The sequence below is a fragment of the Pseudomonas sp. MWU13-2862 genome, assembly GCF_023242495.1.
Lineage (GTDB): Bacteria > Pseudomonadota > Gammaproteobacteria > Pseudomonadales > Pseudomonadaceae > Aquipseudomonas > Aquipseudomonas gingeri_D.
Genome location: NZ_JALMEZ010000022.1, coordinates 1 through 103,144 on the forward strand (window position 1 = coordinate 1; position 103,144 = coordinate 103,144).

Annotated in this window: 100 protein-coding genes, 4 tRNA genes and 2 pseudogenes; 81 read left to right on the forward strand and 25 right to left on the reverse strand. The window is 58.9% G+C overall.

Going from position 1 to position 103,144, the window contains the following annotated elements; genetic code table 11:
• Positions 1 to 166 precede the first annotated feature (166 nt).
• From birA to bfr, 49 genes are all read left to right on the forward strand, one after another.
• Positions 167 to 1,141, forward strand: coding sequence for a bifunctional biotin--[acetyl-CoA-carboxylase] ligase/biotin operon repressor BirA (birA, locus tag M5C56_RS29495; RefSeq protein WP_103495378.1), 975 nt, complete (start codon positions 167 to 169; stop codon positions 1,139 to 1,141).
• Positions 1,142 to 1,227: 86 nt separating this feature from the next.
• The gene (locus M5C56_RS29500; RefSeq protein WP_103495379.1) at positions 1,228 to 1,674 is read left to right on the forward strand and encodes a hypothetical protein; all 447 of its coding nucleotides are present in this window, start codon (positions 1,228 to 1,230) and stop codon (positions 1,672 to 1,674) included.
• A 142-nt stretch (positions 1,675 to 1,816) separates the two neighbouring features.
• Positions 1,817 to 1,901, forward strand: a tRNA-Tyr gene (locus M5C56_RS29505).
• 25 nt (positions 1,902 to 1,926) lie between these two features.
• Positions 1,927 to 2,000 (forward strand) — tRNA-Gly (locus tag M5C56_RS29510).
• Positions 2,001 to 2,026: 26 nt separating this feature from the next.
• Positions 2,027 to 2,102 (forward strand) — tRNA-Thr (locus tag M5C56_RS29515).
• 85 nt (positions 2,103 to 2,187) lie between these two features.
• Positions 2,188 to 3,381, forward strand: coding sequence for an elongation factor Tu (tuf, locus tag M5C56_RS29520; protein WP_100944345.1), 1,194 nt, complete (start codon positions 2,188 to 2,190; stop codon positions 3,379 to 3,381).
• Positions 3,382 to 3,435: 54 nt separating this feature from the next.
• Positions 3,436 to 3,511: transfer RNA gene (locus tag M5C56_RS29525), tRNA-Trp, on the forward strand.
• Between the two features lie 45 nt (positions 3,512 to 3,556).
• Positions 3,557 to 3,925, forward strand: a complete 369-nt coding sequence (gene secE, locus M5C56_RS29530; RefSeq protein ID WP_100944346.1) for a preprotein translocase subunit SecE — start codon at positions 3,557 to 3,559, stop codon at positions 3,923 to 3,925.
• 9 nt (positions 3,926 to 3,934) lie between these two features.
• On the forward strand, positions 3,935 to 4,468 hold the full coding sequence (gene nusG / locus M5C56_RS29535; protein WP_003186097.1) for a transcription termination/antitermination protein NusG: 534 nt from the start codon (positions 3,935 to 3,937) through the stop codon (positions 4,466 to 4,468).
• A 117-nt stretch (positions 4,469 to 4,585) separates the two neighbouring features.
• Positions 4,586 to 5,017, forward strand: a complete 432-nt coding sequence (rplK, locus tag M5C56_RS29540) for a 50S ribosomal protein L11 (protein ID WP_003176435.1) — start codon at positions 4,586 to 4,588, stop codon at positions 5,015 to 5,017.
• A complete protein-coding gene (gene rplA / locus M5C56_RS29545; protein WP_103495380.1) occupies positions 5,017 to 5,712 on the forward strand; it encodes a 50S ribosomal protein L1 in 696 nt (231 codons plus the stop codon). The genes rplK and rplA overlap by 1 nt, the downstream gene beginning before the upstream one ends.
• A gap of 199 nt (positions 5,713 to 5,911) precedes the next feature.
• The gene (rplJ, locus tag M5C56_RS29550) at positions 5,912 to 6,412 is read left to right on the forward strand and encodes a 50S ribosomal protein L10 (RefSeq protein ID WP_100944348.1); all 501 of its coding nucleotides are present in this window, start codon (positions 5,912 to 5,914) and stop codon (positions 6,410 to 6,412) included.
• Positions 6,413 to 6,490: 78 nt separating this feature from the next.
• Positions 6,491 to 6,856, forward strand: coding sequence for a 50S ribosomal protein L7/L12 (rplL, locus tag M5C56_RS29555; protein WP_100944349.1), 366 nt, complete (start codon positions 6,491 to 6,493; stop codon positions 6,854 to 6,856).
• 221 nt (positions 6,857 to 7,077) lie between these two features.
• The gene (gene rpoB, locus M5C56_RS29560; protein ID WP_100944350.1) at positions 7,078 to 11,151 is read left to right on the forward strand and encodes a DNA-directed RNA polymerase subunit beta; all 4,074 of its coding nucleotides are present in this window, start codon (positions 7,078 to 7,080) and stop codon (positions 11,149 to 11,151) included.
• A 64-nt stretch (positions 11,152 to 11,215) separates the two neighbouring features.
• Positions 11,216 to 15,415, forward strand: coding sequence for a DNA-directed RNA polymerase subunit beta' (gene rpoC / locus M5C56_RS29565; protein ID WP_100944351.1), 4,200 nt, complete (start codon positions 11,216 to 11,218; stop codon positions 15,413 to 15,415).
• A gap of 218 nt (positions 15,416 to 15,633) precedes the next feature.
• Entirely contained in the window at positions 15,634 to 16,005 is a 372-nt protein-coding gene (gene rpsL / locus M5C56_RS29570; RefSeq protein WP_003186084.1) for a 30S ribosomal protein S12, read from the forward strand.
• Between the two features lie 120 nt (positions 16,006 to 16,125).
• A complete protein-coding gene (gene rpsG / locus M5C56_RS29575) occupies positions 16,126 to 16,596 on the forward strand; it encodes a 30S ribosomal protein S7 (protein ID WP_103495381.1) in 471 nt (156 codons plus the stop codon).
• Positions 16,597 to 16,626: 30 nt separating this feature from the next.
• Complete coding sequence (gene fusA, locus M5C56_RS29580) at positions 16,627 to 18,729, forward strand: elongation factor G (protein ID WP_103495382.1); 2,103 nt, start codon at positions 16,627 to 16,629, stop codon at positions 18,727 to 18,729.
• 30 nt (positions 18,730 to 18,759) lie between these two features.
• Positions 18,760 to 19,953 (forward strand): elongation factor Tu, encoded by a 1,194-nt coding sequence (gene tuf / locus M5C56_RS29585; protein ID WP_027924378.1) that lies wholly within the window; start codon positions 18,760 to 18,762, stop codon positions 19,951 to 19,953.
• Positions 19,954 to 20,111: 158 nt separating this feature from the next.
• Positions 20,112 to 20,423, forward strand: a complete 312-nt coding sequence (gene rpsJ / locus M5C56_RS29590; RefSeq protein WP_003186070.1) for a 30S ribosomal protein S10 — start codon at positions 20,112 to 20,114, stop codon at positions 20,421 to 20,423.
• An 80-nt stretch (positions 20,424 to 20,503) separates the two neighbouring features.
• Positions 20,504 to 21,139, forward strand: coding sequence for a 50S ribosomal protein L3 (gene rplC, locus M5C56_RS29595; RefSeq protein ID WP_003194649.1), 636 nt, complete (start codon positions 20,504 to 20,506; stop codon positions 21,137 to 21,139).
• Positions 21,140 to 21,151: 12 nt separating this feature from the next.
• Positions 21,152 to 21,754: a 50S ribosomal protein L4 gene (gene rplD, locus M5C56_RS29600; protein WP_100944354.1), complete on the forward strand. Its 603-nt coding sequence runs from the start codon at positions 21,152 to 21,154 to the stop codon at positions 21,752 to 21,754.
• Positions 21,751 to 22,050: a 50S ribosomal protein L23 gene (gene rplW / locus M5C56_RS29605; RefSeq protein ID WP_002555488.1), complete on the forward strand. Its 300-nt coding sequence runs from the start codon at positions 21,751 to 21,753 to the stop codon at positions 22,048 to 22,050. The genes rplD and rplW overlap by 4 nt, the downstream gene beginning before the upstream one ends.
• A 14-nt stretch (positions 22,051 to 22,064) precedes the next feature.
• Complete coding sequence (rplB, locus tag M5C56_RS29610; RefSeq protein WP_103495383.1) at positions 22,065 to 22,889, forward strand: 50S ribosomal protein L2; 825 nt, start codon at positions 22,065 to 22,067, stop codon at positions 22,887 to 22,889.
• Between the two features lie 16 nt (positions 22,890 to 22,905).
• Complete coding sequence (gene rpsS / locus M5C56_RS29615) at positions 22,906 to 23,181, forward strand: 30S ribosomal protein S19 (protein ID WP_002555486.1); 276 nt, start codon at positions 22,906 to 22,908, stop codon at positions 23,179 to 23,181.
• An 11-nt stretch (positions 23,182 to 23,192) separates the two neighbouring features.
• On the forward strand, positions 23,193 to 23,525 hold the full coding sequence (rplV, locus tag M5C56_RS29620) for a 50S ribosomal protein L22 (protein ID WP_003103908.1): 333 nt from the start codon (positions 23,193 to 23,195) through the stop codon (positions 23,523 to 23,525).
• A gap of 13 nt (positions 23,526 to 23,538) precedes the next feature.
• Positions 23,539 to 24,225 carry a 30S ribosomal protein S3 gene (gene rpsC / locus M5C56_RS29625; RefSeq protein WP_008065719.1) on the forward strand — a complete coding sequence of 229 codons (687 nt, stop codon included), beginning with the start codon at positions 23,539 to 23,541 and terminating at the stop codon, positions 24,223 to 24,225.
• A 12-nt stretch (positions 24,226 to 24,237) separates the two neighbouring features.
• On the forward strand, positions 24,238 to 24,651 hold the full coding sequence (rplP, locus tag M5C56_RS29630) for a 50S ribosomal protein L16 (RefSeq protein WP_003232424.1): 414 nt from the start codon (positions 24,238 to 24,240) through the stop codon (positions 24,649 to 24,651).
• Positions 24,651 to 24,842, forward strand: coding sequence for a 50S ribosomal protein L29 (rpmC, locus tag M5C56_RS29635; RefSeq protein WP_002555481.1), 192 nt, complete (start codon positions 24,651 to 24,653; stop codon positions 24,840 to 24,842). The genes rplP and rpmC overlap by 1 nt, the downstream gene beginning before the upstream one ends.
• 2 nt (positions 24,843 to 24,844) lie before the next feature.
• Positions 24,845 to 25,111 (forward strand): 30S ribosomal protein S17, encoded by a 267-nt coding sequence (gene rpsQ / locus M5C56_RS29640; RefSeq protein ID WP_003194644.1) that lies wholly within the window; start codon positions 24,845 to 24,847, stop codon positions 25,109 to 25,111.
• A gap of 23 nt (positions 25,112 to 25,134) precedes the next feature.
• Entirely contained in the window at positions 25,135 to 25,503 is a 369-nt protein-coding gene (gene rplN, locus M5C56_RS29645; protein WP_011063774.1) for a 50S ribosomal protein L14, read from the forward strand.
• Positions 25,504 to 25,514: 11 nt separating this feature from the next.
• Complete coding sequence (gene rplX, locus M5C56_RS29650) at positions 25,515 to 25,829, forward strand: 50S ribosomal protein L24 (protein ID WP_007896770.1); 315 nt, start codon at positions 25,515 to 25,517, stop codon at positions 25,827 to 25,829.
• A gap of 20 nt (positions 25,830 to 25,849) precedes the next feature.
• A complete protein-coding gene (gene rplE, locus M5C56_RS29655) occupies positions 25,850 to 26,389 on the forward strand; it encodes a 50S ribosomal protein L5 (RefSeq protein WP_040071276.1) in 540 nt (179 codons plus the stop codon).
• A gap of 13 nt (positions 26,390 to 26,402) precedes the next feature.
• Positions 26,403 to 26,708: a 30S ribosomal protein S14 gene (gene rpsN / locus M5C56_RS29660; protein ID WP_100944356.1), complete on the forward strand. Its 306-nt coding sequence runs from the start codon at positions 26,403 to 26,405 to the stop codon at positions 26,706 to 26,708.
• 211 nt (positions 26,709 to 26,919) lie between these two features.
• Positions 26,920 to 27,312 (forward strand): 30S ribosomal protein S8, encoded by a 393-nt coding sequence (rpsH, locus tag M5C56_RS29665; protein ID WP_003228724.1) that lies wholly within the window; start codon positions 26,920 to 26,922, stop codon positions 27,310 to 27,312.
• Between the two features lie 12 nt (positions 27,313 to 27,324).
• A complete protein-coding gene (gene rplF / locus M5C56_RS29670; RefSeq protein ID WP_003176412.1) occupies positions 27,325 to 27,858 on the forward strand; it encodes a 50S ribosomal protein L6 in 534 nt (177 codons plus the stop codon).
• Positions 27,859 to 27,868: 10 nt separating this feature from the next.
• Positions 27,869 to 28,219, forward strand: coding sequence for a 50S ribosomal protein L18 (gene rplR, locus M5C56_RS29675; RefSeq protein WP_003186037.1), 351 nt, complete (start codon positions 27,869 to 27,871; stop codon positions 28,217 to 28,219).
• A gap of 3 nt (positions 28,220 to 28,222) precedes the next feature.
• A complete protein-coding gene (gene rpsE, locus M5C56_RS29680) occupies positions 28,223 to 28,723 on the forward strand; it encodes a 30S ribosomal protein S5 (protein ID WP_100944357.1) in 501 nt (166 codons plus the stop codon).
• 2 nt (positions 28,724 to 28,725) lie between these two features.
• A complete protein-coding gene (gene rpmD, locus M5C56_RS29685; RefSeq protein ID WP_010438202.1) occupies positions 28,726 to 28,902 on the forward strand; it encodes a 50S ribosomal protein L30 in 177 nt (58 codons plus the stop codon).
• A 3-nt stretch (positions 28,903 to 28,905) separates the two neighbouring features.
• Positions 28,906 to 29,340, forward strand: coding sequence for a 50S ribosomal protein L15 (gene rplO, locus M5C56_RS29690; protein WP_103495384.1), 435 nt, complete (start codon positions 28,906 to 28,908; stop codon positions 29,338 to 29,340).
• Positions 29,341 to 30,669, forward strand: coding sequence for a preprotein translocase subunit SecY (gene secY / locus M5C56_RS29695; RefSeq protein ID WP_100944359.1), 1,329 nt, complete (start codon positions 29,341 to 29,343; stop codon positions 30,667 to 30,669).
• A gap of 24 nt (positions 30,670 to 30,693) precedes the next feature.
• Complete coding sequence (rpmJ, locus tag M5C56_RS29700; RefSeq protein ID WP_002555468.1) at positions 30,694 to 30,810, forward strand: 50S ribosomal protein L36; 117 nt, start codon at positions 30,694 to 30,696, stop codon at positions 30,808 to 30,810.
• A gap of 129 nt (positions 30,811 to 30,939) precedes the next feature.
• Complete coding sequence (gene rpsM / locus M5C56_RS29705) at positions 30,940 to 31,296, forward strand: 30S ribosomal protein S13 (RefSeq protein WP_003186020.1); 357 nt, start codon at positions 30,940 to 30,942, stop codon at positions 31,294 to 31,296.
• A 30-nt stretch (positions 31,297 to 31,326) separates the two neighbouring features.
• Positions 31,327 to 31,716: a 30S ribosomal protein S11 gene (gene rpsK, locus M5C56_RS29710; protein WP_007924177.1), complete on the forward strand. Its 390-nt coding sequence runs from the start codon at positions 31,327 to 31,329 to the stop codon at positions 31,714 to 31,716.
• A gap of 18 nt (positions 31,717 to 31,734) precedes the next feature.
• A complete protein-coding gene (gene rpsD, locus M5C56_RS29715; RefSeq protein WP_017123253.1) occupies positions 31,735 to 32,355 on the forward strand; it encodes a 30S ribosomal protein S4 in 621 nt (206 codons plus the stop codon).
• A 22-nt stretch (positions 32,356 to 32,377) separates the two neighbouring features.
• Positions 32,378 to 33,379, forward strand: coding sequence for a DNA-directed RNA polymerase subunit alpha (gene rpoA, locus M5C56_RS29720; RefSeq protein WP_003176403.1), 1,002 nt, complete (start codon positions 32,378 to 32,380; stop codon positions 33,377 to 33,379).
• Between the two features lie 42 nt (positions 33,380 to 33,421).
• A complete protein-coding gene (gene rplQ, locus M5C56_RS29725; protein ID WP_100944360.1) occupies positions 33,422 to 33,808 on the forward strand; it encodes a 50S ribosomal protein L17 in 387 nt (128 codons plus the stop codon).
• Positions 33,809 to 34,000: 192 nt separating this feature from the next.
• Positions 34,001 to 35,449, forward strand: coding sequence for a catalase (locus M5C56_RS29730; RefSeq protein ID WP_103495385.1), 1,449 nt, complete (start codon positions 34,001 to 34,003; stop codon positions 35,447 to 35,449).
• Positions 35,450 to 35,606: 157 nt separating this feature from the next.
• The gene (gene bfr / locus M5C56_RS29735; RefSeq protein ID WP_103495386.1) at positions 35,607 to 36,071 is read left to right on the forward strand and encodes a bacterioferritin; all 465 of its coding nucleotides are present in this window, start codon (positions 35,607 to 35,609) and stop codon (positions 36,069 to 36,071) included.
• Positions 36,072 to 36,143: 72 nt separating this feature from the next.
• On the opposite strand, the gene uvrA is transcribed toward bfr, so the two are convergent.
• Positions 36,144 to 38,978, reverse strand: a complete 2,835-nt coding sequence (gene uvrA / locus M5C56_RS29740) for an excinuclease ABC subunit UvrA (protein WP_103495387.1) — start codon at positions 38,976 to 38,978, stop codon at positions 36,144 to 36,146.
• Positions 38,979 to 39,155: 177 nt separating this feature from the next.
• Between uvrA and M5C56_RS29745 the strand changes: the two genes are divergently transcribed.
• A complete protein-coding gene (locus M5C56_RS29745; RefSeq protein ID WP_103495388.1) occupies positions 39,156 to 40,553 on the forward strand; it encodes an MFS transporter in 1,398 nt (465 codons plus the stop codon).
• Between the two features lie 9 nt (positions 40,554 to 40,562).
• The gene (locus M5C56_RS29750) at positions 40,563 to 41,090 is read left to right on the forward strand and encodes a single-stranded DNA-binding protein (protein ID WP_100944365.1); all 528 of its coding nucleotides are present in this window, start codon (positions 40,563 to 40,565) and stop codon (positions 41,088 to 41,090) included.
• Positions 41,091 to 41,168: 78 nt separating this feature from the next.
• On the opposite strand, the gene M5C56_RS29755 is transcribed toward M5C56_RS29750, so the two are convergent.
• Together M5C56_RS29755 and M5C56_RS29760 are read right to left on the reverse strand one after the other, a co-directional pair.
• Complete coding sequence (locus tag M5C56_RS29755; RefSeq protein ID WP_247263427.1) at positions 41,169 to 41,447, reverse strand: DUF3077 domain-containing protein; 279 nt, start codon at positions 41,445 to 41,447, stop codon at positions 41,169 to 41,171.
• Positions 41,448 to 41,861: 414 nt separating this feature from the next.
• Positions 41,862 to 42,779 (reverse strand): LysR substrate-binding domain-containing protein, encoded by a 918-nt coding sequence (locus tag M5C56_RS29760; RefSeq protein WP_103495540.1) that lies wholly within the window; start codon positions 42,777 to 42,779, stop codon positions 41,862 to 41,864.
• A gap of 355 nt (positions 42,780 to 43,134) precedes the next feature.
• Here M5C56_RS29760 and M5C56_RS29765 point away from each other — a divergent pair, with 355 nt between their 5' ends.
• Together M5C56_RS29765 and M5C56_RS29770 are read left to right on the forward strand one after the other, a co-directional pair.
• A complete protein-coding gene (locus M5C56_RS29765; protein WP_103495559.1) occupies positions 43,135 to 44,439 on the forward strand; it encodes a dicarboxylate/amino acid:cation symporter in 1,305 nt (434 codons plus the stop codon).
• 11 nt (positions 44,440 to 44,450) lie between these two features.
• Positions 44,451 to 45,947 carry an amino acid racemase gene (locus tag M5C56_RS29770; RefSeq protein ID WP_103495541.1) on the forward strand — a complete coding sequence of 499 codons (1,497 nt, stop codon included), beginning with the start codon at positions 44,451 to 44,453 and terminating at the stop codon, positions 45,945 to 45,947.
• Positions 45,948 to 46,007: 60 nt separating this feature from the next.
• Here M5C56_RS29770 and M5C56_RS29775 read toward each other — a convergent pair whose 3' ends face one another.
• Positions 46,008 to 46,931 carry a LysR family transcriptional regulator gene (locus tag M5C56_RS29775; protein WP_103495542.1) on the reverse strand — a complete coding sequence of 308 codons (924 nt, stop codon included), beginning with the start codon at positions 46,929 to 46,931 and terminating at the stop codon, positions 46,008 to 46,010.
• 122 nt (positions 46,932 to 47,053) lie between these two features.
• Between M5C56_RS29775 and M5C56_RS29780 the strand changes: the two genes are divergently transcribed.
• Complete coding sequence (locus tag M5C56_RS29780) at positions 47,054 to 47,257, forward strand: 4-oxalocrotonate tautomerase family protein (RefSeq protein WP_100944373.1); 204 nt, start codon at positions 47,054 to 47,056, stop codon at positions 47,255 to 47,257.
• 181 nt (positions 47,258 to 47,438) lie between these two features.
• Here M5C56_RS29780 and M5C56_RS29785 read toward each other — a convergent pair whose 3' ends face one another.
• Positions 47,439 to 48,650: an MFS transporter gene (locus tag M5C56_RS29785; protein WP_103495543.1), complete on the reverse strand. Its 1,212-nt coding sequence runs from the start codon at positions 48,648 to 48,650 to the stop codon at positions 47,439 to 47,441.
• Between the two features lie 209 nt (positions 48,651 to 48,859).
• On the opposite strand from M5C56_RS29785, the gene M5C56_RS29790 reads away from it, so the two are divergent.
• The gene (locus tag M5C56_RS29790; protein ID WP_247263426.1) at positions 48,860 to 50,950 is read left to right on the forward strand and encodes a mechanosensitive ion channel domain-containing protein; all 2,091 of its coding nucleotides are present in this window, start codon (positions 48,860 to 48,862) and stop codon (positions 50,948 to 50,950) included.
• 6 nt (positions 50,951 to 50,956) lie between these two features.
• On the opposite strand, the gene M5C56_RS29795 is transcribed toward M5C56_RS29790, so the two are convergent.
• Positions 50,957 to 55,267, reverse strand: coding sequence for a DEAD/DEAH box helicase (locus M5C56_RS29795; protein ID WP_103495545.1), 4,311 nt, complete (start codon positions 55,265 to 55,267; stop codon positions 50,957 to 50,959).
• 180 nt (positions 55,268 to 55,447) lie between these two features.
• Here M5C56_RS29795 and M5C56_RS29800 point away from each other — a divergent pair, with 180 nt between their 5' ends.
• Positions 55,448 to 56,332 (forward strand): sugar nucleotide-binding protein, encoded by an 885-nt coding sequence (locus M5C56_RS29800; RefSeq protein WP_103495546.1) that lies wholly within the window; start codon positions 55,448 to 55,450, stop codon positions 56,330 to 56,332.
• Positions 56,325 to 57,254 (forward strand): NAD-dependent epimerase/dehydratase family protein, encoded by a 930-nt coding sequence (locus M5C56_RS29805; protein ID WP_103495547.1) that lies wholly within the window; start codon positions 56,325 to 56,327, stop codon positions 57,252 to 57,254. Before M5C56_RS29800 ends, M5C56_RS29805 begins: the two co-directional genes overlap by 8 nt.
• Positions 57,255 to 57,329: 75 nt before the next feature.
• On the opposite strand, the gene M5C56_RS29810 is transcribed toward M5C56_RS29805, so the two are convergent.
• The 5 genes from M5C56_RS29810 to M5C56_RS29830 form a co-directional block, all read right to left on the reverse strand.
• Positions 57,330 to 58,013 carry an OmpW family outer membrane protein gene (locus M5C56_RS29810; protein WP_103495548.1) on the reverse strand — a complete coding sequence of 228 codons (684 nt, stop codon included), beginning with the start codon at positions 58,011 to 58,013 and terminating at the stop codon, positions 57,330 to 57,332.
• 258 nt (positions 58,014 to 58,271) lie between these two features.
• Entirely contained in the window at positions 58,272 to 58,805 is a 534-nt protein-coding gene (locus M5C56_RS29815) for a DUF3299 domain-containing protein (RefSeq protein ID WP_103495549.1), read from the reverse strand.
• Positions 58,806 to 58,813: 8 nt separating this feature from the next.
• On the reverse strand, positions 58,814 to 60,079 hold the full coding sequence (locus M5C56_RS29820; RefSeq protein ID WP_100944381.1) for an ABC transporter permease: 1,266 nt from the start codon (positions 60,077 to 60,079) through the stop codon (positions 58,814 to 58,816).
• Position 60,080: 1 nt separating this feature from the next.
• A complete protein-coding gene (locus tag M5C56_RS29825) occupies positions 60,081 to 60,791 on the reverse strand; it encodes an ABC transporter ATP-binding protein (protein ID WP_100944382.1) in 711 nt (236 codons plus the stop codon).
• A 130-nt stretch (positions 60,792 to 60,921) separates the two neighbouring features.
• Entirely contained in the window at positions 60,922 to 61,533 is a 612-nt protein-coding gene (locus M5C56_RS29830; protein WP_103495550.1) for a DUF2796 domain-containing protein, read from the reverse strand.
• Between the two features lie 135 nt (positions 61,534 to 61,668).
• Here M5C56_RS29830 and M5C56_RS29835 point away from each other — a divergent pair, with 135 nt between their 5' ends.
• A complete protein-coding gene (locus M5C56_RS29835; RefSeq protein WP_103495560.1) occupies positions 61,669 to 62,019 on the forward strand; it encodes a hypothetical protein in 351 nt (116 codons plus the stop codon).
• A gap of 97 nt (positions 62,020 to 62,116) precedes the next feature.
• Here M5C56_RS29835 and trxA read toward each other — a convergent pair whose 3' ends face one another.
• The 3 genes from trxA to M5C56_RS29850 are packed head-to-tail and all read right to left on the reverse strand — an operon-like array spanning position 62,117 to position 64,161.
• Positions 62,117 to 62,989, reverse strand: a complete 873-nt coding sequence (gene trxA, locus M5C56_RS29840; protein WP_103495551.1) for a thioredoxin — start codon at positions 62,987 to 62,989, stop codon at positions 62,117 to 62,119.
• A 30-nt stretch (positions 62,990 to 63,019) separates the two neighbouring features.
• On the reverse strand, positions 63,020 to 63,706 hold the full coding sequence (locus M5C56_RS29845) for a 50S ribosomal protein L11 methyltransferase (RefSeq protein ID WP_103495552.1): 687 nt from the start codon (positions 63,704 to 63,706) through the stop codon (positions 63,020 to 63,022).
• Positions 63,703 to 64,161 (reverse strand): hypothetical protein, encoded by a 459-nt coding sequence (locus M5C56_RS29850; protein ID WP_103495553.1) that lies wholly within the window; start codon positions 64,159 to 64,161, stop codon positions 63,703 to 63,705. The genes M5C56_RS29845 and M5C56_RS29850 overlap by 4 nt, the downstream gene beginning before the upstream one ends.
• Before the next feature lie 141 nt (positions 64,162 to 64,302).
• On the opposite strand from M5C56_RS29850, the gene nrdR reads away from it, so the two are divergent.
• The 12 genes from nrdR (at position 64,303) to M5C56_RS29910 (ending at position 72,758) form a co-directional block, all read left to right on the forward strand.
• Positions 64,303 to 64,767, forward strand: coding sequence for a transcriptional regulator NrdR (nrdR, locus tag M5C56_RS29855; protein ID WP_177101692.1), 465 nt, complete (start codon positions 64,303 to 64,305; stop codon positions 64,765 to 64,767).
• Positions 64,764 to 65,903, forward strand: coding sequence for a bifunctional diaminohydroxyphosphoribosylaminopyrimidine deaminase/5-amino-6-(5-phosphoribosylamino)uracil reductase RibD (gene ribD / locus M5C56_RS29860; RefSeq protein WP_103495555.1), 1,140 nt, complete (start codon positions 64,764 to 64,766; stop codon positions 65,901 to 65,903). The genes nrdR and ribD overlap by 4 nt, the downstream gene beginning before the upstream one ends.
• 45 nt (positions 65,904 to 65,948) lie before the next feature.
• Positions 65,949 to 66,611: a riboflavin synthase gene (locus tag M5C56_RS29865; protein ID WP_103495556.1), complete on the forward strand. Its 663-nt coding sequence runs from the start codon at positions 65,949 to 65,951 to the stop codon at positions 66,609 to 66,611.
• Positions 66,612 to 66,642: 31 nt separating this feature from the next.
• Complete coding sequence (gene ribBA / locus M5C56_RS29870) at positions 66,643 to 67,734, forward strand: bifunctional 3,4-dihydroxy-2-butanone-4-phosphate synthase/GTP cyclohydrolase II (RefSeq protein ID WP_103495557.1); 1,092 nt, start codon at positions 66,643 to 66,645, stop codon at positions 67,732 to 67,734.
• A 91-nt stretch (positions 67,735 to 67,825) separates the two neighbouring features.
• The gene (gene ribE / locus M5C56_RS29875) at positions 67,826 to 68,302 is read left to right on the forward strand and encodes a 6,7-dimethyl-8-ribityllumazine synthase (RefSeq protein WP_040071241.1); all 477 of its coding nucleotides are present in this window, start codon (positions 67,826 to 67,828) and stop codon (positions 68,300 to 68,302) included.
• A complete protein-coding gene (gene nusB / locus M5C56_RS29880) occupies positions 68,299 to 68,799 on the forward strand; it encodes a transcription antitermination factor NusB (RefSeq protein ID WP_177101688.1) in 501 nt (166 codons plus the stop codon). Before ribE ends, nusB begins: the two co-directional genes overlap by 4 nt.
• A gap of 18 nt (positions 68,800 to 68,817) precedes the next feature.
• A complete protein-coding gene (thiL, locus tag M5C56_RS29885) occupies positions 68,818 to 69,783 on the forward strand; it encodes a thiamine-phosphate kinase (protein ID WP_103497106.1) in 966 nt (321 codons plus the stop codon).
• Positions 69,780 to 70,283: a phosphatidylglycerophosphatase A gene (locus M5C56_RS29890; protein WP_103497107.1), complete on the forward strand. Its 504-nt coding sequence runs from the start codon at positions 69,780 to 69,782 to the stop codon at positions 70,281 to 70,283. The genes thiL and M5C56_RS29890 overlap by 4 nt, the downstream gene beginning before the upstream one ends.
• A gap of 10 nt (positions 70,284 to 70,293) precedes the next feature.
• Positions 70,294 to 71,076, forward strand: coding sequence for a transporter substrate-binding domain-containing protein (locus tag M5C56_RS29895; protein WP_103497108.1), 783 nt, complete (start codon positions 70,294 to 70,296; stop codon positions 71,074 to 71,076).
• Positions 71,077 to 71,175: 99 nt separating this feature from the next.
• Complete coding sequence (ribA, locus tag M5C56_RS29900) at positions 71,176 to 71,793, forward strand: GTP cyclohydrolase II (protein WP_177101683.1); 618 nt, start codon at positions 71,176 to 71,178, stop codon at positions 71,791 to 71,793.
• Entirely contained in the window at positions 71,790 to 72,209 is a 420-nt protein-coding gene (locus tag M5C56_RS29905; RefSeq protein ID WP_103497110.1) for an MFS transporter, read from the forward strand. The genes ribA and M5C56_RS29905 overlap by 4 nt, the downstream gene beginning before the upstream one ends.
• A 192-nt stretch (positions 72,210 to 72,401) precedes the next feature.
• Positions 72,402 to 72,758 carry a transcriptional regulator gene (locus tag M5C56_RS29910; protein WP_103497111.1) on the forward strand — a complete coding sequence of 119 codons (357 nt, stop codon included), beginning with the start codon at positions 72,402 to 72,404 and terminating at the stop codon, positions 72,756 to 72,758.
• A 50-nt stretch (positions 72,759 to 72,808) separates the two neighbouring features.
• Here M5C56_RS29910 and dxs read toward each other — a convergent pair whose 3' ends face one another.
• The 3 genes from dxs to M5C56_RS29925 all read right to left on the reverse strand — a co-directional run bounded on the left by dxs (position 72,809) and on the right by M5C56_RS29925 (position 75,946).
• Positions 72,809 to 74,707, reverse strand: a complete 1,899-nt coding sequence (dxs, locus tag M5C56_RS29915) for a 1-deoxy-D-xylulose-5-phosphate synthase (protein ID WP_103497112.1) — start codon at positions 74,705 to 74,707, stop codon at positions 72,809 to 72,811.
• Between the two features lie 112 nt (positions 74,708 to 74,819).
• Positions 74,820 to 75,707 (reverse strand): (2E,6E)-farnesyl diphosphate synthase, encoded by an 888-nt coding sequence (ispA, locus tag M5C56_RS29920; RefSeq protein ID WP_103497113.1) that lies wholly within the window; start codon positions 75,705 to 75,707, stop codon positions 74,820 to 74,822.
• On the reverse strand, positions 75,704 to 75,946 hold the full coding sequence (locus tag M5C56_RS29925) for an exodeoxyribonuclease VII small subunit (RefSeq protein WP_100944400.1): 243 nt from the start codon (positions 75,944 to 75,946) through the stop codon (positions 75,704 to 75,706). The genes ispA and M5C56_RS29925 overlap by 4 nt, the downstream gene beginning before the upstream one ends.
• Positions 75,947 to 76,219: 273 nt before the next feature.
• On the opposite strand from M5C56_RS29925, the gene M5C56_RS29930 reads away from it, so the two are divergent.
• The 10 genes and pseudogenes from M5C56_RS29930 to M5C56_RS29975 all read left to right on the forward strand — a co-directional run bounded on the left by M5C56_RS29930 (position 76,220) and on the right by M5C56_RS29975 (position 90,725).
• On the forward strand, positions 76,220 to 77,674 hold the full coding sequence (locus M5C56_RS29930) for an MFS transporter (RefSeq protein WP_103497114.1): 1,455 nt from the start codon (positions 76,220 to 76,222) through the stop codon (positions 77,672 to 77,674).
• Between the two features lie 196 nt (positions 77,675 to 77,870).
• Positions 77,871 to 77,975, forward strand: a pseudogene (locus M5C56_RS29935) (transcriptional regulator); the annotation flags it as partial.
• A gap of 338 nt (positions 77,976 to 78,313) precedes the next feature.
• Positions 78,314 to 79,105 (forward strand): DUF2135 domain-containing protein, encoded by a 792-nt coding sequence (locus M5C56_RS29940; protein WP_100944404.1) that lies wholly within the window; start codon positions 78,314 to 78,316, stop codon positions 79,103 to 79,105.
• A gap of 35 nt (positions 79,106 to 79,140) precedes the next feature.
• Positions 79,141 to 80,865, forward strand: a complete 1,725-nt coding sequence (locus tag M5C56_RS29945; protein WP_103497121.1) for a DUF2138 domain-containing protein — start codon at positions 79,141 to 79,143, stop codon at positions 80,863 to 80,865.
• On the forward strand, positions 80,862 to 81,512 hold the full coding sequence (locus M5C56_RS29950) for a DUF1175 family protein (protein WP_177145654.1): 651 nt from the start codon (positions 80,862 to 80,864) through the stop codon (positions 81,510 to 81,512). The genes M5C56_RS29945 and M5C56_RS29950 overlap by 4 nt, the downstream gene beginning before the upstream one ends.
• Positions 81,509 to 86,080, forward strand: coding sequence for an alpha-2-macroglobulin (locus tag M5C56_RS29955; protein WP_103497115.1), 4,572 nt, complete (start codon positions 81,509 to 81,511; stop codon positions 86,078 to 86,080). Before M5C56_RS29950 ends, M5C56_RS29955 begins: the two co-directional genes overlap by 4 nt.
• 1 nt (position 86,081) lies before the next feature.
• Positions 86,082 to 87,728 carry a DUF2300 domain-containing protein gene (locus M5C56_RS29960; protein WP_103497116.1) on the forward strand — a complete coding sequence of 549 codons (1,647 nt, stop codon included), beginning with the start codon at positions 86,082 to 86,084 and terminating at the stop codon, positions 87,726 to 87,728.
• Positions 87,729 to 87,731: 3 nt separating this feature from the next.
• Positions 87,732 to 88,550 carry a DUF2135 domain-containing protein gene (locus tag M5C56_RS29965; protein WP_103497117.1) on the forward strand — a complete coding sequence of 273 codons (819 nt, stop codon included), beginning with the start codon at positions 87,732 to 87,734 and terminating at the stop codon, positions 88,548 to 88,550.
• 318 nt (positions 88,551 to 88,868) lie between these two features.
• Positions 88,869 to 90,401 (forward strand): Fic family protein, encoded by a 1,533-nt coding sequence (locus M5C56_RS29970; protein WP_103497118.1) that lies wholly within the window; start codon positions 88,869 to 88,871, stop codon positions 90,399 to 90,401.
• A gap of 21 nt (positions 90,402 to 90,422) precedes the next feature.
• Complete coding sequence (locus M5C56_RS29975) at positions 90,423 to 90,725, forward strand: transcriptional regulator (protein ID WP_103497119.1); 303 nt, start codon at positions 90,423 to 90,425, stop codon at positions 90,723 to 90,725.
• 38 nt (positions 90,726 to 90,763) lie between these two features.
• Here M5C56_RS29975 and M5C56_RS29980 read toward each other — a convergent pair whose 3' ends face one another.
• The 4 genes and pseudogenes from M5C56_RS29980 to dcm form a co-directional block, all read right to left on the reverse strand.
• On the reverse strand, positions 90,764 to 91,024 hold the full coding sequence (locus M5C56_RS29980) for a DUF2442 domain-containing protein (protein ID WP_348648053.1): 261 nt from the start codon (positions 91,022 to 91,024) through the stop codon (positions 90,764 to 90,766).
• Between the two features lie 97 nt (positions 91,025 to 91,121).
• Positions 91,122 to 91,709: pseudogene (locus tag M5C56_RS29985) on the reverse strand (Appr-1-p processing protein); the annotation flags it as partial.
• Between the two features lie 263 nt (positions 91,710 to 91,972).
• Entirely contained in the window at positions 91,973 to 92,494 is a 522-nt protein-coding gene (locus tag M5C56_RS29990) for a LasR-specific antiactivator QslA (RefSeq protein ID WP_100941575.1), read from the reverse strand.
• A gap of 855 nt (positions 92,495 to 93,349) precedes the next feature.
• Entirely contained in the window at positions 93,350 to 95,056 is a 1,707-nt protein-coding gene (gene dcm / locus M5C56_RS29995; RefSeq protein ID WP_247263425.1) for a DNA (cytosine-5-)-methyltransferase, read from the reverse strand.
• A 34-nt stretch (positions 95,057 to 95,090) separates the two neighbouring features.
• Between dcm and M5C56_RS30000 the strand changes: the two genes are divergently transcribed.
• On the forward strand, positions 95,091 to 95,513 hold the full coding sequence (locus M5C56_RS30000) for a very short patch repair endonuclease (protein WP_349292294.1): 423 nt from the start codon (positions 95,091 to 95,093) through the stop codon (positions 95,511 to 95,513).
• Between the two features lie 5 nt (positions 95,514 to 95,518).
• Here the strand turns inward: M5C56_RS30000 and M5C56_RS30005 are convergent, their stop codons facing one another.
• Genes M5C56_RS30005 through M5C56_RS30020 form a run of 4 tightly spaced genes read right to left on the reverse strand, consistent with a single transcriptional unit; the run spans position 95,519 to position 102,754 of the window.
• Positions 95,519 to 97,585 (reverse strand): AIPR family protein, encoded by a 2,067-nt coding sequence (locus tag M5C56_RS30005; protein WP_218227280.1) that lies wholly within the window; start codon positions 97,583 to 97,585, stop codon positions 95,519 to 95,521.
• Positions 97,578 to 98,546, reverse strand: coding sequence for a PD-(D/E)XK motif protein (locus tag M5C56_RS30010; protein WP_218227281.1), 969 nt, complete (start codon positions 98,544 to 98,546; stop codon positions 97,578 to 97,580). The genes M5C56_RS30005 and M5C56_RS30010 overlap by 8 nt, the downstream gene beginning before the upstream one ends.
• Positions 98,536 to 101,283, reverse strand: a complete 2,748-nt coding sequence (locus M5C56_RS30015; RefSeq protein WP_103498233.1) for a Z1 domain-containing protein — start codon at positions 101,281 to 101,283, stop codon at positions 98,536 to 98,538. The genes M5C56_RS30010 and M5C56_RS30015 overlap by 11 nt, the downstream gene beginning before the upstream one ends.
• Positions 101,273 to 102,754 carry an ATP-binding protein gene (locus M5C56_RS30020; RefSeq protein WP_103498234.1) on the reverse strand — a complete coding sequence of 494 codons (1,482 nt, stop codon included), beginning with the start codon at positions 102,752 to 102,754 and terminating at the stop codon, positions 101,273 to 101,275. Before M5C56_RS30020 ends, M5C56_RS30015 begins: the two co-directional genes overlap by 11 nt.
• Between the last annotated feature and the right edge of the window lie 390 nt (positions 102,755 to 103,144).

Below are 103,144 nucleotides of genomic sequence, written 5' to 3' on the forward strand. Positions count from 1 at the left end.
TGCTCCTACAGTGTGGTGTCGTACACAAGATCGGTGAACGACGACGTCCTGTAGGAGCCGGGCTTGCCCGCGAAGAGGCCGGCCCAGGCGCTGCAAGGCTCAAGAGTCATATGCAAGCTCTCGGCGCATGGCTATCATGCCTGCCTCATTGTGAGTCGAGACCTGCATGTTGACGTTGTTGAAGCTCCTCAAAGATGGTCGATTCCACTCCGGGCAAGCGCTGGGGGCAGCCTTGGGCGTCAGCCGCAGCGCCGTCTGGAAACAGCTCCAGCAATTGGAGGCGGAGTTCGGGCTGGTTATCCATAAAGTCCGTGGCCGGGGTTACCAACTCGCCAGCCCGCTGGTGTTGCTGAGCGAGCTGGAGATAGCCGCCGCAAAACCCTCGGCCTCCTGGCCGGTGCATGTCTACGACACCATTGACTCAACCAATGCCGAGGCGCTGCGCCTGGTGGAGAAAGGTTCCGTTGCGCCATTCATTGTGGTGGCCGAACGGCAAACCGCAGGACGAGGACGCCGGGGCCGGCATTGGGTCAGTCCGTTCGCGGAAAATATCTATTACAGCCTGTTGCTCAGGATCGAAGGCGGCATGCGTCAGCTGGAGGGCTTGAGCCTGGTGGTCGGCCTGGCGGTTCTAAGCGCATTGCGTGAGCTGGGGATCGCCCGGGCGGGGCTGAAGTGGCCCAATGATGTCCTGGTGGACAACAAGAAGATCGCCGGCATTCTGCTGGAGCTGGTCGGCGACCCGGCGGACGTCTGTCACGTCGTGCTGGGGGTCGGGATCAACGTCAATATGCAGGTTGCCGAACAGGTGGATCAGCTGTGGACATCGGCACGATTGGAAACGGGTCGTTCCATCGATCGCAACGAGCTGATCGCGAGCCTGGGGGAAAAGCTGCGCTTTTACCTGGAGTGGCACCAGTCCTCTGGTTTCGCGGCTATCCAGGCTGAGTGGGAGCAGAATCATCTCTGGCAGGGGCGCAAGGTTGCCCTGGTCGCGGGAGTGAACCAGGTCGAAGGGATCGTGCTGGGCATCGATCAGCAGGGTGCGCTCCGTCTGCAGGTGGATGGCGTGGAAAAGGTCTTCAGTGGTGGCGAACTCAGCCTGCGCTTGCGCGATGATGCTTGGGTTCGAGGCGGCTAGCGGTTTTAACAAGGGCAGGGCGCATCGGGTGCCCGTCCTGGTATTGGTTGGCTTGGCGGTGGCGTGTCCGCTCGATTGAGGTTCCTATGCGTTGGTTGTTTCTGTTGTTGCTAGTGCTCAATGGTGTCTATTACGTCTGGCACCAGCAGGAAGCGCCCTTGAGGGCCAAGGAAGTCGCTCCTCTTTCGCTGTACCGCAGCGCTCACCAGGATATCCAGTTGTTGAGCGAATCCGATGGCGCCGGCGGGCGTCGTGCGGTCTCTGCGGCGCCGGAGCGCGAAGGCGATTGTGTCTATCTGGGTGCCGTGGCTCGCCAGGATCTGGCGCAGTCCATTGTGCAGCGTCTCCAGGGCAGCAATATCAAGGCGCGGGCGGAGCAGGTGAATGTGCCCGATTCAGCGGGGTACTGGGTACGGATCGCACCTGAAAGCCAGCATTTGCTGGACGATGCCCTGCTGCAGAACCTTGCTAAAGAATTCAATGAGTTAAAACATAAAATAATGCCGTGCGAAGGCATTGCAACTGTCGAATAGTTTGAATAGAATGGCGCCCGCTTCGCAGTGAACACCTCTTGAGGGACTGGCTACGAAGCGGGTCAACGCAGCTAACCTCATAATTTAAATGAGAAAAATGCTTGACAGAAGGTCGACATGATGTAGAATGTCGGCTCGCTTAGGAGGGGTTCCCGAGCGGCCAAAGGGATCAGACTGTAAATCTGACGTCTACGACTTCGAAGGTTCGAATCCTTCCCCCTCCACCATATTTAAGCGTGAGCTGCAAGCTCCGCGGGTATAGTTTAGTGGTAGAACCTCAGCCTTCCAAGCTGATGATGCGGGTTCGATTCCCGCTACCCGCTCCAAGTTTGCTGTTTGTGCACCGTGTTTCGCTCTTGTAGCTCAGTTGGTAGAGCACACCCTTGGTAAGGGTGAGGTCAGCGGTTCAAATCCGCTCAAGAGCTCCATAATAACAAGGCAGATATGCAAATATCTGCCTTTGTTTTAATGGCTGATGTAGCTTGCTTAATTCTTCTCCTGAGGGTGATTTCGATGGCTAAGGAAAAGTTCGAACGTAATAAGCCGCACGTCAACGTGGGGACCATTGGTCACGTCGACCATGGTAAAACTACGCTCACTGCTGCCTTGACTCGCGTTTGCTCCGAAGTGTTCGGTTCGGCCAAGGTCGACTTCGACAAGATCGATAGCGCCCCAGAAGAAAAAGCTCGTGGCATCACCATCAACACCGCTCACGTTGAATACGATTCGGCCGTGCGTCACTACGCACACGTTGACTGCCCAGGTCACGCCGACTACGTAAAAAACATGATCACCGGTGCTGCGCAGATGGATGGCGCGATCCTGGTTTGCTCGGCCGCTGATGGTCCGATGCCGCAAACCCGTGAGCACATCCTGTTGTCCCGTCAGGTGGGCGTTCCCTACATTGTGGTCTTCCTGAACAAGGCTGACCTGGTAGATGATGCCGAGCTGCTGGAGCTGGTTGAGATGGAGGTGCGCGATCTGCTGAGCACTTACGATTTCCCAGGTGACGACACGCCGATCATCATTGGTTCCGCGCGCATGGCACTGGAAGGCAATGATGAAAATGGCATGGGTACTTCGGCTGTCAAGAAGCTGGTTGAGACTCTGGATAGCTACATTCCCGAGCCTGAGCGCGCAATCGACAAGCCGTTCCTGATGCCAATCGAAGACGTGTTCTCGATCTCCGGTCGCGGTACCGTTGTGACGGGTCGTATTGAGCGCGGTATCGTTCGTGTTCAAGATCCGCTGGAAATCGTAGGTTTGCGTGACACTGCTGTCACCACCTGCACCGGCGTTGAAATGTTTCGTAAACTGCTCGACGAAGGTCGTGCAGGTGAAAACTGCGGCGTTCTGCTGCGCGGCACCAAGCGTGACGATGTCGAGCGTGGCCAGGTACTGGTCAAGCCGGGTTCGGTCAAGCCGCACACCAAGTTCACTGCAGAAGTTTACGTCCTGAGCAAGGAAGAAGGCGGTCGTCATACGCCGTTCTTCAAGGGCTACCGTCCGCAGTTCTACTTCCGTACGACTGATGTGACTGGTAACTGCGAGCTGCCGGAAGGCGTCGAAATGGTAATGCCAGGTGACAACATTCAGATGACTGTCACTCTGATCAAGACCATTGCGATGGAAGATGGCTTGCGTTTCGCTATCCGTGAGGGCGGTCGTACCGTCGGCGCGGGTGTGGTAGCGAAAGTAATCGAATAAGTAGTTGAAATGCCTCTCTCAGGTCGACATAATGGTCGGCCTGATTCAAGTTTTAGGTCAGTAGCTCAATTGGCAGAGCGACGGTCTCCAAAACCGTAGGTTGGGGGTTCGATTCCCTCCTGACCTGCCAGATTCACTCGGTGTGTCTGGCTTTCTTTTCACAGGATTCTCTTAGATGACCTCCAACGCTGAAGCCCAAGGCTCTCGCTTCGATCTTCTCAAGTGGCTCGTCGTAGTCGCTTTGGTGGTGATTGGTGTTGTTGGCAACCAGTACTATCATGGTTCGCCGATCCTGTACCGCGTACTGGCTCTGCTTGTCATCGCTGCTGTAGCTGCCTTTGTAGGCCTGCAGACCGCGAAAGGCAAGTCGTTCTTCGTGCTGGCAAAGGAAGCTCGTACCGAGATTCGTAAAGTCGTATGGCCGACTCGCCAAGAAACCACGCAGACCACGTTGATCGTGGTGGCTGTTGTTCTGGTAATGGCGTTGCTGTTGTGGGGGCTTGATTCCCTGCTCGGCTGGCTTGTTTCCTCGATTGTAGGCTAAGGGTGTCCCGTGGCTAAGCGTTGGTACGTTGTGCATGCTTACTCGGGTTACGAGAAGCATGTGATGCGCTCGTTGGTCGAGCGCGTAAAGCTGGCAGGCATGGAAGATGGCTTCGGCGAAATTCTGGTCCCTACTGAAGAAGTAGTGGAAATGCGTAACGGCCAGAAGCGCAAGAGTGAGCGTAAGTTCTTCCCTGGCTATGTGCTGGTGCAGATGGACATGAACGAGGGGACTTGGCACTTGGTCAAGGACACGCCTCGGGTGATGGGTTTCATCGGCGGTACCGCCGACAAGCCTGCACCGATCACCGACAAAGAGGCAGAAGCGATTCTGCGTCGCGTCGCTGATGGCAGCGACAAGCCGAAGCCGAAGACACTGTTCGAGCCGGGCGAAGTCGTACGTGTTACCGATGGTCCGTTCGCCGATTTCAACGGCACCGTCGAAGAGGTCAACTACGAAAAGAGCCGCATCCAGGTGGCCGTGCTCATTTTCGGACGCTCTACTCCGGTAGAGTTGGAGTTTAGCCAGGTCGAAAAGGTCTAGCTGAACAAGCATCCCAACCCCACAGTCCAAGGCTGTGGGGTTTTGTCGTCACTGGGATAAACGCGCAAGTAACCGGGGAGCCTTTCGAGGCGCTAGAACCCGTAATTGGAGTGCCTCATGGCCAAGAAGATTACCGCTTACATCAAGCTGCAAGTGAAGGCCGCCCAGGCCAACCCTAGCCCACCCGTCGGTCCAGCTCTGGGTCAGCACGGCGTGAACATCATGGAATTCTGCAAAGCCTTCAACGCCCGTACCCAGGGTCTTGAGCCAGGTCTGCCGACGCCTGTGATCATCACTGTTTACAGTGACCGCAGCTTCACTTTCGAAACCAAGTCCACCCCGGCTTCGGTTCTGCTGAAAAAGGCCGCCGGCCTGACCAGCGGTTCCGCTCGTCCGAACACCGTTAAGGTTGGCACCGTGACCCGTGCTCAGCTGGAAGAAATCGCGAAAACCAAAAACGCGGATCTGACTGCAGCTGATATGGATGCAGCCGTGCGTACCATCGCCGGTTCTGCTCGTAGCATGGGCCTTAACGTGGAGGGTGTGTAATGGCTAAGCTGACCAAGCGCCAAAAGGCTATCGCCGGCAAAATCGAAGCAGGCAAGGCCTACAACTTTGTAGAAGCCGCTGCTCTGCTGTCCGAGCTGTCGACTGTCAAGTTCAGCGAGTCGTTTGACGTTGCTGTAAACCTGGGCGTTGACCCACGTAAATCCGACCAGGTCGTACGTAGCGCTACTGTGCTGCCACACGGCACTGGCAAGACCGTTCGCGTTGCTGTGTTCACCCAGGGTCCGGCTGCTGAAGCTGCTCTGGCTGCCGGCGCCGATCGCGTTGGTATGGACGACCTGGCTGCCGAAATGAAAGGCGGCGACCTGAACTATGACGTCGTTATTGCTTCCCCGGACGCAATGCGTGTTGTAGGTCAACTGGGTCAGATCCTCGGTCCACGTGGCCTGATGCCTAACCCTAAAGTCGGTACCGTAACTCCAGACGTCGCCACCGCGGTGAAAAACGCCAAGGCCGGTCAGGTTCGTTATCGCACCGACAAGAACGGTATTATCCACACCTCCGTTGGCAAGATCGGCTTCGACGCCGTCAAGCTGAAGGAAAACGTTGAAGCCCTGATCGCTGACCTGAAGCGTATCAAGCCAGCTTCCTCGAAAGGTATCTACGTCAAGCGCGTTACCCTGAGCACCACCATGGGTCCAGGCCTGGTCATCGACCAGAGCTCGCTGGAAGCGTAAGACGCGCATTGGCGCAAGCGATTGCGCCAATCGAAAAAATTGGGGTCCCTGCCTGGCGGGGGCTATCCAAGACCGTAGGCGGCGCAAGCCTTAAACCTCAAGCCTACGCAGATGGTGCTCCCGGTTCCTTACCGAATCAGACACCAAAACGACATCCGGCTTCGGCCAGATGAAACGGTAACAAGCAGGAGTTAAACCCGTGGCAATTAAACTCGAAGACAAGAAGGCCATCGTCGCTGAAGTCAACGAGGCTGCCAAAGTCGCTCTGTCCGCTGTCGTGGCTGATGCCCGTGGCGTAACAGTAAGCGCGATGACCGGACTCCGTAAAGAGGCCCGCGAAGCTGGCGTGTACGTACGTGTCGTACGTAACACCCTGCTCAAGCGCGCTGTTGAAGGCACCGAGTACTCGGTCCTCAACGACGTGTTCAAAGGCCCGACCCTGATTGCTTTCTCCAAGGAACACCCGGGCGCTGCTGCTCGTCTGTTCAAAGAGTTTGCAAAGGGTCAGGACAAGTTCGAGATCAAGGCAGCTGCGTTCGAGGGCAAGTTCCTCGCAGCCAATCAGATCGACGTACTGGCAACCTTGCCGACCCGTGACGAAGCAATCTCCCAGCTGATGAGCGTGATTCAAGGCGCTACCAGCAAGTTGGCTCGTACTCTGGCGGCTATTCGCGACCAGAAAGAAGCTGTCGCAGCCTAAGGCTGAGCACTTCTTTTCGCGTATTTTTGTTTATTTCGATGGTCGCGTAGGCCGTCCCCCAATTCAGGAAATACAGTAATGTCTATCTCCCAAGAAGATATCCTCAACGCCGTAGCTGAAATGTCGGTTCTGCAGGTTGTTGAGCTGATCAAAGCTTTCGAAGAAAAATTCGGTGTTACCGCTGCTGCTGCTTCGGCAGGTCCTGCTGCTGCTGCCGCTGTTGTTGAAGAGCAAACCGAATTCAACGTCATGCTGCTGGAAGCTGGCGAGAAGAAAGTTAACGTGATCAAGGCAGTACGTGAACTGACCGGTCTGGGCCTGAAAGAAGCCAAGGCTGTAGTTGACGGCGCTCCTGCCCTGGTTCTGGAAGCTGTTGCCAAAGACGCAGCTGACAAAGCCAAAGCAGCACTGGAAGAAGCAGGCGCTAAAGTCGAGCTGAAGTAAGCTCTGACCTTGCGTCTCCAGCCCAAGCGTTAAGCGACAGGCTGATGGCTGGTGGCTCTTGCCACCGGCCTTTTTCCGTTACTGGCGGCCGACTCGGTCGGTGCCTTTGACGTGCTTCAACCACCCGATGCGGTGGCGCAAACCATGGGGTTTGCACGATTTTCTGGCTGCTCCCGTCGGGGAGGGGCCAAACAAGCAGGTGACCAAGCTGGGGAACGCTGATGGCTTACTCATATACTGAGAAAAAACGTATCCGCAAGGACTTTAGCAAGTTGCCGGACGTCATGGATGTGCCGTACCTCCTGGCCATCCAGCTGGATTCGTATCGTGAATTCTTGCAGGCGGGAGCGACTAAAGATCAGTTCCGCGACGTGGGCCTGCATGCGGCCTTCAAATCCGTTTTCCCGATCATCAGCTACTCCGGCAATGCTGCGCTGGAGTACGTCGGTTATCGCCTGGGCGAACCGGCATTTGATGTCAAAGAATGCGTATTGCGCGGTGTGACTTACGCCGTACCTTTGCGGGTAAAAGTGCGCCTGATCATTTTCGACAAAGAATCGTCGAACAAAGCGATCAAGGACATCAAAGAGCAAGAAGTCTACATGGGTGAAATCCCCCTGATGACCGAGAACGGTACCTTCGTTATCAACGGTACCGAGCGCGTGATCGTTTCCCAGCTGCACCGTTCCCCGGGCGTGTTCTTCGACCACGACCGCGGCAAGACGCACAGCTCCGGCAAACTGCTGTACTCCGCGCGGATCATTCCTTACCGCGGTTCGTGGTTGGACTTCGAGTTCGACCCGAAAGACTGCGTCTTCGTGCGTATCGACCGTCGTCGCAAGCTGCCGGCTTCCGTGCTGCTGCGCGCACTGGGCTACGCCACCGAAGAAGTGCTGGACGCGTTCTACACCACCAACGTTTTCCATGTGAAGGGCGAAACCCTGAGCCTGGAACTGGTGCCTCAGCGTCTGCGCGGTGAAATCGCCGTCCTCGATATCCTCGATGACAAAGGCAAGGTGATTGTCGAGCAGGGTCGTCGTATTACCGCTCGCCACATCAACCAGCTGGAAAAAGCCGGGATCAAAGAGCTGGATGTGCCGCTGGACTACGTCCTGGGCCGCACCACCGCCAAGGTCATCGTGCACCCGGCTACCGGCGAAATCCTGGCCGAATGCAACACCGAGCTGAACACCGAGATCCTGGCGAAAATCGCCAAGGCCCAGGTCGTTCGCATCGAGACGCTGTACACCAACGACATCGACTGCGGTCCGTTCATCTCCGACACGCTGAAGATCGACTCCACCAGCAACCAACTGGAAGCGCTGGTCGAGATCTATCGCATGATGCGTCCTGGTGAGCCACCGACCAAGGATGCCGCCGAGACCCTCTTCAACAACCTGTTCTTCAGCCCTGAGCGCTATGACCTGTCTGCGGTCGGCCGGATGAAGTTCAACCGTCGTATCGGTCGTACCGAGATCGAAGGTTCGGGCGTACTGAACAAGGACGATATCGTCGCGGTCCTCAAGACCCTGGTCGACATCCGTAACGGCAAAGGCATCGTCGACGACATCGACCACCTGGGTAACCGTCGTGTTCGCTGCGTAGGCGAAATGGCCGAGAACCAGTTCCGTGTTGGCCTGGTACGCGTTGAGCGTGCGGTCAAGGAACGTCTGTCGATGGCTGAAAGCGAAGGCCTGATGCCGCAGGACCTCATCAACGCCAAGCCAGTGGCTGCGGCGGTGAAAGAGTTCTTCGGTTCCAGCCAGCTGTCGCAGTTCATGGACCAGAACAACCCGCTGTCCGAGATCACCCACAAGCGTCGTGTCTCCGCACTCGGCCCTGGTGGTCTGACCCGCGAACGCGCCGGCTTCGAAGTCCGTGACGTACACCCGACGCACTACGGTCGTGTTTGCCCGATCGAAACGCCGGAAGGTCCGAACATCGGTCTGATCAACTCCCTGGCCGCTTATGCGCGCACCAACCAGTACGGCTTCCTGGAAAGCCCGTACCGTGTGGTGAAAGACGCCTTGGTCACCGACGAGATCGTGTTCCTGTCCGCTATTGAAGAGGCCGATCACGTGATCGCCCAGGCTTCGGCGACCATGAACGAGCAGAAAGTGCTGATCGACGAGCTGGTAGCCGTACGTCACCTGAACGAGTTCACCGTCAAGGCGCCGGAAGACGTCACCCTGATGGACGTTTCGCCGAAGCAGGTTGTGTCGGTTGCAGCGTCGCTGATCCCGTTCCTCGAGCACGACGACGCCAACCGTGCGTTGATGGGTTCCAACATGCAGCGTCAGGCTGTACCGACCCTGCGTGCCGACAAGCCGCTGGTAGGTACCGGCATGGAGCGCAACGTTGCCCGTGACTCCGGCGTTTGCGTCGTGGCTCGTCGTGGTGGCGTGATCGACTCCGTCGATGCCAGCCGTATCGTGGTTCGTGTTGCCGATGACGAAGTTGAAACCGGCGAAGCCGGTGTCGACATCTACAACCTGACCAAGTACACCCGCTCGAACCAGAACACCTGCATCAACCAGCGTCCGCTGGTGCGTAAAGGTGATCGTGTTCAGCGTAGCGACATCATGGCCGACGGCCCGTCCACCGACATGGGTGAACTGGCTCTGGGTCAGAACATGCGCATCGCCTTCATGGCATGGAACGGCTTCAACTTCGAAGACTCCATCTGCCTGTCGGAACGCGTTGTTCAGGAAGACCGTTTCACCACGATCCACATCCAGGAACTGACCTGTGTGGCGCGTGACACCAAGCTTGGGCCAGAGGAAATCACTGCGGACATCCCGAACGTGGGTGAAGCCGCACTGAACAAGCTGGACGAAGCCGGTATCGTCTACGTCGGTGCCGAAGTCGGCCCGGGCGACATCCTGGTCGGCAAGGTCACTCCGAAAGGCGAGACCCAACTGACTCCGGAAGAAAAACTGCTGCGTGCGATCTTCGGTGAGAAGGCCAGCGACGTCAAAGACACCTCCCTGCGTGTACCAACCGGTACCAAGGGCACCGTCATCGACGTGCAGGTCTTCACCCGTGATGGCGTCGAGCGCGATACCCGTGCACTGTCCATCGAGAAGAGCCAGCTCGACGAGATCCGCAAGGACCTCAACGAAGAGTTCCGCATCGTTGAAGGCGCGACCTTCGAACGTCTGCGTTCCGCGCTGGTTGGCCACAAGGCCGAAGGCGGCGCTGGCCTGAAGAAAGGTCAGGAAATCACCGACGAAGTGCTCGACGGTCTGGAGCATGGGCAGTGGTTCAAACTGCGCATGGCTGAAGATGCGTTGAACGAGCAGCTCGAGAAGGCCCAGGCCTACATCGTTGATCGCCGCCGTCTGCTGGACGACAAGTTCGAAGACAAGAAGCGCAAGCTGCAGCAAGGCGATGACCTGGCTCCGGGCGTACTGAAGATCGTCAAGGTCTACCTGGCAATCCGTCGTCGCATCCAGCCGGGCGACAAGATGGCCGGTCGTCACGGTAACAAGGGTGTGGTCTCCGTGATCATGCCGGTTGAAGACATGCCGCACGATGCCCATGGCACCCCGGTCGACGTCGTCCTCAACCCGCTGGGCGTACCTTCGCGTATGAACGTTGGTCAGATCCTCGAAACCCACCTGGGCCTGGCGGCCAAAGGTCTGGGCGAGAAGATCAACCGCATGATCGAGGAGCAACGCAAGGTCGCTGACCTGCGCAAGTTCCTGCACGAGATCTACAACGAGATCGGCGGTCGTAACGAGGACCTGGACAGCTTCACCGACCAGGAAATCCTCGACTTGGCGCACAACCTCAAGGCTGGTGTGCCAATGGCCACCCCAGTATTCGACGGTGCCAAGGAAGTTGAAATCAAGGCCATGCTGAAACTGGCAGACCTGCCGGAAAGCGGCCAGATGCAACTGTTCGATGGTCGTACCGGCAACAAGTTCGAACGTCCGGTTACCGTTGGCTACATGTACATGCTGAAGCTGAACCACTTGGTAGACGACAAGATGCACGCTCGTTCTACCGGTTCGTACAGCCTGGTTACCCAGCAGCCGCTGGGTGGTAAGGCGCAGTTCGGTGGTCAGCGTTTCGGGGAGATGGAGGTCTGGGCACTGGAAGCATACGGTGCTGCATACACTCTGCAAGAAATGCTCACAGTGAAGTCGGACGATGTGAACGGTCGGACCAAGATGTACAAAAACATCGTGGACGGCGATCACCGTATGGAGCCGGGCATGCCCGAGTCCTTCAACGTGTTGATCAAGGAAATTCGTTCCCTCGGCATCGATATCGATCTGGAAACCGAATAACACGTGACGCGAATCGAGAGCGGGGCTGTATGGCCCGCTCTCTGCTCCGCCAGGAGGAAAGGCCTTGAAAGACCTACTGAATTTGCTGAAAAACCAGGGTCAAGTCGAAGAGTTCGACGCCATCCGTATTGGATTGGCCTCGCCTGAGATGATCCGTTCGTGGTCGTTCGGCGAAGTTAAAAAGCCGGAAACCATCAACTACCGTACGTTCAAACCTGAGCGTGACGGCCTGTTCTGCGCGAAGATCTTTGGCCCGGTCAAGGATTACGAGTGCCTGTGCGGTAAGTACAAGCGCTTGAAGCACCGTGGTGTGATCTGCGAGAAGTGCGGCGTTGAAGTCGCACTGGCCAAGGTTCGTCGTGAGCGCATGGCGCACATCGAACTGGCTTCGCCGGTTGCCCACATCTGGTTCCTGAAGTCCCTGCCGTCGCGTATCGGCTTGCTGATGGACATGACCCTGCGTGATATCGAACGCGTTCTCTACTTCGAGAGCTACGTCGTTATCGACCCGGGCATGACCACCCTTGAAAAAGGCCAGCTGCTGAACGACGAGCAGTACTTCGAAGCCCTCGAAGAGTTCGGTGATGACTTCGACGCCCGCATGGGTGCTGAGGCCGTCCGCGAGCTGCTGCACGCGATCGACCTGGAACACGAGATTGGCCGTCTGCGCGAAGAAATTCCGCAAACCAACTCCGAAACCAAGATCAAGAAGCTGTCCAAGCGCCTGAAGTTGATGGAAGCCTTCCAGGGTTCCGGCAACCTGCCAGAGTGGATGGTGCTGACCGTTCTGCCGGTTCTGCCGCCAGACCTGCGTCCACTGGTTCCGCTTGATGGCGGTCGCTTCGCGACTTCCGACCTCAACGATCTGTATCGTCGAGTGATCAACCGTAACAACCGTTTGAAGCGCCTGCTGGACCTGTCCGCGCCTGACATCATCGTGCGCAACGAAAAGCGCATGCTGCAGGAAGCTGTGGATGCCCTGCTGGACAACGGTCGTCGCGGTCGCGCCATTACCGGTTCGAACAAGCGTCCTCTGAAATCCCTGGCTGACATGATCAAGGGTAAGCAAGGTCGTTTCCGTCAGAACTTGCTCGGTAAGCGTGTTGACTACTCGGGTCGTTCGGTAATTACCGTAGGTCCGACCCTGCGTCTGCACCAGTGCGGTCTGCCGAAGAAGATGGCCCTCGAGCTGTTCAAACCGTTCATTTTCGGCAAGCTGGAAATGCGTGGTCTCGCGACCACCATCAAAGCCGCCAAGAAAATGGTCGAGCGCGAACTGCCAGAGGTTTGGGACGTTCTCGCTGAAGTGATTCGCGAACACCCGGTCCTCCTCAACCGTGCACCAACCCTTCACCGTCTGGGTATCCAGGCGTTTGAACCGGTACTGATCGAAGGTAAGGCTATCCAGCTGCACCCGCTGGTCTGTGCTGCGTACAACGCCGACTTCGACGGCGACCAGATGGCCGTGCACGTACCGCTGACGCTGGAAGCCCAGCTCGAAGCGCGTGCGTTGATGATGTCGACCAACAACATCCTGTCGCCTGCCAACGGTGAGCCAATCATCGTTCCGTCGCAGGACGTTGTATTGGGTCTGTACTACATGACCCGTGAAGCGATCAACGCCAAGGGCGAAGGTCGTATCTTCGCGGACCTGCAGGAAGTCGACCGCGTATTCCGCGCCGGCGAAGCAGCCCTGCACGCCAAGATCAAGGTTCGTATCAACGAAACCGTCAATGATCGTGATGGTGGCAGCGTCAAGAACACCCGTATCGTCGACACCACTGTCGGCCGTGCGCTGTTGTTCCAGGTGGTTCCGGCCGGCCTGTCGTTCGACGTCGTCAACCTGCCGATGAAGAAGAAGGCGATCTCCAAACTGATCAACCAGTGCTACCGCGTGGTTGGTTTGAAAGAGACCGTGATCTTCGCTGACCAGTTGATGTACACCGGTTTTGCCTATTCGACCATTTCCGGCGTTTCCATCGGTGTTAACGACTTCGTTATCCCGGATGAAAAAGCCCGCATCATCGGTGCTGCCACCGACGAAGTGAAAGAGATCGAAAGTCAGTACGCCTCCGGCCTGGTTACCCAGGGCGAGAAGTACAACAAAGTGATCGACTTGTGGTCCAAGGCGAACGACGAAGTGTCCAAGGCGATGATGGCCAACCTCTCGAAAGAGAAGGTCATCGACCGTCATGGCGACGAAGTCGACCAGGAATCCTTCAACTCGATGTACATGATGGCCGACTCGGGTGCGCGGGGTTCCGCAGCCCAGATCCGTCAGCTGGCCGGTATGCGTGGTCTGATGGCCAAGCCGGACGGCTCGATCATCGAGACGCCGATCACCGCGAACTTCCGTGAAGGCCTGAGCGTACTCCAGTACTTCATCTCCACTCACGGTGCTCGTAAGGGTCTCGCGGATACCGCGTTGAAAACCGCGAACTCCGGTTACCTGACCCGTCGTCTGGTAGACGTGGCGCAGGATCTGGTGGTGACCGAAGTCGACTGTGGCACTGAGCAAGGCTTGCTCATGACGCCGCACATCGAAGGCGGTGACGTAGTAGAGCCGTTGGGTGAGCGCGTACTGGGTCGAGTGATCGCCCGTGACGTCTTCAAGCCGGGCACCGAGGAAATCATCGTTCCTGCCGGCACCCTGGTTGACGAGAAGTGGGTTGAATTCATCGAGCTGAATAGCATCGACGAAGTCATCGTGCGCTCGCCGATCAGCTGCGAAACCCGTTATGGCATCTGCGCCAAGTGCTACGGCCGTGACTTGGCTCGTGGTCACCAGGTGAACATCGGTGAAGCGGTCGGCGTTATCGCTGCCCAGTCCATCGGTGAGCCGGGTACCCAGCTGACCATGCGTACGTTCCACATCGGTGGTGCGGCAAGCCGGACCTCCGCAGCCGACAGCGTTCAGGTCAAGAATGGCGGTACCGTCCGTCTGCACAACCTGAAACACGTTGAGCGAGTGGATGGCCACCTGGTTGCAGTGTCCCGTTCCGGTGAGCTGGCGATTGCCGACGACTACGGTCGTGAGCGCGAGCGCTACAAGCTGCCGTACGGTGCGGTGATTTCGGTTAAAGAGGGTGACAAGGTCGACGCTGGCGCAATCGTGGCCAAGTGGGATCCGCACACTCACCCGATCGTTACCGAAATGAAAGGTACCGTGACCTACGTGGGCATGGAAGAAGGCATCACGATCAAGCGTCAGACTGACGAATTGACCGGTATGACCAACATTGAAGTCCTCGATGCCAAAGACCGTCCAGCAGCCGGCAAGGACATTCGTCCTGCGGTGAAGATGGTCGACGACAACGGCAAGGATCTGTTGCTGCCAGGCACTGACGTAATCGCTCAGTACTTCCTGCCAGCCAACGCCCTGGTCGGTGTGGCGGACGGTGCGAAAATCGCGATCGGTGACGTTATCGCGCGGATTCCGCAAGAAACTTCGAAAACTCGCGACATCACCGGTGGTCTGCCGCGTGTTGCCGACTTGTTCGAAGCCCGTCGTCCGAAAGAGGCCTCGATTCTGGCTGAAGTCAGCGGCACCATCGCGTTCGGTAAAGAGACCAAGGGCAAGCGCCGTCTGGTCATTACCCCGAACGACGGTAGCGATCCGTACGAGGAGCTGATTCCGAAGTGGCGTCACCTGAACGTCTTCGAAGGCGAACAAGTGAACCGCGGCGAAGTTATCTCCGACGGTCCAAGCGATCCACACGACATCCTGCGTCTGCTGGGTGTGAGTGCGCTGGCCAAGTACATCGTCAACGAGATCCAGGACGTTTACCGTCTGCAAGGCGTGAAGATCAACGACAAGCACATCGAGACCATCCTGCGTCAGATGCTGCGTAAAGTTGAAATCGCTGAATCCGGCGATTCCACCTTCATCAAGGGCGACCAGATGGAGCTGACTCACGTTCTGGTAGAGAACGAGCGTCTGGCGGGCGACGACAAGTTCGTTTCCAAGTTCACTCGCGTTCTGCTGGGTATCACCAAGGCGTCGTTGTCGACCGAATCGTTCATCTCGGCGGCCTCTTTCCAAGAGACCACCCGCGTACTGACCGAAGCGGCCGTTACCGGCAAGCGCGATTACCTGCGCGGCCTGAAAGAAAACGTGGTTGTGGGTCGTCTGATCCCGGCCGGTACCGGTCTGGCCTATCACAGCGAGCGCAAGCGTCGTCGTGAACTGGACAAACCGTTGCGCGTAAGCGCCAGTGAAGTGGAAGCTGCACTGACCGAAGCGCTGAACTCTAGCGGTAACTGAGTTCTGCGGTAGTGAGATCAAGGCCCTGATAGCCTCCGCCAACGCCATCGCGACATTTTTTGTTGCGATGGTCGGTGTGAGGAGATCGGGGCCTTGTCTTGACTGGGGACAAGATCCTCTTTAGACTCTTGTACCCCTAAATTTGGCGGGAACTCGTTCCTGCCATTTTGCTTTTCTTGCAAGACAATAGCGTCGCAAGACAACAGTGGAGCTAGTAGATGGCAACTATCAACCAGCTGGTACGTCAGCCGCGTAAGCGTATCGTCGAGAAATCCGACGTACCTGCGCTGCAGAACTGCCCGCAACGTCGTGGCGTGTGCACCCGTGTGTACACCACCACGCCGAAAAAACCTAACTCGGCACTGCGTAAAGTATGCCGTGTGCGCCTGACCAACGGTTTCGAGGTTTCCTCGTACATCGGCGGTGAAGGCCACAACCTGCAAGAGCACAGCGTGGTCCTGATTCGTGGCGGTCGTGTAAAAGACTTGCCAGGTGTTCGTTACCACACCGTTCGCGGCTCCCTGGATACCTCCGGCGTCAAAGGTCGTAACCAAGGTCGTTCGAAATACGGTACCAAGCGTCCGAAGTAATCGGTCGTTTGCTGCAGTAACTGATTTTTATTTTTTTGAGTCGATAAGAGTAAGGTCGGGCGTACATCCACTGGGTGTCATGTTCCCGGGCTAACCTGAAGACCGTTTGAGGGCTTATCAATGCCAAGACGTCGTGTAGCAGCCAAGCGTGAGATTCTGGACGATCCGAAATACGGTAGCCAGATTCTCGCCAAATTCATGAACCACGTGATGGAAAGCGGCAAGAAAGCCGTGGCCGAACGTATCGTTTATGGTGCTCTGGAAAAAGTTAAAGAGCGCAAAAACGCTGACCCCCTGGAACTCTTCGAGAAAGCACTCGACGCCATCGCTCCGCTGGTCGAAGTGAAGTCGCGCCGTGTAGGCGGTGCTACTTACCAGGTTCCGGTCGAAGTTCGTCCGTCCCGTCGTAACGCTCTGGCAATGCGCTGGTTGGTAGACTTCGCCCGCAAGCGCGGCGAGAAGTCCATGGCTCTGCGTTTGGCTGGCGAACTGTTGGATGCCGCTGAAGGTAAAGGTGCTGCAGTTAAGAAGCGTGAAGACGTGCACCGTATGGCTGAAGCCAACAAGGCTTTCTCGCACTACCGCTTCTAATTTTAGCGTCACTCAATTTGCGAGGGCTTTATGGCTCGTACAACCGATATTAAACGCTACCGTAACATTGGTATCGTTGCTCACGTGGACGCGGGTAAAACCACGACCACTGAGCGCGTCCTGTTTTACACGGGCGTAAACCACAAAATGGGCGAGGTGCACGACGGCGCCGCGACCATGGACTGGATGGTGCAGGAGCAGGAGCGGGGTATTACCATTACCTCCGCTGCTACCACCGCATTCTGGGAAGGTTCTGCCAAGCAGTTTCCCAAGCACCGCTTCAACATCATCGATACCCCCGGCCACGTTGACTTCACCATTGAAGTAGAACGTTCGCTGCGCGTACTCGACGGTGCGGTCGTCGTGTTCTGCGGTACTTCCGGTGTCGAGCCTCAGTCTGAAACCGTATGGCGTCAAGCCAACAAGTACGGCGTTCCACGTCTCGTTTACGTGAACAAGATGGACCGTGCCGGTGCTAACTTCCTGCGTGTTGTTGCGCAGATCAAGCAGCGCCTGGGCCACACTCCAGTGCCTATCCAGTTGGCTATCGGTTCCGAAGACAACTTCCAGGGTCAGATCGATCTGATGTCCATGGAAGCCGTCTATTGGGACGACGCTGACAAAGGTATGGCTGCTCGCCGCGAGCCGATCCCTGCTGAACTGCAGGAACTGGCTGAAGAGTGGCGTGGCAACATGGTTGAGGCTGCCGCCGAAGCCACTGAAGAGCTGATGAACAAGTACCTCGAGGGCGAAGAGCTCACCATCGAGGAAATCAAGGGCGCTCTGCGTCAGCGGACCATCGCTGGCGAAATCGTTCTGGCTGTTTGCGGTTCTTCCTTCAAGAACAAGGGCGTTCCCCTGGTTCTCGACGCTGTTATCGACTACCTGCCTGCACCTGTCGACATTCCTGCCATCAAGGGTTCCGATCCGGATGACGAGACTATCGCCATGGAGCGTCATGCAGACGACAGCGAACCGTTCTCCGCTCTGGCGTTCAAAATCGCCACTGACCCATTCGTGGGTACCCTGACCTTCGCTCGCGTTTACTCGGGCGTGTTGAGCTCCGGCGACGGCGTGATCAACTCGGTCAAGGGCAAGAAAGAGCGCGTGGGTCGTATGGTGCAGATGCATGCCAACACCCGTGAAGAGATCAAGGAAGTACGCGCTGGCGACATCGCGGCCCTGATCGGCATGAAGGACGTCACCACCGGTGACACCCTGTGCTCTGCTGACAAGCCAATCATCCTGGTTCGCATGGACTTCCCGGAGCCGGTTATTTCGGTTGCCGTTGAGCCAAAGACCAAGGATGACCAGGAAAAAATGGGTATCGCTCTGGGCAAACTTGCTCAGGAAGACCCGTCTTTCCGCGTCAAAACTGATGAAGAGACTGGTCAAACGATCATCTCCGGCATGGGCGAGTTGCACCTGGACATCCTGGTTGACCGGATGCGCCGTGAGTTCAACGTCGAAGCCAACATCGGTAAGCCTCAGGTTTCCTATCGTGAGAAGATCACGAAGAATTGCGAAATCGAAGGCAAGTTCGTTCGCCAGTCCGGCGGTCGTGGCCAGTTCGGTCACTGCTGGATTCGTTTTGCACCGGCTGACGAAGGTCAGGAAGGTCTGCAATTCGTGAACGAAGTAGTGGGTGGTGTGGTTCCTAAGGAATACATCCCGGCTATCCAGAAGGGTATCGAAGAGCAGATGAAGAACGGCGTTGTTGCCGGTTATCCGCTGATCGGCCTGAAGGCTACTGTGTTTGACGGTTCTTACCACGACGTCGACTCCAACGAGATGGCGTTCAAGGTGGCTGCTTCCATGGCGACCAAGCAACTCGCGTCCAAGGGCGGCGGTGTTGTACTTGAGCCGATCATGAAGGTAGAAGTTGTAACACCTGAGGACTACATGGGTGACGTGATGGGTGACCTGAACCGTCGTCGTGGTCTGATCCAGGGTATGGAAGATACGGTTTCTGGCAAGGTGATCCGCGCCGAGGTTCCGTTGGGCGAAATGTTCGGTTATGCGACCGATGTTCGTTCCATGTCCCAGGGTCGCGCGAGCTACTCTATGGAATTCTCCAAATACTCCGAAGCTCCGTCGAACATCGTCGAAGCTCTCGTTAAAAAACAAGGCTGATTCAGCCCTTTAGGCTAGGAGTTAATTGTCGTGGCTAAAGAAAAATTTGATCGTTCCCTCCCGCACGTCAACGTTGGCACCATCGGTCACGTCGACCACGGTAAAACCACGCTGACCGCAGCTCTGACTCGTGTTTGCTCCGAAGTTTTCGGTTCGGCTATCGTTGATTTCGATAAAATCGACAGCGCGCCAGAAGAAAAAGCTCGTGGTATCACCATCAACACCGCACACGTCGAGTACAACTCGAAGATTCGTCACTACGCTCACGTTGACTGCCCAGGTCACGCTGACTACGTGAAGAACATGATCACCGGTGCTGCCCAGATGGACGGCGCGATCCTGGTTTGTTCGGCCGCTGATGGTCCGATGCCACAAACCCGTGAGCACATCCTGCTGTCCCGTCAGGTAGGCGTTCCGTACATCGTGGTTTTCCTGAACAAGGCTGACCTGGTAGACGACGCTGAGCTGCTGGAACTGGTTGAGATGGAAGTGCGCGATCTGCTGAGCACTTACGACTTCCCAGGTGATGACACTCCAATCATCATCGGTTCCGCTCGTATGGCGCTGGAAGGCAAAGACGACAACGAAATGGGCACCACTGCCGTTCGTAAGCTGGTTGAAACCCTGGACAGCTACATCCCAGAGCCAGTTCGTCTGACCGACAAGCCATTCCTGATGCCAATCGAAGACGTATTCTCGATCTCGGGTCGCGGTACTGTTGTGACTGGTCGTATCGAGCGCGGTATCGTTCGCGTTCAAGACCCACTGGAAATCGTTGGTCTGCGTGACACCACCGTCACCACCTGCACCGGTGTTGAAATGTTCCGTAAGCTGCTCGACGAAGGTCGTGCGGGCGAGAACTGCGGCGTTCTGCTGCGCGGTACCAAGCGTGACGACGTTGAGCGTGGCCAGGTTCTGGTCAAGCCAGGTTCGGTCAAGCCGCACACCAAGTTCACCGCAGAAGTTTACGTTCTGAGCAAGGAAGAAGGCGGCCGTCATACTCCGTTCTTCAAAGGCTACCGTCCACAGTTCTACTTCCGTACTACTGACGTGACCGGTAACTGCGAGCTACCAGAAGGCGTTGAAATGGTAATGCCAGGTGACAACATCCAGATGACTGTCACTCTGATCAAAACCATCGCGATGGAAGACGGTCTGCGTTTCGCTATCCGTGAAGGCGGTCGTACCGTCGGCGCTGGCGTCGTAGCCAAAATCATCGAGTAAGCTTTCTCATTGAGATAGCTTCGATGCTTTGAAAAAGCCCCCGCCTTGCGGGGGCTTTTTTATTAGGTTGACACCTATCTGGGGCGTCTATAGAATTGCGCCTCCTTTTAACGGGCGTATTGCGCTCGGTGGGAATAGCAGCCGGAGTCTGAAATCCAATGCAAAATCAGCAAATCCGTATCAGGTTGAAGGCTTTTGACCATCGCCTGATCGACCAATCCACCCAGGAAATCGTGGAAACCGCGAAACGTACTGGTGCTCAAGTGCGTGGTCCAATTCCACTGCCTACCCGTAAAGAGCGGTTCACCGTTCTGGTCTCCCCGCACGTCAACAAAGACGCGCGCGACCAGTACGAGATCCGTACTCATAAGCGTGTACTGGACATCGTCCAGCCAACGGATAAAACCGTTGATGCGCTGATGAAGCTTGATCTTGCGGCAGGTGTGGAAGTGCAGATCAGCCTCGGCTAAGACTCGGTCTTAGTCGTGTAACGCTCTGAAATGGGCGGCCATAGCGGGTGAAAGCCCCGTACACTCATGAGGTTTACAACATGACTATTGGTGTAGTCGGTCGTAAATGCGGTATGACCCGTATTTTCACCGAAGAAGGTGTCTCCATTCCGGTTACGGTCATTGAGATCGAGCCGAATCGCGTCACCCAGTTCAAAACTGAAGAAACCGATGGCTATCGTGCAGTGCAAGTCACTGTCGGCGAGCGTCGTGCTTCGCGTGTTACAGCTGCTCAAGCTGGCCACTTCGCTAAAGCGAACGTTGCCGCTGGTCGTACCGTAATGGAGTTCCGTCTTGAAGACGGCGACTACCAGGCCGGCGATCTGATCAACGCTGAAATCTTCGCCGCTGGTCAACTGGTTGATGTAACCGGTCAGTCCAAGGGTAAAGGCTTCCAGGGTACGATCAAGCGTTGGAACTTCCGCGGGCAAGATAATACCCACGGTAACTCCGTGTCCCACCGCGTTCCAGGCTCTATCGGCCAGTGCCAGACTCCTGGTCGTGTATTCAAGGGCAAAAAAATGTCCGGTCATATGGGCGCTGAGCGCGTGACCGTGCAGTCCCTCGAAGTAGTGCGCGTGGACGCTGAACGCAATCTGTTGTTGGTCAAGGGCGCTGTTCCTGGCGCTACTGGCGGCAACCTGGTTGTACGTCCAGCAGCCAAGGCTCGCGGTTAAGGGGAAGCTGACATGCAATTAAATGTAAATGACGCTCAGGCAATCGAAGTTTCCGAACTGACATTTGGCGGCGAATTCAACGAGACGCTGGTTCACCAAGCAGTCGTGGCCTACATGGCTGGCGGCCGTCAGGGTAGCAAGCAGCAAAAGACCCGTTCCGACGTTTCCGGTGGCGGTAAGCGCCCATGGCGTCAGAAAGGTACTGGCCGTGCTCGTGCCGGTACCATCCGTAGCCCAATCTGGCGTGGCGGCGGTACCACTTTCGCAGCTCGTCCTCAGGATCACTCCCAGAAGCTGAACAAGAAGATGTATCGCGCAGCAATGCGTTCCATCCTTGCTGAGCTGGTGCGTACTGATCGTCTGGTCGTGGTTCAGGATTTCGCTGTTGAAACGCCGAAAACCAAAGACCTGCTGAACAAACTGACTGGCATGAGCCTGACCGACGTTCTGATCGTGTCTGACTCTGTTGATCAGAACCTGTACCTGGCTGCTCGTAACCTGCCACACGTTGATGTCCGTGACGTACAGGGTTCCGATCCAGTTAGTCTGATCGCATACGACAAGGTGTTGATCACCGTGTCGGCCGTGAAGAAATTCGAGGAGCTGCTGGGATGAACCAGGAACGCGTATTTAAAGTTCTGCTTGGCCCGCACGTTTCCGAGAAGGCTACGGTCCTGGCAGACAAGAAAGGTCAGTTCGTTTTCAAGGTTGCGACTGACGCAACCAAGCTGGAAATCAAGAAGGCCGTCGAAAGCCTGTTCAGCGTGAAAGTAGAGCGTGTGACTACCCTGAATGTCCTGGGTAAAAGCAAACGCACTGCTCGCGGTCTGGGCAAGCGTAATGACTGGAAGAAGGCAGTTATCTCCCTTCAGCCAGGCCAAGATCTCGATTTCAGCAGCAGTGCTGAGTAAGGAAGGGGTGCATCATGGCAATCGTTAAATGCAAACCGACTTCCCCTGGCCGCCGTTTTGTGGTCAAGGTGGTCAACAAGGAGCTGCATAAAGGCGCTCCTCACGCACCGCTGCTCGAGAAAAAATCGAAGACTGGTGGTCGTAACAACAATGGCCGTATTACCACTCGTCACATCGGTGGTGGTCATAAGCAGCATTATCGTCTGGTCGATTTCCGTCGCAACGACAAAGATGGCATCTCTGCCACTGTCGAGCGTATCGAATACGATCCAAACCGTACTGCTCACATCGCTCTGCTGCTGTACGCAGACGGCGAGCGTCGCTACATCATCGCGCCTAAAGGCGTGAGTGCTGGCGACCAGCTGATCGCAGGCGCTCTGGCTCCAATCAAGCCAGGTAACGCTCTGCAGCTGCGCAACATCCCAGTGGGTTCCACCGTACACGGCATCGAATTGAAGCCAGGTAAAGGTGCACAGATCGCTCGTTCCGCTGGTGCTTCGGCTCAGCTGATCGCTCGTGAAGGTGTCTACGTGACCCTGCGTCTGCGCTCCGGTGAAATGCGTAAAGTGCTGTCGGAATGCCGTGCAACGCTGGGCGAAGTCTCGAACTCCGAGCACAGCCTGCGTTCCCTGGGTAAAGCCGGTGCCAAACGCTGGCGTGGCGTTCGCCCAACCGTTCGTGGTGTTGCCATGAACCCGGTTGACCACCCACATGGTGGTGGTGAAGGTCGTACCTCTGGTGGTCGTCATCCGGTATCGCCGTGGGGCTTCCCGACTAAGGGCGCGAAGACTCGTGGTAATAAGCGTACCGACAAAATGATCGTCCGTCGTCGCAAGTAAATAGAGGGATACGACAGTGCCACGTTCTCTGAAAAAAGGTCCTTTTATCGATCTTCACCTACTGAAGAAGATCGAAGTGGCGGCGGAAAAGAACGATCGCAAACCAGTTAAGACCTGGTCGCGCCGTTCCATGATCCTGCCACAAATGGTCGGTTTGACCATCGCTGTGCATAACGGTCGTCAACACGTCCCCGTTCTCGTGAACGAAGACATGGTCGGCCACAAACTGGGCGAGTTTGCCGGTACCCGCACATATCGTGGGCACGTGGCTGACAAGAAAGCCAAGCGTTAAGGGGTTAGGAAATGGAAGTAGCCGCTAAGTTGTCGGGCGCTCGAATCTCCGCCCAGAAAGCCCGCTTGGTCGCCGACCAGATCCGCGGGAAGAAGGTGGGCGAAGCGCTCAACTTGTTGGCTTTCAGCAGTAAGAAAGCCGCCGAGATCATGAAGAAAGTGCTGGAGTCGGCCGTAGCCAACGCCGAGCATAACGAAGGCGCAGACGTTGATGACCTGAAGGTCAGCACCGTTTTCGTCAACGAAGGGCGTTCGCTGAAGCGCATCATGCCACGTGCCAAAGGCCGGGCTGATCGCATCGTCAAGCGGTCTTGCCATATCACTGTCAAGGTTGCTGACAAGTAACGGAGTCGAAGAGATGGGTCAGAAAGTACATCCCATTGGCATTCGCCTGGGAATCGTCAAGGAGCACACCTCCGTCTGGTACGCAGACGGTCGGACTTATGCGGACTATTTGCTCGCAGATCTGAAAGTGCGTGAGTACCTCCAAGACAAACTAAAAAGCGCGTCCGTAAGCCGTATCGATATCCATCGTCCGGCCCAAACTGCACGCATCACCATCCACACCGCTCGTCCAGGTATCGTTATCGGGAAGAAAGGTGAGGATGTTGAGAAACTGCGTCAGGACCTGACCAAGCAAATGGGTGTGCCTGTGCACATCAATATCGAAGAGATCCGCAAGCCGGAGCTCGACGGTATGCTGGTTGCCCAGAGCGTAGCTCAGCAGCTGGAGCGTCGTGTGATGTTCCGTCGCGCCATGAAGCGCGCCGTACAGAACGCCATGCGCATTGGTGCCAAAGGCATCAAAATCCAAGTGAGCGGTCGTCTCGGCGGTGCTGAAATCGCACGTACTGAATGGTATCGCGAAGGTCGTGTGCCACTGCACACCCTGCGTGCCGACATCGACTATGCCAACTACGAAGCTCACACCACCTACGGTGTGATCGGTGTAAAGGTTTGGATCTTCAAAGGCGAAGTAATTGGTGGTCGCCAAGAAGAACTGAAACCACAAGCACCAGCGCCTCGTAAAAAAGCTGCTAAGTAAGGGGTACGCCAAATGTTGCAACCAAAGCGTACGAAGTTCCGCAAGCAGATGACAGGCCACAACCGTGGTCTGGCTCAGCGCGGTAGCAAAGTCAGCTTCGGCGAGTTCGCGCTGAAGTCTGTTGCTCGTGGTCGTCTCACCGCTCGTCAGATCGAGTCAGCGCGTCGTGCTCTGACCCGTCACGTAAAACGTGGCGGCAAGATCTGGATCCGTGTGTTCCCGGACAAGCCTATCTCCAAAAAGCCCCTCGAAGTTCGGATGGGTAAAGGTAAGGGTAACGTGGAGTACTGGGTTGCCCAGATTCAGCCAGGCAAAGTCCTGTATGAAATCGAGGGTGTTACTGAAGAGCTGGCGCGTGAGGCTTTTGCCCTGGCTGCTGCAAAGCTGCCGCTCGCCACCGCTTTTGTTAAACGGACGGTGATGTGATGAAAGCGAATGAACTTCGTGAAAAATCAGCACAGCAGCTGAACGAGCAACTGCTCGGCCTGCTGCGCGACCAGTTCAATCTGCGTATGCAGAAAGCAACTGGCCAGTTGGGGCAGTCTCACCTGCTCTCGCAAGTTAAGCGCGACATCGCTCGTGTGAAGACTGTGCTCAACCAGCAGGCAGGTAAGTAATCATGGCTGAAGCCGAAAAGACCGTCCGTACGCTGACTGGCCGTGTTGTCAGCGACAAAATGGACAAGACCATCACCGTTCTGATCGAGCGTCGCGTCAAGCACCCGATCTACGGTAAATACGTTAAGCGTTCGACTAAGCTGCACGCGCACGACGAAACCAACCAGTGCCACATTGGCGACAAGGTCACGATTCGTGAAACTCGTCCGATGGCCAAGACCAAGTCTTGGGCGCTGGTTGATGTTCTCGAACGCGCTGTGGAAGTCTAAGGGCTAGGGGTCGGAGAAATTATATGATTCAGACTCAATCCATGCTCGATGTGGCCGATAACAGCGGCGCTCGCCGCGTTATGTGCATCAAGGTGCTGGGTGGCTCGCATCGTCGTTACGCTGGTATCGGTGACATCATCAAAGTAACCGTCAAGGAAGCAATTCCGCGCGGTAAAGTGAAGAAAGGCCAAGTGATGACTGCTGTCGTAGTCCGCACTCGCCATGGCGTTCGTCGTGCTGACGGCTCCATTATCCGCTTTGATGGCAACGCTGCTGTTCTGTTGAACAACAAGCAAGAGCCGATCGGCACCCGTATCTTTGGGCCAGTGACCCGTGAACTTCGTAATGAGAAGTTCATGAAGATCGTCTCGCTCGCCCCAGAAGTGCTGTAAGGAGATCCGACATGCAAAAGATTCGTCGTGACGACGAGATCATCGTGATCGCCGGCAAAGACAAAGGTAAGCGCGGTAAGGTGCTTAAGGTTCTCGCTGATGACCGTCTGGTCGTCGGTGGTCTGAACCTGGTCAAGCGTCATACCAAGCCTAACCCGATGTCGGGCGTACAGGGCGGTATCGTCGAAAAAGAAGCGCCACTGCACGCTTCCAACGTCGCCATTTTCAACGGCGAAACCAACAAGGCTGACCGCGTTGGTTTCAAAGTAGAAGACGGCAAAAAAATTCGTGTCTTCAAGTCGACCCAAAAAGCGGTTGATGCTTGAACACTGCTAGGTAGAAGACCATGGCACGACTGAAAGAGATTTACCGGAAGGAAATCGCTCCGAAGCTTAAGGAAGAACTTAAGCTGGCGAACGTGATGGAAGTTCCGCGCATTACCAAGATCACCCTGAACATGGGTCTGGGCGAAGCGATCGGTGACAAGAAAGTCATCGAGCACGCTGTGGCTGACCTGGAGAAGATCACCGGCCAGAAAGTCGTTGTGACTCACGCTCGCAAATCCATCGCTGGCTTCAAAGTCCGCGAAGGTTGGCCGATCGGTGTCAAAGTGACCCTGCGTCGCGATCGTATGTATGAGTTCCTGGATCGTCTGCTGTCGATCTCCCTGCCTCGGGTTCGCGACTTCCGCGGCCTGAATGCCAAGTCCTTCGACGGTCGTGGCAACTACAGCATGGGCGTGAAAGAGCAGATCATTTTCCCGGAAATCGATTACGACAAGATCGATGCTCTGCGCGGTCTGGACATTACCCTGACCACCACTGCCAAGAACGATGATGAAGGTCGCGCATTGCTGCGTGCTTTCAAATTCCCGTTCCGCAACTGATTGGAGTAGGAAAATGGCCAAGAAGAGCATGAAAAACCGTGAGCTGAAGCGTCAGCTCACCGTTGCCAAGTACGCCACCAAGCGTGCAGCACTGAAAGCTATCATCGTCGATCTGAACGCAAGTCCAGAAGCACGTTGGGAAGCTTCGGTAGCCCTGCAGAAGCAGCCACGTGACGCAAGCGCCTCGCGCATGCGTAACCGCTGCCGCATCACTGGTCGTCCGCACGGCGTTTACCGCAAGTTCGGCCTCGGCCGTAACAAGCTGCGTGAAGCGGCCATGCGTGGTGACGTACCAGGTCTGGTTAAAGCCAGCTGGTAAGCCACACCGCCCAAGTCACGGTGGTCGGTCTCGCAAGAACCGACCACCGGTGACCTTGAGTTTGAATCAAGCCCCTTTTGGGGCTTGATTCATTTCTGGGGTGTGTCTAGAATGACCGGCTCGCCTGAGCCTGCACTTTTTACGTGTGGAGATACTCGGCGACAGTTGTAGCCGCAAGGCTAATTCTTTTTGTATCAGGAGCGTCTAGCCCATGAGTATGCAGGACCCGTTAGCGGACATGCTAACTCGAATCCGTAATGCCCAGATGGCTGAAAAGTCCGTCGTAAGCATGCCGTCTTCCACGTTGAAGGTGGCTGTAGCAAAAGTCCTGAAGGACGAAGGTTACATCGCGGGTTATCAGATCAGCAGCGAAACCAAGCCGTTGCTATCCATCGAGCTGAAATACTTCGAAGGCCGTCCGGTCATCGAGGAAGTGAAGCGCGTTAGCCGTCCAGGCCTGCGTCAGTACAAGTCCGTTGAGGATCTGCCGAAAGTTCGTGGCGGTCTCGGCGTGTCTATCGTCTCCACCAACAAAGGTGTGATGACGGATCGTGCTGCGCGCGCTGCCGGTGTCGGCGGCGAAGTTCTTTGCACTGTGTTCTAAGGGGGGATAAGCATGTCTCGCGTCGCTAAGAACCCCGTTAAGCTGCCAGCCGGTGTCGAAGTCAAATTCGCAGGCCAACAGCTTTCGGTGAAGGGTGCCAAGGGTACTCTTGAACTGAACATCCATTCGTCCGTTGAGATCGTTGAAGAAGCTGGTGAGCTGCGTTTCGCTGCTCGCAATGGCGATCAACAAACTCGCGCAATGGCCGGTACCACGCGTGCGTTGGTAAACAACATGGTCCAAGGCGTAAGCCAAGGCTTCGAGCGTAAGCTCCAGCTGGTCGGTGTTGGTTACAAAGCGCAAGCAAAAGGCACGGTTTTGAACCTGGCCCTTGGCTTCTCGCACCCAGTGGATTACGAACTGCCGGAAGGCATCACCGCTGAGACCCCTAGCCAAACCGATATCCTGATCAAGGGCATCGATAAGCAGCTGGTAGGTCAGGTGGCCGCTGAGATCCGCGACTTCCGTCCACCAGAGCCGTACAAAGGCAAAGGTGTGCGCTACGCGGACGAAGTCGTCCGTCGTAAAGAAGCCAAGAAGAAGTAGGGCATAGCAAATGACCGACAAAAAAGTTACTCGACTGCGTCGCGCTCGCAAAGCACGCCTGAAAATGCACGAACTCGAAGTCGTGCGTCTCTGCGTGTTCCGCTCTTCGCAGCACATCTACGCCCAGGTCATTTCGGCCGACGGCAACAAAGTCCTGGCAAGTGCCTCGACTTTGGACAAAGAACTGCGTGATGGTGCCACTGGCAACATCGACGCGGCCACTAAGGTTGGCCAGCTGGTCGCTACGCGTGCTAAAGCCGCTGGCGTCTCGCAGGTGGCTTTCGACCGCTCTGGCTTCAAGTACCACGGCCGCGTCAAGGCGCTGGCTGATGCTGCTCGTGAAGCTGGGCTGGAGTTCTAAGTTATGTCAAATAACGACCAAAAGCGCGACGAAGGCTACATCGAGAAGCTGGTTCAAGTTAACCGCGTAGCCAAAACCGTTAAAGGCGGCCGTATCTTCACCTTCACCGCGTTGACCGTGGTAGGTGATGGCAAGGGCCGTGTAGGCTTCGGCCGTGGCAAGTCACGTGAAGTGCCTGCTGCGATCCAGAAGGCTATGGAAGCTGCTCGCCGCAACATGATCCAGGTTGATCTGAACGGCACCACCCTGCAGTACGCCATGAAGTCCGCCCACGGCGCTTCGAAGGTTTACATGCAGCCTGCTTCTGAAGGTACCGGTATCATCGCTGGCGGCGCTATGCGTGCTGTCCTCGAAGTCGCTGGTGTGCAGAACGTTCTGGCCAAGTGCTACGGCTCGACTAACCCGGTAAACGTGGTTCACGCCACTTTCAAAGGTTTGAAAGCGATGCAGTCCCCTGAGTCCATTGCTGCCAAGCGCGGCAAAACTGCAGCGGAGATCCGTTGATCATGGCAACTGTAAAAGTAACGCTGATCAAAAGCATGACCGGCCGCATCCCTAACCACAGACTGTGCGTTAAGGGTCTGGGTCTGCGTCGCATCGGTCACACTGTAGAAGTCCTGGATACTCCCGAGAATCGCGGGATGATCAACAAGGCTTACTACATGCTGCGTGTAGAGGGTTAATCGATGAAACTCAATGATCTGAGTCCAGCGCCGGGTTCCCGTCGCGAAAAGCATCGTCCGGGCCGTGGTATCGGTAGCGGTTTGGGGAAGACCGGTGGCCGTGGCCACAAAGGTCAGACCTCTCGCTCCGGTGGCACCATTGCTCCAGGCTTTGAAGGCGGCCAACAGCCGCTGCATCGTCGCCTGCCGAAGTTCGGTTTCGTTTCCCTGAAAGCCATGGACCGCGCAGAAGTGCGTCTGTCCGAGCTGGCCAAAGTGGACGGCGACATCGTCACCGTGCAGTCCCTGAAAGATGCCAACGTGATCAACCAGAACGTACAGCGTGTGAAAATCATGCTGTCGGGCGAAGTGACTCGCGCAGTAACTATCAAGGGCATCGCCGCCACCAAAGGTGCGCGTGCGGCTATCGAAGCAGCTGGCGGCAAGTTCGAGGAATAAATGGCTAAGCAAGGTGCTCTCTCAGCGCTCAGCAAAGGCGGGTTATCCGAGCTCTGGGCTCGACTGCGTTTTCTATTCCTGGCGATTATCGTCTACCGGATAGGCGCGCACATCCCAGTTCCTGGTATCAACCCGGACCGGCTGGCGGACCTGTTTCGACAGAATGAGGGGACCATTCTTAGCTTGTTCAACATGTTTTCCGGCGGCGCGCTGGAGCGGATGAGCATCTTTGCACTGGGGATCATGCCGTACATTTCGGCATCGATCATCATGCAGTTGATGAGCGCCGTCAGCCCGCAGCTGGAGCAGTTGAAGAAGGAAGGTGAGGCTGGTCGTCGTAAGATCAGCCAATACACCCGCTATGGCACCGTCGTCCTGGCATTGGTTCAAGCCATTGGCATGTCCATTGGCCTGGCTAACCAGGGCGTCTCGTTTAGTGCTGGCTTCAGCTTCCATTTCGTTGCGGTGTCCACTTTTGTGGCCGGCGCGATGTTCATGATGTGGTTGGGCGAGCAGATTACCGAGCGCGGTGTTGGTAACGGTATCTCGATGTTGATTTTTTCGGGTATCGTCGCCGGTCTTCCGAGAGCAATCGGGCAGTCTTTCGAGTCTGCACGTCAGGGCGATATCAACATCTTCGCTTTGGTTGCCATCGGTTTGCTGGCAGTAGCGATCATCGGTTTCGTGGTGTTCATTGAGCGTGGCCAGCGTCGTATTGCTGTTCACTACGCCAAGCGTCAGCAGGGCCGCAAGGTCTTTGCTGCGCAGACCAGCCACCTGCCGCTGAAGGTGAATATGGCCGGTGTTATTCCTGCTATCTTCGCGAGCAGCATCTTGCTGTTCCCGGCTTCGCTGGGTGCCTGGTTCGGTCAGTCTGAAGGTATGGGCTGGTTGCAGGACATCTCGCAGTCGATCGCTCCTGGTCAGCCGTTGAATATTCTGCTGTTTAGTGCAGGGATTATTTTCTTCTGCTTCTTCTATACGGCGTTGATGTTCAATCCGAAAGACGTAGCGGAAAACCTGAAGAAGTCCGGTGCCTTTATTCCGGGTATCCGTCCAGGCGAGCAGTCGGCGCGCTACATTGATGGCGTTCTGACCCGTTTGACCATGTTCGGTGCTCTTTATATGACGGCCGTGTGCCTGCTTCCCCAGTTCCTGGTGGTTGCGGCAAACGTTCCGTTCTACCTTGGCGGGACCTCGTTGCTGATCGTGGTCGTGGTTGTGATGGACTTCATGTCCCAAGTACAATCGCACCTCGTTTCGCACCAGTACGAATCCCTGATGAAGAAAGCCAACCTGAAGGGTTACGGCAGCGGCATGCTGCGCTGACCCATAAGGTTCGAGGAGTTGGTGATGAAAGTTCGTGCATCGGTGAAAAAGCTGTGCCGTAACTGCAAGATTATTCGCCGCGAAGGTGTGGTTCGAGTAATTTGCAGCGCGGAACCGCGTCACAAACAGCGCCAAGGCTGAGTGTGATCTGCTAAAAGCCCAGCAGCTAGTGCGCTGCTGGGTTGATTATTTGTTATTACAGCGATATTATCTCGCGCCCTATTTCTTGGCTTCCGGGGCGTAGGTAGCTGTCAATTGGAGTCCCACTGAATGGCCCGTATTGCAGGCGTTAACATTCCAGATAACAAGCACACTGTTATCTCGCTGACCTACATCTATGGTGTTGGTCGCACTACTGCACAGAAAATTTGTGCAGTGACTGGGGTCAACCCAGCCGCAAAGATCAAGGATCTGAGCGACGAGCAGATTGAACAGCTGCGTGGCGAAGTGGCGAAGTTCACCACTGAAGGTGACCTGCGTCGCGAAATCAACATGAAAATCAAACGCTTGATGGACTTGGGCTGCTACCGCGGTCTGCGCCATCGTCGTGGTCTGCCAGTACGCGGTCAGCGTACCAAGACCAACGCGCGTACTCGCAAAGGTCCGCGTAAGCCGATCCGCAAGTAATCGCACCAGCGAATCGACAGGAATCTAGTCATGGCAAAACCTGCTGCTCGTCCTCGTAAGAAAATTAAAAAGACAGTGGTTGATGGCATCGCCCACATCCACGCGTCTTTCAACAACACCATCGTGACCATTACCGACCGTCAAGGTAACGCTCTTTCTTGGGCTACCTCCGGTGGTTCGGGTTTCCGCGGTTCCCGCAAGTCCACCCCGTTCGCTGCTCAAGTAGCTGCTGAACGTGCTGGTCAAGCTGCGCTGGAATACGGCCTGAAAAACCTCGACGTCAACGTCAAAGGTCCAGGTCCAGGTCGTGAGTCCGCTGTCCGTGCATTGAACGGCTGTGGCTATAAGATCGCCAGCATCACCGACGTGACGCCAATCCCGCACAACGGGTGCCGTCCGCCGAAGAAGCGCCGCGTGTAATCCAGGAGATTGTAAAGAATGGCTCGTTACATTGGTCCAAAATGCAAACTGGCTCGTCGCGAAGGCACCGATCTCTTCCTGAAGAGCGGCGTGCGCGCTATCGAATCCAAGTGCAACATCGAAGCAGCACCTGGTATCCACGGCCAACGCCGCGGTCGCCAGTCCGACTACGGCACCCAACTGCGTGAAAAGCAGAAGGTCCGTCGTATTTATGGCGTTCTTGAGCGTCAGTTCAGCGGCTACTACAAAGAAGCTGCCGGCCGTAAAGGCGCAACCGGTGAAAACCTGCTGCAACTGCTCGAATGCCGTCTGGACAACGTTGTATACCGTATGGGTTTTGGCTCGACTCGTGCCGAATCCCGTCAACTGGTATCGCACAAGTCGATCAGCGTTAACGGCAAAACCGTCAACGTCCCGTCCTACCAGGTTCGTGCTGGTGACGTGGTAGCTATTCGTGAGAAAGCTAAGAATCAACTGCGCATTGTCCAGGCTCTCGATCTGTGTGCCCAGCGTGGCCGCGTAGAATGGGTAGAAGTGGACACTGAGAAGAAGTCGGGCGTTTTCAAGAACGTGCCTGCTCGCAGTGACCTCTCCGCCGACATCAACGAAAGCCTGATTGTCGAGCTCTACTCCAAGTAAGGGCTAGAAAATAGGTGCATCCATGCAGATTTCGGTAAATGAGTTCCTGACACCCCGTCACATTGACGTGCAGGTTGTCAGTCCAACCCGCGCTAAGATCACCCTCGAGCCTCTCGAGCGTGGTTTTGGCCACACCCTGGGCAACGCGCTGCGCCGCATCCTGTTGTCCTCAATGCCAGGCTGTGCAGTAGTCGAGGCCGAGATTGACGGTGTGCTCCACGAGTACAGCGCCATCGAAGGTGTACAGGAAGACGTCATTGAAATCCTGTTGAACCTTAAAGGTCTGGCTATCAAGCTGCACGGCCGTGACGAAGTTACGCTGACCTTGTCGAAGAAGGGTTCGGGGGTGGTTACCGCTGCCGATATTCAGCTGGATCATGATGTCGAGATCGTTAATCCCGATCACGTAATCGCCAACCTGGCGTCTAACGGCGCCTTGAACATGAAGCTCACCGTAGCTCGTGGTCGTGGTTATGAACCAGCAGACTCGCGTCAGAGCGATGAAGACGAAAGCCGCAGCATCGGTCGCTTGCAGCTCGACTCTTCGTTCAGCCCGGTTCGCCGTATCGCTTACGTGGTGGAAAACGCCCGTGTCGAGCAGCGTACCAACCTGGACAAACTGGTTATTGATCTGGAAACCAACGGTACCCTGGATCCTGAAGAGGCTATCCGCCGCGCTGCAACCATCCTGCAACAGCAGTTGGCTGCGTTCGTCGACCTCAAAGGTGACAGTGAGCCAGTGGTTATCGAGCAAGAAGACGAGATCGATCCGATCCTGCTTCGCCCGGTTGACGATCTGGAACTGACTGTACGTTCGGCCAACTGCCTTAAGGCGGAAAACATCTACTACATCGGCGACCTGATTCAGCGTACCGAAGTAGAGCTGTTGAAGACTCCGAACCTGGGCAAGAAATCCTTGACTGAAATCAAGGACGTTCTGGCCTCCCGCGGTCTGTCCCTCGGCATGCGCCTCGACAACTGGCCGCCTGCAAGTCTTAAGAAGGACGACAAGGCGACTGCCTGATCGTCGTAATCACCGAACGTAGTGTTTGGTAAGGAATGAACCATGCGTCATCGTAAAAGTGGTCGTCACCTGAGCCGCACCAGCTCGCACCGCAAGGCCATGTTTCAAAACATGGCGGTGTCGCTGTTCGAGCACGAGCTGATCAAAACGACTCTGCCAAAAGCCAAAGAACTGCGTCGCGTTGCTGAGCCGCTGATCACTCTGGCCAAAGTAGATAGCCTGGCTAACCGCCGTCTGGCTTTCGACCGTACTCGTTCGAAAGCTATCGTTGGTAAGCTCTTCAACGACCTGGGCAAGCGTTACGCTACCCGTGAGGGTGGCTACCTGCGCATCCTCAAGTGCGGTTTCCGCACTGGCGACAACGCGCCTATGGCGTACGTCGAGTTGGTTGATCGTGCTACTGCCGGCGAAGCTGTATCTGCCGAGTAAGACGTCAGTCTGAAACGAAAAACCGGGCCTAGTGCCCGGTTTTTTGTTGCCTGCTATTAAGCAATTGACCTTCGATAGCGTATTTCTATGGGTGACAATTACTTAATGAATTTGTCCCCGTCATATTGATGGTCAATACTCCCTCTCAGCCGATTAGCCGGCAGCACCAAGACCGAGAGAGGAAGGACAAGCATGAGCCAGAACAAAACGCTGACCACCGCCAGCGGTGCGCCCGTTGCGGACAACCAGAATTCCCGTTCCGCCGGCCCCCGTGGCCCGCTGCTGCTCGACGACTTTCACCTGATCGAGAAGCTCGCCCACTTCAACCGTGAAAACATCCCTGAGCGCCGTGTACACGCCAAGGGCTCGGGTGCCTACGGGACCTTCACCGTTTCCAAGGACATCACCCAGTACACCAGCGCCAAGCTGTTCGAGTCCGTGGGCAAGCAGACCCCGACCTTCCTGCGCTTCTCCACCGTGGGTGGCGAACGCGGTTCGGCTGACACCGAGCGCGATCCACGGGGTTTCGCCCTGAAGTTCTACACCGAGGAAGGCAACTGGGACATCGTCGGCAACAACACGCCGGTGTTCTTTATCCGCGATCCGCTGAAATTCCCCGACTTTATCCACACCCAGAAACGCCTGCCGCAAAGCAACCTGAAAAGCGCGCAGATGATGTGGGACTTCTGGTCGCACTCGCCCGAGGCGTTGCACCAGGTCACCATCCTGTTCTCGGACCGCGGGATCCCGGACGGCTACCGTCATATGCACGGCTTCGGCAGCCACACCTACAGCCTGATCAACGCCAAGGGCGAGCGTCACTGGGTGAAATGGCACTACAAGACCAAGCAGGGCATCAAGAACCTGGCACCGGCCGAGGCGGCACGCCTGGCGGGTACCGATCCTGACTACGCCCAGCGTGATCTGTTCGGCGCCATCGAACGCGGCGATTTCCCGAAATGGAGCGTGTGCATCCAGATCATGACCGAGGCTCAGGCCGCGGCGCATCACGAGAACCCCTTCGACGTGACCAAGACCTGGTCGCAGAAAGAGTTCCCGTTGATCGAAGTCGGCGAGCTGGAGCTCAACCGCAATCCGCTGAACTACTTCGCTGAAGTCGAGCAGGCCGCTTTCGCTCCGAGCAATATGGTGCCGGGTGTTGGCCTGTCGCCGGACCGCATGCTGCAAGGGCGTGTCTTCGCCTATGCGGATGCCCACCGCTACCGTGTCGGCACCAATCACCAGCAACTGCCGGTGAACGCCCCACGCAGCCCGGTCAACAGCTACCAGCGTGACGGCTCCATGGCCTTTGGCAGCAACGGTGGCGCCGCGCCGAACTACGAGCCCAACAGCTACGTCGACGCGCCCAAACAGGCTCCTCGCTACGCTGAGCCGGCCTTGGCCCTCAGTGGTGCGGCGGATCGTTACGATCACCGCGAAGATACCGACTACTACAGCCATGCCGGTGCTTTGTTCCGGCTGATGAGCGCCGAGCAGAAAGCGCTGCTGATCAGCAATATAGCCGGTGCGATGTCGGGTGTTTCCAGCGATGTGGTCGAGCGTCAGTTGCAGCACTTCTTCAAGGCTGATCCGGCTTACGGCGAAGGCATCGCCAAGGCCTTGGGCGTAGTGCTGAACTAAGTCTAAACGAGAAGCAGAACCGCCCTCACTCAGGGCGGTTTTTTGCGTTTTTTAGGCTGCTTTTCTCGGAAAATCTTCACTTTGTTTGCGTTTTTCCAGTGACCTTGCAGTCAGCTTGGTTCAAAATACAGCCTTTCAAGCAGGGAGATGTAGGGCTATGCAAGGTAACCAGGTCGTAGTCGATTACCTCAACACGTTGCTGACCGGTGAGCTGGCGGCACGTGATCAGTATTTCATCCATTCGCGGATGTACGAGGACTGGGGCTTCAGCAAGCTCTACGAGCGCATCAATCACGAAATGGAAGAAGAGGCACAACACGCCGATGCGCTGATGCGCCGGATCCTGATGCTGGAAGGCACGCCACGCATGCGCCCGGACGACCTGGACATCGGTACCACGGTGCCTGACATGTTCGCCGCCGACCTGCGCCTGGAGTACAAGGTGCGTGCCGCGCTGTGCAAGGGCATCGAGCTCTGTGAAGTGCACAAGGATTACGTCACCCGCGAGATCCTGCGCCAGCAGTTGGCCGATACCGAGGAAGATCACACCTACTGGCTGGAGAAGCAGTTGGGGCTGATCAAGTCCATCGGGTTGCAGAATTACCTGCAATCGCAGTTCTGAGACAGCGATTTCAGCGACCACAAAAAAGCCCCTGTCATCATTCAATGACAGGGGCTTTTTCATTCCGCCGGTTTACGCCCGATCGCGCAGCAACAGCGGCTTCAGGTAATGCCCGGTGTGAGACTGCGACATCTCCGCCACTTGCTCCGGCGTGCCAACGGCAATGATCTGCCCGCCCTTGGAGCCGCCTTCAGGCCCAAGATCCACCAACCAGTCGGCGGTCTTGATCACATCCAGGTTGTGCTCGATCACCACCACGGTATTGCCGTGGTCGCGCAGGCGGTGCAGCACGTCCAGCAGTTGCTGGATATCCGCGAAGTGCAGGCCGGTGGTCGGCTCGTCGAGGATATACAGGGTCTTGCCGGTATCGCGCTTGGACAGTTCGCGGGACAGCTTGACCCGCTGCGCCTCGCCGCCGGACAGGGTGGTTGCCGACTGCCCCAGCTTGATATACGACAGGCCCACATCCATCAGCGTCTGCAGCTTGCGCGCCAGGGCCGGCACCGCGTCGAAGAACTCCCGCGCCTCCTCGATGGTCATCTCCAGCACCTCGTGGATGCTCTTGCCCTTGTACTTGATCTCGAGGGTTTCGCGGTTGTAGCGCTTGCTCTTGCACACGTCGCACGGCACATAGATGTCCGGCAGGAAGTGCATTTCCACCTTGATCAGGCCATCGCCCTGGCAGGCTTCGCAGCGCCCTCCCTTGACGTTGAACGAGAAACGCCCCGGACCGTAACCCCGTGAACGGGACTCCGGTACGCCAGCGAACAGCTCGCGGATCGGCGTGAACAGGCCGGTGTAGGTGGCCGGGTTCGAACGCGGGGTACGACCGATGGGGCTCTGGTCGATATCCACCACCTTGTCCAGGTGTTGCAGGCCGTTGATGCTGTCGTGGGCCGCGGCTTCCAGCGTCGTCGCGCCGTTCAGCGCGGTAGAACTCAGGGGGAACAGGGTGTTGTTGATCAGCGTCGACTTGCCGGAACCGGACACGCCGGTCACGCAGGTCAGCAGACCCAACGGGATCTCCAGGTCGACGTTGCGCAAGTTGTTGCCGCGAGCGCCCTTGAGCGTCAACACCTGCTTCTTGTTACGCGGTGTGCGCTTGGCTGGTACTTCGATCTTCACCCGGCCGGACAAATACTTGCCGGTCAACGAGTCAGGGTGGGCCATGACCTCGGCCGGTGTGCCTTCGGCGACGATATGGCCGCCATGCACGCCTGCACCCGGGCCGATGTCGACCACATAATCGGCCAGGCGAATCGCGTCTTCATCGTGCTCGACCACGATCACTGTGTTGCCGATGTCGCGCAGGTGCTTCAGGGTGCCGAGCAGGCGGTCGTTGTCCCGCTGGTGCAAACCGATGGACGGTTCATCGAGGATGTACAACACCCCCACGAGGCCGGCGCCAATCTGGCTGGCCAGGCGAATGCGCTGCGCTTCGCCACCGGACAGGGTGTCGGCGCTACGATCCAGGGACAGATAATCCAGGCCGACGTTGACCAGGAACTGCAGGCGCTCACGGATTTCCTTGAGAATCTTGTCGGCGATTTCCCCGCGGCGGCCGGTCAGCTTCAGCACGCCGAAGTATTCGCAGGCATCGCCGATCGGCAGGTTGGTCACCGCCGGCAGGGTCTTCTCGCCCACCCACACGTGCCGCGCCTCGCGACGCAGGCGGGTACCACGACAATCCGGGCACGGTTGGGTACTGAGGAACTTGGCCAGCTCTTCACGCACGGTGGCCGATTCGGTTTCGCGGTAACGACGCTCCAGGTTCGGCACGATGCCTTCGAACGGGTGGGAACGCTTGACGATATCGCCGCGGTCGTTGAGGTACTTGAAGTCGACGTTCTGGCTGCCGCTGCCTTGCAGGAGCAACTTCTGTTGGTCCGCCGGCAACGTGTTGAACGGCACTTCCAGACTGAAGCCATAGTGGGATGCGAGCGACCCAAGCATCTGGAAGTAATAGACGTTGCGCCGGTCCCAGCCGCGTATTGCCCCTTCGGCCAGGGTCAGCTCACCATTGACCAGGCGCTTGATATCAAAGAACTGCTTGACCCCCAGGCCGTCACAGGTCGGACAGGCGCCAGCCGGGTTGTTGAAGGAGAACAGCTTGGGTTCCAGCTCGCTGATGGCATGACCGCAGATCGGGCAGGCGAAGCGCGCGGAGAAGATCATCTCCTCGCCGGGTTCGTCGTCCATCGGTGCTACCAGGGCGATGCCGTCCGCCAGCTTCAGCGCGGTCTCGAAGGACTCGGCCAGGCGTTGTTGCAAATCGCCACGAACCTTGAAGCGGTCGACCACCACATCAATGGAATGCTTCTTCTGCTTGTCGAGCTTGGGCACTTCGTCCAGCTCGCAGAGCCGACCATTGACCCGGGCGCGGACAAAACCTTGCGCCCGCAGCTCTTCGAACACCGACAGGTGCTCGCCCTTGCGCTCGCGAATCACCGGCGCCAGCAGCATCAGCTTGGAGCCTTCGGGCTGGGCCAGCACCAGGTCGACCATCTGGCTGACGGTCTGGGCTTCCAGCGGGATATCGTGGTCCGGGCAGCGCGGGGTGCCTACGCGGGCATACAGCAGACGCAGGTAGTCGTAGATCTCGGTGATGGTACCGACCGTCGAACGCGGGTTATGCGACGTCGACTTCTGCTCGATGGAGATCGCCGGCGACAGGCCTTCGATGGTGTCGACGTCGGGTTTTTCCATCATCGAGAGGAATTGCCGGGCATAGGCCGACAGTGATTCCACGTAACGGCGTTGCCCTTCGGCGTATAAGGTGTCGAAGGCCAGGGACGACTTGCCGGACCCGGACAAGCCGGTGATCACGATCAGCTTGTCCCGGGGCAGGGTCAGGTCGATGTTCTTCAGGTTGTGGGTTCGAGCCCCACGAATCAGGATCTTGTCCAAGATGGCCTCGCACGGCGGGCGGTAAACGCAAGAGTATAAGGCTAAATACTGGATGGATGCACACTATCGGCCGACAGTATTTCAGTCTTGCATGACAGCTCGCGACAAAGCGTCGCCATGTATCCCCTCTATCGATGGGACTGGTAGAATCGCCGCCGGTTCACACGAGGTTTTTCCATGCACGATCCCCACAGCGAACGCATGAGTGGCAGCGAGACCCGCGCGGCAAGCGGTCTGGCCCTGGTGTTCGCTTTCCGTATGCTTGGCATGTTCATGGTGTTGCCGGTTCTGGCTACTTACGGGATGGATCTCGCGGGGGCGACACCGGCCCTGATCGGCCTGGCCATCGGCGCCTATGGCCTGACCCAGGCGGTATTCCAGATTCCCTTCGGGATCATTTCCGACCGCATCGGCCGACGCCCGGTGATCTACCTCGGGCTGGTGGTCTTCGCCCTGGGCAGCTTGCTGGCGGCCAACGCCGATTCGATCTGGGGCGTGATCGCCGGCCGGATCCTGCAAGGTGCCGGGGCGATTTCCGCGGCGGTCATGGCGCTGCTCTCGGACCTGACCCGCGAGCAGCACCGGACCAAGGCCATGGCGATGATCGGCATGACCATTGGTCTGTCGTTCGCCGTGGCGATGGTGGTCGGCCCCTTGCTGACCCGCGCCTTCGGTCTGTCCGGCCTGTTCCTGGCCACTGGCGGCATGGCGCTGCTGGGGATCCTGATCATCGCCTTCATGGTCCCGCACTCCACGGGGCCGTTGCAGCACCGTGAGTCCGGCGTGGCCCGTAAGGCGTTGTTGCCGACCCTCAAGCATCCTGACCTGCTGCGCCTGGACCTGGGGATCTTCGTCCTGCACGCGATGCTGATGTCCAGCTTTGTCGCCTTGCCCCTGGCCCTGGTGGAAAAAGCCGGGTTGCCCAAGGAGCAGCACTGGTGGGTGTACCTGACCGCGCTGCTGATTTCCTTCTTCGCCATGATCCCGTTCATCATCTATGGCGAGAAAAAACGCAAAATGAAACGAGTTTTACTCGGCGCCGTGACGACCTTGATGCTCACTGAGCTATTCTTCTGGGAGTTCGGCGACAGTTTGCGGGCGCTGGTGATTGGTACCGTGGTGTTCTTCACCGCGTTCAATCTGCTGGAAGCTTCGTTGCCGTCGTTGATCAGCAAGGTTTCACCGGCGGGCGGCAAGGGCACGGCGATGGGGGTGTATTCCACCAGCCAGTTCCTCGGCTCCGCGCTCGGCGGGATCATGGGCGGCTGGATGTTCCAGCATGGCGGTTTGTCGGCGGTTTTCCTTGGATGCGCCGGTCTGGCTGCACTCTGGCTGGCCTTTGCTGTTACCATGCGCGAACCACCCTATGTGACGAGCCTGCGCGTGCCGTTATCGCCCGAAGCGATCCGCGAAGCCGGTCTGGTCGAGCGCCTCAAGGCGATCGTAGGGGTAACCGATGCAGTCATGGTGGCCGAAGAGGCTGCCATTTACATCAAATTGGACACCGAATTGTTGGATCGCACGACCCTTGAGCGCCTGGTCAATGAACCGGCGCCCCAAGCGTGCGAAGCCTAGGAGAACGTTATGGCCCGTGGGGTTAACAAAGTCATATTGGTCGGCACGTGCGGCCAGGATCCTGAGGTTCGCTTCCTGCCTAACGGCAACGCCGTGACCAACCTGAGTCTGGCGACCAGCGAACAGTGGACCGACAAGCAGACTGGTCAGAAGGTCGAGAAGACCGAGTGGCACCGTGTGTCGATGTTCGGCAAGGTCGCCGAGATTGCCGGCGAGTACCTGCGTAAAGGTTCGCAGGTCTACATCGAAGGCAAGCTGCAGACCCGCGAGTGGGAAAAAGACGGCATCAAGCGCTACACCACTGAAATCATCGTCGACATGCAGGGCACCATGCAGCTGCTGGGCGGCCGTCCACAACAGGGCGACCAACAAGGCGGCGGCTACGACCAGTCCGCGCCACGCCAACAGGCTCCGCGTCCGCAGCAGGCTTCGCGCCCACAGCAGTCGGCCCCGCAGCAATCGCGTCCGGCTCCACAGCAGGCCGCACCGCAGCCGGCTCCGGATTTCGACAGCTTTGATGACGATATTCCGTTCTGATTCAGCTTCGCTGAAGCGCTAGTCAAAAGCCCGTGGCTATCAATGCCACGGGCTTATTTATTGCCTGTTATTACCCGCTTACACCGATACCCCGCGCAACATTCCCTGTGTCAAATCATCGATGACTGCCTTGCCCATCTCGCCCAGGTAATGCGAAGCCCAGGCATAACGTTCGCCATCGCTTTCCAGGGCAGCATCGAGGGAGAGTGCTTTGGCGCAGTAGAGCAGGAGGGACGCGTGCTCCATGGCTTCCAGAATGGGAACGCCAGGGTTTACGCGAAATAGTTCACGACCTTGGGAGCCGCACTGGGAGAAGGTGATGACGCCGAGTGTTTTGTTTGTTGGGGGATTGGTCATTGGACACCTCCGGCATGGGCCAGGGTGCTGGCTGTTTGAAGGTAAGTCTTTGCTTGAGTGAAACCGTCCATGCGCTAACTCCTATACCTGGGGAAATAGCCGCCACGTTCGTTTCCAAGCGAGTGGGTGGCAGCTGTACGCAGGTTGGAAAACCGGGGGTATAGGTCCCGGCAGGACCGAAGTCCTCCCACGCACAGCCGCCATTGCACGACATTGCAGACAAAGAAACAGCGCCTGCCATCGTGGTTGGGGCGCTGGTGCGCCTATACCCTCAATTCGGGTTTCCAAGCCCGGCCGCTGAATTGGCAGCGACAGGGAAAAGGTAGCGCGCACGATGAGGAGCTGCAATGTGACTGGCGGGGGGTATTTAAGTCGAAAAGTTTCAACTGGCATAGAGGGTTGTTCAGTGATCTTCTACTCACCCACTTCCCGCGAAGCCTTGCCCAAGGTTTCCCACAACTCGCGCATGGTCGGGTTCTGATTGGCCAGCGAACAATAAGCGCGAATCTCCAGACCGGTGTTCCATTCATTGCCCCCGGCTTTCACCAGTTGCCCGTTATCCACGGCCGGCGCAGCGGCGCTCTGCGGTAGCCAGGCCACTCCATACCCTTCGATGGCCATCTGCATCAGCAACATGGTCATGTCGGCCTCGTAGCAACGGGTCAGTTCGCAGGGCGTGGCCGCGTTCTTGAGGATCAGGTCGGCCACTCGTCCGAGAAAGGTCGTGGCGGTGTAGGCCAGGTAGGGGACGGGCTTTCCGCTCTTGCCAGGCAGTCGATACAGCGGCTTGCCGCTGCGGTCCGGTGCACAGAACGGCAGGAAAGCGTCCAGCCCCAGGGGCAGGCTGGCGAACTTGTCGGCGTCGATCAGGATCGGCGCCTGAGGGTGGTGGTAAACGATCATCAGGTCGCAATTGCCTTCTGCCAGGGCAATCACCGCGTCGTGGATATTCGCCGCGACCACCCGCACGTTGAACGGCTCGTGGTGCTTTTGAAATTGCGCCAGCCACTTGGGCAGGAAGGTGATCGACAGGCTATGGCCTGCCGTGATCTGAATCGAACGCCCAGGCATCTTTTCGTCCTGGCGCAGGGTTGAGCGCAATTCCAGCAGTGCCGCCAGCGCCTCGCGGCCCTGTTCGCAGAACAGTTGGCCGGCTTGAGTCAGTTGCACCGGGTAGGTGCCACGGTCGACGAGCTGTGCGCCGACCCAGTCTTCCAGCGAGCGGATACGCCGGGACAGCGCCGACTGGGTGACGCAGCGAACCTCGGCGGCCCGGGAAAAATTCTTGTGTTGCTCGATCGCCAGCAGATCGTCCAGCCACTTGATTTGCATGCTGCCCACCTCGGTCGCGGTGACCAGAAGTCTACGTCAGCGCCTGGCGGGCTTCGCTGGATTTTTCATAACTATTCCAAAAGCGCATCGGGTGATGGCGATTACTCATCATCTGTTGGGCGGGCTCACCCTAGAATCGGGCCATGGACACGGTCCCCTGTAGGAGCTGGCTTGCCAGCGATGGCGTCCGCCTGGTCGATGCAAGACTTGCGGGCCTCATCGCTGGCAAGCCAGCTCCTACAAGGGACCGAGGTGTTTGTGAGTTATGCATTTGGGCGCGGCGCCGCAGAGCGGCCGGGCCAACAATTTTTTCCTGCCAAGCAAAAAAACCGACAACAGACTTGAGGGAAACACCATGAGCAAAAACAGATTGCCCCGTCATATCGCCATCGGCATTGCCGCCGGGGTCCTGGTCGGCTGGCTGTGCCATCACTTCGCGGCGGACGCCAAGTCGGCCAAGGACATCGCCGCCTACTTCTCGATGGTCATCGATATCTTCCTGCGAATGATCAAGATGATTATCGCGCCCCTGGTGTTCGCCACCCTGGTGGGCGGTATCGCCAGCCTTGGCAGTTCGCGTTCGGTGGGCCGTATCGGCACCCGCGCCATGGCCTGGTTTATCAGCGCGTCGCTGATCTCCCTGCTGATCGGCATGCTGCTGGTCAACCTGTTCCAGCCCGGCGCCGGGATGAACCTGCACGTCGATCACGCTGCGGTTGCGGCCCAGGTGGTGAATACCGGCGATTTCAGCCTCAAGGTGTTTGTCAGCCATGTGTTCCCGCGCAGCATTGCCGAGGCCATGGCCAACAACGAAATCCTGCAGATCGTGGTGTTCTCGCTGTTCTTCGGTTTCGCCTTGGCGGGGCTCAAGCAGTCCGGCTTCACCCGTATCACCGGTTTGGTGGATGAACTGGCCAAGGTGATGTTCAAGATCACCGACTACGTGATGGCCTTCGCGCCTATCGGCGTGTTCGCCGCGATTGCCAGTGCGATCACCACCGAGGGGCTCGGCCTGCTGCTGGACTACGGCAAGCTGATCGCCGAGTTCTACCTGGGGATCGCGCTTCTGTGGGCGGTGCTGTTCGGTGCCGGTTACCTGTTTCTCGGACGTTCGGTGTTCACCCTCGGCAAGCTGATCAAGGAGCCCATCCTGTTGGCGTTTTCCACCGCCAGCAGTGAGTCCGCCTACCCGAAAACCATGGAAGCCCTGGAGAAATTCGGCGCGCCGAAACGCGTGTCCAGCTTTGTCCTGCCCCTCGGTTACTCGTTCAACCTTGATGGCTCGATGATGTACCAGGCCTTTGCCATTATGTTTATCGCCCAGGCCTATAACATCGAGCTGAGCTTTACCCAGCAGTTGCTGATCCTGCTGACGCTGATGGTCACCAGCAAAGGCATGGCCGGTGTCGCCCGGGCTTCGGTCGTGGTGGTGGCTGCGACTTTGCCGATGTTCAATCTGCCTGAAGCCGGCCTGTTGCTGATCATCGGTATCGACCAGTTCCTCGACATGGCGCGAACCGCGACCAATGTGGTGGGTAACAGTATCGCGACCGCAGTGGTTGCCCGCGCCGAACAGGAATATGAGTCCGAGGAGCAGCAGGACGAGTTGCCCGTCGCCCATTCCGTTGCGTTGATGCGTACCCCAGCGACCACGGTTTGAGAACCTCGACCATGAACACCCAAGGCAAAAAATCCGAAACGCCGCCAGTCGCCCGCAAGCTGGGCATCGTCGGCGGCCTAGGCTCACTGGCCGGCGGCGATCTGTTCTTCAAGCTGGTCAAATCCAGGGCGGTGCTGGCGGATCAGGGGCGCTATCACTTCCTTTTCGAACAGCATCCGTTCAAGGATGTGCTGCTGCCCCTGGACCGCGAAGCGAGCATGACCGCGCGCAAGTTCTATGTGTTTCAGGTCTGCCAGTCCTTCGAGGCGGGCGGGATCGACGCGGTGGTGCTGCCGTGTTTCGCCAGCCAGACGTTCCGTGAGGAGATCCAGCAGGAGCTGGGGATTCCGGTTCTCGACCTGATGGCGGCCCTGGCCGAACATATTCGCCGGATCGCCGAGCCGGGCACGCGACTGGGGATTCTGGCCTCGGACTATGTGCGTCACTCCGGTTTGTTCGAGCGCTATCTGGGCGGGGATTTCCAGCTGGTCTATCCCCCCGAATCGGACCAACGCGCCCTGATGGACGCCATGTATGGTCTCAACGGAATCAAGGACGGCTATCTGCAAGGTGTTCCGCTGGAAGGTGTGTACCAAGCTTGCCTGTCGCTACAGGAACTGGGCGCGAATCTGATCGTTCCGGGGTTGACCGAGCTTTCGCTGGTTTGCGCCGATTTGCAGCGGCGCGGCCTGAGGGTGCTCGACATCAACGAGATCTATGCCGCCGCCGTGACCACCGCCGACGATGAGCCAGCCCATGCACCGTTTAAACTGGGAATCGTCGGCGGTGTCGGTCCGGCGGCCACCGTGGACTTCATGGCCAAGGTGGTCCGTCACACCCCGGCGGGACGCGACCAGGACCATATCAAGATGGTGGTGGAGCAGAATCCGCAGATCCCGGATCGCACGGCCAATCTGTTGTTCGACGAAGCCGACCCGACCCTGGCGCTCTACGCCACCTGCAAGCGCCTGGAAAGTGCCGGCGCGCAGGCTATCGCGATTCCGTGCAACACCGCCCATGCCTTCGTCGAGCGGCTCCAGCCTTATTTGCGGGTGCCGATCATCAATATGCTCAGTGAAACCGTCGAGGCGATTGCCCGCCAGCACGGCAGTGGCAAGCATATCGGCCTGCTCGCCACCTCGGGCACGGTGCAAAGCCAGGTCTACCACCAGGCCGCCCGCCATGCCGGCTTGCCCTTGCTGATTCCCGGCTTCGATTATCAGGAGTTGGTGATGAGCGCGATTTATGGCGAGCGTGGCATCAAGGCCGGGTTCACCGATGGCCTGTGCAAGGAGCAGTTGCTGCTGGCGGTCGAGCACCTGTGTGAGCTGGGCGCCGAGGTGATTATCCTCGGCTGCACGGAGTTGCCCCTGGTGCTCAGCCATTGCGACGACTTCCAAGTGCGCGGTCACCGTGTGGCGCTGGTGGACCCGACTTCCGTTCTGGCGCTGCGCTGTGTCAGCCTGGCGACCTCGAGCCGATCTGCACGGATAACCTATCGTGGCTGAAATGCTATCGCCGGCAAGCCGCCTCCTACAATGGGTCGCGTTGGGTGTTATCTGCAGGCCTCAGGCGCTCCAGCGCTCCCGATACTCCAGCAGAAAATCGACAAACGCCTTCAACCGCAACGGCACATGTCGACCATGGGGGTAGAGCAGGGTGAACGGCCGCGAGCGGCCAGCGAAGGGGTGGAGCACTTCCACCAGCGAGCCGTCGGCCAGTTCCTTTTCGACAATGAAACGATAGGTCTGGAACAACCCGGCACCGTTCTTCGCCAGTGTCACTCCGCCCAATACATCATCGGAGCAGCAGTAGCTGCTCTCGGCCAGCAGCTCCCGCTCCTTGCCCTCGGCATCCTTGAACAACCAGGCAATCCGCCGACCGCTGCTGGGCAGTTCGAACTGGATGCACTCGTGCTGTGGCAGGTCTTCCAGGGTTTGCGGCGTGCCGGCTCGTTGCAGGTATTCAGGCGTGGCGATCACCACCAGCGCGGCGTCTTCCAGGTGCCGGGCGATCAGCCCCGAGTCGGGCAGCACCCGAACGCGGATCGCCAAGTCGTAGCCTTCTTCGACGAAGTCGATATTGCGGTTGCTGATATGTACCTCGACCTTCACCGCCGGATGGCGTTCACGAAAGGCCGGTAGCAACGGCAGGATACGGTGATGGGCGTAAGGCGTCGGGATGCTGATGCGCAAGGTGCCGGCCGGTTCCTGTTGCTTGCCCATGACTTCCCGTTGCGCTTCGGTCAGTTGGGTCAGGGCCTGCTTGCATTGTTCGAAGTAGCCGCGGCCGCCCTCGGTCAGGCGTACGCTGCGGGTGGTGCGGGTGAACAGGCGCACGCCGAGGCGTTCTTCCATGCGCGAGACCGAGCGACTCACCGCCGCCGGCGTGACCCCGGCCACCTGGGCGGCGGCGGTGAAGTTGCCGGCCTCGGCCGCCAGGCAAAACAGCTCGATGCTGCCGAGCATGAGGTCGTCGAACTGTCGTTGCATGATTGATTACACTGGGGGATCAAATGAGGTACGGGCATCCGTATTTATCAAATGAGTGTGGGGCAATAAAGTGAGTTCCACCAGCGCGTCGCCAAACCTTCTTTCAACCACTGGAGCACAGCATGCCTTTTGTCAGCGTTCGTATTACCCGTGAGGGCGTGACCCGCGAGCAGAAAGCCCAGGTCATCGCCGAAATCACCGAGACTCTGCAACGGGTGCTCGGTAAACCGCCGGAGGTGACCCATATCGTGATCGAGGAAGTGGATACCGATAACTGGGGGCATGCCGGCTTGAGCGTCACGGAGCACCGCAAGTCCAAGGAATAAAATCGGGTCCAATAGGGGGGCGAACCGATTCGCGTCTGCCGAGCATCAGGACGTGGTTAACCACGGTCTGTAGGAGCAGGGCTTGTCGGGACGCCGCATCGCCGCGAAGCTTTTGGCGATCTTGAAGGCCTCTTCGCTGGCAAGCCAGGCTCCTACAAGGGAGCGTGTTTCCAAGGTGAGTTCAGTGGCCAGCTACCACCCGCGCCGAACCTTCTGCAGGCTCGGCATACACCGGCCCCAGTCGATCCAGCCGACCGCTCCAGGCTGTCAGTGCCAGGGCCACCAGCACCACCAATCCGCCAATCCAGGTGGTATGGATCAGGCCCAGGTTGGCGACGATCAGGCCACCGATCCAGGCCCCGCCGGCAATGCCGAGGTTGAAGGCGGCGATATTCAGGCCCGAAGCCACATCCACCGCATGGGGTGTGTGATGTTCGGCCTGGCGCACTACATAGATCTGCAGGCCCGGCACATTGCCGAAGGCCACCGCGCCCCAGGCCAGCACGGTCAGCAGGACCAACCAGGGATTGCCGGCGGTGAAGGTCAGCACGAACAGCACCACCGCCAGCAGCAGGAAGATCAGCTTCAGCGCGCCAATGGGACCGCGTTTGTCCGCCAGTTTCCCGCCCCAGATATTACCCACCGCCACCGAGACACCGTAGACCAGCAGTACCAGGCTGACGGTGCCGGGCTGAAAGCCGGAGATGTCCTGAAGGATCGGCGCCAGAAAGGTAAAGGCGATAAAGGTGCCGCCATAACCGGCGGCGGTCATCGCATACACCAGCAGCAGACGCGGTTGCTTCAACACTTGCAGTTGTTGCAGCAGTGAGGCCGGCTTGTTGTGTGTGATGTTCTTCGGCACATAGATCAGGCTGCCGATAAAGGCGATCACACCCAGGGCGGACACGGCGAGAAAGGTTTCGCGCCAACCGAAATGCTGGCCGATAAAAGTCCCCAGGGGTACGCCGGTGACCAGGGCCACGGTCAGGCCGGTGAACATGATGGCGATCGCACTGGCGGCCTTTTCCTTCGGCACCAGGCTGGTGGCGATGGTCGAACCGATGGAGAAAAACACCCCGTGGGCCAGGCCGGTGACGATGCGCGCGAGGATCAGCGACTCGTAGCTCGGCGCTTGCCAGGCCAGCAGGTTGCCGAGGGTGAACAGTACCATCAGCGACAACAGCAGGAGTTTGCGCGGGACCTTGCCAGTGAGGGCGGTCAGCACCGGGGCGCCGATGGCGACACCCAGGGCATAGAGGCTGACCAGCAGGCCGGCGGAAGGCAGGTCGACACCGAGGTCGGCGCCGATGGTGGGTAACAGGCCAACGATGACGAACTCGGTCGTCCCGATGGCAAAGGCGCTGAGGGTCAGCGCCAGCAAGGCAATGGGCATGGCTGCAACTCCGGTAGGTTTGATCAGGAGCGCAGTGTCGGGGTTTCACTTGTGCGGAAAAATACAGGTAAAGGCACAACATATTTGATCTGTAGGCAAATATTCATACGATATCGAACCGTCCAAATACCTATCGGGACGAACAAACGAACTTTGCCGCCCCATTGGCACTCAGTCTCTTACAGAGATGGCTGATGAGGTGCCTGGTTTTGTCCCGATTCAATACGACGCTACTGCTGACCCTGTTGCTCTTGTGCGCCAGCGGCGGGGTGGGTGCCGCCACGCCGCTGCCGCTGCCTGCCAGCCCTCCCTCCAGCACACCCGCCAAACCCGATGTGCTGGTACAGGGCGGACTGCTCGGCACCCTCAGCTCCAGCATCGATGACGCGCAGAACCAGCTTGACCTCAACGGTCACCTGCTCGACGCCTGGCGCCTGCGGGCCGATCGCGCGGCCGACGAGATGGGGCAACTGGTCAGCCAGACCCGCGAGCGTTCGCCCTGGGGCGTGGCCGGCGACTTCCTGTTGTTATCGGTCGCCTGGCTCGCCAGCTTCGCGGCCCTGGTCAAGGCGGGGCGTTTCGCCGCCCGCCGCATCAACCGGCACCGCTGGTTGCAGCCCCGTGAGCGCAGTCAGTCCGTGCTCGGTTATGCCTTGCCTTACCTGTTGCCGGCGTTGCTCTCCCTGCCATTCACCCTCTATGTCGGTCACTTCCTGCCGGCCTCGGCGGGACGGGCGCTGGCGTTGTGCCTGACCTACGCCACCAGCAGCGGCATTTTCACCAGTGCGGCCCTGCTTTGCCTGACGGTGCTGTTCAACTTCGGCCACAAGCGCCAGGCCGTGCGGATCATTTGCGCGGACAGTCCGCGGCAGCTGTTTGCGATCGGTTTCCTGGCCGCCTTGAGCGATGCCCTGACCAGCCCGCAGATCGCCCTGCAACTGGGCAGCAATATCACCAGCAGCGTTGCGGTGTTCACGGCCCTGTTCGCCTCCATCCTGTTCGGCGTGCTGGTCTTCAGGTTGCGGCGACCGGTGGCGCACCTGATCCGCAATCGCCCGTTGAGCCAGCGCCTGAAGCAACCGGCGCTGCAGGAGTCGCTGCGGATCTTTTCCGGGCTCTGGTACTGGCCGATCCTGTTGATGGTGCTGGTCTCGACGGTCAACCTGATCGGTGCCGGCGAAGACAGCCAGAAAGCCTTGCGCTGCGCCTTGCTGACCACCGTGCTGCTGATTGCCACGGTGTTTCTCAGCACCGTGTTCCAACACCTGTTCAAGGCTCGTGGGATGGCGTCGATCCAGCGCAGCAGTGTGTACAAGGAACGCTTGCTCAGCGTGCTACACGCTGTGCTGCGTATCGCCCTGGCGGTGGGCTTTATCGAACTGCTGGGGCGGATCTGGGGTTTTTCGTTGTATGAATTCGCCGAGCAGAACAGCGTGGGCCGGGCCATCAGCGATTCCCTCAGCCGTATCGGCCTGATCCTGCTGGCAACCTGGTTGCTCTGGGTGGTGCTCGACACCGCGATCCAGGAATCCCTCAAACCGCCGATCAACCGCCGCGCTTCGCGCCAGCCGAGCATGCGGGCGAAAACCATCCTGCCGCTGCTGCGCAATGCGTTGAAAGTGATCCTGCTGGTGATCGGTGCGATCACCACCCTGGCCAACCTGGGGATCAATGTCGCGCCGTTGCTGGCCGGTGCCGGGGTGGTGGGGCTGGCCATCGGTTTCGGTTCCCAGCAGTTGGTACAGGACGTGATCACCGGGCTGTTCATCATCATCGAGGACACCCTGTCCATCGGCGACTGGGTGGTGCTCGATTCCGGTCATGCCGGTACGGTGGAGGGCCTGACCATTCGCACCTTGCGTCTGCGTGACGGCAAGGGGTTCGTGCACTCGGTGCCGTTCGGCCAGATCAAGGCGGTGACCAATCAATCTCGGCAATTCGCCTTTGCGTTTTTCTCGGTGCAGTTCACCTATGACACCGATGTCGACAAGGCCACCGAGTTGATTCGCGAGGCCGGGCGCTCGATCAGCGAGGACGCCCTGCTCAAGTTCAACCTGCAAGGTTCGCTGGAGGTGTTCGGGATCGATCGCATGGACCTCAACGGCGTGGTGCTGACGGCGCAGTTCCGCACGATCTCGGGCGGCCAGTACAGCGTGAACCGGGCGTTCAACGAGCGGCTGAAGAAGCTGGTGGACCAGAGTCCGTGGGTGCATTTCGCGCAGACTTATCCACAGCCGGTGATGCTGGCGCCGAGGGTGCCGACGGTAGAGCAAGAGCCCGCGCGCCCAGGGGCCGTGTAGGCGTTTTCAGAGACGGTACTGGGTCAGTTTTTTTCGGACTTCGGCAGCGGCCACCTGATCCAGTTCCAGCCAATATGACTGCTGCCCGGCGATCTCTGCCGCAGCCGGAACACCGTCGCGATACACCAAGCGATTCCCCGCCAGTGCCGGCACCTTGCTCCCCGGCAACAAGGTCCCCGCCAGGTTCAACGGATCGGCGCCGCACACCGTGATCAGGCTACCGTCCGCCGGGCGCCGACGCACTTCGCGCAACAACGGAATCGCCTCCGGCAAGGCAAACTGCTCACCCGCCAGACCGCTGATAAAACGCCCACCACGAATCTCGCCGCGGGCTTCCAATCGATGAAAGGTACGCAGCAATTCCCGCCAACTCGGCAACCAGTCCGCCTCACGCTCCAGCAAGCGCCAGAACACCACGCCGTAACGCCGCAGCAAGGTCATGGCGATATGTTCCAGGGTTTCGGCAGGCACTTGACCACCAGCCGGCACGACTACTGCGGAGCGCCGCAGCAAGGCCCAGCGTCCGGCATCGTCCATCCCGCCGACAAACGCCCCACGCCCACGCCGAGCACTGCGGGCCTGGCGTTTACTGGCCGGAGTGATCAGCGCCCGTAAGCCGGCAAAGCTGTCGGCATTTACCCAACCGGCGCCGACCAACTCCTGCAAGGCGGTTTCCAGCTCGGTGGGCAGCAGATGCGCCTCGTGCAGCAACTCATCGAAAAACAGCGCGCCCTGTTGCGTCAGCGCGGCATGAACCTTTTGCGTGCGCGGCGACAACTCTTCCACCGCCGTCTGTTCCGCCAGGCTGCTCCACAGCGCGACCTGGCCTCGGGGCAGCAACACCACCGGCGTACTGCGCGAGGCCGCGCTGGCGCTTTTGCCACGGGCACTGAGGCGGGCCCAGACCAGCTTGCCCGAGCGACACAACTCATCCAGCCAGCCCGGCGAATACTCCTTGATCCGCGCGGCCAGCACATCGCTGTCCCAGGCCCCGGCGGCAACCGGGTATCCTTCGAACTGGCTGACGATCATCGCCAGGGCCGCGCTGCCCTGGCCCTGGCAGGCGGGGGAAAGGTGTTGCCAGTCGAACAGGAAACGCATGAAGTCCTGCACCGCCACTGGCTCGATTTCCCGGCGCAGGCGCTTGACCGTGTAACGGTGGATGCGCGCCAGCAGGTGACGTTCGCACCACTGTTCCCGAGGTGCCCCCGGACTGAACTGACCCCGCAGCACATAACCTTCGCTTTCCAGCTTCGCCAGGGCCTGGGTCAGTGTGGCGCTGGAGAGCGCCAGGGGCTCGGCGATCTCGGGCAACGTCAGCGGGGAAAAACCGCTGAGGCGGGCGCGGACCACCTCGACGGCAGCCTCATCGGCCTCCCACGGCTGATCGAAACCCACTGGCGGTTGCAAGGGCGGGTTCCGCAACGCCTGTGGATAAAGTGCTTGCAGGCAGGTCAGGCGTTCCAGGGCGGTCCACAGTGCGTGGGATTTATCGACTTGCAAACGTGTGGCGCGACCTTGTACCGCGAGCGCCGCCAGCCAGGCTGACCACGAGGGATTGGCCTGGGCTTCGGCCTCGGTGATCGCCGCCAGGCTCATCAACGCCTCATGCATTTCATCCTCGCCGTTCGGTGCGGGCCAGGCTTCCTCGGTCACGGCCCGGATGGCTTCGGCATCCAAGGCGCCGAGGTCGTCGGTGCTGGTGGGATCGCTCCAGCGACGGTTCAGCACCGCCTGGGTGCGACGCTCTTCCAGCGGCGCGTCGTCGAGAAAAGTGTACGGCCGGGCGCTGAGAATTTCCGCCGCCAGGGGCGAGGGCGCCGGCAGGTCGCGGGCGATCAGCCGCACGTCGCCGGCCTCCATGCGCCGCAACAGGGCCAGCCAGCCTTCGCAGTCCATGGCCTCGTGCAGGCAGTCGTCGAGGGTCTGTTCCACCAGCGGGTGGTCGGGAATCTCGCGCTCGCCGGCAAGGTTTTCCAGGCAGGCGATCTGGTCCGGGAATACGCAGGCGGTCAGGTCTTCGCTTTTCATCCGCTGGATCTGCGGCGCCACCTTGCGTCCGCCGACAAAACGCGGCAGCGCCAGCGCGACCCCGGCATTCCAGCGCCAGCGCACGCCAAATAAAGGGGCGTCGAGCACGGCCTGGATCAGGATGTGTTCGGCCGTGCGGCTGTTGAGGTAACGCCAGACCTCGTCCAGGGCAAAGCTGTGGCTGGTGGACAGCGACAGCACGATGGCGTCTTCGCTGGCGGCAGCCTGCAATTCGAAGTTGAAGGTGCGGCAGAAACGCTTGCGCAAGGCCAGGCCCCAGGCGCGGTTGATCCGGCTGCCGAACGGTGTGTGGATCACCAACTGGGTGCCGCCGGACTCGTCGAAGAAACGCTCCATGATCAGGGTGTCCTGCGAGGGCAGGGCACCGAGGCTTTGGCGGGCGCGGGCCAGGTACTCGACGATCTGTTCGGCGCTGGCCGGGTCCAGGCCGAGGGTCTGGCGCAGCCAGTCGAGGCTCGGCTGCAAGTCTCCCGGTGCGGCGCCCAGCAATTTATCCAGATGGGCCTGCAGGCGCGCCACGGCGAAGGACAGCTCTGCACTGCGCCCCGGTGCCTCGCCGAGCCAGAACGGAATGCTCGGCGGCTGGCCGTGGGCATCCTCGACCCGCACCTTGCCGGTCTCGACCCGCAGGATGCGATAGGAACTGTTGCCCAGCTGGAACACATCGCCGGCGATGCTTTCCACCGCGAAGTCCTCATGCACCGTGCCGATATTCAGGGCCTGGGGTTCGAGCAGCACGCTGTAGTCGGCGTTGTCCGGGATGGTCCCGCCGCTGGTGAGGGCGGTCAGTTGGCTGCCACGGCGGCCGCGCAGGCTCTGGTTCAGGGCATCGCGGTGAATATAGGCGCTGCGCAGACCCTGTCGACTGTTGAACCCTTCGGCGAGCATCCGCAGCAGCGCCTGATAGTGGGCCTCGTCCAGCTCGGCATAGGGCGCGGCCCGGCGGATCAATTCCAACAGCGGCTGTTCCTGCCATTCCTGGCAACTGACCTCGGCGACGATCTGCTGGGCCAATACGTCCAGCGGAGCGCGGGGAATCAGCAAGGTATCCAGTTCACCCCGGCGCACGCAGTCGAGCAGGGCGGCGCACTCGATCAGTTCGTCCCGCGAAGTGGCGAACAGCCGACCCTTGGGCGTGCCGCCGACCTGGTGGCCGGAGCGTCCGACCCGTTGCAGAAAGGCCGCGATGGAGCGTGGCGAGCCGATCTGGCAGACCAGTTCCACCTCGCCGATATCGATCCCCAGTTCCAGCGAGGCGGTGGCGATCAGCACCTGCAGTTCGCCGCGCTTGAGCCGTTGTTCGGCATCCAGGCGCTGTTCCTTGGCCAGGCTGCCATGGTGGGCGGCCACCGCCTCCTTGCCCAGGCGCTCGCTCAAGTGCCGGGCCAGGCGTTCGGCCAGGCGTCGGGTATTGACGAAAATCAGCGTGGTGCGGTGCTGCCGGGCCAGTTCGGCCAGGCGTTCGTAGACCAGCTCCCAGACATCGTTGGCCATCACCGCCGTCAGCGGCACCGGTGGCACCTCGATGCCCAGGTCCCGGGGACGGGCGTGGCCGATATCGATGATTTCGCAGGCGCGACCTCTGCCCACCAGAAAACGCGACACCGCATCGATGGGCTTTTGCGTGGCCGACAGGCCGATACGCAGCAACGACTCGCCACACAATGCCTGCAAACGCTCCAGGCTCAGGGCCAGGTGGCTGCCGCGCTTGCTGGCGGCGATGGCGTGGATCTCGTCGACGATCACCGTACGAACAGTGCCCAGCATGCGTCGGCCGGAATCGGAGCCGAGCAGCACATAAAGCGATTCCGGCGTGGTCACCAGGATATGCGGCGCGGTCTTGCGCAGGCGCGTACGCTCGTTCTGCGGGGTGTCGCCGGTGCGCACCGCGGTGGTGATTGAGAGCGGCGGCAGGCCCAGGCGTTCAAGCTGCGCGGTAATACCTGCCAGCGGGTCCTGCAGGTTGATGCGGATATCGTTGGACAGCGCCTTGAGTGGCGAGACATAGACGATCAGGGTTTCGTCCGGCAGTTCGCCGCCCTGGGCCAGACCCTGCTGAACCAGGTCGTCGATCACCGCGAGAAAGGCCGTCAGGGTCTTGCCCGAGCCGGTGGGGGCGGCGATCAGCGTCGAGCGGCGCTGGCGGATCAACGGCCAGGCGCGGGCCTGGGCGCCGGTCACGTCCGGGAAGGTGTTGCGAAACCAGGCGCTGACGGCCGGGTGGAAACCTGCCAGGGCGTCATGGGCCGATTCGGGAAGATTCATGGGTTTATTTATGCGGTCGTCCGGCCCAAGTTGCAAGCCGATGGGCGCTCTCTGGCACTTTATCCGTGACGGTTGCGCGCAAAACCCGCAAAATGCAAGGATTCTGGCTATTGCCAGCGGTCGGCCACAAGCTGGCCGCCAATCACCATCGTTCTGAACAGACCTGGGCCTGCTGACTCTATGCGAATGCGCCTTATGTTACTGGGCGGCGGAAATGCCCTTGGGCAGGCGCTGATTCGCCTCGGTGCGGAGGAAGACATCGGTTTCCTCGCCCCCCGTCCGCCACAAGATGGCTGGGATGCCGCGAGCCTCACGCAACTGCTCGACGACACCCGTCCGGATGCGTTGATCAACCTCGCCTTCTACTTCGACTGGTTCCAGGCGGAGACGGTCGGCGAGGCGCGCCTGGCCGACCAGGAGCGCGCGGTCGAGCGGCTGGCCGAACTTTGCCAGCACCACAACATCATCCTGCTGCAACCTTCCAGTTATCGGGTGTTCGACGGCTCGCGGGCCACCGCCTACAGCGAAAAAGACGAACCCGTTCCTCTGGGGCTGCGTGGCCAGGCGTTGTGGCGGATCGAGCAGAGCGTGCGCGCCACCTGCCCGCAACATGTGTTGCTGCGCTTCGGCTGGTTGCTCGACGACAGTACCGAGGGCACCCTCGGACGTTTCCTGGCCCGGGCCGAGAAACCCGACGAACTGCTGATGGCCGATGACCGACGTGGCAACCCGACGCCCGTGGACGACGCGGCCCGGGTGATCATCTCGGTGCTCAAGCAACTCGATTGTGCCGCGCCGCTGTGGGGCACCTACCACTACGCCGGCCACGAGGCGACCACGCCGCTGGCCCTGGGGCAGGCGATTCTCACAGAAGCCCGGCAGTTGCACCCGCTGGCGATCGAGGCGCCTACCGCCCAGGCTCATGCCGCGCGTCCAGATGCGGCGGAAGAGCCGCAGCACGCGGTGCTGGCCTGCAAGAAAATCCTCCATACCTTCGGCATCAAGCCGCGCGCCTGGCGTGCGGGGTTGCCGGCGCTACTCGACAGGTTCTATCGTCATGGCTGATGCCCCCATTCTTATCACCGGCGGCGCCGGCTTCATCGGCTCGAACCTGGCCGAAGCACTGCTGGAGCAAGGTTACTCGCTGCGTATCCTCGATGACCTATCCACCGGCAAACGCGGCAACCTGGCCCTGGACAATCCGCGGGTCGAACTGATTGAGGGCGATGTGGCCGATGCCGCCTTGGTGACACAAGTCATGCGTGGTTGTCAGGCCGTGGTGCACCTGGCGGCGGTGGCTTCGGTGCAGGCTTCGGTGGAGGACCCGGTGCGGACCCACCAGAGCAATTTCATCGGCACGCTGAATGTTTGCGAGGCCATGCGCCAGACGGGCGTCAAGCGGGTGTTGTTCGCTTCCAGCGCGGCGGTCTACGGCAATAATGGCGAAGGCGAGTCCATTGTCGAGGACACCACCAAGGCCCCGCTGACGCCCTATGCCTCGGACAAGCTGGCCAGCGAGCAGTACCTGGACTTCTACCGCCGCCAGCATGGCCTGGAACCGGTGATCTTCCGTTTCTTCAATGTCTTCGGGCCGCGCCAGGATCCGTCCTCGCCGTATTCCGGGGTGATCAGTATTTTCTGTGAGCGGGCGTTGAAGGGTTTGCCGATCACCATCTTCGGCGATGGCGAGCAGACCCGGGACTTTATCTACGTCGGTGATCTGGTGCAGATCCTGCTGCAGGCGCTTGAGGCACCGCAGGTGCAGGAAGGCGCGATCAATGTTGGCCTGAACCGGGCTACGACGCTCAGGCAGGTGCTGACGGCGCTGGGCGAGGTGGTCGGCGCACTGCCGCCGGTGACCTACGAGCCGGCGCGTTCTGGCGATATTCGCCATTCGCGGGCGAATAACCAGCGGATGCTGGAGCGTTTCGAGCTGGCCGAGCCGACGCCCATGAGTGTCGGCCTGGCGCGTTTGCTGGGGCGCTGAAGTCGATCACCCGAAATGAAAAAAGGCGCCTGATCGAGGCGCCTTTTTCATGGGGTGATGGAAAGCCGGTTTTGCTTAGAATTTATAGCCGATACCGACCATGTAGACCCATGGATCGACTTTCACGTCCACCTTGGTCTGGCCGACGCCCAGGGCGCTCGGCCCGTCGACGGTGGCCTTGGTGTCGATGTCCACGTACCAGACCGAGGCGTTGAGCAGCATGCGGTCAGTGAGCATGTAGTCGAAGCCCAGTTGACCGGCCAGGCCTACCGAGTTCTGCAGCTTCAGGTTGCTGAAGCCTTCATCCTTGCGCTTGCTGGTCAGGTCTTCACCGAAGAACATGGTGTAGTTGATGCCGACACCGGCGTAAGGCTGGAACTTCGAGGTGGCATCCAGTGGGTAGTACTGCAGCGACAGGGTCGGTGGCAGTTGCTTGATATCCCCCAGCTTGCCGTCCAGCGCCGGGCCGAGGCCCTTGACGGCGACTTCGTGGTGGAAAGGCGTTGCGGCCAGCAGTTCCAGGCCGATATGGTCGGTGAACATGTAGGCGAAGGCCAGGCCCAACTGGGTGTCGCTGTCCACCGTGGCCTTGGTGCCGGAGATTCGAGTGCCGTCGAGCTTCAGGTCGCCGCTGCTGTCGTTCGGTGCGACGGTGGCGGTACCGGCGCGGACGATGAAATCACCGGCCTGGTGGGCGTGGGCGAGGGGCGCGGCGAGTGCAAGCGCAACGAGAGAGGCGCTGAGCAGGGACTTGTGCATGGGGGGGCTCCAAAGGACGTTTTGAATTCACTGTGTCCAATGGTAATGAGCGCCCCGGGCCGGTCGTTGACTCAGCTCAATGAAAGGCCAATGGCGGGGGCGAGTCGGGAACTTTTGTGGGGGCCTGCCGGCCTCTTCGCGGGCAAGCCCTGCTCCTACAGTTTCATGTCGGTCACAAAACCTTGATCAGATCCTAATCCTGTAGGAGCAGGGCTTGCCCGCGAAGAGGTCCGACCAGGCACCGCTGGGCGACCAGCCTTACTCCGGTAATTCGTACACGTAGATCTTCTGCGCCTCCATGCTGTACCCCGCATCCGCCAGGTCGCTGGTGCTCTGCTTGACCTGCATGTCACCCTCGATCCAGTACGGCTGGTACAACTCGTCGACCTTGACCCCCAGCTCACTGGTCACATGCACGATCTGGTTTGACGGCGGCGGCGGTACATGGATGCAGGCGCCGAAGTACGGCACCAGCAGAAACTCCGTGGTCCGCCCTTCCTCGCTGACTTCCAACGGCACGATATACCCCGGCAGGCGCACATGCTGGCCGTCCAGCGCCTTGACCACCGGCGCATCGGGCAGCGACTGCTTGGCCGCCGGTGCCGCCTCGATGTTCATGCTGCCGATTTTCGACAGGTCATGCAGCGGCGTCATCTGCGGGATTTCCGGCGGCGCATCGGGCGGAATCATGTCCTGCCAGGCCAGTTCCTTGGGCTTGTCATCGGCCCACAACGGCGTGGCCGTCACCACGGACAGCGCCAGCAGCACAGCGGCCAGGACTTTATTCTTCATCGCAACACTCATAAACGGATGGACAGGCCATCGGCCAGGGATTGTCGATAGGCGCGCCACGCCGGCACGCTGCCCATCAACAGGGCGGCGACGAGGATACCGCCGAGCAGCGTCCATTCATATTCGCTTGGCCAGGACAGCGGCAGGTACAGCCCGTAATTCGACTGCACATATCCCTGGGCCAGGGCGATGCACAGGTACAACAGGCCGACCCCGGCCACCACCCCGGACAACGCCAGGGCAAAGGCTTCCAGTATCAGCAGACTGGCAATATGCCAAGGCCGCGCGCCCACCGAGCGCAGGATCGCCATCTCCCGGCGCCGCTCGTTGAGGCTGGTGAGGATCGCCGTGAGCATGCCGATCAACCCGGTCAGGACCACAAACAGTGACACCACGAACAACGCCTTTTCCGCCGTGCCCATCAGGCTCCACAGCTCCTGCAAGGCCACGCCCGGGAGGATCGCCAGCATCGGCTCGCCCCGGAATTCATTGATCTCCCGTTGCAGGGCGAAGGTCGAGACCTTGTTGTTGAGGCCGAGCATGAAGGCGGTGATGGCTTGCGGCGTCAGGTCCATATTGCGGGCTTGATCGGCACTGATGCGCCCGGCACCGTGGGCCGGTACACCATCGTGCCAGTCGATATGGATCGCCTCCATGCCGCCGAGGCTGATATGCAGCGTGCGGTCCACCGGCGTGCCGGTGCGCTTGAGGATGCCGACCACGGTGAAGGGCTTGTCGTCATGCTTGACCAGGCTGATGGCGGCTACGCCATGGGCCAGCACCAGTTTGTCGCCAAGCTTGTAGTGCAGGGCGTCGGCCACTTCGGCGCCGAGCACCACCTCGAACGGATCGGTGGCGAACGGGCGGCCTTCGGCCAGTTGCAGGTTCTGCTGGTGGCCGTACTGGTAATGCTCGAAATAGGCCTCGCTGGTGCCCAGTACGCGGTAGCCGCGGTGGGAGTCGCCGAGGGACATCGGGATCGCCCACTTCACTTTCGGGTTATTGGCGAAGTGCTCGAAGCTGTCCCAACGGATGTTGTTGGTGGCGTTGCCGATGCGAAACACCGAGTACAGCAGCAGGTTCACAGAGCCGGAGCGGGCGCCGACAATCAGGTCGGTGCCACTGATGGTGCTGGCGAAGCTGGCGCGGGCTTCGGTGCGCACGCGCTCCACGGCCAGCAGCAGGCAGACCGACAGGGCGATGGCGAAGGCCGTGAGCAGGGCGGTGAAGCGGCGGTTGGCCAGGCTGGCCAGGGCCAGACGAAACAGATACATCTCAGACCTCCGCGGGCGTGGCCGCGCGATTCAATTCGGACAGCGACAGGTGACGATCGAACAGCGGCGCCAGGCTCTGGTCATGGCTGACAAACAGCAGGCTGGAACCGGCTTCGCGGCATTCGGCGAACAGCAGTCGGATAAAGGCTTCGCGGGCATCGTAGTCCAGCGCTGAAGTCGGTTCGTCGGCGATCACCAGTTCGGGTTGGCCGATCAGCGCGCGGGCGGCGGCGACCCGTTGCTGCTGGCCGATGGACAGCGAGTCGGCGCGCCGTTCCAGCAGGGCCGGATCGCTCAGGCCGAGGTGAGCGAGCAGGGTCGCGGCGGCCTGGTCGGCACTGCCGTGGCGCTGGATTGCGCGGCTGGCGCGCAGTTTGGAAAAGTGGCAAGGCAGCTCGACGTTCTCGCGTACCGAGAGGAACGGCAACAGGTTGAACTGCTGGAAAATATAACCGGTGTGATCGACGCGAAAACGGTCGCGGGCACCGGCGCCCAGTTCGGTGAGTTCCTGGCCGAGCAGGCGGATGCTGCCGCGGCTGGGTTTCTGCACGCCGCCGAGCAGGCCGAGCAAGGTGGTCTTGCCGCTGCCGCTGGGGCCTTTGAGGAACAGCGTTTCGCCCGGTTCCAGGCGGAACGCCGGGATGTCCAGCAACTGCGGATGACCGGGCCAGTTGAAGCCCAGGTCGGACAGTTCGATAAGTGCTTGGGTCATAAAGGCCGATTCACAGGTGGTGTGCTCTTGTAGGAGCCGGCTTGCCGGCGATGCGGGCGGCGCAGTGCTTCATGCAGACCGCGTTATCGATCATCGCCGGCAAGCCGGATTCCACAAGGATTGAGGTCGATCAGAATTTCAGGGTGGCAGCCTCAGGCGTGACGTCAACCCCTTGTTGACCACTGCCGGAAATCAACTGCACCTGGATCTTGTGGGTAGCCGGGAACGTCTTGAACACCTGGCCCAGGTCCAGGGTCTTCAGCGCGGCCGGGGTGGTGCAGGTGAACTGGTAGTGGGCGTGGATCTCGCTGTGATCGTGATGATGCTCGGCCACGGCGGGTTGGGTGCCGGCGGCGGCCTCCGGAGCGTGATCGTCGTCATCATCGTCATCGGCCTCTTCAGGCGCCGGATCGCCGAACAGCGGGCTTTCCAGTTCCTGGTTGGCCACTACGCAACCGGCGCCTTTCGGCAGGTTGAACAGCTCCAGCGGCTTGTCCAGCAGCGCGCGTACGGCGGCGACCTTGGCCTTGTCGGCGTCGCTGGTGGCCGGGTGTTCGAAGCCCACCAGGTTCATCGCCGGGCTTTGCAGTTCGAGTTCCAGGGTCTGGCCGTCCAGCGCGGCGTTCAGCCGGCCAACGCCGTGCTCGTGGGCACCGAGGCTGCCATGTTCGTGGGCTTCATGGGCCTGGGCGGCAACCAGCGGGAGCAGGGCAAAAGGCAGGGCGAGCAGCAGGTGGCGCATGGCGTTTCTCCAGGAACGGCAACAAGGGTGTTTTGTTATGTGATCTTATAACAATTTATGGCTTGTTCGGCCACCGACTTGGCGTCTCGGGTGACGCGTGGGAGCATGGGCGCCTGCAATCGCGAGGTGAGCATCATGGTGCGAATTCGAGGCACCATTGGCCAATGGCCGGTGGATTTGACGGTAGAGCTGGATGAGAGCGACTGGGCGCGCTTGGGGGCGCAGTTGCAGGTGACGGTGCCGGCCGAGTCGGGCGCTACGGTAGCGGCAAGGCCGGTGAGCCAGGACGACGCGCTGTGGCAGACGGCCAGGGACCTGGTGCGCCAGGCCGGGCAGATCGACGGGCCGCAGTTGCTCGGGCAGTTGGAAGCGTTGGCGGGGAGCACGGCGGCGGCCAAGCGCCTGTTGGTGCGCTTGCGTCATTGCAGCGAGGTCAAGGTGCTGAGCGGAACGGATTCGCCGCTTTACAGCTGGATCGAGGCCTGAGGGCGGAACAGTCTTTGAGTGTGGGAGCGGAGCTTGCCCGCGAAGCTGTTGACGGCCTCAAGGGCCTCTTCACAGACAAAGCCAGCTCCCCACAAGGTCAGTACAACGCAGCAAACAGCCGGCGACGGTAGGTGGTCACCAGCGGATGGTCGTTGCCCAGCAGGTCGAACACCTGCAGCAAGGTCTTGTGTGGCAGGCCTTCGCTGTAACCGCGATTACGGGTAAACAGCTTGAGCAAACCCTCCAGTGCCGCTTCGTACTGCTGGCGCGACAGTTGTTGTACCGCCAACTGATAAGCCGCTTCGTCATCCTGTGGGTTTTGCGCCAGGCGCGCTTTCAAGTCAGCGACCTCCGGCAGGTCAGCCGCCTGACGCAAGAACGTCAACTGCGCCTTGGCCCCGGCCAGCGCGGCCTTGTGCTCGTCGCTCTTCACGGCGTCCAGCACTGCCTGGGCTTCACCCAACTCACCGCGCTCGGCCAGGCAACGGCCATAAAGGATCAGCGCCTTGGCGTTGCTGTTGTCTTCACCCAGCAGTTCCTTCAGCACAGCTTCGGCATCGCCGATCCGACCGTCGGCAAACAGTGCTTCGGCCTGTTCAAGAGGATCGGCCTCCGCCGGCGGTGGCATCTGCACATGGGGTTCAAGCAGTTTGCGCACCGCCGATTCCGGCTGGGCACCCGCGAAACCGTCAACCGGCTGGCCGTCCTTGAACAGCACCACGGTGGGCAGGCTGCGAATGCCGAAGCGGGCGACGATGTCCTGCTCGGCATCGCAATCAACCTTGGCCAGCAGCAGTTCGCCCTGATAGCTCTCGGCAATCTGTTGCAGCATCGGCATCAGGGCCTTGCAGGGGGCGCACCACTCGGCCCAGAAGTCCACCAGCACCGGCTTGTGGAACGAGTTCTCGATTACCGACTGGTCGAAGTCAGCGGTGGTGGCGTCGAAAATGTAGGGGGAGGGCTGAGTCATCGGAATCTCGGAAAACGGGGAATGGAGCCACTATAAAGCCTGGGCCCGATGGCCGGAAGCAGGCTGACGCTGAGCATGGTAAAGGCTGACATGGCGAAACTCTTCCGGCTCCGCCAGGTCCGGCAGGGTGAAGGCTTCGAGCATTTCCAGGCGGCGATACAGCGGATGACGGAAATCCCGTACCCGTGAATCGGCCACCAAGGCCTCCTGGCCGCGACTGAGAAACTGATCGAGCAATGGCAGGTTTTCCCGGTCATAGAGCACATCCGCCACCAGGATAAGGTCGAAGCGATCGCTCTCGGCAAAGAAGTCCTCGCTGTAGCTCAGCTCCACGCCGTTGAGCGTGGCATTCGCCCGGCAGGCCGCGAGGGCCAGCGGGTCGAGGTCGCAAGCCACCACTTCGATTGCCCCGGCCCGGGCTGCGGCAATTGCCGCCACGCCGGAGCCGGCGCCGAAATCCAGCACCCGCTTGCCCGCCACCCAGTGGGGGTTTTCAGCCAGGTAGCGGGCCATGGCCAGGCCGCTCGCCCAGCAGAAGCTCCAGTAGGGCGGCTCATGGAGGATTCGCCGGGTTTCCTCGGGGGTAAAGGCGCGATCCATGTTGTGCGCGTCGATCAGCCACAACTGCAATGCGGTCCCTGGCAACTCACAGGCCACCAATTGCGCATCGCCCAGCAACTCGCTCAAGGAGTGTTGCAGGCCTGGCGGTGCACTCATGGCGCGGTAAAAAATTGCAACTGGCCCAGGGCCTGGGTGGTCGGTTCGGTGATACTTCGCGATGGCAGATGCAGGATCAATTGCCCGGACAGGCTGGCCCGCCCGCGCAATTCCACGCGGCTGCCCACCGGGAACACTTCCGGGTTGAAGCGCAGGCGGAACGGCAGGATCTGGCCAGTGCCGTTGATCTTGCTGCTGGCCAGCAATTGCTGCGGACGACCGCGCTCGTCAATCACCAACAGCGCCAGTTCCACCTCCGCGCCCTTGGGCACGCCCTGCAAGGTGCCGCTCAATTCACGTTGAAAAGCGGGCAAGGGCCCGAGCTCTTCATAGGGACTGACCGGTTTGCTCGTCTGCTGTTGGGCCGGTGCCACCGGAGCAGGCTTGGGCGGCGGGCTGCCGCAAGCGGCCAGGAGGCCGGCGAGACTGAGCAAAACAAGCGGTCGTACTGACATGAACGGCTCCAACGCAAGACGAAATCCGGTGCATCTCTATGGATAAAAGGTAGTCGGGCGACTGTATACCGCAAACCCTATGGCTTGTCTTGCCACGGGGATGCGCTACCATGGCCCTCCCATTTTTTGTTGCCTGCCACCATGCACTGTCCCTTCTGCGGTGCCAACGACACCAAAGTCATCGACTCGCGTCTGGTCGCCGAGGGCGAGCAGGTGCGCCGCCGGCGCGAATGCCTGGCCTGCGGTGAACGTTTTACCACCTTCGAGACCGCCGAACTGGTCCTGCCACGCCTGATCAAACAGGACGGCAGCCGCCAACCCTTCGACGAAGAAAAACTCCGCGCGGGCATGCAGCGCGCGCTGGAAAAGCGCCCGGTCAGTGTCGAACGCCTGGAGGCCGCACTGGTGCACATCAAGCACAAGCTGCGGGCCACCGGCGAGCGCGAGGTCAAGTCGCTGGTCGTCGGTGAACTGGTGATGACCGAGTTGCAGAAACTCGATGAAGTCGCCTATATCCGTTTCGCTTCGGTCTATCGCCGCTTCCAGGACCTCAACGAGTTCCGCGAAGAGATCGACCGCCTTGCCCGCGAGCCCGCCAAAGAATGAGCCTTTCCACCGAGCAGGCCGTCCTCGACGCCCACTACATGGCCCGTGCCCTGGAGCTGGCCCGCAAGGGCCGCTACTCGACGCACCCGAACCCACGGGTCGGCTGTGTGATCGTGCAGGCGGGCGTGGTGGTCGGCGAAGGCTGGCACGTGCGTGCCGGCGAACCCCATGCCGAGGTGCATGCCTTGCGCGAGGCGGGCGAAAACGCTCGCGGGGCCACGGCCTACGTGACCCTGGAGCCGTGCAGCCACTTCGGCCGTACACCGCCGTGTGCCGATGCGCTGGTCAAGGCCGGCGTGGGGCGGGTGGTCGCGGCCATGCAGGACCCCAATCCGGAAGTTGCCGGTCGCGGCCTCAAGCGCCTGGCCGATGCCGGCATCGCCGTACACAGCGGTGTGCTGGAAGGTGAAGCGCGGGCGCTGAACCAGGGTTTTCTCAAGCGCATGGAACACGGCGTGCCGTTTGTGCGGGTCAAGTTGGCGATGAGCCTGGACGGTCGCACCGCCATGGCCAGCGGCGAAAGCCAGTGGATCACCGGCCCCGAGGCGCGTTCCGCCGTGCAGCGCCTGCGGGCCCAGGCCAGCGTGGTGCTGACCGGCGCCGACAGCGTGCTGGCGGACAATGCGCGGATGACCGTACGCCCCGCCGAGCTGGGCCTCGATCCCGAACTGACCGCCCTGGCCGAACGCCGTCCACCCCTGCGGGTGTTGATCGACGGTCGCCTGCGGGTGCCGCTGGATGCCCCGTTCTTCACGGCAGGTCCTGCCTTGGTGGTGACCTGCGTTCCGGGTGCCGCCGAACGCTATCAAGCCCTGGGCCATGAATTGCTGGAAGTGCCCGGCGCCGAAGGTCATGTCGACCTGCGCCGGTTGCTGACGGAACTGGCCGCCCGTGGCATCAACGAAGTGCTGGTGGAAGCCGGCCCACGTCTGGCGGGCGCCTTTGCCCGGCAAGGCCTGGTGGACGAATACCAATTGTTTGTCGCCGGTCGGTTTCTCGGCTCCACGGCGCGCCCATTGTTGGACTGGCCGTTGGAGCGGATGAACCAGGCGCCGCGGCTGAAAATCACCGAAATGCGCGCTGTCGGTAGTGACTGGCGAGTCACCGCAATACCTGATCCCGCACCCGGCGTATAATTTTTGGCTTGCGCCACGCGCGGGCCTGTTCTCGAGGAGGACTTCATGTTTACCGGCATTATCGAATCCATCGGCAGTATCCGTGCCCTGAACCCCAAGGGCGGCGACGTCCACGTCTACGTGGAAACCGGCAAGCTGGACCTGGCCGACGTCAAGCTCGGCGACAGCATCGCGGTCAACGGCGTCTGCCTGACCGCCGTCGAGCTGCCGGGCGACGGCTTCTGGGCCGACGTCAGCCGTGAAACCCTGGACTGCACCGCCTTCAACCAATTGAAGGCCGGCAGCCGGGTCAACCTGGAAAAAGCCCTGACCCCGACCACCCGCCTGGGTGGGCACCTGGTCAGCGGCCATGTCGACGGTGTCGGCGAAGTCGTCGCCCGTGAAGAAAACGCCCGGGCCATCCAGTTCCGTATCCGCGCGCCGAAAGACCTGGCCAAGTACATCGCCCACAAGGGCTCGATCACCGTCGACGGCACCAGCCTGACGGTCAACGCCGTGAACGGCGCCGAGTTCGAACTGACCATCGTCCCACACACACTGGCTGAAACCATCATGGCCGACTACCGTCCAGGCCGTGAGGTCAACCTCGAAGTCGACCTGCTGGCCCGTTACCTGGAGCGCCTGCTGCTGGGCGACAAGGCCGCGGAACCGTCGAGCGGCGGTATTACCGAAAGTTTCCTGGCCGCCAACGGCTACCTCAAATCCTGACACTCAAATTTTGAAAGAAGGAGGGTGCCGCGTGGCGCTCAACACGATTGAAGAACTGGTCGAAGACATTCGCCAGGGCAAGATGGTCATTCTCATGGATGACGAAGACCGCGAGAACGAAGGCGACCTGATCATGGCCGCCGAATGCTGCCAGGCCGAACACATCAACTTCATGGCCAAGCATGCCCGTGGCCTGATCTGCATGCCGATGAGCCGCGAGCGTTGCGAACTGCTCAAGCTGCCGCTGATGGCGCCGCGCAACGGTTCCGGTTTCGGCACCAAGTTCACCGTGTCGATCGAAGCCAGCGAAGGGGTGACCACCGGCATCTCCGCCGCCGACCGCGCCCGCACCGTGCAAGCGGCCGCGGCCAAGGACGCCAAGGCTGAAGACATCGTCAGCCCTGGTCATATCTTCCCGCTGATGGCCCAGCCCGGCGGCACCCTGGCCCGCGCCGGCCACACCGAAGCCGCCTGCGACCTGGCGCGCATGGCCGGTTTCGAGCCAAGCGGGGTGATCTGCGAGGTGATGAACGATGACGGCACCATGTCCCGTCGCGCCGAACTGGAAACCTTCGCCGCCGAACACAACATCAAGATCGGCACCATTGCCGACCTGATCCACTACCGGATGATTCACGAGCGTACCGTTCAGCGGATTGCCGAGCAGCCGCTGGACAGCGAACTGGGGCATTTCAACCTGGTGACCTATCGTGATTCGGTGGAAGGCGACGTGCACATGGCCCTGACCCTGGGCAGCTTCTGCGCCGAAGAGCCGACCCTGGTGCGGGTGCACAACATGGACCCGCTGCGTGACCTGCTGATGGTCAAGCAACCCGGGCGCTGGAGCCTGCGCGCGGCCATGGCCGCGGTGGCCGAGGCCGGCAGCGGTGTGGTGCTGTTGCTCGGTCATCCGCTGGATGGCGACGTCCTGCTGGCGCATATCCGTGAGACCGCCGAGCAGGTGCCGGCGAAAAAACCGACCACCTACAGCATCGTCGGTGCCGGTTCGCAGATCCTGCGGGACCTGGGCGTGCGGAAAATGCGCTTGATGAGTGCGCCGATGAAGTTTAATGCGATATCCGGTTTCGACCTGGAAGTAGTAGAATACGTGCCCTCCGAATAAAGACTGGCTGCTCGCGGCCCTTGATTCGCGGTTCAAATATCCCTGAGGGGCGCGTACTAGGCGCGCCCCGGCTCTTTAAGAGAATTGTCGAATGACCCTGAAGACCATCGAAGGTACCTTCATCGCCCCCAAAGGCCGTTACGCCCTGGTGGTCGGCCGCTTCAACAGCTTCGTTGTCGAAAGCCTGGTGAGCGGCGCCGTTGACGCCCTGGTTCGCCACGGTGTCAGCGAAAGCGACATCACTATCATCCGCGCACCGGGTGCCTTCGAAATCCCACTGGTGGCGCAGAAAGTCGCCCAGAAAGGCGACTTCTCGGCGATCATCGCCCTCGGCGCGGTCATTCGTGGCGGTACTCCGCACTTCGAATACGTGGCCGGCGAATGCACCAAGGGCCTGGCCCAGGTCTCCATGGAATTCGGCGTGCCAGTGGCCTTCGGCGTGCTGACCGTTGACTCCATCGAACAAGCCATCGAACGTTCCGGCACCAAAGCCGGCAACAAAGGCGCCGAAGCCGCCCTTTCCGCCCTGGAAATGGTCAGCTTGCTGGCGCAATTGGAGGCTGTGTGATTAGCGACGAAAGCGATCGTTTCAACCCGCGCGATCCGAAGCCTGAAGGCGCCGGCAAGCCTTCCAAAAGCGTCAAGCGTCGCGAAGCCCGTCAGCTCGCGACCCAGGCCCTGTACCAGTGGCACATGGCCAAGCAGTCGCTGAACGAGATCGAAGCGCAGTTCCGGGTCGACAACGATTTCAGTGACGTCGACGGCGCCTACTTCCGTGAAATCCTCCACGGCGTTCCGCAGTTCAAGAGCGAGATCGACACCGTTCTCAAGCCGTGCCTGGATATCGAGATCGAAGAACTGGATCCGGTTGAGCTGGCGGTATTGCGCCTGTCCACCTGGGAACTGCTCAAGCGCGTCGACGTGCCCTACCGCGTGGTGATCAACGAAGGGATCGAACTGGCCAAGGTCTACGGTTCCACCGACGGTCACAAGTTCGTCAACGGCGTGCTCGACAAACTGGCGCCGCGCCTGCGTGAAGCTGAAGTAAAGGCGTTCAAGCGCTGATCCGCGCTTGACCTGTGCATGGGCGAGTTCGAGCTGATCCGCAATTTCTTCGCCGCCGCGCCCTGTGCACAGGCCGGCGAGGGTGTTGCCCTGGGCATCGGCGACGACTGCGCCCTGCTGAGCGTCCCCGCCGGGGAGCAACTGGCGATTTCCACCGACACCCTGGTGGCCGGTGTGCATTTCGCCGATCCCTGCGACCCTTTCCTGCTCGGCCAGCGCGCGCTGGCTGTTGCCGCCAGTGACCTGGCCGCCATGGGCGCCACGCCCCTGGCCTTTACCCTTGCCCTGACCTTGCCGCACAACGATGCCGGTTGGTTGCAGGCTTTCGCCCGTGGCTTGAACCTGATGGCACAACACTGCGACTTGCGCCTGGTGGGCGGCGACACCACCCGTGGGCCGCTGTGCCTGACGCTGACGGTATTCGGCCGTGTGCCGACGGGCCAGGCGCTGACCCGCAGCGGCGCACAGGTCGGCGACCTGCTGTGTGTCGGCGGCGAGCTGGGCAATGCGGCGGGTGCCTTGCCGCTGGTGCTGGGGCAGTGTACGGCGGATTCGGCGATTGCCGGGCCGCTGCTGGACCACTACTGGTCGCCCAAGCCGCAACTGGTACTGGGTCAGTTCCTGCGCAACAAGGCGACCTCGGCACTGGATATCTCCGACGGGTTATTGGCCGATTGCGGACATATCGCGGCGGCATCCTCCGTCGGATTGCAGGTGGAGCGCGACGCGCTGCCCTTGTCTTCGGCGCTGCTGGCCTTTCTCGGCCAGGACGACGCCCGCGAGGCGGCCCTCAGCGGTGGCGATGACTACGTATTGGCCTTCACCCTGCCACCTGCCGAGTTGCCCGGGTTGCTGGCGGTGCACGGCTCGGTGCGGGTGATCGGACAGGTGGTGGCCGGGCAGGGCGTGGTCCTGCTGGACAGCGTCGGCCGCGATATCACGCCGGCACGCAGGGGCTACCAACATTTTCCGGAGACACCGTGACAGATTATCCCAAGCAGGTCCCGGCCGAGTTCGTGCCGCCCTCTGTGTGGCGCAATCCCTGGCATTTCCTGGCTTTCGGCTTCGGTTCCGGGACCTTGCCCAAGGCGCCGGGCACCTGGGGCTCGCTGGTTGCGCTACCCTTTATACCGTTATGGCAGATGTTGCCCGACTGGGGCTACTGGCTGATGCTTGGCGTCACCATGCTGTTCGGCTTCTGGCTGTGCGGGAAGGTCGCCAACGATCTGCGGGTACACGACCACGAAGGCATCGTCTGGGACGAGATGGTCGGGATGTGGATCACCCTCTGGCTGGCGCCGGACGGTTGGTACTGGTTGCTGGCGGGTTTTGCGCTGTTCCGCTTTTTCGACATCCTCAAGCCCTGGCCGATCCGCTGGATCGACCGGCATGTCCATGGCGGTGTCGGCATCATGCTCGACGACGTCCTGGCCGGGGTTTTTGCCTGGTTGGCCATGCAAGGGCTGGTGCACCTCTTTAGCTGAGGATTCAGGCATGTCTGGCTGTCGGTTGTGGGTCGTGCTGCTCTGTCTGTGGGCGGGTGGCGTTGTAGGCAATGTCGTTCAGGCCCGTGAGGAAACCTCTCTGCCCGGTGTGATCCACCTTGCCAGTGAGGAGTGGGTCGATTACACCGGCGCCGACGGACGTGGCATGGCCTGGGATATCATGCGCGAGATCTTCGAGCCCAAGGGCGTCAAGGTGCTGATCAGTACCGAGCCCTACGTTCGGGCCATCGGACTGGTGCAGCGGGGGGAGGCGGACGCCTGGGTCGCGGCTTATCGGCGCGAGGTGAAGGGCGCTCTTTATCCGCGCTGGCATTTCGACGTCGATCATCTCTATGCCCTGGGGCTGGCGAGCAACCCGCAGCCGAGCCTGGAAACCCTGGGTGTTTATCGTCTGGCCTGGATGCGCGGCTACAAATACCAGGATTACCTGCCCAACGTCCGCCATTACAACGAAATCGTGCGGCGTGACGGTGTCTTGTCGATGCTGGCCCACAGTCGTGCCGACTATTACATCGATGCGTTGTCCGAGGTGAACGAGGTACTGGGACATGCCGCGCACCCTGAAATGTTCCGGAGCAGCCATTTGCTCGACCTGCCGCTGTACCTGGGGTTTGCCGACAATGCGCGGGGGCGTGCACTGATGGCCCTGTATGATCAGCGTATGGAAGAACTGGTCAAAAGTGGCGAGTTACGGGCCATTTTCAAGCACTGGACGCAACCTTATCCGTTTGACACCCTGCCGGCGCCGGTGCCGACGAATCAAACTTATTGATAGTTATCATGGACAATTCAGCCTAAGCGTCTGTAGGAACCTACTGTTACAATGCGACCTCTGCGAATTTCCAGTCCTCATACTGATCAGGAGCACACGGTGCCCGTCGTTTTCGTCGCTGCTTCCAAACTGCCAACCCCCTTTGCGACCTTCACCATGAATGGCTTTCTCGAAGAAGCCACCGGTCGTGAACACGTCGTGCTGACCCTCGGGGATGTGGCGGATGGCGCACCGGTTCTTGGCCGTGTGCATTCCGAATGCCTGACCGGCGATGCCTTGTTCAGCCAGCGCTGCGATTGCGGATCCCAGCTGGAGGCGGCCCTGCGGGCCATTGCCCTCGAAGGTCGTGGCGTCTTGCTCTACCTGCGCCAGGAAGGACGCGGCATCGGCCTGATGAACAAGATCCGTGCCTATGAGTTGCAGGACGGTGGCGCCGACACGGTCGAGGCCAACGAGCGCCTGGGCTTTGCCGCCGACCAGCGTGACTATTCCATCTGCCGGCCGATGCTCGAACACCTGGGCATCAAGTCCTTGCGCCTGATGACCAACAATCCGCGCAAGGTCAAGGCCTTGACCGAGATGGGCATCACCGTGGCCGAGCGCGTGCCGCTGCAGACCGGACAGAACCCGCACAACAAACTCTACCTGGCGACCAAGGCCGGCAAGCTTGGCCATATGATGGGCAACGAGCACCAGAGCGAGGCCGACCCGGCGTGACCCGTGGTCAGGTGAAGCGTCGGCTGTCGGTGGGCTGGTGGAAACAGCTGGTGCTGAGTGTGTTGCCGCTGTTTGTCGCCAACTGGCTTTTTGGTCAGGCCGATCCCTTGCTGCCAGTGCTGGCGATGCCGTTTTTCATTGCCGGCGTGGCCTCGATGTTTGTCAGCTTGCGGTTTTTCGGGGCTTATAAGCGCTCGTTGATCGCGACGCAGGCGGCGCTGGATAGCCCGGAAGAGCCCGCGGCCTGGATCGAGCTGGCCAGCATGCGGCGCAAAGCCCTGGTGGTGGCCGCCTTGCCGACCTGGATCGGCACCCTGGCGGTGTTCGTCGGGCTGGAAGCAGTCCCATTGATGTTGCTGGTGTTATCCAGCGTGGTGCTGTTCTACCTCTATCGCATTCCGCGCCAACTCGGCTGATGCTTCGCTGGCGGGTGGCTGCTCTCGAGCCATTAGCAGGCACACATCAGCCGCTCTTCTGCCAATACTCCTACTCGATACTCAGAGGCGTCCGTCAATACGCTTTGAGAAGGTTTCCCTAAAATTCTTCTGCTCAAGCCTTGAGCTCTGTTTGCATGCAGACAGTCATTGAGTTTGATCAGGAGGGAAACCATGCGTCTGATATTGGCGGGAGTGGCTGCGATATTGACACTCAGTGGTTGTTTAGGCGGTATATCGACGTTGCTCGACTTCGGCGATCATCCGGTTACGAGCAAGGCAGCCCAAGGTAGTACCGTCAGCAAACAAGACATGCTGGCAATACAAAACCCCTCGCAGATCACGGCTATTCGGGGTGGAACCGCGCAATGCTTTGACTACGACCTGCAAAATGAAAGTGGCAAGCGCCAACCGCTCTATGTCGGCTTCACGTCAACGGGCTTCGTCAATGCCTATGGCTTTTCCACTTGCGGGGACGCCATTCGCGCGGGCTATCTCAACTCGGACGGCCCGATGAAGCGCAATAACTGACGTTGGTTTGAGACCTGTACCCAGCGAGGCAGGCTCTCGCTGGGTATGAGTCAAAGATTCAAAAGCTGCATGCGTTCGCTGACCGATGCTTCGATCCCGGCCACATCCAACCCGCACTCCGCCAGCATCTGCGCCGGCTTCGCATGCTCGACGTACGCATCCGGCAGACCCAGGTGCAGGATCGGCTTGAGCAGGTTGTCACGCGCCAGGAACTCGCTGACTGCCGCACCGGCACCGCCCATGATGGCGTTTTCCTCGATGGTCACCAGCAACTCATGGCTGCCGGCAATCTCGCGTACCAGGGCTTCATCCAGGGGTTTGACGAAGCGCATGTCGACCACGGTCGCGTCGAGCTTCTCGGCGACGATCAGCGCTTCGGTCAACTGCACGCCAAACACCAGCAAGGCCACTTTGCTGCCCCGACGGCGAACCACACCCTTGCCGATCTCGATCGGTTCCAGGTCTTTCTCGATGGTCGCGTTCGGTCCGGTGCCACGCGGGTAACGCACTGCCGCCGGACCGTTGTACAGGTGGCCGGTGGTCAGCATCTTGCGCAGTTCGTTCTCGTCACTCGGCGTCATCACCAGCATGCCGGGGATGCAGCGCAGGTACGACAGGTCGAAACTGCCGGCGTGGGTCGGGCCGTCTTCGCCCACCAACCCGGCGCGGTCGATGGCGAACAGCACGTCGAGGTTCTGCACCGCGACGTCATGCACCAACTGGTCGTAACCGCGTTGCAGGAAGGTGGAGTAGATCGCCACCACCGGCTTGGCGCCTTCGCAGGCCATGCCGGCGGCGAAAGTTACCGCATGCTGCTCGGCAATCGCCACGTCGAAGTAGCGCAGCGGGAAACGCTCGCTGAAGGCCACGAGGTCCGAGCCTTCCTTCATTGCCGGGGTAATGCCCACCAGGCGCGGGTCGGCGGCGGCCATGTCGCACAGCCATTCGCCGAACACGCCGGAGTATTTCGGTCCGCTGGCCTTCTTCGGCGCGGCGGCCGGGGCGTCCAGGGGTTCGAGCTTGGTGATCGCGTGGTAACCGATCGGGTCGACTTCCGCCGGGGCGAAACCCTTGCCCTTCTTGGTCACCACATGCAGGAACTGCGGGCCCTTGAGGTCACGCATATTGCGCAGGGTGGCGATCAGGGTCGGCAGGTCATGGCCGTCGATCGGGCCGATATAGTTCCAGCCCAGCTCTTCGAACAGGGTGCCGGGGACCAGCATGCCCTTGGCGTATTCTTCGGTACGACGGGCGATTTCCCAGGCACCGGGCAGGCGCGACAGCACTTTCTTGCTGCCTTCGCGCATGCTCGCGTAGGTGCGGCTGGAGAGAATCTTCGCCAGGTAGTTCGACAGACCACCGACATTGCGCGAAATCGACATGTCGTTGTCGTTGAGGATCACCAGCATGTTGGCGTCGACTTCCGGCGCGTGGTTCAGCGCCTCGAAGGCCATGCCGGCGGTCAGCGCGCCATCACCGATCACGGCGATGGCCTTGCGATCACTGTTCTGCAGGCGAGCGGCGATGGCCATGCCCAGGGCGGCGCTGATGGAGGTGCTGGAGTGACCGACGCCAAAGGTGTCGTACTCGCTCTCCGAGCGGCGCGGAAAGGCGGCCAGGCCACCTTTCTGACGCAGGGTGTGCATGCGCTCGCGCCGACCGGTGAGGATCTTGTGCGGATACGCCTGATGACCCACGTCCCACACCAGCCGGTCGTCCGGGGTGTCGAAGACATAGTGCAACGCGATGGTCAGTTCGATCACGCCGAGGCCGGCACCGAAGTGCCCGCCGGTCTGGCCGACCGAATAGAGCAATTCCAGGCGCAGTTCATCGGCCAGGGTTTCCAGCTCGGCTTCACCTAACCGGCGCAGGCCGGCCGGCGTGTCGGCACGGTCCAGCAGGGGCGTGGTCGGGCGCTTGCGGGGAATCTCATGGAACGTCGTGGGCATCAGGCGAATCGTTATAGGTATAGAAGAGGCGGCAGTTTACCTGATGCATCGCACGCTGCCCACGCGGAGCGTCGAAGTTGGCCGATATGCGGCCTTGGGCGCGGCGTTTGGCTCAGCTGCGACGTTCGACGATATAACGGGCCAGCTCTCTCAACGGCTCGGCGCACGCGTCAAACGGTCGCAGGGCGTGCAGCGCCTGGTCGCGCAGTTCCAGGGCGTAGGCCTTGGCCGCGTCCAGTCCGAGCAGGGCCGGGTAGGTCGGTTTGTCGCGGGCGATATCGGCGCCCTGGCGTTTGCCGAGGGTGGCGGTGTCGCTTTCCACGTCGAGAATATCGTCCTGCACCTGGAAAGCCAGGCCGATGGCCTGGGCGTAGGTCTGCAGCGAGCGCAATTCGTCTTTTTGCGCCAGGCCGCTGGCCAGGGCGCCGAGCTTGACGCTGGCTTCGATCAGCGCGCCGGTCTTGTGCCGGTGCATGGTTTCCAGGGCTTTCTGGTCGAGCTTGAGACCCACCGCACCGAGGTCGATGGCCTGGCCTCCGACCATGCCGGCCGGGCCGGCGGCCTGGGCCAGGGCGGTGACCATGCTCAGGCGGATCTCGCTGCTCAGGTCGCTCAGGCCCGGGTCGAGCAGGGCGCTGAAGGCCAGGCTTTGCAGGCCGTCGCCGGCGAGGATTGCGCAGGCTTCGTCGAAGGCCTTGTGGGTAGTCGGCTGGCCGCGACGCAGGTCGTCGTCGTCCATGGCCGGCAAATCGTCGTGGACCAGCGAGTAGGCGTGGATCAGCTCCACCGCGCAGGCCGCGCCGTTGGCCTGTTCCGGCTTGCCACCGAGGGCTTCGCAGGCGGCGTAGGCCAGTAGCGGGCGGACGCGTTTGCCGCCATTCATCACGCTGTAGCGCATGGCTTCATAGAGACGGGCGAGTTCGGGACTGGGGGCGCTGAACAGGGTATCGAGTGCGGCGTTGACCCGGGCCTGGCTGCTGGCCTGATAAGCTTTGATCATTCTGCTTGTTCCGCGTCGAAGGGCTCTTCGGCCAGCTCGCCGTCGCGCTCGAGGAGGATCTGCACCTTCTGCTCGGCCTGGGCCAGGGCGCCCTGGCAGTCACGGGTCAGGCGGATGCCTTGTTCGAAGGCGGTCAGCGAGTCTTCCAACGACAATTCGCCGTTCTCCAGGCGTTCGACCAGGGTTTGCAGGTCGGCAAGGGATTGCTCGAAGTCCAGGGAAGCTTTTTTGCGGGCCATGGCGGCGATCTCGGTAGGCGTTGAACGGGCGCGACACTAGCAGACGGCGGGTTTAGGGGCAAATGCGAGGGTTTGGCAATCATGGGTCAAGTGTTGGCCCGTGCTGGATGATTATCCTGATTTTCGATGAGGGGTATCCCGGTTTGTCCTGCTAGTCGGCACAAAGTTGTCTCTTTTATAGTAGTTCATCGATCAAGGATGAATGATCGATACGGACCTCCCTCTCGTCGCCTCCGATGTTCTCCTGCGCTTCTACCCATAAGGCTGTGATCCATGGCGTCTTCTTCCGCTCGTATTCCCGGTTCCGGCGTACTGCTGCTGATCATCCTGGCCTGCCAGTTGATGATCGTGCTCGACGTTACTGTGCTCTATACCGCTTTGCCGCATATTCAGAAGGCCCTGGACCTGTCGCTTCCCGACCTGACCTGGGTGCAGAACGCCTACACCCTGGCTTTTGGCGGCATGATGCTGCTCGGCGCCCGGGCCGGCGATCTGTTGGGCCGGCGCCGGGTGTTCCTGGTGGCGGTGACGGTGTTCACCCTGGCCTCGTTGCTGGGCGGCCTGGCCCAGTCGGCCCATGAACTGTTGATCGCCCGGGGCGTGCAGGGGATTGCCGCGGCATTTCTCGCGCCCTCGACCCTGGCGCTGATGATGACCTACTTCCCGCCGGGGCCTCAGCGACTGCGGGTCATCAGCTTCTACACCGCCGTGTCCGGTGGTGGTGGCGCGCTGGGGCTGGTGCTTGGCGGGGTGCTGACTGACCTGCTGTCCTGGCGTTGGGTGATGTTTATCAACCTGCCGGTGGGCATTGCGCTGCTGGCCCTGGCTTGGCGCTATCTGAAGGAAACCGAACGGCATACCGGTCACTTCGATCTGGCGGGGGCGTTGACCGTTACCTTTGGCATGAGCGCGCTGGTCTACTGTTTCGTCCGGGCCGGTGCCCAGGGTTGGGATGACGCCCTGACCCTCGGCGCGCTGGCCTGCGCCCTGGTGTTGCTGAGCCTGTTTGTCTGGATTGAACGGCGCGCCGAACAACCGATCATGCCGCTGCACCTGTTTGCCAGTGCCGAGCGCTCGGGTGCCTATGTCAGCCGTATGCTGTTGGTGGGCGGGATGGTCGGCACCTACTTCTTCCTGATCCAGTATGTGCAGGAAGTGCTGGGCTACACCGCGCTCAAGGCCGGTGAGGCGTTTCTGGCGCTGACCCTGACCCAGTTCGCCATGTCGGTGTATGGCGTGAAATGGCTGGCGCGGTACATGAGTTCGGCGGTGATGCTGTTCTGCGGGCTGGCGACGGCGCTGGTGGGGATGGCATTGCTGACCGGGCTGGGCTCGGACGTGGCCTATTTTCCACATTTGATGCTGCCGTTGATCATCCTCGGGATCGGTTGCGGCGCGGCGTTCGTGCCGCTGACCAGCGCCGGGATCGCCGGGGTGGAACCACAGAATGCCGGGGCCGCGTCGGGCTTGGTTAATGTCGCGCATCAGGTCGGTGGTTCGCTGGGGACGGCGGTGATCGTGGCGATTGTCGGCATGGCGGCGCGCTTGTCGCCTGCTCCGGCGGGGCTGGATGCTGACGCCCAGGCGCGGTTTGCCTTGAGCCATGCGCTGTCCGTGGGCGCCACCAGTTCGGCGACGTTTTTCGGGCTGGCGCTGCTGGTGGTGCTCTTCACCTCGCGCCATGCCCGTCGGCGGGAGCGCCTTCAGGCGGCTGACGCGGCATCCTGAAGTCGTTCGGCGCCCGCGTCCAATTTGAGTGCCGATAAGGGCTGATGCTGTCGCGATTGTAATAATGCGATACAGGCACAGGTTTGTCCTGAGGTACGGCAATGTCGTATTTTTTATTCATGCACGCCATTACAAATGGCTTAATCCAACAACTTGCCTTCCGCGGTTTTGAAGCCATGGAAAGAGGAACTCAGTGATGAGTGATGAGCGGGAGCAGTTCCAGAAGGATCTGCTGGCCTCAGTCCGGCAGATGAAAGCGGGTAAAGAAGCGCGCGTCACCGGGGTGACATTGACTGCAGCTACCAATGTCGAACGGCCGCTCCGGCAGGTTGATTGGGTGGCATCGTCTACCTGTTTCCTATTGATGCAAGTGCGACGGGGCGATCAGGAAATCCTGCCAGAATAATGGCCTTTTGCCTTGTTTTTCGGCGATTTTTGGTTCAAAAACGACGATCCAGGTTCATTTGATGAGCCACCTCACAAATACCGCTTTGTCTCCATTGTCTAACAACCTTCGAATCGCTAACCTCTGCGGCTTCCCCTACCTGTCATCGACAGGTCTTCTCTGACCGATACCGTGTCGGGAGTGCGCTGTGGATCTTGCGCAGGGTTTTATAAAGCATGGCAAGGAGGCTGTTGATGCGCCGGTTTTTTCCCATCCTGATCGCCCTCTGGGCCACGACCGCCTGGGCCGAGCCCTCGGCCGAGCTTCAGGAGCCGACCGGCGGCTGGCGTTACGCAGGTCTCCTCGACCGCAAAGATGCGCCGCAGGTGGCCTACCCCACGCCGCCCATCGACCGTGGCATCCAGCGCAGCCGCACACCCATCGAAGGCCGGATCAATCCGCCCTCCGGCCCGCGTGAGCCCCATATCCTGTCGGTCAACGGCAACCCCCTGAATCTCTACACCGACGACGCCGGCCGCTTCGTCCGGCCCTATGCCTTCGGTGCCGGCTCAAACAGCGTCGAAGTCCGCAGCTCCACGGGCAAATCCCTCAAGCGCGTGCAGTTCTACGAAGCCAACAAGCAGATCACCCCGGCGCGTATCCGCGTGGTCCTTGGCTGGGACGACCCCAAGGCCGAACTCGACCTCCATATCATCACCCCCGACGGCCAGCACGCCTTCTACGCGCATCCCGCGTTGACCAATGGCGGCGGCCTCGACCCGGACGGCGTCGACGGCCCGGGCCCGGAAATGTTCACCATGACCGCACCGCTGCACGGCACCTACCTGATTTATGTGAACTACTGGGGCAACTACAGCGCCAGCGACGGCTATAACTTTACCGAGCGCGCCAATCAGAACGAGGTCATCACCTCGCAGATCAACCTGGTGCTCAACGAAAACACCGTCGATGAAAAGCGCGAGAGCTTCACCGTGCCCCTGCGAGCCATCGGCGACCTGCTGCTGGTCAAGACCTTCAACTATTGAACATCCCGCTCCACGGATGAATGGGCTTTGCGAACATGAGCGATAACACAGCTTCCCCGGACGCCGCTGTACCGGCTGCCCCTCAACCTGCCGGCTCGCGCCGTTGGCTGGGCCTTGTGCTCGGGCTTTGCGTGGCCGGTACGGTGGCGGGCGGCCTGGGCTGGTTTTTCCACCACAAGCCGGCCGCCCCGGCGCCGGAACTGGCCCTGGAAAAGCTCGGCGTCAGTCGCCCGGATGCGTTGCTGGAAACCGCGTCGCTGAGCCAGTTGCCCAAGGACCTGCTCAGCGTGCCGTTCCTGCGCGACACCCTGACCGAGGATTTCGTTTTCTACTACGAAACCCACGGCGACCGTCTGGGCCTGATCGGCAGTCTGCGGCGGATCATCTACGAGCATGACCTCAAGCTGCAGGACAACCTGATCGAGCAACTCTTCGACCAGCCGGCGGATATCGCCCTGTGGCGCGGTGCCGATGGTCGGCTCAAGGACTTCCTGCTGGTGATGGACCGCGGCGGCCTGGCCAAACTGCTTGAGCCCCTGGCCCATGTCGCCCTGGACGACACCCAACTGACCAAGGTCGGCGAAGTGAAAGTCGGCGGCGACAGCGTGCCGCTCTATCGCCTGGCCTACAACGCCAGCAAAGCCCTGCTGTTCGCCTCCCGTGGCGATAAGCTGGTGGTGTTGTCCAACCCGGACAGGCTCTATGAGCAAACCAGCGACGACAGCGAAGTGGCACCGGGCGAGGTTTCGACCCAGGCCCTGGCGGCGTTGCTCAATGGCGACAAACTGTTCCCCGAAGCCTTCGGTCTCAAGCCCCGCGAAACGGTCGTGAAGCAGCGCATCTCGATTGCGTCCAGCGTCCTGGCCATGGGTTACCAGCGCTTTATCCCCAACTTCGCCGGCCTGCGCCTGGATATGGACGACAAGGGCTGGCACAGCTTTCTCGCCCTGGATGAGCAGGACAAAGCCGCCGACTTCGATTTCAAGCCGATCTGGCAAGCCATGCCGGTAGGCGCCAGCGCCTGCGTTGCCCTGTCACTGGCCGCCGAGCAGCAACAACCGCTGTTGGTCAAACTCGGTGCCGACGAGGCCACCGCGAAGAAGCTCACCGAACACATGAGCGGTGCCGCCGGACTCTGCTGGTACGCCGACTCGCGCCTCTATACGCCGTTGCTGGTGGCCAACCTGACCAAGGACAACGACAGCCTCGACGCCGACCTGGGCAAACTCTTCGGCTCCATGGTCGGGAGCAAGGAAAGCAATGTCGACGGCGGTCTGTTCCCTATCGCTGAGCAACAGAAAGACGGCGTCCATGAGTGGAAGCGCCAGGTCAGTTCGAGCTTCGGCCAGTACGCCGCCAAGGAAGCCGAGAACCCCGACGCCATCACCGGCAAGGGTTTCTTCCGCGTAAGCCTGGCGCGACACGGTTCGACCTTGCTGTTCTCCCTGGACGACAAGCTGGTGGACAAGGCCCTCGGCACCCTCGACAAGCACTTCCCGCCGCTGGCCGACGTGCTGCCCAAGGATGTGCTGATGCCGGTCTACCTCGGCCCGGATTCCCTGGCGCAACTGATGCAACAGGAAACCCTCGACAGCCTGCCCCAGGACATGGAACCGGTGTTCCGCAACGCCGCCCAGACCCACCTGATTCCCAAGCTGCAAAAGCTCGCCGGTTTCGGTAAGTATGCCCTGACCCTGCCGGAAGGCAGTGAGCCGGACGGCCACTGGCAGTGGTTGCCTTTGCAATGGCGTGCAATGTGATTCCTCTGTTCAAGAGGTTGGGCTTGCTGGCGCTACTACTGAACACCGCGTTCAGTGCGCCCGTATTCGCCCTCGAAACACCGCCCCTGGATGTCGAGCAGTCCCAGGTGTTCCGCGCCTGGTTCGTGCGCATCGCCCAGGAGCAACTGACCCAGGGCCCGAGTCCGCGCTGGTACCAGCAGGACTGCGCCGGCCTGGTGCGCTTCGCCGCCAACGAAGCGTTGAAAACCCATGACGACAAATGGTTGCGGGCCAATGGCTTGTCCAACCGCTACCTGCCGCCCGAACTGGTCCTGAGCGAGGGCCAGCGCAACCTGGCCCAGCAATGGCAGCAGGGCGGCGGCAAGGTCGGGCCCTATGTCAATGCGATCAAGCTGATCCAGTTCAACAGCCAACTGGTCAGCCGCGACCTCAACCAGGCGCGGCCCGGTGACCTGCTGTTCTTCGACCAGGGCGACGACCAGCACCTGATGATCTGGATGGGCCGCAACATCGCCTATCACACCGGCACCACCACCCCCACCGATAACGGCATGCGCTCCGCCAGCGTGCAGCAACTCATGACATGGAAGGACACCCGATGGATACCCGATGCAACGAACCCCAACTTCATCGGCGTCTACCGGCTGAACTTCCTCTCTCGATGAACGGGTCTCCCATGAAGCGTCTGTTTTCCCGAATGGTTTTCGCCCTGGCCGTGCTGCTGCCGGTTGTCGCCGGCGCCGCCGATGATTCCGTGCCGCCGAGCAACTACACGCCGGTGGCCGGCGAGAGTTTCTTCCTGCTGGCCGACAGCAGCTTCGCCAGCGACGAGCAGGCCCTGGTCCGCCTCGAAGCACCGGGCCGTGACTACCGGCGTTTCCGCATGGAGCCCTACGGCGGCGCGGATATCCGCGTGTACCGCATCGACCAGCCGCTGGAATTCCTCAAGCGCCAGAAAAATCTGCATCGGGTGGTCAGCGACGGCCAGTTCAAGGGTGAAGGGCTGTCCAACACCCTGGCCTACCTGTGGGACAACTGGTACCGCAAATCCCGTCGGGTGATGCAGCGGGCGTTCTCCTACGAGTCGCGCAAGCAAGTGACCGAGGAAGTACCGGAACTGAAAATGGGCCAGGCCATCGCCGCGCCGACCCCGTATGACAACCACCCGCAATACGCGCCGCTGCCCGGCCTGCCGCTGGTCAGCCAGTTCCGCTACCCGCTGTGGGACGCCAAGCCGATCCAGCCGCCGAAGGGCGTCGACCTGGCCGGCTCCTCCAGCCAGTTCATCAGCGTCGCACCCGGCAACGTCTATATCCCGCTGGGTAAACTCAAGCCGGGCCTGTACCTGGTGGAAGCGCTGATCGGCAAATACCGTGCGACCACCGTGGTATTCGTCTCCAACACCGTGGCCGTGAGCAAGATTGCCGGCGACGAGTTGCTGGTTTGGGCGGCACGCAAACATGAAGGCAGCTCGGTACCGAAGGTCAAAGTGCTGTGGACCGACGGCCTGGGCGTCATGAGCAGTGGCGAGACCGATGCCGATGGCCTGCTGCGCCTCAAGCACGTCAGCCCGGAGCGCTCGTTCATGATCGGCGAGGACGACGAAGGCGGTGTGTTCGTCTCCGAGAACTTCTACTACGACAGCGAAATCTACGACACCAAGCTCTACGCCTTCACCGACCGGCCGCTGTACCGGCCGGGGGATTGGGTATCGATGAAGATCGTCGGTCGCGAATTCAAGAATGCCCGTGACTCGGTCAACCCGACCACCGCCCCGGTGCGCGTCAGCGTGCTGGATGCGACCGGCACCACCTTGCAGACGTTGGACCTGAACCTGGACGCCAAGTCCGGTACCCAGGGCCGTTTCCAACTGCCGGACAACGCCGTGGCCGGCGGTTACGAGTTGCGTTTCAACTACCGCGACCAGACCTACAGCAGCGCCTTTCGCGTCGCCGAATACATCAAGCCGCACTTTGAAATTTCCATGGACCTGGCCAAGCAGGACTTCCGCACTGGCGAGCCGATCAAGGGCAAATTGCTGCTGCTCTACCCGGACGGCAAGCCAGTGGCCGATGCCCGTGTGCAACTGAGCCTGCGTGCCCAGCAACTGTCCATGGTCGACAACGAGCTGCAATACCTCGGGCAATTCCCGGTGGAACTGACCAGAGCCGAACTGACCACCGACGACAAGGGCCAGGCCGTGCTTGATCTGCCGGCTGCAGAAAAACCGAGCCGCTACATGCTCACCGTGTTCGCCAGCGATGGCGCGGCGTATCGGGTCAAGACCACCAAGGAAATCCTCATCGAGCGTGGCGCGGCGCGCTATCGCCTGTCGGCACCGCAGCGTTTCAGTGCAACCGGCGAGAAGGTCGCGTTTGGCTACGTCAGCGAGTCCACCGTCGCTCAGCCCAATGCCGGCACGCCGAGCACCTATAGCTGGGTCCGCCTGGAAGACCAGTCCACCGGTGGCGGCAAACTTGGCGCCGCTGACAAAGGCTTCAGCGTCACCTTCGACCGTCCCGGCACCTACAACCTGTCGCTCAAGGACGACCACGAACGCATCCTCGGCGCCACCGGCCATTCGGTGACCGGCGATGGCGTGAAAGCCGTGCCCGGCACCGTGGAAATCCTTCTCGACAAACCCGAGTACCAGACCGGCGACGAAGCCCTGGCGCTGATCACCTTCCCGGAGCCGGTCACCGACGCGCTGCTGTCTCTGGAACGCGACAAGGTCGAGGCCACCGCGTTGCTGTCCAAGGGCGGCGACTGGTTGCGCCTGGAAAAAATCAGCGACACCCAATACCGTGCGCGGATTCCGGTGAAGGACAACTACGCCCCCAACCTGACCTTCTCGGTGCTCTACACCAAGGGCGGCGAATACAGCTTCCAGAACGCCGGCCTCAAGGTCACCACACCGCAGATCGATGTGGCCATCTCCACCGACAAGGACAGCTACCAACCGGGCGACACCGTCTCGGTGGACCTGACCACCCAGTTCGCCGGCAAGCCGATCCCGGCGCACCTGACCGTCAGCGTGGTGGATGAAATGATCTACGCGCTGCAACCGGAAGTGGCGCCGAGCATCGACCAGTTCTTCTACCACCCACGGCGCAACAACGTGCGCACCAGCGCCAGCCTGTCGTTTATCAGCTACGACGTGGCATTGCCGGGCAGCCCTGGCGCGCCGGGCAAGGCCAACCGCAGCGAGCGTGGGGTGAAAGTGCTGGAGCGGCCGCGTCGTGAAGACGTCGACACCGCCGCCTGGCAGCCGGAGCTGGTGACCGACGCCAACGGCAAGGTGCGTTTCACCTTCCGCATGCCGGACTCCCTGACCCGCTGGCGCATCACCGCCCGGGCCATTGCTGATGCCGGGCAAGTGGGGCAGAAGAACCAGTTCATCCGTTCCGACAAACCGCTGTACCTGAAATGGAGCGGCCCGACCCACTTCCGCACTGGCGACCAGCCGAAGCTTGGCCTGTTCGCTTTCAGCCAGGCCGACAAACCGGTCAAGACCGAACTGGTGATTCGTTATGCTGGCCAGGAACAGCGCCTGCCGCTGTCCCTGAACAAAGGCATCAACTACATCCCGCTGCCGGCGACCCCATTGAGCAGTGGCGACTGGAGTGCCGAGCTGCAACAGGATGGCAAGCCCCAGGATGCCCTGGCGGTGCGCTTGAGTGCAGTGGGTGATGGCTGGCAAGTGACACAAAGCCAGAGCCTCAGCGTGGCCAGCGGCGACACCCCGCTGAACCTGCCGGCGGACGCCAGCGATATTCGCCTGCGCCTCGACGACAGCCCGCAAGCGCTGTTCCGCGCCAACCTCGACGACCTGCTCAGCTACCCCTACGGCGGCGTTGAACAGACCGCCAGCCAACTGCTGCCATTGAGCATCGCCTACCCGGCGCTGTCGGCCAACGCCCAGGTCCGCGACCGTCTGCGCCTGATCATGCAGAACAGCCGCCTGCGCCTGGTCTCGATGGCTGGCCCGGATGCCTGGTTTACCTGGTGGGGTGAAGATGTCACACCGGATGCTTTCCTGACCGGTTACGCCTATTACGCCGACTGGCATGCCAGCAAGGCGCTGGGTATCAGCTTGCCGCCGGATCACTGGCAGCGGGTGCTGGATGTCTACGGCAAACAGGCTTCGGTCACGCCGTTGCTGCAACGGGCGCTGGTGCTGTCGTTCGCCAAGGACATGCAGTTGCCGGTGAGCACCCTGCTGAGCGGCCTGATGGACGAACTGGCGAAAGCCGGCGAGGGCGCCGACGGCAACCTGATGGACGATGGCCAGGACAGCGTGATCATGAGCGCACCGGATTCGGCTCTGGGCCTGGCCAGTGCGCGGGTACTGACTGCTGCCCTGGCGCGCCAGAGCAAAGTCGCTTTGCCGGATGCGTTCAGCAAGCAACTGCCCGCGGCCGAACAGCGCCTAGGCGCCAGCTCGCAGCCGTTCGCCAGTGCCTTGAACCTGTCGATCAAACCGTTCAACGCCGACCTGGCCCAGGACCTGTTGCAGCGCCTGCTGCCGCAGCAATCCACCCTGGAGCGCGCATTGGCCCTGACCTGGCTGCAACGCAGTGTCGAGCAGACTCCGAAAACGCTCACCCTGACCCCGGGCGAAGGTTGGCAAGCGCGGCAGGGCGGGACCGGTGAAAACTACTGGCAATGGCAGGGCGCGGGTATCCCGAGCGTGCTGACCGTGAGCGGTGCACAGGAGCGTCCATTGCGGGCCAAACTGAGCTACCTCAGCCAGCAGAAAATCCCGGACGACCTGCCGGTGCAGATCAAGCGCCGCCTGCTGGAACTGGTGCCGGGCGATGACGCCTACACCTTCAGCCTCAAGGCCGTGGGCGACAAACCATTGTCCAGCGACAGTCTCTATCTGGACGAAGTGATCCTCACCACCAAGAGCCCCAAACCGCTGCGCTACGGCATGCTGGAAGTGCCGTTGCCGCCAGGTGCGGACGTTGAGCGCACCACCTGGGGTGTCAACCTCGCTGGGTTGGCCGGTGCCGAAGCCACGCCGTTGGAGAAGGCGCACTTCGAACCGGGGCAGATGGCCTACGGTGTGCCGGTCAACAGCCTCAACGGCGAAGTGCGTCTACGCCACCTGATCCGCTTCTCGCAGAAGGGCCAGTTCAAGCTGCCGCCAGCGCGTTTCAGCCAGATCTATGCGCCAGAGCATCAGGCCCAGGAACAGAAGCCGGCCCTTGGGCAGATCACGGTCGAATGACATGACCCGCCCACTGGCCTGGCTACTGTTGTGCATCGTTCCTCTGCTGGCGACGGCAGAGGAAGCGCCCTTGCGTCTGGCCTGGAAAACCGTCGACGGTTATGAGCTGGTGCAGTTGAATACCACCCAGGTGCTCAACCGCGAGCCGCTGTCGGCGGATCTGCAAACACCGCTGGGGAGCCTGTGGAAACTCTTTGTCTATGCCTGGTTGGTGGACACCAACCAGCAGGAGCCGGCCTACGATTGCCATGGTCAGGATCATGAGGAAGTCTATTGCTGTACTCCGGGGGGCAGCATTGCCCGGGATGCTGCGTTGGTCCGTTCCTGTGGTTTGTACTTTGATCCCAAGCGTTTGAAGATCGATGACGGCCAATGGCGCGATTACTGGCAGGCACGGCAGGCGCCCACCTGGCTGTTGAGTTTCAATCAACTGCAACCGCAAACCCGTGTGCCCGTGGTGCAACTGCTGGAAGCGTTACGCACGCTGCCGGCTCAGGCGACTGCGCGCAAACTGCTACTGGACGTGGTGCTCAATGCCGCCGATGGTCAGGCGGTGGGGCTGTTGGGCGGGCGCGTGCGGGTTAAGACGTGGAGCTGGCTTGGCGACCATGACTCGCAGTCACGGCAGGGCGGTTTTGCCGGTTGGCTGGAAGACGGTACGCCGCTTTGGGTGGGTGGTCGCGGCACCAGCCAGATGGTGCTGCGGCACTACTCGGATGTGCTGGGCAACTTCTTGCCATCACCGTCGTCCGAGGATGCCGGGCGTTGCGTGCAGGTCGATCTGTTCTCTCGTTATCCGCTGAAAGGCGTCACCCGCGCCGACGGCCAAGCCGCTCCCAACGGTGCCTTGCAAGGCCACTACCGAGTTGACTTCGCCAACGGCAACCAGTTGGAGATCGAGAGCGCGGGCGAACTCTTCCTGCTGCAGAACGCCGGCCAGCCGCAACTGGTCGCCCGGCTGGACCGTGAGGAATATGTCGCCCGCGTCCTGCAACGCGAAGCCAAGACCGAACCCATCGAAGCCGCCAAGGCCCTGGCCGTGGCGATTCGCACCTACCTGTTGCAGAACGCTGGCCGTAGCGGCGACTGCCTGAGCATTGACGACAGCAGCGGCCGTCAGCGTGTTGCTCCACGTCCTGCCACTGCCGAAGCTCGGGGTATCGCGGCCTGGACCAGCGACCTGGTGTTGGCGGGCAGTCCGGTGACCTATCACTCTGACCAGCCCGGCCCGGACAAGCTGTCCTGGCAACAGGCGGTGGAACAGGCCAACGGCGGCGAGCGTTACGACCAGATTCTCCAGCACGCTTACCCGCGCGCGAGCCTGAGCCGTTGGGACAACCCGGTGGCTTCGTGCGAACCGTTGCCAGCGGCGCAGGAGTGGCTGCTGAAACAGCGTCGCGTCTGGCGTCAGCGCCTGGACCAGGAAGTCGGCTATAACGAATTGAGCCAGTTTGCCGTTTGCCGGGTGTCCTATGGCCGGCCCTATGTCGACCGCGAACGCCAGCGCATTTATGTGCGCGGCGTGCTGACCCAACAGGACCGCCTCGATCTGACCCATGAATACCTGCACCTGGCGTTCGAGGCCCATCCGAACGGCCAGGACGAAGATTACGTCGAAGGGCTTGCCCGTCACCTGTTACTGGAATAGGCCATGAAATTGCGCATCTCCACCGTTGTCCTGTTCCTCAGCGCCCTGGTTGTGCTGAACGTGGCTCATGCCGACAGCGGCATCCAGCTCGACACCCCCAAGGGCGGCTGGCACGCCGGCTCCCCGGACGGCGAACACTTCCGCCAGACCGTCAACTACCCGGCCTCGTCGGTCAACACCCCGGCGGGCCAGGCGGACACGGCGCGGATCATGGGCATGATCAAGGGCGCCCCGAAGAGTGCCAGGGTGCCGGGAAACCTGATCATCAATGGCGTGAGCATGCCGTTGAAGATCGATGAGTCGGGGAATTTTGATCGGCCGTTTTCGTTTCCCACTGGGAGCAACAGCGTTGAGGTACGTAGCCCGGATGGGCAGCAGCGCAAGCGCGTGCAGTTTCTGAATGTGGGCGGTGGTGCTACGCCGGCCAAGTTGCGGATTCTGTTGTCGTGGGATACGGACGGCACTGACCTGGACCTGCATGTGGTGACGCCGGATGGCGCGCATATCTGGTACGGCGACCGTGTTGCCCCCAATGGCGCGGCGTTGGATGTGGACGTGACCACGGGTTACGGCCCGGAGATTTTCTCCATGCCCGCACCGATCAAGGGCCAGTACCTGATCTATGTGAACTACTTCGGTGGCGGTTATCGCAGTGACGATGACGAGAGCGGCGGGCAGGAAAATGCCGTGCAGCCTCTGACCACGGCGAAGGTCACGGTGATTACGGAAGAGGGGACGGTGAACGAGAAGATGGAGTCGTTCATCGTGCCTATGCGGGCACCGGGGGAGCTGACGTTGGCGAGGCGGTTTAGTTACCCCTGAGAATGCCCCGGTCCTGGCCTAACGTGTCGCTGTTTTGCGGTTTTGACGACACGTGGTGGGGATATGTCGCTGACGGCGACATGAGGGAATAACGTGTCGCTGAAATCGAGTTTTAGCGACACGTCGGAAATTTCGCTCTTATCTGATCCCAAATGCTGATGCTCGACGAGGATGTTGGGCGACAGACAGTCTCTGTGTGATGGTTAACGATGCGCGGCTAAGGTAAAGAGGGGCACGTCAGCATACGCCGCTGGGCCGGCTCCTCCCATAATCGGTAAAGTCCCGACCCAGGTCGATCTATTGGAAGCCGCGCCTACCATGCCTAATAAACTGCCCATTAATCTCGATGACCTGTTGCGCCAACGCACGGTTGAAGGCGAGCGCATCGAGTACAAAACGGGCTGGAATCCTGACGCTATCCTGCGCACGCTCTGCGCTTTCGCCAATGACTTTGAAAACCTGGGTGGCGGCTATGTGGTCATCGGGCAGGATTGTGATACAGACGGTCAGCCGCTGTTTCCTCCTATGGGCCTGGCCGATAATCAACTGGATAAAATCCAGCAGGAATTGCTGGCGGCCTGCCAGTTGATTCAACCCGCGTACTTTCCGGTGCTCAGTGTGGAACGGGTCGAAGGTCGTAACCTGATCGTTTTATGGGCACCCGGCGGGCAGAACCGGCCTTACAAGGCACCAGCCTCTGTGACCGCCAAGCAGAAAGTCTGGCATTACTACATCCGCCGCTTTAGTAGCACGGTGGAGGCCAAGGGCGAGGTCGAGCAGGAACTATTGAGCCTCACTGCCAAGGTGCCGTTTGATGATCGCTTTCATCAGAGAGCGCGTGTCACCGAACTGTCGAAGCCGTTGATGCAGGAGTTCTTGCAGGAAGTGGGCAGTGCGTTGGCAGATGAAGCTGCGAGCTTGTCTGTTGAGGCGCTGGGGCGGCAGATGAATGTGGTCGGCGGTCCAGTGGAGTCGCCTTGGCCGAAGAACATTGGTTTGCTGTTTTTCAATGAGTCGCCCGAGCGCTTTTTCCCAGGTACTCAGATTGATGTGCTGTGGTTTCCTGATGGGCCGGGCGGGGATCGCTTCGACGAGAAAATCTTCAAAGGCCCGTTGGCCAGTATGATTCGCGACGCGCTGAGCTTTATTCAGCGTAATTACTTGCAAGAGACGGTGATCAAGCACCCGGATCGTGCCGAGGCCACGCGGTTCTGGAACTTTCCTTTCGCAGCGGTTGAAGAAGCCCTGGTCAATGCGGTGTATCACCGATCTTATGAAGAGCGGGAACCGATTGAGGTTCGTATCAGCCGCGAAGAATTAGTGATTTTGAGCTTTCCGGGACCTGATCGCTCCATCCGCCTGGAAGACTTTCAGGCCGGTCGGGTGGTGAGCCGCCGCTATCGTAATCGACGCATTGGCGAGTTTCTTAAGGAACTGGACCTGACTGAAGGTCGTTCGACGGGCATCCCGAAAATACTCAAGGTGATGGCTGCCAATGGCTCGCCTGCACCGTTATTTGAAACGGATGATGAGCGGCTTTCCTATCTGGTGCGGTTGCCGGTTCATCCGCGTGCAAAGGTTCCTGACGCGACGACTATGGAAGTCACCATGGAAGTCACCATGGAAGTCGCAGAGCTGCTCAAGGTTGTTGCGGGCGAAATGAGCCGTCAGGAACTACAGGCTTCAATGGGATTGAAGAACGCCGATCACTTCCGCAAAGCCTATGTTTTGCCTGCTCTCACTGCGGGCTATCTGGAAATGACATTAGCCGACCATCCGAAGAGTCGCCTGCAACGGTATCGCCTGACTGACGCCGGCCGGCGCTGGCTGGCGGTTGAGCTGAAAAGGTAAACCTGTTTTGGTGGCTGAAGAATGTGTGATTTGTTGAATGGTGATGTTTCCCCGATAGAGTTTCGAGATCGGGAGCATATTTCCCTTTTTCTATCGGGTTCATTGGAGGGTGGCAGCATTGACGATGCGGCTGAATCCTTCGGTGTCGTGATTCGCGCTTATGGTGTGGACAAGATGGCCCGTGAGTCGGGACTGTCCGTGGAGCATCTTGCTCGTTCATTTGGCGACAGAGGCGATCCTGATTTGAGCACCGTGCTGGCGGTGATGAAGGTACTGGACATACTCCTGACCACTCGAGTGAAGGACGAGCGGGAGGACGACTGATTTTTTGATACGTGCCTGCGTCAGTCACCACCAAGTGGCTAGGTGGTTTGCCGCCCCAAGGTGTCCAGGTACAGCGTGTCAGCCCCGATCTGAATATCCAGTTCCGTCCATTCAACGGTCCAGCCATCGTTGCCAATGGCAGCACCAGCGAATGCCTTGGAATCGTGCAATGGCTTCAAGCCCGGGTAGTGCTTGATATCGTCGTTCAGATCCAGGTCGAAAACCTGCCCGTTCACAAAGGTCAGCTTCAGCGTGAAATCCGGGTGTGCCTGCACAGCCTGCAGGCGAGGGCGTTTCATGGATGTCATTTTTCCACTTAGCTAACAGCTCTGTCCGGTTATGCACTCACCGCTATCATTCATTTGTGGATAAGGTCGCCTGACAGAGGCCTTGGATTCAGTGCAGGTTACTGGCGGCCAATCGTTTCAAAGCAATTTCAAGCGATTGATCGTCGAACAGCTTGTCTTTACGAGCGGCCGCATTTGCTCCACCTTCCCAATCTTGTAAAGCCTTGCGCACCGCAGGAATAGTCGGCTCCACGTTTTCGCGATACAACAACCAGTCCACCGTGGCCAATAGTTCCATACCAAATGGCGATTCGAAACCATCAATCAGCTGTGTGGTGCTTTCCAAGACGTTTGTGAACTCTTTGGCTTCAGTCTTCAGGTAGGCCTGCAAAAAGGACTTTCGTTCCTGATCGAACCAGATCACATCGTTGATGCCCGCATCACTGATGCGTTTATCGCAGTGCAGGTAGCTACCGTCGAGGTTGTCGAGCAGGTGATCCAGGCGGTTGGCATAAGGTCCATATTTGTGGGCGACGAACTGCAGATTTAAAGGATTCTCCGTGCCTGGGAGTTTTTCGATGGCGCGCTCGAGAAACCAAGCCAGCTTTTGGATTTCAAGCAGGCTGCATTCCATGCCTAAAACCCAGTAACGGCGAACCAACTCGGCGATGAGGGCTCGTGCTGGTGTCAATTTTTTCATTGCGTCGGTGCCGCACATGATGCCAAGACGTCCTTTGATCAGTAGGTGATGGTGGGTTAGCGTTTCGGTTTGATAGCGCCCCATTTTGCATGAGTACTCATCGTCGTCATCAACTGCGGTCGCCCATCAGGCCCCGAGTAGTCGGGGCCTGATGGGCGACCGCGGAAGTCACCGCGGAAGTCACCGCGGAAGTCACCGCGGAAGTCACCGCGGAAGTCACCGCGGAAGTCACTAAGTAAGTCGTCCACCGCTCAGAGCGCTTAACCCGGTGACCTTCGAACATGCTGGTGCTGTGCCGCAATCAAGTGGTGCTGCAACCGTCTTAAAAATCCCGCCTCGAAAGCATTGCGCCGATCCCCTTCCGGATGGTTGATACGTGCCTGCGTCAGTTGCCACCACAATGGCTGGGTGTTTTGCCGTTCCAGCCAGCGCTCCGCACAGCGCGTACCGCTGGCGATTTCCTGAGCAAACTGATCATCCCAGGGTGTAGGTGGCACAGAAGGGGAATCGGTTGAGGCATTGACGTGAACCATGGCCGGTGAATCGGATAATGGCGGAGGATGCCGCCGCTGCAAGGCCAGATCGTAAAGCGTAAGGGCATCCTCGATCAGTTTGTCAGCCAAGTCCTTTTGTTGTTGATCCTCAAAGGCTAGCGAGCGGGCACCGTCCAGGCAGAGCCGGGCGGCATGACGTAGCCGATCGACCGCTTCGTCGTGGCTCAGGGTGGCGAGTTTGATCAGAGCGGGGATGGGCAAGCGGGAGAGTAATGAGCGATCAATCATGGAGGTGTTCTCCGTGATCGAGCCATGTTGACGCCAGACAGTGTGGGCGGTGCCCGTGCGTAAAAGGAGGGTAGGTCATTTTCCTTATGGTCCCTGGTTGGATTAAGGAACCGCCATCCGCCGTTCTGACACGGTTAGGGTGGCGGACCGCACGAGGGTCAGAAACCGGCAACCAAGGAAACCGGCCAGGCCGAAGCCTGCCTCGCGCGGTCCACCATAGATGCAGCAGCCAGACGCCCAAAAGTGCCGACTACGGGTAGCTATGGCGCGTGCCGCGCCCTGGTTGTTCGAGTTCTGACACTCGGTCACGGGAACGCCCGTGACTCAACCAGACTAATCGAAGGGGGTAGAGCTGTTTAAGTTCCAGTGGGACTTAAATTTCGTGCGAAGTATCCGATAGAGGCAGGGAAATGTCTTGCGGTTCGTGTTGCGCGCGTTTGGTCGGGGGCTAGGCTCTGGCACCATGGAAGTCACCATGGAAGTCACCATGGAAGTCACCATGGAAGTCACCATGGAAGGCGATTGAAAACTGAGCTGCTGCTTCTGATGTGTTGTTGAGGTTTGATTTCAGCGATGCGTTCGTCCAGGAGGTGCCGCTAGACTTGTCACTGCGGAATTGTCCAACGGTCTGTTGGACAATTTTCGCTCTCTCCGATCAGGCATAGACCTCAAGTTCAGGACCGTCCTCAAGAGCATCAGCTATGGATGGTTAAAAACTTTCCTTCTCCCCTGGACCTCCGCCAGTGTCTTGATGGAGGCCTGGTTTTTGAGAGCGTTCGAAGCGGCTCGGCATTGAGCGAGCTGGTTCTCTATAAGAGCAGCCAATCGCTGCAGCGACGCCGATGTAAACCGAGCTCAAGCACAGACTACGTCGTCCTTTTGTTCGGTTTCCTCGACAGTGCCTTTATCGTAGAGATCAACCTTGTCGAACAGAATTCGGAACACCACTTTCGCGATCTTCGAAGCCAGCAGCGGAGGCACTGCGTTACCAACCTGGTGGAACTGTTCTGTCCTGTTACCTTGGAAGAAATAGTTATCAGGAAATGTCTGGATACGAGCGGCTTCCCGGACAGATAGGCTGCGGCACTGGGTTGGGTCGTAGTGGATGAAGTAATGCCCATCCTTGGATATGTGGCTGGTAATGGTGGTCGCAGGCTTGTCCTCCAGTTGAACTCTGAAACGATCACTGAACTTACCGCTTTCCCAGTTTTTATGATCTGGAGCTAGCCCCTCTAAAGAGAATCCTTTATGGCCTTTGGGGGATGTGCCGTGAATTCCTGCGTAAACAGAGGCAAACAAGTATCTGCGCAGATCGGTTGGCATGTGCCCACGGGCCTCGTGGTTCAACCAGTAGTTCAGGTTTGGGTCCAGATACCAGTTGTCCAAGCTTGTGTCGCCAGTTGAACCGTCATCCTTTTTTGCTGCTCGTTTTACCCGTCGTGCTCCAGCGTTTTCTGGTACCACTGAGGGCTCGAACTCTTTCTGAAGATCTCGGAGCGTGCACCACATTTTGATATCTACAGGGCTGGTTTGAGCGACTAGGTGGCTACGTTGTTCGGAAACGACGGCAGCCCAGTTTGCCTGGCTATCAGCCATCTTGGTCAGGCCGCTACGGAGTCTTGGCAGTTCCTTCAAAATCTGGCCAACCGAGATCACTGGTTCGCCTGACTCTAGCTTGACGTCCTCTTTCGACGCTGGAAGGCTGTCGGTGGCAATGCCTAGCAGAATGACTCGGTGCCGTGCTTGCGGAATACCGTAGTCCTCAGCCTTTATGATGAAGGCCCTTGGGTCAATCTTATCGACATCGTCACCTGGTCCGAAGGATGCGCCGGTTGCTAAGGAGTAGATTCGATATTGTTTTCCCGCACCTTTTTCAAGCGCCTGACCAGGATCTGAAAGGTCTTTCAGGATGTTTGAGAAAATTCGCTCGTTGTTGATTTTCGAAGACAGGATGCCTTTCACGTTCTCCATCACGAAGACTGTGGGCTGCTTTTCCCGAATGATTCGCAGGTATTCCTTGTAAAGGAAGTGACGGTGATCGTCTTCAGCTTTGTAGTCGGCCTTGGCCTGATTACGAGCCCGCCCCACGATCGAATATGCCTGACATGGAGGCCCACCGATCAGAACCCATGGGCGTTCCTCCGTAAGCCCATACTCTAGGGCGTCATCCAGGATTGTGTTGCCGTCTTCGCTTCCTAGCGTGATGCATTTGGCTTCCTCTCCCGCTTTGTCCCAGAGATCTTGCGTATCAGGGGATGGCGAGAAGGCTTCTGGCGCTTTAGGGTCATTGCAGTAGCTGTAATATTCGGCAAGACGTTCTGGCCTGTCTTTTTTGAGCAGTCTGTAGAAGGCCCTTAGACGGAGCGTTTGCCAGGCCTTGGGGTCCTTTTCTGCTGAGACGACGATTTCGAAGTGTTTACCCGCGCCAGACGACGTGAAGCCTTCGCCCAGCCCTCCTGGGCCGGCAAAGAGGTCTACGATCTGGATCGGTTTCGATAGCGATCCGGTAGGCTCAAGGGGCATATCTTTTGGCAGCGCCAGGTTCATCTGGGAATCATTCATGGACATAGTCAGCAAAGAAGTCAGGTCTCGCATGATGGCTGGCATCCGCAGCAGTAATACCTCCCCTGAAATGAAGGTTCGAAGGTTGCTGCATCGGCATGGCTTCAGGTATCGCCTGCACCAAAAAGGTCTTCCAGGAAGACCCGATTTGGTGCTGTCTCGCTACCGGGTCTGCATCTTTGTTCACGGCTGCTTCTGGCATCGGCACCCAGGCTGCAGATATGCCACCACACCCAAGACTCGAGAGGAGTTCTGGCGATTGAAATTTGACCAGAACGTGAAGCGAGACCTCAGGATTCGCAACGAATTGCTGCAGCAAGGGTGGCGTGTCTTTGAGCTGTGGGAGTGCGGTATACGCGGACCGGAAACGGATATGAATTGGCTACTGGAAGCCGTGCAGGATTGTAATCAAAAATTCGTATCGTGGCCCGCCTTTCCTGCATCACCTCCCTTGTGAGGTGCTCAGTATTGGATTTCGAGGCGTTCGAGAAGATATTTCAGGGCTCCTTTTTCTCCTTTTGAGAGATGCAGCCGCCCTCCGGCGAGCTTGCTCAATGCATCCATATTTCTTGGAGACGCTAGCCCGTTTTGCTTGGCCATAGCCATAATATCTTCCGCTTTGGAGGTAAGCCCTACGAGGGCCACATCGAAGTCGAGTTCTTGATCACGAGCCGAGCCCTTTGCCCCTTGCCTAGAGTCGTCAATATAGTCTTGCATGGCTATACCGCATTGGGTGATCGACGTATCTGGAGTCCCAACCCGCCCCTTCACATGCAGCTCCCAACAGAACTCGCGCTTGGCAAATTCGGAAATATTTCTTACATTATCAGGTGGGGACTTCAGAAGATCGGCCACTTTCCGCGCCACTGTACACATCCAGTCTAACAGTGCTTGTGGCACGTCTTGCTCACGCCAGATTCGGTCAAGATCGATCTGAAGTCCGAGATCTCGAAAGCTTTGGGCACAAGCTGCAACGCTATAGGTGACAATTTGTGCTTTGTATCCACGGTCACACTGATACCACTCACATTTCAATACGGCTTCATCGAGCTTGGTGAATAGTAAGGCTTTAGCAATAGATCTTCGAAACCACGTTTCTGTTACTTTCGATCCATCTCCTAACCCTATAAGTACAGAGGTTGTGAATCGATTGAAACATTTTTGTGCTCCCTCGCTGACGTGGTGAGGGCGCCCATCGAACGTAAGCTCATACTTTGCAAGGTCGGTTTTGGTGATTAGATGTTTTTTTGGGTATATGAGTTGCAGTTTGTTGCGTTCGGATGTCGATTTGTACGCGAATAGGTTTTTATACTGGCCTCTTGCGCGTTCATAGAACCATTTTTTGCTGTATAGGGCTCCGGCCTGCTGGGGGACTGAAGTCTCCTTGGATAGTCGCTCAATCTGGATCTGTACCGGACTATTCGATGCCAAGTCCGCCAATGAAACCTTATTCTGGGTATTGGCATATTCAGAAATACGTGGCACTACTTCCTCAAGTCTCTTTTCGTCAACAACCGAAAGCTTTACTTGTATATAAACGTGGCTCAGGTCTCTGTTTTGAGCATCACGTGCATAAAGCAGGGACGCGGTGGTTTGGCCGCCGTTGACGATCTGGAAATCTTTTATGTGGGAAATCGCTAAAGCACCATTTTCTAGTTTTCGTGTGCATACTGATGATGCTGTTGCGGTGACTCCATTGTTATATGCGAAGAACATGCCCGGCTCTTCGGCTATGGTTCGGAGAATTCCTTTGTTGACTCCAGTTCGAGCTTGTAAATAGGTCCTGACATTTTGCTCAAGAAGGCGATTTCCGAAAGTTGCAAAAATTTTTGCGAGGACGGTCCCTGAAATGGCAAAAAGATAGCTTTGATAGTAACTCTCCGCGCCGTTCGATGCTGGCAAGCATTCGATGCAGCCGCCAAAGTCTTCATCAAAGTCTACTTCCACCGGTTCCGTTCCAGTGGACGAGATCTTTACATATCTCTCAAGGTCCAGAACATTGACATGCAGAGTGGTGTTATCTAATTGCTTGGTTTCGAATACGTTTTTTCGTATTCGAAGATGGCCGTTGGTAAAAACGATCACGCGTAGCCGCTTTATTCTGCTCCTATATTGTTGGATAAGAATTGCAAGTTGGTAGGCCGGGCTTGCCTCTTCTAGGCTCGCTAGAAATTTTTGGCTTGTGGATATTTTGAAAAAGCGCTCTACACTATCTATGGCCTTATCGATATCCCGACCTATTATGGTTGGAAGAAGTGGCTCTTGGTGGTATAGGCAGGTTGCAAGGTACAGGTCGCCAGACTCTTCTGCTACATCACCTTGTAAATCCAACGCATATCCGTCAACACGATATCCCCCGACTCCTTCTTTGAGAATAGGGCAATACTCCATGTCGGGAGTATCACCATTTTCTGCGGCAAGTACGGAGTAAGTCCGGAAAAATTCGGTGATCTGTAATTCGTGATCGGCTATGCTGCCTATTCGGATCTCTTCCAGAAGCTCAGCGTAGTCAGCTTGAAAGTCAGCCATTGATCAATAGCTCCAAGTCCGATTGTTCTATTAGGTAGGGGCGTATCGAGTCGCAGGAAATTTCGTACTGTGCTTTGATAACTCCTTTTGGAACTGTTGAGGGGGTCAAAAGCGGAAAGTTTTCGCCAATACGGTAAATCTTAATAAGGTCCAAGTTGAATGCTTCATTAATATAGCTGGCATCATGCTGGTAACCTGCAAGCAACAGCTTTCGTTGGAACTCCATCAGCCCTGAGTGATTTTCAAAAAGCCGAAATTTTATTTCTTCAATCAGAGACTTAAGACTTATTCCACTTTCCGATACTGTGAAACGATGTAGGGCAATGCAAAGCTCCCGATTATCACCATTAAGCTGGTCTAGGGAGGAGACCTTAATTGTAAAGGGTTGAGTTGAGAGCTGAGATTTTACCTCGATACGCACATAGTTGAGTCCGATGTCATTTGCATCTCCCTCCGGGCCACGCCAGCTACGAGCGACAACCCCAGGTTCAATGCCACAATGATCAATGATCCATAAGACCATTCTGAGTTCGCCGAGTAACCCCAGCCGCTCTTTGAAAGACATTTCATACAATCGCCCACGACGTAGCAATTCCGCCCAACGGTTGAGCCGGGTACCAAAAATCCCAACTGCTCCCTCAGGAGTTTCCGCTCGAGAGGAGGCTTCGGCCAAATCGCAACAGATAATGGAGAAAATGTCCTTCAGCTGATGATCAGTAAGGCAGAGTATTAGGCTGCAGATGCCGTCCGATTCTCTCGGAGTGGTGGAAATGTTTTCGAATTCGGGTAACACAACCTGATCTAGGGCGATAACACTAGACTCCAGCGTGAACTCCCGCTTCCCGGTGGTTGAGTAACCAATGAAAAGATCAAGAAGATGATCTGGGTAGACTCGGAAACGTCCAGCATTTCTCCCGAGGTGCGCGATATCATCCCATTTAGCGATGAAATCAATTTTCATCGTCGAAATCCTCATCGGACTCGAGCTCTTCTCGTTGACGTTGCATCATTTCGGCTAGGCGCTTGGTGGCGAAGTACTCTCGTTGCTGTGGGTCAATTTCAGTTTCTGGGAATGCTAGGCTAATGGAGACAACAGGTGTTGTTTTGTCGAAGTTGAGTTTGTTGATTTTTTTGTCTTTGAGCTCGAAATCCATTAGATGAATCAACAGCAAAGGGCGTGTTCTGGCCATCAGATGTTGTGCCTCCGGACTAGAATCCGGATAGCTATCCTTTATTTTAGGCATCAACAGCCCGATTTCGGTTCTTTCACCATATGGTAGATCAAATTCTGCAGAGTCTGCTACTACGCTATTTGCAGTTATTTTTACTACACTTGGATCGTCTGATTTTATGACGCCAGAGCGACGATTGCGGCAGTAGATTTTATTTTTCGTATCAACCGGAAATGGAAAGTCCATACCTGCTTCGCCTGTTCGCCGAAATGGTATTGCGATATCCCACATCGAGAGTTCCCCCGAAGCTCTGTCGGATATATAGTCAAGTACAAGGCTGCTATTGCCGTTTCCGAATGCGAACTGCAGTTGGGGTAATTCGAATTTGCGCAATATGTCTTGGATAAAGGAAACACTTATATTTATCCAGACCAGTGCGCCATCATCTTCTACTTTGTGCTGGCTCAGGTCTGAAGTGAGATTTTCTATCAATGAGGTGACTGTTGTGTAGTGCTTGCTATTTATTTTGTTGTCGTTGAAAAGTTCATAAGCCTGAAGGTGTTTCATGGACAGATCCAGTGCCATAACTACCGGCTTTGCACCACGCATTTTATTCGCGGCGGTGATTGATATTCCGGTGGGGCTCTGGCGAACTTTTAAACCAAACTCGTTAGGAGTGATTTTCATACGTTCCATGCGTACGAGGTCACTGCGCAGCTCTTCTACAGCTCCACTCACTTCACAAAAATCTCCCAGCATTTCCTCAGTAGTATGAATTCGGCAAATTTTTTCATAACCGTCTCTGTATCCAAACCAGCGCCCTATTTGCAGAAGGGTATCTGCAGCCCCAACGTTTCTCAGCACATAGGAAACGGTAAGTCCTTCCAGTGTCAATCCTCTTGCTAATGCAAGGCCTCCGATAGCGATCACATGAACTCCGGACTCTGGTGCTTTCGAATAATCCAGTCCGCCACCTTTCATGTTTATGAGTTTTGCTTCTACAGAAGCTAGTCCTCGCTTCAGGGCCGAACGAATGTCATTCCAAGTATGGTCTACTTGGTTGGAGTATTCTTTTTCCCAAATGTTGTGCAGCTGTATCAAGAGTGGTGAGCTATCCCATGAGTTACTAGATGCCCATGCGTCAACTGCTTCATTCAAATCTTGCAGCAACAGATAAAGCAGATCATGGACTTGCTTCTGAATAGCGTTGAATCTGCTGACATTCACCAGCATTGAAGAGTGTTGATGCCCTTCGCCATCTAAAACCCTAATGGCGCGAGTGAGAATATATTCATATACTGCCTCTTTGAGGCTTTGTGGCAGTTGAGTAACCAAGTCCCCGGACTTATGCTTTAGAGGTAGTAAGTCCTTGTAGTCATTGGGGATCTCCCGAACGCAGTGTTTAAGCAGATCCGCTTTTTCTGAAAAAAGCCTTTCAGCGCCAACATAGTTATCTGGTGGCTCAAGAGACTTTATGAAGTGTTCGGGGAAAAGATCATTGTTAAGCATCTCGTCTTCAGTGTCTGGATCAATAAATATGTTAGCAAAAGGAGTTGCTGTATAACCAACATATGAAGAGCGTCGTGAACATTTTAATAGCTCGCGAATTCTTGAATTTATTTTTGTGGTTTTCTTTGGATCTTTAGACGTGTTGATAGAGGCATTGTCTGCTTCATCGTCGATTAGAAGCATTGGGCCGTCGAGAGGCATTCCGGGTTTAAGATCGCCTAGCCAAGTAGTTAAACTTTCAAGGACCTTTTCATTTTTTTTAGTTACGAAAAGTATGGGGTCTGCAAAATTTCCCTCTTCTGCTGTGATACCTTTTGTAATGTTGACATTGAAGTCTGTGCTTTGGGTCGTTCCGCAGAATGGTTGTCGCTGACGCATATTTTCATTGTCCGGCCCCCTAAGGACATAGGAAATTGGGTACGTCTCTGAAATTAACCTATCTCCAAGAGAGGACTTTCCGACAAAGGATTTATCAAGCCTGATTTGGGTTTGATACCTCAAAGAGTTGGTCAGCCCCGCGAGGACGACGATTATTCTGTATCCGGCATCTGCTGCTTTGGCAATCAAAGCGGAGTAATTTGTTGTTTTACCTGACTGGACGTGTCCCATTACCAGCCCTCGACGACGCCAATTTGCGTTCTCTTTGGGGTCTCCCAAATAGCCCAGAATTTCATCTGTGACTTTGTCGATAGATTGGACAACTTGTACGGGAAGGATGGAGTGGTCAGTCCAGTACTTGTTGAGTCGACGCCAGTAATAGGACTGTAGCTCTGCTTTTCTATTCGGATACCACTCTTGGAAGTCGGTTTTTAGTGCGTGACCAATGCCCTGTTGCGTACCATATACAGTTTCTAGGTGACGGATTAGCCGTGCTTTCAAGTCTTCGCTTAGCAGTGCTGATATGTCAGATGAATTTTTTACGTGGTTTTCCAGAAAGCCGGAGGGCACAGGTAGGCGGCCTTGAATTTTTTTGTCAATTTCAATTTTAAGATATCCCAAGCTAGCATTAAATTCCATTTTTTAGGCCCCATTTTTTTGCTGTATTATTTCGAATGTAGCTTTCTGTGTAAGTCAGTTGACTTGAAAATGGTTCGAATTTTGAGACGTAACTGAGGAAATTATCAATGGTTGACTGATCCTTATGGTCTTGTAAATGGTTGATCATGCATTGGTCCAGTAGCGCTTCGAATTCTTCAACTGATGTGGTGCATTGATTGATCCCGAGATCAGCATCTTTAATGAACATATCTGTTGGGAAATAAGATTGGAGTAATTGCAATACACCTTCAAAATCTGCGGCGGTTCCTCCTTGTGCCAGCAGTCGAGATATCATGGGGTGATCTCGGTTTGCTTGATAACGAATTTGGCCGTTTTTGACATACCTGCGCCAAACTGCTTGGACCTCATGGCGGTCGAGAGAGAGCCCCTTGTTTCGATGAACGCGAATGGATCGATGGTTGAAACGCCGAACGATTTCTTGCAGGCGGCGCTTTAAAATCGCTGGTAGTTGTGCATCAGATTTGTCGACTGTGATTCGCCAGTCGGTATCTAGAGTATTTGGCAGATCTACCCTGACTCGGGTCAGTTGAGTTAATTCACTATGAGGAACCAGTCGGAACCATGTTCCGTAGATAATTAGTCGTCTATTTCTGTAGACATAAAACCCCTGATTTCGGACCATGCCTTCTGGACCACCAAGGAGTAGTTGGTCCTCTGTCGACAGCTTTGAAAAGTGAGGAAGTACGTAGGGTTGAATCTTGATTTTTTCGCCGCTTGGCATGAGAATACTTTCGGCGTCAAGCGTTTGGGTGGCATCGTGAGATGTCATGAATGGATCGATTGGTGTGAGCTGATGATTGTTAATGAAGATTGTCAGACGCCTATTGTTCTCACCTGCAAGATAACGATGAAATATCAGGGAGAGTTTTTGTATTGCATGGGCAATATCCCGCGTTAGCGACTCATCAACTGACTTACAGTTTTCCCAGTCCAGTAGTCTGTCTGATCGACTCCATATCACCTCAGTCCCCGTGGGTGTTTCTGGAAGGCGATATAGTAACGGAAGCACTTCATCTCCCTCTAGGATTTCCATGCCCCAGTCATCGATGTCATCAATATCCCATCGAGCAGCGGTCAGAGCACTTCCTTGCCAAGAAGCGACGGTCAGAACCCGGGCTTGAGAAACAGATGCCGATTTGAGGCCCCATCCGAACCTACCAAGATCATCAGGTTCGCGGATTGTCTGGGGATTGGAGCTCGCGGGGCGCATGGCAACAGTGAGTGTTTCTTTGTCCATACCCACACCATCATCCCGGATCCGCACCACGACATCATCGGCCTGTGGATAAAAGTCGATATCAACCCGCTTTGCCTTAGCCTTGATGCTGTTATCTACCAGATCAGCCAGCGCCGCTGCCAGATCATAGCTGCCGAAGCTTCTGGCGGTAGCCATCAGATCCTTAGCCAATGGCGGATTTGAGATCTTCATTTTCCCTCCTGGAGTCAAACTGCGTCCTAAGGCCACGACAAGGCTACAACACCAGTGGGAGAGGCCTTTCGTGCGGAGCTTAAGCAGAAAGGCACAATGCTAGCATTTGCTGAGACTAGCTTGTCTCCCCCTTTTTGTGAGGGGCATGATGGTTGCGCCGCTCAAAGGCCTAGAAACACTTTCCAGTGGGGCGGATACGGAGAGGTGGTCTACAGGTCTGGATTTTTGTTGGACAAGCCTACTGCATCCCGTAGTGGCAGGCGCAAGCGTTCAGGACAGTCTAGGAAACTTCAGTCAGAGGAAAGTGAATTGTCTTGCTGGTACTGCAAGATTGCTGAAAAAGGATGGCTAATTTACAGGTGTTAAAAACTGAAAAGGGGAGCCGCGCTC

Bases quoted from the DNA above. Each gene is read 5' to 3' on its own strand.
- M5C56_RS29770 (WP_103495541.1), top strand. From the start codon at position 44,451: ATGAACACCCAAGGCAAAAAATCCGAAACGCCGCCAGTCGCCCGCAAG.
- rpsH (WP_003228724.1), top strand. From the start codon at position 26,920: ATGAGTATGCAGGACCCGTTAGCGGACATGCTAACTCGAATCCGTAAT.
- rplP (WP_003232424.1), top strand. From the start codon at position 24,238: ATGTTGCAACCAAAGCGTACGAAGTTCCGCAAGCAGATGACAGGCCAC.
- M5C56_RS29835 (WP_103495560.1), top strand. From the start codon at position 61,669: ATGGTGCGAATTCGAGGCACCATTGGCCAATGGCCGGTGGATTTGACG.
- M5C56_RS29805 (WP_103495547.1), top strand. From the start codon at position 56,325: ATGGCTGATGCCCCCATTCTTATCACCGGCGGCGCCGGCTTCATCGGC.
- M5C56_RS29975 (WP_103497119.1), top strand. From the start codon at position 90,423: ATGTGTGATTTGTTGAATGGTGATGTTTCCCCGATAGAGTTTCGAGAT.
- rplK (WP_003176435.1), top strand. From the start codon at position 4,586: ATGGCCAAGAAGATTACCGCTTACATCAAGCTGCAAGTGAAGGCCGCC.
- ribD (WP_103495555.1), top strand. From the start codon at position 64,764: ATGAGCCTTTCCACCGAGCAGGCCGTCCTCGACGCCCACTACATGGCC.
- rpsD (WP_017123253.1), top strand. From the start codon at position 31,735: ATGGCTCGTTACATTGGTCCAAAATGCAAACTGGCTCGTCGCGAAGGC.
- rpsN (WP_100944356.1), top strand. From the start codon at position 26,403: ATGGCCAAGAAGAGCATGAAAAACCGTGAGCTGAAGCGTCAGCTCACC.
- M5C56_RS30005 (WP_218227280.1), bottom strand. From the start codon at position 97,585: ATGGCTGACTTTCAAGCTGACTACGCTGAGCTTCTGGAAGAGATCCGA.
- M5C56_RS29910 (WP_103497111.1), top strand. From the start codon at position 72,402: ATGCGTCTGATATTGGCGGGAGTGGCTGCGATATTGACACTCAGTGGT.
- secE (WP_100944346.1), top strand. From the start codon at position 3,557: ATGACCTCCAACGCTGAAGCCCAAGGCTCTCGCTTCGATCTTCTCAAG.
- M5C56_RS29830 (WP_103495550.1), bottom strand. From the start codon at position 61,533: ATGCGCCACCTGCTGCTCGCCCTGCCTTTTGCCCTGCTCCCGCTGGTT.
- fusA (WP_103495382.1), top strand. From the start codon at position 16,627: ATGGCTCGTACAACCGATATTAAACGCTACCGTAACATTGGTATCGTT.
- M5C56_RS29850 (WP_103495553.1), bottom strand. From the start codon at position 64,161: ATGTCAGTACGACCGCTTGTTTTGCTCAGTCTCGCCGGCCTCCTGGCC.
- M5C56_RS29980 (WP_348648053.1), bottom strand. From the start codon at position 91,024: ATGAAACGCCCTCGCCTGCAGGCTGTGCAGGCACACCCGGATTTCACG.
- rplW (WP_002555488.1), top strand. From the start codon at position 21,751: ATGAACCAGGAACGCGTATTTAAAGTTCTGCTTGGCCCGCACGTTTCC.
- thiL (WP_103497106.1), top strand. From the start codon at position 68,818: ATGGGCGAGTTCGAGCTGATCCGCAATTTCTTCGCCGCCGCGCCCTGT.
- M5C56_RS29845 (WP_103495552.1), bottom strand. From the start codon at position 63,706: ATGAGTGCACCGCCAGGCCTGCAACACTCCTTGAGCGAGTTGCTGGGC.
- M5C56_RS29865 (WP_103495556.1), top strand. From the start codon at position 65,949: ATGTTTACCGGCATTATCGAATCCATCGGCAGTATCCGTGCCCTGAAC.
- M5C56_RS29760 (WP_103495540.1), bottom strand. From the start codon at position 42,779: ATGCAAATCAAGTGGCTGGACGATCTGCTGGCGATCGAGCAACACAAG.
- ribE (WP_040071241.1), top strand. From the start codon at position 67,826: ATGACCCTGAAGACCATCGAAGGTACCTTCATCGCCCCCAAAGGCCGT.
- M5C56_RS29765 (WP_103495559.1), top strand. From the start codon at position 43,135: ATGAGCAAAAACAGATTGCCCCGTCATATCGCCATCGGCATTGCCGCC.
- M5C56_RS29500 (WP_103495379.1), top strand. From the start codon at position 1,228: ATGCGTTGGTTGTTTCTGTTGTTGCTAGTGCTCAATGGTGTCTATTAC.
- rplR (WP_003186037.1), top strand. From the start codon at position 27,869: ATGACCGACAAAAAAGTTACTCGACTGCGTCGCGCTCGCAAAGCACGC.
- M5C56_RS30000 (WP_349292294.1), top strand. From the start codon at position 95,091: ATGGCTGGCATCCGCAGCAGTAATACCTCCCCTGAAATGAAGGTTCGA.
- ispA (WP_103497113.1), bottom strand. From the start codon at position 75,707: ATGATCAAAGCTTATCAGGCCAGCAGCCAGGCCCGGGTCAACGCCGCA.
- rpsG (WP_103495381.1), top strand. From the start codon at position 16,126: ATGCCAAGACGTCGTGTAGCAGCCAAGCGTGAGATTCTGGACGATCCG.
- M5C56_RS29930 (WP_103497114.1), top strand. From the start codon at position 76,220: ATGGCGTCTTCTTCCGCTCGTATTCCCGGTTCCGGCGTACTGCTGCTG.
- birA (WP_103495378.1), top strand. From the start codon at position 167: ATGTTGACGTTGTTGAAGCTCCTCAAAGATGGTCGATTCCACTCCGGG.
- rplE (WP_040071276.1), top strand. From the start codon at position 25,850: ATGGCACGACTGAAAGAGATTTACCGGAAGGAAATCGCTCCGAAGCTT.
- M5C56_RS30020 (WP_103498234.1), bottom strand. From the start codon at position 102,754: ATGAAGATCTCAAATCCGCCATTGGCTAAGGATCTGATGGCTACCGCC.
- M5C56_RS29780 (WP_100944373.1), top strand. From the start codon at position 47,054: ATGCCTTTTGTCAGCGTTCGTATTACCCGTGAGGGCGTGACCCGCGAG.
- rpsQ (WP_003194644.1), top strand. From the start codon at position 24,845: ATGGCTGAAGCCGAAAAGACCGTCCGTACGCTGACTGGCCGTGTTGTC.
- rplN (WP_011063774.1), top strand. From the start codon at position 25,135: ATGATTCAGACTCAATCCATGCTCGATGTGGCCGATAACAGCGGCGCT.
- M5C56_RS29795 (WP_103495545.1), bottom strand. From the start codon at position 55,267: ATGAATCTTCCCGAATCGGCCCATGACGCCCTGGCAGGTTTCCACCCG.
- rplB (WP_103495383.1), top strand. From the start codon at position 22,065: ATGGCAATCGTTAAATGCAAACCGACTTCCCCTGGCCGCCGTTTTGTG.
- M5C56_RS29775 (WP_103495542.1), bottom strand. From the start codon at position 46,931: ATGCAACGACAGTTCGACGACCTCATGCTCGGCAGCATCGAGCTGTTT.
- rpmJ (WP_002555468.1), top strand. From the start codon at position 30,694: ATGAAAGTTCGTGCATCGGTGAAAAAGCTGTGCCGTAACTGCAAGATT.
- rplX (WP_007896770.1), top strand. From the start codon at position 25,515: ATGCAAAAGATTCGTCGTGACGACGAGATCATCGTGATCGCCGGCAAA.
- M5C56_RS29730 (WP_103495385.1), top strand. From the start codon at position 34,001: ATGAGCCAGAACAAAACGCTGACCACCGCCAGCGGTGCGCCCGTTGCG.
- M5C56_RS29785 (WP_103495543.1), bottom strand. From the start codon at position 48,650: ATGCCCATTGCCTTGCTGGCGCTGACCCTCAGCGCCTTTGCCATCGGG.
- secY (WP_100944359.1), top strand. From the start codon at position 29,341: ATGGCTAAGCAAGGTGCTCTCTCAGCGCTCAGCAAAGGCGGGTTATCC.
- M5C56_RS29800 (WP_103495546.1), top strand. From the start codon at position 55,448: ATGCGAATGCGCCTTATGTTACTGGGCGGCGGAAATGCCCTTGGGCAG.
- M5C56_RS29945 (WP_103497121.1), top strand. From the start codon at position 79,141: ATGAGCGATAACACAGCTTCCCCGGACGCCGCTGTACCGGCTGCCCCT.
- M5C56_RS29960 (WP_103497116.1), top strand. From the start codon at position 86,082: ATGACCCGCCCACTGGCCTGGCTACTGTTGTGCATCGTTCCTCTGCTG.
- trxA (WP_103495551.1), bottom strand. From the start codon at position 62,989: ATGACTCAGCCCTCCCCCTACATTTTCGACGCCACCACCGCTGACTTC.
- rpoA (WP_003176403.1), top strand. From the start codon at position 32,378: ATGCAGATTTCGGTAAATGAGTTCCTGACACCCCGTCACATTGACGTG.
- rpsJ (WP_003186070.1), top strand. From the start codon at position 20,112: ATGCAAAATCAGCAAATCCGTATCAGGTTGAAGGCTTTTGACCATCGC.
- M5C56_RS29955 (WP_103497115.1), top strand. From the start codon at position 81,509: ATGAACGGGTCTCCCATGAAGCGTCTGTTTTCCCGAATGGTTTTCGCC.
- M5C56_RS30010 (WP_218227281.1), bottom strand. From the start codon at position 98,546: ATGAAAATTGATTTCATCGCTAAATGGGATGATATCGCGCACCTCGGG.
- rplF (WP_003176412.1), top strand. From the start codon at position 27,325: ATGTCTCGCGTCGCTAAGAACCCCGTTAAGCTGCCAGCCGGTGTCGAA.
- M5C56_RS29825 (WP_100944382.1), bottom strand. From the start codon at position 60,791: ATGACCCAAGCACTTATCGAACTGTCCGACCTGGGCTTCAACTGGCCC.
- rplO (WP_103495384.1), top strand. From the start codon at position 28,906: ATGAAACTCAATGATCTGAGTCCAGCGCCGGGTTCCCGTCGCGAAAAG.
- M5C56_RS29755 (WP_247263427.1), bottom strand. From the start codon at position 41,447: ATGACCAATCCCCCAACAAACAAAACACTCGGCGTCATCACCTTCTCC.
- M5C56_RS29815 (WP_103495549.1), bottom strand. From the start codon at position 58,805: ATGAAGAATAAAGTCCTGGCCGCTGTGCTGCTGGCGCTGTCCGTGGTG.
- rplC (WP_003194649.1), top strand. From the start codon at position 20,504: ATGACTATTGGTGTAGTCGGTCGTAAATGCGGTATGACCCGTATTTTC.
- rpsL (WP_003186084.1), top strand. From the start codon at position 15,634: ATGGCAACTATCAACCAGCTGGTACGTCAGCCGCGTAAGCGTATCGTC.
- M5C56_RS29965 (WP_103497117.1), top strand. From the start codon at position 87,732: ATGAAATTGCGCATCTCCACCGTTGTCCTGTTCCTCAGCGCCCTGGTT.
- rpmD (WP_010438202.1), top strand. From the start codon at position 28,726: ATGGCAACTGTAAAAGTAACGCTGATCAAAAGCATGACCGGCCGCATC.
- rpsK (WP_007924177.1), top strand. From the start codon at position 31,327: ATGGCAAAACCTGCTGCTCGTCCTCGTAAGAAAATTAAAAAGACAGTG.
- bfr (WP_103495386.1), top strand. From the start codon at position 35,607: ATGCAAGGTAACCAGGTCGTAGTCGATTACCTCAACACGTTGCTGACC.
- rpsC (WP_008065719.1), top strand. From the start codon at position 23,539: ATGGGTCAGAAAGTACATCCCATTGGCATTCGCCTGGGAATCGTCAAG.
- M5C56_RS29750 (WP_100944365.1), top strand. From the start codon at position 40,563: ATGGCCCGTGGGGTTAACAAAGTCATATTGGTCGGCACGTGCGGCCAG.
- rpsM (WP_003186020.1), top strand. From the start codon at position 30,940: ATGGCCCGTATTGCAGGCGTTAACATTCCAGATAACAAGCACACTGTT.
- dxs (WP_103497112.1), bottom strand. From the start codon at position 74,707: ATGCCCACGACGTTCCATGAGATTCCCCGCAAGCGCCCGACCACGCCC.
- M5C56_RS29745 (WP_103495388.1), top strand. From the start codon at position 39,156: ATGCACGATCCCCACAGCGAACGCATGAGTGGCAGCGAGACCCGCGCG.
- M5C56_RS29925 (WP_100944400.1), bottom strand. From the start codon at position 75,946: ATGGCCCGCAAAAAAGCTTCCCTGGACTTCGAGCAATCCCTTGCCGAC.
- rpmC (WP_002555481.1), top strand. From the start codon at position 24,651: ATGAAAGCGAATGAACTTCGTGAAAAATCAGCACAGCAGCTGAACGAG.
- rplL (WP_100944349.1), top strand. From the start codon at position 6,491: ATGTCTATCTCCCAAGAAGATATCCTCAACGCCGTAGCTGAAATGTCG.
- rplV (WP_003103908.1), top strand. From the start codon at position 23,193: ATGGAAGTAGCCGCTAAGTTGTCGGGCGCTCGAATCTCCGCCCAGAAA.
- M5C56_RS29820 (WP_100944381.1), bottom strand. From the start codon at position 60,079: ATGTATCTGTTTCGTCTGGCCCTGGCCAGCCTGGCCAACCGCCGCTTC.
- rplA (WP_103495380.1), top strand. From the start codon at position 5,017: ATGGCTAAGCTGACCAAGCGCCAAAAGGCTATCGCCGGCAAAATCGAA.
- M5C56_RS29895 (WP_103497108.1), top strand. From the start codon at position 70,294: ATGTCTGGCTGTCGGTTGTGGGTCGTGCTGCTCTGTCTGTGGGCGGGT.
- M5C56_RS29810 (WP_103495548.1), bottom strand. From the start codon at position 58,013: ATGCACAAGTCCCTGCTCAGCGCCTCTCTCGTTGCGCTTGCACTCGCC.
- nrdR (WP_177101692.1), top strand. From the start codon at position 64,303: ATGCACTGTCCCTTCTGCGGTGCCAACGACACCAAAGTCATCGACTCG.
- tuf (WP_100944345.1), top strand. From the start codon at position 2,188: ATGGCTAAGGAAAAGTTCGAACGTAATAAGCCGCACGTCAACGTGGGG.
- rpsE (WP_100944357.1), top strand. From the start codon at position 28,223: ATGTCAAATAACGACCAAAAGCGCGACGAAGGCTACATCGAGAAGCTG.
- rpoB (WP_100944350.1), top strand. From the start codon at position 7,078: ATGGCTTACTCATATACTGAGAAAAAACGTATCCGCAAGGACTTTAGC.
- dcm (WP_247263425.1), bottom strand. From the start codon at position 95,056: ATGAATGATTCCCAGATGAACCTGGCGCTGCCAAAAGATATGCCCCTT.
- M5C56_RS29940 (WP_100944404.1), top strand. From the start codon at position 78,314: ATGCGCCGGTTTTTTCCCATCCTGATCGCCCTCTGGGCCACGACCGCC.
- M5C56_RS30015 (WP_103498233.1), bottom strand. From the start codon at position 101,283: ATGGAATTTAATGCTAGCTTGGGATATCTTAAAATTGAAATTGACAAA.
- M5C56_RS29970 (WP_103497118.1), top strand. From the start codon at position 88,869: ATGCCTAATAAACTGCCCATTAATCTCGATGACCTGTTGCGCCAACGC.
- M5C56_RS29990 (WP_100941575.1), bottom strand. From the start codon at position 92,494: ATGATTGATCGCTCATTACTCTCCCGCTTGCCCATCCCCGCTCTGATC.
- rplQ (WP_100944360.1), top strand. From the start codon at position 33,422: ATGCGTCATCGTAAAAGTGGTCGTCACCTGAGCCGCACCAGCTCGCAC.
- rplD (WP_100944354.1), top strand. From the start codon at position 21,152: ATGCAATTAAATGTAAATGACGCTCAGGCAATCGAAGTTTCCGAACTG.